122 protein-coding genes, 1 other RNA gene and 2 pseudogenes (2 of these 125 only partly in view) are annotated in these 115343 nt (G+C 37.9%); 25 read left to right on the forward strand and 100 right to left on the reverse strand.

Annotated features, from left to right (window positions below; all coding sequences use genetic code 11):
• The 8 genes from M3189_RS15805 to M3189_RS15840 form a co-directional block, all read right to left on the reverse strand.
• Positions 1 to 224, reverse strand: partial view of a BrxA/BrxB family bacilliredoxin gene (locus M3189_RS15805; RefSeq protein ID WP_251635063.1) — the 5' portion only. The gene continues 211 nt to the left of window position 1, outside the view; the window shows 224 of its 435 coding nt (coding positions 1–224); the start codon lies at positions 222 to 224; its stop codon lies off the left edge, out of view.
• A 58-nt stretch (positions 225 to 282) separates the two neighbouring features.
• The gene (locus M3189_RS15810) at positions 283 to 1419 is read right to left on the reverse strand and encodes a conserved virulence factor C family protein (protein WP_251635065.1); all 1137 of its coding nucleotides are present in this window, start codon (positions 1417 to 1419) and stop codon (positions 283 to 285) included.
• 178 nt (positions 1420 to 1597) lie between these two features.
• Positions 1598 to 3487: an ABC-F family ATP-binding cassette domain-containing protein gene (locus M3189_RS15815; protein ID WP_251635585.1), complete on the reverse strand. Its 1890-nt coding sequence runs from the start codon at positions 3485 to 3487 to the stop codon at positions 1598 to 1600.
• Complete coding sequence (locus M3189_RS15820) at positions 3484 to 4134, reverse strand: HD domain-containing protein (RefSeq protein WP_251635067.1); 651 nt, start codon at positions 4132 to 4134, stop codon at positions 3484 to 3486. The genes M3189_RS15815 and M3189_RS15820 overlap by 4 nt, the downstream gene beginning before the upstream one ends.
• Positions 4135 to 4207: 73 nt before the next feature.
• On the reverse strand, positions 4208 to 4396 hold the full coding sequence (locus M3189_RS15825) for a hypothetical protein (RefSeq protein WP_251635070.1): 189 nt from the start codon (positions 4394 to 4396) through the stop codon (positions 4208 to 4210).
• A gap of 26 nt (positions 4397 to 4422) precedes the next feature.
• The gene (locus M3189_RS15830; RefSeq protein WP_251635072.1) at positions 4423 to 5271 is read right to left on the reverse strand and encodes a DegV family protein; all 849 of its coding nucleotides are present in this window, start codon (positions 5269 to 5271) and stop codon (positions 4423 to 4425) included.
• Between the two features lie 130 nt (positions 5272 to 5401).
• Positions 5402 to 5911 carry a hypothetical protein gene (locus M3189_RS15835; RefSeq protein WP_251635073.1) on the reverse strand — a complete coding sequence of 170 codons (510 nt, stop codon included), beginning with the start codon at positions 5909 to 5911 and terminating at the stop codon, positions 5402 to 5404.
• A 45-nt stretch (positions 5912 to 5956) separates the two neighbouring features.
• The gene (locus tag M3189_RS15840) at positions 5957 to 7639 is read right to left on the reverse strand and encodes a formate--tetrahydrofolate ligase (protein WP_251635075.1); all 1683 of its coding nucleotides are present in this window, start codon (positions 7637 to 7639) and stop codon (positions 5957 to 5959) included.
• Between the two features lie 201 nt (positions 7640 to 7840).
• On the opposite strand from M3189_RS15840, the gene metA reads away from it, so the two are divergent.
• Together metA and M3189_RS15850 are read left to right on the forward strand one after the other, a co-directional pair.
• Positions 7841 to 8749 carry a homoserine O-acetyltransferase MetA gene (gene metA, locus M3189_RS15845; protein WP_251635077.1) on the forward strand — a complete coding sequence of 303 codons (909 nt, stop codon included), beginning with the start codon at positions 7841 to 7843 and terminating at the stop codon, positions 8747 to 8749.
• Between the two features lie 121 nt (positions 8750 to 8870).
• Positions 8871 to 9083, forward strand: coding sequence for a DUF3892 domain-containing protein (locus M3189_RS15850; RefSeq protein ID WP_251635079.1), 213 nt, complete (start codon positions 8871 to 8873; stop codon positions 9081 to 9083).
• A gap of 34 nt (positions 9084 to 9117) precedes the next feature.
• On the opposite strand, the gene mntR is transcribed toward M3189_RS15850, so the two are convergent.
• From mntR to M3189_RS15885, 7 genes are all read right to left on the reverse strand, one after another.
• Positions 9118 to 9540 carry a transcriptional regulator MntR gene (gene mntR / locus M3189_RS15855; RefSeq protein ID WP_251635081.1) on the reverse strand — a complete coding sequence of 141 codons (423 nt, stop codon included), beginning with the start codon at positions 9538 to 9540 and terminating at the stop codon, positions 9118 to 9120.
• Between the two features lie 68 nt (positions 9541 to 9608).
• Positions 9609 to 11789: a DNA topoisomerase III gene (locus M3189_RS15860; RefSeq protein ID WP_251635083.1), complete on the reverse strand. Its 2181-nt coding sequence runs from the start codon at positions 11787 to 11789 to the stop codon at positions 9609 to 9611.
• Positions 11790 to 12052: 263 nt separating this feature from the next.
• On the reverse strand, positions 12053 to 13780 hold the full coding sequence (cydC, locus tag M3189_RS15865; RefSeq protein WP_251635091.1) for a thiol reductant ABC exporter subunit CydC: 1728 nt from the start codon (positions 13778 to 13780) through the stop codon (positions 12053 to 12055).
• Positions 13777 to 15495, reverse strand: a complete 1719-nt coding sequence (gene cydD, locus M3189_RS15870; protein WP_251635094.1) for a thiol reductant ABC exporter subunit CydD — start codon at positions 15493 to 15495, stop codon at positions 13777 to 13779. The genes cydC and cydD overlap by 4 nt, the downstream gene beginning before the upstream one ends.
• A complete protein-coding gene (gene cydB / locus M3189_RS15875) occupies positions 15495 to 16508 on the reverse strand; it encodes a cytochrome d ubiquinol oxidase subunit II (RefSeq protein ID WP_251635096.1) in 1014 nt (337 codons plus the stop codon). The genes cydD and cydB overlap by 1 nt, the downstream gene beginning before the upstream one ends.
• A gap of 1 nt (position 16509) precedes the next feature.
• Positions 16510 to 17916 carry a cytochrome ubiquinol oxidase subunit I gene (locus tag M3189_RS15880; RefSeq protein WP_251635098.1) on the reverse strand — a complete coding sequence of 469 codons (1407 nt, stop codon included), beginning with the start codon at positions 17914 to 17916 and terminating at the stop codon, positions 16510 to 16512.
• A 248-nt stretch (positions 17917 to 18164) separates the two neighbouring features.
• Positions 18165 to 18446, reverse strand: coding sequence for a hypothetical protein (locus M3189_RS15885; protein ID WP_251635100.1), 282 nt, complete (start codon positions 18444 to 18446; stop codon positions 18165 to 18167).
• 271 nt (positions 18447 to 18717) lie between these two features.
• On the opposite strand from M3189_RS15885, the gene cspD reads away from it, so the two are divergent.
• The gene (gene cspD / locus M3189_RS15890) at positions 18718 to 18918 is read left to right on the forward strand and encodes a cold-shock protein CspD (RefSeq protein ID WP_026563856.1); all 201 of its coding nucleotides are present in this window, start codon (positions 18718 to 18720) and stop codon (positions 18916 to 18918) included.
• A gap of 96 nt (positions 18919 to 19014) precedes the next feature.
• On the opposite strand, the gene M3189_RS15895 is transcribed toward cspD, so the two are convergent.
• Both M3189_RS15895 and M3189_RS15900 read right to left on the reverse strand, forming a co-directional pair.
• Positions 19015 to 19200 carry a zinc-finger domain-containing protein gene (locus tag M3189_RS15895; protein ID WP_251635102.1) on the reverse strand — a complete coding sequence of 62 codons (186 nt, stop codon included), beginning with the start codon at positions 19198 to 19200 and terminating at the stop codon, positions 19015 to 19017.
• 21 nt (positions 19201 to 19221) lie between these two features.
• Positions 19222 to 19878, reverse strand: coding sequence for a ribonuclease H family protein (locus tag M3189_RS15900; RefSeq protein ID WP_251635104.1), 657 nt, complete (start codon positions 19876 to 19878; stop codon positions 19222 to 19224).
• A gap of 191 nt (positions 19879 to 20069) precedes the next feature.
• Between M3189_RS15900 and M3189_RS15905 the strand changes: the two genes are divergently transcribed.
• Together M3189_RS15905 and M3189_RS15910 are read left to right on the forward strand one after the other, a co-directional pair.
• Positions 20070 to 20477 carry a reverse transcriptase-like protein gene (locus M3189_RS15905; protein ID WP_251635106.1) on the forward strand — a complete coding sequence of 136 codons (408 nt, stop codon included), beginning with the start codon at positions 20070 to 20072 and terminating at the stop codon, positions 20475 to 20477.
• Positions 20478 to 20483: 6 nt separating this feature from the next.
• Positions 20484 to 21404 (forward strand): DMT family transporter, encoded by a 921-nt coding sequence (locus M3189_RS15910; RefSeq protein WP_251635108.1) that lies wholly within the window; start codon positions 20484 to 20486, stop codon positions 21402 to 21404.
• 34 nt (positions 21405 to 21438) lie between these two features.
• Here the strand turns inward: M3189_RS15910 and M3189_RS15915 are convergent, their stop codons facing one another.
• Positions 21439 to 21720 carry a DUF6123 family protein gene (locus tag M3189_RS15915; RefSeq protein ID WP_251635116.1) on the reverse strand — a complete coding sequence of 94 codons (282 nt, stop codon included), beginning with the start codon at positions 21718 to 21720 and terminating at the stop codon, positions 21439 to 21441.
• A gap of 15 nt (positions 21721 to 21735) precedes the next feature.
• Positions 21736 to 22242: a divergent PAP2 family protein gene (locus tag M3189_RS15920; RefSeq protein ID WP_251635118.1), complete on the reverse strand. Its 507-nt coding sequence runs from the start codon at positions 22240 to 22242 to the stop codon at positions 21736 to 21738.
• Between the two features lie 86 nt (positions 22243 to 22328).
• On the opposite strand from M3189_RS15920, the gene sspL reads away from it, so the two are divergent.
• Positions 22329 to 22466 carry a small, acid-soluble spore protein L gene (sspL, locus tag M3189_RS15925; protein ID WP_179159265.1) on the forward strand — a complete coding sequence of 46 codons (138 nt, stop codon included), beginning with the start codon at positions 22329 to 22331 and terminating at the stop codon, positions 22464 to 22466.
• Positions 22467 to 22509: 43 nt separating this feature from the next.
• On the opposite strand, the gene M3189_RS15930 is transcribed toward sspL, so the two are convergent.
• From M3189_RS15930 to M3189_RS15940, 3 genes are read right to left on the reverse strand one after another with little or no spacing between them, the layout of a single operon-like run.
• On the reverse strand, positions 22510 to 23403 hold the full coding sequence (locus M3189_RS15930; RefSeq protein ID WP_285889690.1) for a 5'-3' exonuclease: 894 nt from the start codon (positions 23401 to 23403) through the stop codon (positions 22510 to 22512).
• Between the two features lie 51 nt (positions 23404 to 23454).
• Positions 23455 to 24282, reverse strand: coding sequence for a sulfurtransferase (locus M3189_RS15935; protein WP_251635120.1), 828 nt, complete (start codon positions 24280 to 24282; stop codon positions 23455 to 23457).
• A 20-nt stretch (positions 24283 to 24302) separates the two neighbouring features.
• The gene (locus M3189_RS15940; RefSeq protein WP_251635123.1) at positions 24303 to 27959 is read right to left on the reverse strand and encodes a dynamin family protein; all 3657 of its coding nucleotides are present in this window, start codon (positions 27957 to 27959) and stop codon (positions 24303 to 24305) included.
• Between the two features lie 158 nt (positions 27960 to 28117).
• Between M3189_RS15940 and M3189_RS15945 the strand changes: the two genes are divergently transcribed.
• Positions 28118 to 29026, forward strand: a complete 909-nt coding sequence (locus M3189_RS15945) for a nuclease-related domain-containing protein (protein ID WP_251635125.1) — start codon at positions 28118 to 28120, stop codon at positions 29024 to 29026.
• 523 nt (positions 29027 to 29549) lie between these two features.
• Here M3189_RS15945 and M3189_RS15950 read toward each other — a convergent pair.
• Together M3189_RS15950 and M3189_RS15955 are read right to left on the reverse strand one after the other, a co-directional pair.
• Positions 29550 to 30095, reverse strand: coding sequence for an isoprenylcysteine carboxyl methyltransferase family protein (locus tag M3189_RS15950; RefSeq protein WP_353057429.1), 546 nt, complete (start codon positions 30093 to 30095; stop codon positions 29550 to 29552).
• A gap of 30 nt (positions 30096 to 30125) precedes the next feature.
• Positions 30126 to 31214, reverse strand: a complete 1089-nt coding sequence (locus tag M3189_RS15955) for a type III polyketide synthase (RefSeq protein ID WP_251635126.1) — start codon at positions 31212 to 31214, stop codon at positions 30126 to 30128.
• 686 nt (positions 31215 to 31900) lie between these two features.
• Between M3189_RS15955 and M3189_RS15960 the strand changes: the two genes are divergently transcribed.
• The 3 genes from M3189_RS15960 (at position 31901) to M3189_RS15970 (ending at position 34400) form a co-directional block, all read left to right on the forward strand.
• A complete protein-coding gene (locus M3189_RS15960; protein WP_251635134.1) occupies positions 31901 to 32050 on the forward strand; it encodes a cytochrome c oxidase subunit 2A in 150 nt (49 codons plus the stop codon).
• A 207-nt stretch (positions 32051 to 32257) separates the two neighbouring features.
• Entirely contained in the window at positions 32258 to 32734 is a 477-nt protein-coding gene (locus M3189_RS15965; protein ID WP_251635136.1) for a cytochrome c oxidase subunit II, read from the forward strand.
• 1 nt (position 32735) lies between these two features.
• A complete protein-coding gene (locus M3189_RS15970) occupies positions 32736 to 34400 on the forward strand; it encodes a b(o/a)3-type cytochrome-c oxidase subunit 1 (RefSeq protein WP_251635138.1) in 1665 nt (554 codons plus the stop codon).
• 29 nt (positions 34401 to 34429) lie between these two features.
• Here the strand turns inward: M3189_RS15970 and M3189_RS15975 are convergent, their stop codons facing one another.
• The 3 genes from M3189_RS15975 to M3189_RS15985 all read right to left on the reverse strand — a co-directional run bounded on the left by M3189_RS15975 (position 34430) and on the right by M3189_RS15985 (position 37340).
• On the reverse strand, positions 34430 to 35341 hold the full coding sequence (locus M3189_RS15975; protein WP_251635140.1) for a DMT family transporter: 912 nt from the start codon (positions 35339 to 35341) through the stop codon (positions 34430 to 34432).
• 62 nt (positions 35342 to 35403) lie between these two features.
• Positions 35404 to 36912, reverse strand: a complete 1509-nt coding sequence (locus M3189_RS15980) for a carboxypeptidase M32 (RefSeq protein ID WP_251635142.1) — start codon at positions 36910 to 36912, stop codon at positions 35404 to 35406.
• Between the two features lie 194 nt (positions 36913 to 37106).
• Positions 37107 to 37340, reverse strand: a complete 234-nt coding sequence (locus tag M3189_RS15985; RefSeq protein ID WP_251635144.1) for a DUF2249 domain-containing protein — start codon at positions 37338 to 37340, stop codon at positions 37107 to 37109.
• Between the two features lie 126 nt (positions 37341 to 37466).
• On the opposite strand from M3189_RS15985, the gene M3189_RS15990 reads away from it, so the two are divergent.
• The 6 genes from M3189_RS15990 (at position 37467) to M3189_RS16015 (ending at position 40499) form a co-directional block, all read left to right on the forward strand.
• Entirely contained in the window at positions 37467 to 37616 is a 150-nt protein-coding gene (locus tag M3189_RS15990) for a hypothetical protein (protein WP_251635146.1), read from the forward strand.
• Between the two features lie 128 nt (positions 37617 to 37744).
• Positions 37745 to 38437: a Crp/Fnr family transcriptional regulator gene (locus M3189_RS15995; protein ID WP_251635148.1), complete on the forward strand. Its 693-nt coding sequence runs from the start codon at positions 37745 to 37747 to the stop codon at positions 38435 to 38437.
• A 25-nt stretch (positions 38438 to 38462) separates the two neighbouring features.
• Entirely contained in the window at positions 38463 to 38696 is a 234-nt protein-coding gene (locus M3189_RS16000; protein WP_251635157.1) for a DUF2249 domain-containing protein, read from the forward strand.
• A gap of 24 nt (positions 38697 to 38720) precedes the next feature.
• The gene (locus M3189_RS16005) at positions 38721 to 38927 is read left to right on the forward strand and encodes a DUF2249 domain-containing protein (protein WP_132089388.1); all 207 of its coding nucleotides are present in this window, start codon (positions 38721 to 38723) and stop codon (positions 38925 to 38927) included.
• 14 nt (positions 38928 to 38941) lie between these two features.
• Positions 38942 to 40186 carry a hypothetical protein gene (locus M3189_RS16010; protein WP_251635159.1) on the forward strand — a complete coding sequence of 415 codons (1245 nt, stop codon included), beginning with the start codon at positions 38942 to 38944 and terminating at the stop codon, positions 40184 to 40186.
• Positions 40187 to 40199: 13 nt separating this feature from the next.
• A complete protein-coding gene (locus M3189_RS16015; RefSeq protein ID WP_251635168.1) occupies positions 40200 to 40499 on the forward strand; it encodes a metal-sulfur cluster assembly factor in 300 nt (99 codons plus the stop codon).
• 33 nt (positions 40500 to 40532) lie between these two features.
• Here the strand turns inward: M3189_RS16015 and M3189_RS16020 are convergent, their stop codons facing one another.
• The 8 genes from M3189_RS16020 to M3189_RS16055 form a co-directional block, all read right to left on the reverse strand.
• Positions 40533 to 42455, reverse strand: coding sequence for an ATP-dependent DNA helicase (locus M3189_RS16020; RefSeq protein WP_251635170.1), 1923 nt, complete (start codon positions 42453 to 42455; stop codon positions 40533 to 40535).
• A 68-nt stretch (positions 42456 to 42523) separates the two neighbouring features.
• Positions 42524 to 43666, reverse strand: coding sequence for a THUMP domain-containing class I SAM-dependent RNA methyltransferase (locus M3189_RS16025; protein WP_251635172.1), 1143 nt, complete (start codon positions 43664 to 43666; stop codon positions 42524 to 42526).
• A gap of 170 nt (positions 43667 to 43836) precedes the next feature.
• Positions 43837 to 44232, reverse strand: an RNA gene (gene rnpB, locus M3189_RS16030) — RNase P RNA component class B.
• A gap of 80 nt (positions 44233 to 44312) precedes the next feature.
• On the reverse strand, positions 44313 to 44615 hold the full coding sequence (gene gpsB, locus M3189_RS16035) for a cell division regulator GpsB (protein WP_179156894.1): 303 nt from the start codon (positions 44613 to 44615) through the stop codon (positions 44313 to 44315).
• Between the two features lie 105 nt (positions 44616 to 44720).
• Entirely contained in the window at positions 44721 to 45281 is a 561-nt protein-coding gene (locus tag M3189_RS16040) for a DUF1273 domain-containing protein (RefSeq protein WP_251635592.1), read from the reverse strand.
• A 63-nt stretch (positions 45282 to 45344) separates the two neighbouring features.
• Positions 45345 to 45797 (reverse strand): CotD family spore coat protein, encoded by a 453-nt coding sequence (locus M3189_RS16045; RefSeq protein ID WP_285889693.1) that lies wholly within the window; start codon positions 45795 to 45797, stop codon positions 45345 to 45347.
• 439 nt (positions 45798 to 46236) lie between these two features.
• Entirely contained in the window at positions 46237 to 47490 is a 1254-nt protein-coding gene (locus M3189_RS16050; protein WP_251635174.1) for a ribonuclease H-like domain-containing protein, read from the reverse strand.
• Positions 47491 to 47507: 17 nt separating this feature from the next.
• Positions 47508 to 49784, reverse strand: a complete 2277-nt coding sequence (locus M3189_RS16055; RefSeq protein ID WP_251635176.1) for a DEAD/DEAH box helicase — start codon at positions 49782 to 49784, stop codon at positions 47508 to 47510.
• 120 nt (positions 49785 to 49904) lie between these two features.
• On the opposite strand from M3189_RS16055, the gene M3189_RS16060 reads away from it, so the two are divergent.
• Positions 49905 to 50603 (forward strand): Crp/Fnr family transcriptional regulator, encoded by a 699-nt coding sequence (locus M3189_RS16060; RefSeq protein WP_251635179.1) that lies wholly within the window; start codon positions 49905 to 49907, stop codon positions 50601 to 50603.
• Between the two features lie 45 nt (positions 50604 to 50648).
• Here the strand turns inward: M3189_RS16060 and hcp are convergent, their stop codons facing one another.
• On the reverse strand, positions 50649 to 51947 hold the full coding sequence (gene hcp / locus M3189_RS16065; RefSeq protein ID WP_251635181.1) for a hydroxylamine reductase: 1299 nt from the start codon (positions 51945 to 51947) through the stop codon (positions 50649 to 50651).
• A 193-nt stretch (positions 51948 to 52140) separates the two neighbouring features.
• Here hcp and M3189_RS16070 point away from each other — a divergent pair, with 193 nt between their 5' ends.
• Complete coding sequence (locus M3189_RS16070; protein ID WP_251635183.1) at positions 52141 to 52620, forward strand: Hsp20/alpha crystallin family protein; 480 nt, start codon at positions 52141 to 52143, stop codon at positions 52618 to 52620.
• An 83-nt stretch (positions 52621 to 52703) separates the two neighbouring features.
• Here the strand turns inward: M3189_RS16070 and M3189_RS16075 are convergent, their stop codons facing one another.
• Positions 52704 to 53030: a YppG family protein gene (locus M3189_RS16075; RefSeq protein WP_251635595.1), complete on the reverse strand. Its 327-nt coding sequence runs from the start codon at positions 53028 to 53030 to the stop codon at positions 52704 to 52706.
• On the opposite strand from M3189_RS16075, the gene M3189_RS27175 reads away from it, so the two are divergent.
• Together M3189_RS27175 and yppF are read left to right on the forward strand one after the other, a co-directional pair.
• A complete protein-coding gene (locus M3189_RS27175; RefSeq protein ID WP_251635611.1) occupies positions 52979 to 53389 on the forward strand; it encodes a hypothetical protein in 411 nt (136 codons plus the stop codon). The genes M3189_RS16075 and M3189_RS27175 overlap by 52 nt on opposite strands.
• 76 nt (positions 53390 to 53465) lie before the next feature.
• Positions 53466 to 53675 carry a YppF family protein gene (gene yppF / locus M3189_RS16085; RefSeq protein ID WP_251635185.1) on the forward strand — a complete coding sequence of 70 codons (210 nt, stop codon included), beginning with the start codon at positions 53466 to 53468 and terminating at the stop codon, positions 53673 to 53675.
• 56 nt (positions 53676 to 53731) lie between these two features.
• Here the strand turns inward: yppF and M3189_RS16090 are convergent, their stop codons facing one another.
• From M3189_RS16090 to M3189_RS16105, 4 genes and pseudogenes are all read right to left on the reverse strand, one after another.
• A complete protein-coding gene (locus M3189_RS16090) occupies positions 53732 to 54088 on the reverse strand; it encodes a DUF1798 family protein (protein WP_251635187.1) in 357 nt (118 codons plus the stop codon).
• An 84-nt stretch (positions 54089 to 54172) separates the two neighbouring features.
• Positions 54173 to 54448 carry a hypothetical protein gene (locus M3189_RS16095; RefSeq protein WP_251635189.1) on the reverse strand — a complete coding sequence of 92 codons (276 nt, stop codon included), beginning with the start codon at positions 54446 to 54448 and terminating at the stop codon, positions 54173 to 54175.
• A gap of 553 nt (positions 54449 to 55001) precedes the next feature.
• A pseudogene (locus M3189_RS16100) lies at positions 55002 to 55421 on the reverse strand (transposase); the annotation flags it as partial.
• A gap of 435 nt (positions 55422 to 55856) precedes the next feature.
• Positions 55857 to 56831 (reverse strand): DUF2515 family protein, encoded by a 975-nt coding sequence (locus M3189_RS16105; RefSeq protein WP_251635191.1) that lies wholly within the window; start codon positions 56829 to 56831, stop codon positions 55857 to 55859.
• Positions 56832 to 57012: 181 nt separating this feature from the next.
• On the opposite strand from M3189_RS16105, the gene recU reads away from it, so the two are divergent.
• Entirely contained in the window at positions 57013 to 57624 is a 612-nt protein-coding gene (recU, locus tag M3189_RS16110) for a Holliday junction resolvase RecU (RefSeq protein ID WP_251635193.1), read from the forward strand.
• A gap of 43 nt (positions 57625 to 57667) precedes the next feature.
• Positions 57668 to 60202: a penicillin-binding protein 1A gene (locus tag M3189_RS16115; RefSeq protein WP_251635195.1), complete on the forward strand. Its 2535-nt coding sequence runs from the start codon at positions 57668 to 57670 to the stop codon at positions 60200 to 60202.
• A 21-nt stretch (positions 60203 to 60223) separates the two neighbouring features.
• On the opposite strand, the gene M3189_RS16120 is transcribed toward M3189_RS16115, so the two are convergent.
• From M3189_RS16120 to M3189_RS16205, 18 genes are all read right to left on the reverse strand, one after another.
• Positions 60224 to 60640, reverse strand: a complete 417-nt coding sequence (locus M3189_RS16120; RefSeq protein ID WP_251635197.1) for a YpoC family protein — start codon at positions 60638 to 60640, stop codon at positions 60224 to 60226.
• Complete coding sequence (nth, locus tag M3189_RS16125) at positions 60633 to 61295, reverse strand: endonuclease III (protein WP_251635199.1); 663 nt, start codon at positions 61293 to 61295, stop codon at positions 60633 to 60635. The genes M3189_RS16120 and nth overlap by 8 nt, the downstream gene beginning before the upstream one ends.
• 72 nt (positions 61296 to 61367) lie before the next feature.
• Positions 61368 to 62072 (reverse strand): DnaD domain-containing protein, encoded by a 705-nt coding sequence (locus M3189_RS16130; RefSeq protein ID WP_251635201.1) that lies wholly within the window; start codon positions 62070 to 62072, stop codon positions 61368 to 61370.
• 127 nt (positions 62073 to 62199) lie between these two features.
• Positions 62200 to 63393: a pyridoxal phosphate-dependent aminotransferase gene (locus M3189_RS16135; protein ID WP_285889694.1), complete on the reverse strand. Its 1194-nt coding sequence runs from the start codon at positions 63391 to 63393 to the stop codon at positions 62200 to 62202.
• A gap of 24 nt (positions 63394 to 63417) precedes the next feature.
• Positions 63418 to 63891 (reverse strand): DUF5590 domain-containing protein, encoded by a 474-nt coding sequence (locus M3189_RS16140; RefSeq protein WP_251635203.1) that lies wholly within the window; start codon positions 63889 to 63891, stop codon positions 63418 to 63420.
• Positions 63892 to 63906: 15 nt separating this feature from the next.
• Positions 63907 to 64077, reverse strand: coding sequence for a YpmA family protein (locus M3189_RS16145; RefSeq protein WP_251635205.1), 171 nt, complete (start codon positions 64075 to 64077; stop codon positions 63907 to 63909).
• Positions 64078 to 64111: 34 nt separating this feature from the next.
• Positions 64112 to 64966 carry a ComEC/Rec2 family competence protein gene (locus tag M3189_RS16150; RefSeq protein WP_251635207.1) on the reverse strand — a complete coding sequence of 285 codons (855 nt, stop codon included), beginning with the start codon at positions 64964 to 64966 and terminating at the stop codon, positions 64112 to 64114.
• A 46-nt stretch (positions 64967 to 65012) separates the two neighbouring features.
• A complete protein-coding gene (dinG, locus tag M3189_RS16155; RefSeq protein ID WP_251635210.1) occupies positions 65013 to 67820 on the reverse strand; it encodes an ATP-dependent DNA helicase DinG in 2808 nt (935 codons plus the stop codon).
• Positions 67821 to 68678: 858 nt separating this feature from the next.
• A complete protein-coding gene (gene panD / locus M3189_RS16160) occupies positions 68679 to 69062 on the reverse strand; it encodes an aspartate 1-decarboxylase (RefSeq protein ID WP_251635212.1) in 384 nt (127 codons plus the stop codon).
• Positions 69062 to 69931, reverse strand: coding sequence for a pantoate--beta-alanine ligase (gene panC, locus M3189_RS16165; RefSeq protein ID WP_251635222.1), 870 nt, complete (start codon positions 69929 to 69931; stop codon positions 69062 to 69064). The genes panD and panC overlap by 1 nt, the downstream gene beginning before the upstream one ends.
• The gene (gene panB, locus M3189_RS16170; protein ID WP_251635224.1) at positions 69928 to 70764 is read right to left on the reverse strand and encodes a 3-methyl-2-oxobutanoate hydroxymethyltransferase; all 837 of its coding nucleotides are present in this window, start codon (positions 70762 to 70764) and stop codon (positions 69928 to 69930) included. Before panB ends, panC begins: the two co-directional genes overlap by 4 nt.
• Before the next feature lie 237 nt (positions 70765 to 71001).
• Complete coding sequence (locus M3189_RS16175) at positions 71002 to 71979, reverse strand: biotin--[acetyl-CoA-carboxylase] ligase (RefSeq protein ID WP_251635226.1); 978 nt, start codon at positions 71977 to 71979, stop codon at positions 71002 to 71004.
• A complete protein-coding gene (locus tag M3189_RS16180) occupies positions 71964 to 73163 on the reverse strand; it encodes a CCA tRNA nucleotidyltransferase (RefSeq protein WP_251635228.1) in 1200 nt (399 codons plus the stop codon). Before M3189_RS16180 ends, M3189_RS16175 begins: the two co-directional genes overlap by 16 nt.
• A gap of 11 nt (positions 73164 to 73174) precedes the next feature.
• A complete protein-coding gene (bshA, locus tag M3189_RS16185) occupies positions 73175 to 74302 on the reverse strand; it encodes an N-acetyl-alpha-D-glucosaminyl L-malate synthase BshA (protein WP_251635230.1) in 1128 nt (375 codons plus the stop codon).
• Positions 74303 to 74304: 2 nt separating this feature from the next.
• Positions 74305 to 75015 carry a bacillithiol biosynthesis deacetylase BshB1 gene (bshB1, locus tag M3189_RS16190; protein WP_251635232.1) on the reverse strand — a complete coding sequence of 237 codons (711 nt, stop codon included), beginning with the start codon at positions 75013 to 75015 and terminating at the stop codon, positions 74305 to 74307.
• The gene (gene mgsA, locus M3189_RS16195; protein WP_251635234.1) at positions 75005 to 75424 is read right to left on the reverse strand and encodes a methylglyoxal synthase; all 420 of its coding nucleotides are present in this window, start codon (positions 75422 to 75424) and stop codon (positions 75005 to 75007) included. The genes bshB1 and mgsA overlap by 11 nt, the downstream gene beginning before the upstream one ends.
• A 10-nt stretch (positions 75425 to 75434) precedes the next feature.
• Positions 75435 to 76238, reverse strand: coding sequence for a 4-hydroxy-tetrahydrodipicolinate reductase (dapB, locus tag M3189_RS16200; RefSeq protein WP_251635236.1), 804 nt, complete (start codon positions 76236 to 76238; stop codon positions 75435 to 75437).
• A 6-nt stretch (positions 76239 to 76244) separates the two neighbouring features.
• A complete protein-coding gene (locus M3189_RS16205; RefSeq protein WP_251635238.1) occupies positions 76245 to 76589 on the reverse strand; it encodes a nucleotide pyrophosphohydrolase in 345 nt (114 codons plus the stop codon).
• Positions 76590 to 76771: 182 nt separating this feature from the next.
• Between M3189_RS16205 and M3189_RS16210 the strand changes: the two genes are divergently transcribed.
• Positions 76772 to 77644, forward strand: a complete 873-nt coding sequence (locus M3189_RS16210; protein WP_251635240.1) for a YitT family protein — start codon at positions 76772 to 76774, stop codon at positions 77642 to 77644.
• 186 nt (positions 77645 to 77830) lie between these two features.
• On the opposite strand, the gene M3189_RS16215 is transcribed toward M3189_RS16210, so the two are convergent.
• The 17 genes from M3189_RS16215 to ndk form a co-directional block, all read right to left on the reverse strand.
• Positions 77831 to 78511, reverse strand: coding sequence for a zinc metallopeptidase (locus M3189_RS16215; RefSeq protein WP_251635242.1), 681 nt, complete (start codon positions 78509 to 78511; stop codon positions 77831 to 77833).
• A gap of 57 nt (positions 78512 to 78568) precedes the next feature.
• On the reverse strand, positions 78569 to 79363 hold the full coding sequence (gene ypjB, locus M3189_RS16220) for a sporulation protein YpjB (RefSeq protein WP_251635244.1): 795 nt from the start codon (positions 79361 to 79363) through the stop codon (positions 78569 to 78571).
• A 76-nt stretch (positions 79364 to 79439) separates the two neighbouring features.
• Entirely contained in the window at positions 79440 to 80033 is a 594-nt protein-coding gene (locus M3189_RS16225) for a DUF1405 domain-containing protein (RefSeq protein ID WP_251635246.1), read from the reverse strand.
• A 72-nt stretch (positions 80034 to 80105) separates the two neighbouring features.
• Positions 80106 to 80882: a menaquinol-cytochrome c reductase cytochrome b/c subunit gene (locus tag M3189_RS16230; RefSeq protein ID WP_251635248.1), complete on the reverse strand. Its 777-nt coding sequence runs from the start codon at positions 80880 to 80882 to the stop codon at positions 80106 to 80108.
• 64 nt (positions 80883 to 80946) lie between these two features.
• Complete coding sequence (gene qcrB, locus M3189_RS16235; protein ID WP_251635250.1) at positions 80947 to 81621, reverse strand: menaquinol-cytochrome c reductase cytochrome b subunit; 675 nt, start codon at positions 81619 to 81621, stop codon at positions 80947 to 80949.
• A 3-nt stretch (positions 81622 to 81624) separates the two neighbouring features.
• Positions 81625 to 82131: a ubiquinol-cytochrome c reductase iron-sulfur subunit gene (locus M3189_RS16240; RefSeq protein ID WP_285889696.1), complete on the reverse strand. Its 507-nt coding sequence runs from the start codon at positions 82129 to 82131 to the stop codon at positions 81625 to 81627.
• A 140-nt stretch (positions 82132 to 82271) separates the two neighbouring features.
• Positions 82272 to 82736 carry a YpiF family protein gene (locus tag M3189_RS16245; protein ID WP_251635252.1) on the reverse strand — a complete coding sequence of 155 codons (465 nt, stop codon included), beginning with the start codon at positions 82734 to 82736 and terminating at the stop codon, positions 82272 to 82274.
• A 111-nt stretch (positions 82737 to 82847) separates the two neighbouring features.
• A complete protein-coding gene (locus M3189_RS16250; RefSeq protein ID WP_251635254.1) occupies positions 82848 to 83414 on the reverse strand; it encodes a ReoY family proteolytic degradation factor in 567 nt (188 codons plus the stop codon).
• Positions 83415 to 83449: 35 nt separating this feature from the next.
• Positions 83450 to 84715, reverse strand: coding sequence for a tetratricopeptide repeat protein (locus M3189_RS16255; protein WP_251635256.1), 1266 nt, complete (start codon positions 84713 to 84715; stop codon positions 83450 to 83452).
• A gap of 30 nt (positions 84716 to 84745) precedes the next feature.
• Positions 84746 to 85645, reverse strand: a complete 900-nt coding sequence (locus M3189_RS16260; RefSeq protein ID WP_251635259.1) for a hypothetical protein — start codon at positions 85643 to 85645, stop codon at positions 84746 to 84748.
• 96 nt (positions 85646 to 85741) lie between these two features.
• Positions 85742 to 87031, reverse strand: a complete 1290-nt coding sequence (aroA, locus tag M3189_RS16265; RefSeq protein WP_251635261.1) for a 3-phosphoshikimate 1-carboxyvinyltransferase — start codon at positions 87029 to 87031, stop codon at positions 85742 to 85744.
• A 24-nt stretch (positions 87032 to 87055) separates the two neighbouring features.
• Positions 87056 to 88165, reverse strand: a complete 1110-nt coding sequence (locus M3189_RS16270; protein ID WP_251635263.1) for a prephenate dehydrogenase — start codon at positions 88163 to 88165, stop codon at positions 87056 to 87058.
• A gap of 11 nt (positions 88166 to 88176) precedes the next feature.
• Positions 88177 to 89289 (reverse strand): histidinol-phosphate transaminase, encoded by a 1113-nt coding sequence (gene hisC / locus M3189_RS16275; protein ID WP_251635265.1) that lies wholly within the window; start codon positions 89287 to 89289, stop codon positions 88177 to 88179.
• Between the two features lie 44 nt (positions 89290 to 89333).
• Positions 89334 to 89708: a chorismate mutase gene (gene aroH, locus M3189_RS16280; protein WP_251635267.1), complete on the reverse strand. Its 375-nt coding sequence runs from the start codon at positions 89706 to 89708 to the stop codon at positions 89334 to 89336.
• 19 nt (positions 89709 to 89727) lie between these two features.
• Positions 89728 to 90798, reverse strand: a complete 1071-nt coding sequence (aroB, locus tag M3189_RS16285) for a 3-dehydroquinate synthase (protein WP_251635269.1) — start codon at positions 90796 to 90798, stop codon at positions 89728 to 89730.
• The gene (aroC, locus tag M3189_RS16290) at positions 90798 to 91970 is read right to left on the reverse strand and encodes a chorismate synthase (protein ID WP_251635601.1); all 1173 of its coding nucleotides are present in this window, start codon (positions 91968 to 91970) and stop codon (positions 90798 to 90800) included. Before aroC ends, aroB begins: the two co-directional genes overlap by 1 nt.
• A 241-nt stretch (positions 91971 to 92211) precedes the next feature.
• Positions 92212 to 92658: a nucleoside-diphosphate kinase gene (gene ndk, locus M3189_RS16295; RefSeq protein WP_251635271.1), complete on the reverse strand. Its 447-nt coding sequence runs from the start codon at positions 92656 to 92658 to the stop codon at positions 92212 to 92214.
• Positions 92659 to 93021: 363 nt separating this feature from the next.
• On the opposite strand from ndk, the pseudogene M3189_RS16300 reads away from it, so the two are divergent.
• Positions 93022 to 93195: pseudogene (locus tag M3189_RS16300) on the forward strand (transposase); the annotation flags it as partial.
• A gap of 220 nt (positions 93196 to 93415) precedes the next feature.
• Here M3189_RS16300 and hepT read toward each other — a convergent pair.
• From hepT to M3189_RS16360, 12 genes are all read right to left on the reverse strand, one after another.
• Positions 93416 to 94378: a heptaprenyl diphosphate synthase component II gene (hepT, locus tag M3189_RS16305; protein ID WP_251635273.1), complete on the reverse strand. Its 963-nt coding sequence runs from the start codon at positions 94376 to 94378 to the stop codon at positions 93416 to 93418.
• Positions 94379 to 94422: 44 nt separating this feature from the next.
• Positions 94423 to 95127, reverse strand: a complete 705-nt coding sequence (locus tag M3189_RS16310) for a demethylmenaquinone methyltransferase (RefSeq protein ID WP_251635275.1) — start codon at positions 95125 to 95127, stop codon at positions 94423 to 94425.
• 4 nt (positions 95128 to 95131) lie between these two features.
• On the reverse strand, positions 95132 to 95953 hold the full coding sequence (locus tag M3189_RS16315; protein ID WP_251635277.1) for a heptaprenyl diphosphate synthase component 1: 822 nt from the start codon (positions 95951 to 95953) through the stop codon (positions 95132 to 95134).
• A gap of 152 nt (positions 95954 to 96105) precedes the next feature.
• A complete protein-coding gene (gene mtrB, locus M3189_RS16320) occupies positions 96106 to 96342 on the reverse strand; it encodes a trp RNA-binding attenuation protein MtrB (protein ID WP_251635286.1) in 237 nt (78 codons plus the stop codon).
• 12 nt (positions 96343 to 96354) lie between these two features.
• Entirely contained in the window at positions 96355 to 96921 is a 567-nt protein-coding gene (gene folE, locus M3189_RS16325) for a GTP cyclohydrolase I FolE (protein WP_251635288.1), read from the reverse strand.
• A gap of 146 nt (positions 96922 to 97067) precedes the next feature.
• Positions 97068 to 97340, reverse strand: a complete 273-nt coding sequence (hbs, locus tag M3189_RS16330; RefSeq protein ID WP_034676225.1) for a non-specific DNA-binding protein Hbs — start codon at positions 97338 to 97340, stop codon at positions 97068 to 97070.
• A 359-nt stretch (positions 97341 to 97699) separates the two neighbouring features.
• The gene (gene spoIVA / locus M3189_RS16335; RefSeq protein WP_251635290.1) at positions 97700 to 99178 is read right to left on the reverse strand and encodes a stage IV sporulation protein A; all 1479 of its coding nucleotides are present in this window, start codon (positions 99176 to 99178) and stop codon (positions 97700 to 97702) included.
• Positions 99179 to 99462: 284 nt separating this feature from the next.
• Entirely contained in the window at positions 99463 to 100170 is a 708-nt protein-coding gene (locus M3189_RS16340; protein WP_251635292.1) for a hypothetical protein, read from the reverse strand.
• Positions 100171 to 100191: 21 nt separating this feature from the next.
• The gene (locus tag M3189_RS16345) at positions 100192 to 100377 is read right to left on the reverse strand and encodes a DUF2768 domain-containing protein (RefSeq protein ID WP_251635294.1); all 186 of its coding nucleotides are present in this window, start codon (positions 100375 to 100377) and stop codon (positions 100192 to 100194) included.
• 392 nt (positions 100378 to 100769) lie between these two features.
• Positions 100770 to 101825, reverse strand: a complete 1056-nt coding sequence (locus tag M3189_RS16350; protein ID WP_251635296.1) for an NAD(P)H-dependent glycerol-3-phosphate dehydrogenase — start codon at positions 101823 to 101825, stop codon at positions 100770 to 100772.
• 22 nt (positions 101826 to 101847) lie between these two features.
• Positions 101848 to 103158 (reverse strand): ribosome biogenesis GTPase Der, encoded by a 1311-nt coding sequence (der, locus tag M3189_RS16355; protein ID WP_251635298.1) that lies wholly within the window; start codon positions 103156 to 103158, stop codon positions 101848 to 101850.
• A 196-nt stretch (positions 103159 to 103354) separates the two neighbouring features.
• Positions 103355 to 103963, reverse strand: a complete 609-nt coding sequence (locus M3189_RS16360) for a YphA family membrane protein (RefSeq protein ID WP_251635300.1) — start codon at positions 103961 to 103963, stop codon at positions 103355 to 103357.
• 111 nt (positions 103964 to 104074) lie between these two features.
• Between M3189_RS16360 and M3189_RS16365 the strand changes: the two genes are divergently transcribed.
• Complete coding sequence (locus M3189_RS16365) at positions 104075 to 104218, forward strand: YpzI family protein (RefSeq protein WP_095247280.1); 144 nt, start codon at positions 104075 to 104077, stop codon at positions 104216 to 104218.
• A gap of 30 nt (positions 104219 to 104248) precedes the next feature.
• On the opposite strand, the gene fni is transcribed toward M3189_RS16365, so the two are convergent.
• The 12 genes from fni to M3189_RS16425 all read right to left on the reverse strand — a co-directional run.
• The gene (gene fni, locus M3189_RS16370) at positions 104249 to 105307 is read right to left on the reverse strand and encodes a type 2 isopentenyl-diphosphate Delta-isomerase (protein WP_251635302.1); all 1059 of its coding nucleotides are present in this window, start codon (positions 105305 to 105307) and stop codon (positions 104249 to 104251) included.
• A 12-nt stretch (positions 105308 to 105319) separates the two neighbouring features.
• The gene (rpsA, locus tag M3189_RS16375; protein WP_251635304.1) at positions 105320 to 106459 is read right to left on the reverse strand and encodes a 30S ribosomal protein S1; all 1140 of its coding nucleotides are present in this window, start codon (positions 106457 to 106459) and stop codon (positions 105320 to 105322) included.
• A gap of 130 nt (positions 106460 to 106589) precedes the next feature.
• Positions 106590 to 107171, reverse strand: coding sequence for a lysophospholipid acyltransferase family protein (locus M3189_RS16380; RefSeq protein WP_251635305.1), 582 nt, complete (start codon positions 107169 to 107171; stop codon positions 106590 to 106592).
• A 2-nt stretch (positions 107172 to 107173) separates the two neighbouring features.
• Entirely contained in the window at positions 107174 to 107848 is a 675-nt protein-coding gene (gene cmk / locus M3189_RS16385; protein ID WP_251635307.1) for a (d)CMP kinase, read from the reverse strand.
• Between the two features lie 155 nt (positions 107849 to 108003).
• A complete protein-coding gene (locus M3189_RS16390) occupies positions 108004 to 108183 on the reverse strand; it encodes a YpfB family protein (protein ID WP_251635309.1) in 180 nt (59 codons plus the stop codon).
• A 64-nt stretch (positions 108184 to 108247) separates the two neighbouring features.
• Entirely contained in the window at positions 108248 to 109597 is a 1350-nt protein-coding gene (gene ypeB, locus M3189_RS16395; RefSeq protein WP_251635311.1) for a germination protein YpeB, read from the reverse strand.
• Positions 109598 to 109610: 13 nt separating this feature from the next.
• A complete protein-coding gene (sleB, locus tag M3189_RS16400; RefSeq protein ID WP_251635313.1) occupies positions 109611 to 110522 on the reverse strand; it encodes a spore cortex-lytic enzyme in 912 nt (303 codons plus the stop codon).
• A 110-nt stretch (positions 110523 to 110632) separates the two neighbouring features.
• Complete coding sequence (gene prsW / locus M3189_RS16405; RefSeq protein WP_251635315.1) at positions 110633 to 111322, reverse strand: glutamic-type intramembrane protease PrsW; 690 nt, start codon at positions 111320 to 111322, stop codon at positions 110633 to 110635.
• A 93-nt stretch (positions 111323 to 111415) separates the two neighbouring features.
• A complete protein-coding gene (locus M3189_RS16410; RefSeq protein ID WP_251635317.1) occupies positions 111416 to 112372 on the reverse strand; it encodes an asparaginase in 957 nt (318 codons plus the stop codon).
• A gap of 9 nt (positions 112373 to 112381) precedes the next feature.
• Positions 112382 to 113362 (reverse strand): YpdA family putative bacillithiol disulfide reductase, encoded by a 981-nt coding sequence (locus M3189_RS16415; RefSeq protein ID WP_251635320.1) that lies wholly within the window; start codon positions 113360 to 113362, stop codon positions 112382 to 112384.
• A 263-nt stretch (positions 113363 to 113625) separates the two neighbouring features.
• Positions 113626 to 114903, reverse strand: coding sequence for a Glu/Leu/Phe/Val family dehydrogenase (locus M3189_RS16420; protein WP_251635322.1), 1278 nt, complete (start codon positions 114901 to 114903; stop codon positions 113626 to 113628).
• 214 nt (positions 114904 to 115117) lie between these two features.
• Positions 115118 to 115343, reverse strand: the 3' end of a protein-coding gene (locus M3189_RS16425) for a genetic competence negative regulator (RefSeq protein WP_251635324.1). It continues 356 nt past the right edge of the window; the window shows 226 of its 582 coding nt (coding positions 357–582); its start codon lies off the right edge, out of view — the gene reads right to left on this strand; the stop codon is at positions 115118 to 115120.

Consider the following 115343-nt stretch of genomic DNA (forward strand, 5'->3'; position numbering starts at 1 on the left):
GGTTTTTTATCGCTAGTTAATACCGCTTGAGTTGCTGCAGGTCGTGCAAGTCCAGCTGCACATCCACATACTGAATTTACAACTACTAGTGTGGTACCACTTGCATTTTCCATATAGTTTTCTACTTCTTCAGCTGTTGTGAGTTCTTGAAATCCTGTTCTTGTTAACTCCTCACGCATCGGTAAAACCATTTGTCTCATGTACTCTTCATAGGCCATTGACATTATAAAAACCTCACTTTCTATATTTGCAGTTTACTATATCTCATTTGTTATGTGCAATTTAGTTGTCTGCTTTCCGTGCTTCCGTCATTTGCTTCCATACTGAACCTTTTGCCGCTTCGCCGCCTTCGATTCTTTCGATTGCCATTTTAATTTGCATGCTGACCTCAAATTCAGGATCATTTTCAGCTGCCTTCAAGGCTGGTATTGAGCTTTCATCGCCCACTTCATACAAAAACATCGCAGCCCGCCAACGAACTAATTTGCTTGAATCTTGAAGTGCTTTGGTCATCTCTTCACTTGCCTCCGAGAAACCAAGGTCTGATAAGCAATCTCCAGCAGTCCTGCGAACTGTAACAGTCTTATCTTTTAGTGCTTTATATAAATACGGTAGGACACTTTGGTCTTTGATCATACCTAGGTAAACGGTCGCAAGCCTCCTGATGGATGGCTTTTCATCTGCTAACGCTTTTTCTAATACAGGTAAGTCCTCTAGTTCAGGGTCATCCATTTGTTCAAGAAGCTGATAGCGAATCTGCCAATCGAGATTGTCTAAAGACTCTAAGGTAACTTTTTTACGTTCTCTTATTGGTTTCTGTTTGGTTGAAGAATCCTTTATTTGGGCTTTAGCAACTAGGTCCTCAAGCCGCTGTGTCGGATAAGCCGCAATTAATTCTTCGACTACTTCCTGACCAATTTGGTCAAATTCACCATAGCGAACACCTTGATTATCCCACCGGCGAAGCAGGATATAATTTTCGTCTGGAAGCTGTGCACGTTCTCTTGCTTTTAAAAAGTATTCTGGCATTCCAAATCTTTTCTCTGTTGTTCCATCTGTCAGTTTCACTTGAAGAGGGATGTCCTTAAACATTTGGATATCAACCTTGATTTCACCAAAGTGTTCGTTTGGTTTGTTTTGGGACTCAGCTGCTAGTTCTGCGGTTTCTCCAAACGCCCGTCGGACTTGCGGCAATATATCCTTCCAGTCAAACTTCGCATTTCTTTCAACCGCTAAGAAATCAGCTACATGATAAACACCTTTAATCCCCTCAATTTGAAGGATATTTTGGATAATGGCTGGTGCTTCGGCAGCAGTTTCTTTTTTATAATTATGGCTCTTCCCCATTGGCAGTTCTTGATCTAGAATTATTTTCATTGTGTTTGGGCTTGGAGTTGGTTCGATTGCCTTAATTTTCATGAAGATCACCTAATTCTTTCGTTTCTCTTATACAAGTTTAACATAATGGTTATATTTCATTCTAGAAATTGATCTCGTATATGCTGCAACGCTGATATATTTCATTTATCGCAATATTTCCTAAATAACGCAGATATAAACTTCAACGAAAAAAAAAGTACGTCATCGACGCACTTTTCTACTCACTTTCAGCCAATTCAGCTAGATATTCCCATCTTTCCATTAAATACTCGAGCTTTTCGTTTAATTCTGATTCCAATTTCATTAATTCCTGTGCTTTTGTGAAGTCACTGCCGGTGTTACCCATTTCTTCGGCGATTTCCTCAAGACGAGATTCCGTTTTCTCAATCAAATTATCAATTTCTTCCCACTCTTTTTTCTCTTTAAAGGTCATTCTTTTCTTCTTTTCCTTTTCAGGAGCTTTAGCAGGTGGAGCTGAGCTCGCAACATTCTTTTTCACTTCTACAGCTGATTCCTTTTCTAGGTAATCACTGTAATTTCCATAGAAAGAATCAACCCTGCCTTCTCCACGCAAAACAAGCAGCTGATCGACCACTTTATCAAGGAAATATCGATCATGGGATACGGTAATCACAACACCTGGGAATTCTTCCAGGTAATCCTCCAAAACCGTCAATGTTTGTGTATCAAGATCATTTGTCGGCTCGTCCAGCAAAAGGACATTAGGTGCTGTCATTAATAGTTTAAGTAAGTATAAACGGCGCTTTTCACCGCCAGACAATTTGCGGATTGGTGTTCCATGGGAGAATGGCGGGAAGAGAAAACGTTCGAGCATGAGTGCGGCAGATAGTGTTTTCCCATCTGATGTCTCAATCACCTCTGCGGTTTCTTTAATGTATTCAATCATCCGCTTGTTTTCATCCATATCTTCGTTTTCCTGTGTATAATAAGCAATCTTCACTGTCTGTCCCATGATAAATTCACCTTCATCGAGCGGGAGCTTTTTGGCCAGAACATTTAATAATGTCGACTTTCCTGTTCCGTTTCTGCCGATAATCCCAAGGCGATCACCAGGTTTTACAAGTAAATCAAAGTGATTTAGGATTGTTTTTGCCCCGTAAGCTTTAGATGCATCCTTGAGTTCAAAAACCTGTTTCCCAAGTCTGCTTCCATTTAACGAGATATCAACCTTTTCCCCCGTTGGCTTCCCGCCAGAGAGCTTGTCTTCAAGTTCATCAAAACGCTGAATCCGTGCTTTTTGCTTCGTTGTACGTGCCTTGGCACCACGTCTCATCCACTCAAGCTCACGTCTAAAAAGATTCTGCCTTTTTTCAAAGGTTGCTGCCTCATTTTCTTCACGGATAGCTTTTGCTTCTAAAAATGCAGCATAATTTCCTTTATAGCTATAAAGATTGCCGCCATCTAGTTCGAACATTCTGTTTGCCACTCGGTCTAAAAAGTAACGATCATGTGTGACAAGCAGGATAGATCCGTTATATCTGCTCAAGTAATCCTCCAGCCACTTAACAGAGTCAAAGTCTAGGTGGTTGGTAGGCTCGTCTAGTATCAGTAAATCTGGCTCAGCTATCAGTACTTGCGCTAAGGCGACCCGTTTCTTTTGTCCCCCAGAAAGCTCACCAATTTTCTTTGTAAAATCATCGATTCCGAGTTTCATTAAGATTGACTTGGCATTTGTACTTGCATCCCAAGCATTCAGAGCATCCATTTGCTTTTGCAGCTGGAATAAATCCTCTTGAATTTTCGTATCATTTGGAGCTCCATTTAATAACAAAAGAGTCTTTTCGTATTCACGCATTAACCTAAGTATAGGTGCCTCTCCATGAAAGACCTGTTCCAGAACCGTTTTGTCTGAATCTAAATCTGGCTGCTGGTCCAAAAATGCAATACTGTAATCCTTGCCAGTGATGATTTTGCCATCATCAGGCTGATCCAGGCCAGCAATAATTTTTAAAAGAGAGGATTTTCCTGTTCCATTAATTCCAATTAAGCCGACTCGCTCTTTTTCACCAATCGTAATGGAAATATTGTTAAAGAGCTGCTTTTCTCCATACGTTTTCGTAACATTTTCTACTGTGAGCATTTTCATCGGCCTTGACCATCCCATTCTAGATAAAATTGTTCTAAAAATTGCTCCATCATTTGATGACGCTTTTCTGCCATCTTCTTTGCTGTATCTGTATTCAGTAAGTCCTTCAATTTTAATAATTTTTCATAAAAATGATGAATACTGGTAGATTTTCCTTTTCGGTATTCTTCTAGACTCATTTCTTCCCGAACATTTACAGCTGGATCGTAAATGGGTTGTCCTTTTTTACCGCCATAAGCAAAAGTCCTTGCAATCCCAATCGCTCCTATGGCGTCTAATCGGTCCGCATCCTGAACGATTTTTGCCTCAACGCTAGTTAGCTCCGTTTTTCTTCCACCTTTATATGAAATACTTTCAATAATTTGAACAATAGCGTTCTGTACATCATTTGGAAGCTTAATACTTTGAAAAAATAAATCCAGTTTATTTCGTCCTGCTTCAGCACTATCATTTAGCTTTTCGTCAGGTATATCGTGCAAAAGGGCCGCCATCTCAATAATAAATGGGTCACCTGCTTGCTCTTGATCACATATATGTAAAGCTGCCCGTCTCACACGGTCAACATGATACCAATCATGCCCTGTTGCGTCTTCCCCTAGTTCATTCCGGACATAGGTTACCGTTTGTTCGATAATTTGTTCGTTCATTTAGACACCTTCCTTTACCCCTGCTATTTTACCATGAAAAACGCATAAAAAATAACCCCGAAAGAATTCGGAGTTATTTTTTGTTGGCTTGACGGCCGCTTTTTTTCTGGCTTTGCGATTTTGTGTTGCCAATTGTAAACTCGCTGCCTAGTTCAACGTCATTTTTCTGATCTTGTTTTTCAATTTGCTCACGTGTCATATTTGAATTTTGTCTTCCTTGCTTACTAATGGTGATTACCCCCTCATAAAAATGAACTGCCATTTTAGTATGTGCACTAGGGGATAAAGTTATTTCAGTCCATTATGCCAGCTAATGCCAAGTGTGTTTTCGCCGGCGTGAACACCAATAACAGCGCCAAGCGGGCAGCAAATCACCTTCAACTCAGAATATAATTTTTCTATTTCCTCTTTCCATTCATTAGCATGCTCCTGGTGTAACCCATAAAGAATATAAACTTCCTTAAAGTTATATTTTTCATAAGAGGACTTAAGGTAACCAAGAATCTTTTCCTTTGCCTTCTTATCACTTCTTACTTTTTCCTTTGTATTAAGGGCACCATCTTCAATTGAAATGATTGGTTTGACGTTTAGCATACTGCCTAAAAAGAACTGTAGGCCAGACATCCTGCCGCTGCGGTGAAGCTGCTCTAAGCTTCCAATTAGAACATACGTCTCATTTGTAGTCTTTAATGTTTCTAATTGGTCGATTACAGATTCAATACTGCTGCCTGCCTCCACTAGTTCAATTCCCTTTTTTAATAAAGCAGTCATTGGGGCAGTTAGGATATTGGAATCAAAGGTTGTCACTGGAATATCTACAAGCTTAGCAGCCTGTTCACTTGAAGAAACCGTCCCACTTAATTTTCCGGATATAAGAACTGCTACTATCCGATCATAGTCCTTAGAAAGTTCCTCGTATAATTGTTTAAAAATCCCGACTGCTGGCTGTGAAGTTTTAGGCGGAGACTTAAGATCCTTCAATCTGGCATATAGCTCTGCTGCTGTTAAATCAATTCCGTCAGCAAATTCCTCGCCATCTAGTAATATCGTTAATGGTATTGTATACAAATCAGGATGATTTTTTAATTCGTTATCTAAAAAAGCGGTACTGTCAGTTACCCATGCCGTTTTAACCAATGTAATCTCCCCTTATTATTGGTATGAGGTCTTAATATCTAGTTAAAATAATCGTACCTTGAAATCTAAATATTGTAAATAATTTATACAATAAAAAACCAGCTAAGATTAATTAGCTGGTTTTTAGAGATTATTGACTGATTTCACGAAGGTATGATTGCAGGTGCTGAATGGTTGTGACCATAAAATCAAGCAATTCGACCAAATCATTCATTTGATCTTCACCGATGAGTCTGTCAAATTCAATTGAAATCGTATTCGTAATCAGTGCTTTTGAAGGAGTAATCGAAACAGATTGACAAATATCTCTTGTTACTCCCCAAATTTCAGTAAGGATCCAATTAATTTCCTTTAATTGTTTTTCATCGGTAATGTCCTTATGAAAAAATTGAAGTCTTAATTTACATCCTGAATGTTTCTGTGAAAGCACATCAGATAAAAGCTCAGCAGCAAGGTTAATCATATCTGCTTTTAGTTCCATTTTAGCAGTAACAATATTTCCTTTTGCATCAGGTAATTGAAAGTGCATATCAAAGCTCCGCGACATTTTCGCCATATTCATCTGATCGTTACGATCAATGACAACAATTTCACCGGCTAAATCTAAATCGTAAATTGCACCTTCAATAACGACCTTCATATTATCAAAAGCAGTGGGATCAAACATTCAACTCACCTCAATGTGTTAAAACAAACCTTGTGCCTTGCCATTTTCGTCTACGTCCATATTTAAGGCTGCAGGTTTCTTCGGCAGTCCTGGCATGGTCATAACTTCTCCCGTTAGAGCTACGATGAAACCAGCACCAATCGATGGTTTGAACTCCCTGACATTCACCGTAAAGTCAGTAGGTCTCCCGAGTTTCGTTGGATCATCAGACAAGGAATATTGTGACTTAGCCATACAAATCGCTAAATTAGACCATCCGAATTTTTCATAATCCTCAAGCTGTTTTTTCGCTTTTGAGGAGAATTCTACATCCCTACCGCCATAAACCTTTTGAACAATCGTTCTTACTTTTGATTCGAGTGAATCAGATAAGTCGTATAGAGGATGAAACTTATTTTCTTCTTTTTCAATTACAGATAGAAGGGCTTCGGCAAGCTCAATTCCACCTGCACCGCCCTTTTCCCAAACCTCTGTTAAGGCAACAGGTACAGCTTCCCGTTTACACCATTCAAGAAGTGTTTGCACTTCTAATTCGGTATCGGTAATGAATTTATTAATCGCTACGACCACTGGTAGACCAAAGCTTTTAATGGTCTCAATATGTTTTTGCAGATTCGCAAAGCCAAGCGTTAACGATGCGATGTTTTCCTTCGCCAAATCAGCTTTTGCTACCCCGCCATGCATTTTTAAGGCCCGGATGGTTGCAACAATTACCACTGCTTCCGGCTTAATACCCGCACTTCTTGCTTTAATATGTAAAAACTTTTCCGCTCCTAAATCAGCTCCAAAGCCGCCTTCCGTGATTACATAATCTCCTAATTTTGCTGCGGCGCGAGTAGCAATTACACTATTGCAGCCATGAGCAATATTAGCGAATGGCCCGCCATGCACGAGTGCAGGTGTATGTTCAATGGTTTGTACGAGATTCGGTTTCACCGCATCCTTTAACAATAATGTCAGTGCACCTTCAACTCCAAGATCCCCAACCGTTACAGGTTCTTTCTTGTCATTATAGGCAACAACCATTCGCGCTAATCGTAATTTTAGATCCTTCAAGTCTGAAGCCAAACAAAGAACAGCCATAATTTCCGAGGCAACGGTTATATCAAAGCCATCTTCACGCGGTACTCCTTGCAGAGGTCCGCCTAGCCCGATAATGACCTTTCTTAATGCACGATCATTTAAATCAACTGCACGTTTCCAGACAATACGGCGCTGGTCAATTTTAAGTTCATTTCCTTGTTGAATATGATTGTCGAGTAATGCGGCCAAAGCATTATTTGCGGTAGTTATCGCATGCAAGTCACCAGTAAAATGTAAATTAATTTCTTCCATCGGCAATACCTGTGAATAGCCGCCACCAGCAGCCCCGCCTTTGATTCCCATTGTCGGTCCTAAAGAAGGCTCCCTAATAGCAATGATGGCTTTCTTACCTATACGCCCAAATGCGTCACCTAGACCAACTGTAACCGTAGATTTACCTTCACCTGCAGGTGTTGGATTGATAGAAGTAACAAGAATGATTTTCCCATTATTATTTGATTCAATTTTCGAGAGTGCTTCATACGAAATTTTCGCTTTATATTTTCCAAAAAGTTCGAGGTCATCTTCCGTTAAACCAATTGTTTTGGCAATCTCCACAATAGGTTTCATGGTTGATTCTTGTGCAATTTCAATGTCGGACTTAACTGATGTTTTCATTTGCTAAAATGATCCCCCGCATTCGCATAGAATTATTAACTCTTTCATTGTATCAAATCGCTGATTTATTTCGTGTAATATTTTTCACAAAAAATTATCCTTTTCTGAATTTAAGATAATGTTTATAATGTTAATGACCGAATTTTAAAAATATACTATATACTTAACTTAACTTGATAAGAAATAAAGGGGGAGTTCACCTTGCCTATTAACATTCCAAAGCTGCTGCCAGCTAGAGAAATCCTTGAACATGAGAATATCTTTGTCATGGACGACGAACGAGCAATTCGTCAGGACATTCGGCCATTAAAACTGCTAATATTAAATTTAATGCCCGAGAAAGAAAAGGCAGAGACGCAGCTCCTAAGGCTTTTGGGAAACAGCCCGCTGCAGGTAAATGTAAAGTTTTTAAAAACCAATTCTTATGAATCTACAAACACGAGCAAACAACATCTTGAACAATTCTATACCACCTTTTCAGAGGTCAAAAACCAAAAATATGATGGCATGATTATTACTGGTGCTCCTGTTGAACTAATGGAGTTTGAGCAAGTAAAGTATTGGCAGGAACTCACCGAGATTATGGACTGGACCAAAACCAATGTCACTTCTACTCTCCATATTTGCTGGGGAGCACAAGCCGCACTATTTTATCATTATGGAATTGATAAGTTTGAACTATCTCGTAAATGTTCAGGAATCTATGAGCATCAAATTTTCGAGCAAAATGATTTCCTTCTGCGTGGTTTTGATGATCATTTTTATGCTCCCCATTCTCGATATACAGATGTATCGATTGGTGAGATTCATGAGAACCCTGAACTGACGCTATTAGCAGCATCAGAGGAAGCGGGGGCCTTGCTCATTGCCTCCCGTGATCGAAAGCATGTAATGATAACCGGACATTTGGAATACGAGTCTGATTCCTTAGCTCAGGAATACAATCGAGATATGGAACGAGGACTTGAAATCCATATTCCGGAAAATTACTTTCCAAACAATGATCCAACGCAGCCGCCAATCAATCGCTGGCGCTCTCATGGACACTTGTTCTTCTCAAATTGGCTCAACTATTATGTCTATCAGGAAACACCATTTAATTGGGATTAAGAAAAGAAGCATCGGGATAGACCGATGCTTCTTTTTCTTTTGTCTTAAAGCCTTTGTATAATCTATTTGTTTATTTTTTTAAAATTATAGAAAGAATACAGAGCAAAGGGGGGGAAACGTTGTGGAAACAGTCGTAGCACTGCATCGGAACCATTTTGGAGAGATTATCAGCTTTGTCACATCCGGAGGACGGATTATTTCCTATCAAAAAGCATTAATGGAAGCTACAAACGGTGCAATCAAAGGCGTTCAAGCAATTGAGGATTACGATGGTAATCTTGTTTTAAGCCCTGAACTGGAACAATCCTTTGACCACTATCCTGATTTATTCTAAAAAAACACCTGGCTGGCGGCCAGGTGCTTTACATTTAATCAGTTTCGTTTTGTTTTTGTATTTCTTTTAATGCCTCTATTCTCGTTTCATCTTCTTGGAAAAATTGAACGAGGTCAACGATTCTTTCAATCGAATCCCAACTTAAGTGGTGCTCGATTCCTTCGACATCATTATAGATATTTTCATCTTTTACTCCGATGATTTTTAAGAATTGTTCAAGTAAATCATGTCTAAATACAAGGCGTTTCCCAATCTTATTCCCTTTTGTGGTTAAACTGAAGCCCCTGTATTTTTCATAAACTAAGTACTCATCTTTATCGAGCTTTTGTACCATTTTTGTTACTGAGGAGGGATGAACAGATAGTGCCTCTGCTATATCTGAAACACGGGCATACCCTTTTTCTTCAATTAACATATATATTTGTTCAATATAATCTTCCATACTAGGTGTTGGCATCCCGAACCTCCAAAAAATTACTCTCTTAAAAGTTTACTATAGAAAAAAAATAGTGACAAGTTGAATTATCACTTTGTCACACTTTTGGAACTTTGTTCTTCAAATAAAAACTTTACCCTTTTCTCCTGTTCATCTAGAAAAAGCCTTGCATTAAATGTTTTATCCTTATTCGTAAAACCTTCAATCAACTCCGTTTTCCCATCAGTTAAAAGGAGTTTAATATTCTTCTGGGTAATGTTTTTTCCAAGTATCTTTTTGGATATTGTGAAATTACATTGGTTTTTTTGATAGTTCGAACAACCGTAAAAGCTTCCTTTATCGACAATCGAGCCATCACATTTTTTACAATTACCCAACTTCGTACCGCCTTTACCCTTTGTCATCTTCTTACTTGGAGTGAAATTTTCACGAACATCTTCTGAAAATACCCAATTTGCAGAATGTCCCACTCCAGAAGATATCAGATGGTAGACCATTTTATTGGTTTGTTCCATGAAATTCTTTGGAGATGCAGAGCCCTCTGAAATTTCCTTTAATTTCTGCTCCCATTTTGCCGTCATTTCTGGGGAAGCAAGAATTTCCTCACCAATCGCTTCTATCAATATTCTAGCTTTTGAGGTTGCATAAACTAGGTTCTTGGTTACATCAATATATTTTCGGTCCTTCAGCATGGTAATAATTCCTGCTCTTGTCGCCTCTGTACCAAGACCCTCTGTCTTAGATAATATTTTTTCCATTTCCTTGTCTTCGATATGCTTGCCGGCAGTCTTCATTAACGTGATTAACTGACCTTCGGTATAGCGCTTTGGAGGCTGTGTCTGGCTCTCTTTTACATCGACCTTTGTCGTACGGCCTTGTTCCCCTTTTGAAACTTTCGGCAATGCCGGTTCTTCCTCTTTTTCCTTTTGGTTGATTACCTTTCGCCAGCCTTCGTCGATTTGGACCTTTCCCTTCGATTGGAAAACCGCTCGTCCATCTACTAAAGTTGTCACCGTCGTATATTCAGCAATGGCTTTCGGATAATGCGCTGCAATTAAACTTGTGACAATGAGGTCATATAATTTCTTTTCATCTGGATCCAATCTTTCAACATTTGGAATTTGTTCAGTAGGAATTATGGCATAGTGATCTGTAACCTTTTTTTCATTTACATATCGCTTGTTATCAGCAATTGATTCCACAGGCAGTGGGAAGAATTTATCATAACCATTGATATGACTTAATTTCGTAAGGATATCTGGAAATGTATTTGCTTCTTCTTTCGTTACATGCCGCGAGTCAGAGCGTGGATAGGATACATTTCCTTTTTGATAAAGTTTTTGCAGCACATCCAGAGTCTTCTTTGGTGAAAATTTGTATCGTTTATTTGCTTCAGCCTGAAGTGAGGAGAGATTATAAAGTAAGGGTGGTAAAAATTCTTTTCTTTCCGATATAACATCTGAAACTTCCGCAGGCTTTTCCCGGCAAAACGCAGCAACCTTTTCAGCCATTTCTTTTGTTTTGACCCGTGATTCTCCATCATTCTGCCACTTACCGCTGTATTTCTTGCCATCGATGTTAAAATGGCCAATCACTTCCCAAAAGGGTTCGGATTTGAAATTTTCAATTTCTAATTCTCTTTTAACTATTAGTGCTAATGTGGGTGTCTGTACTCGTCCTACTGAAAACACATCTGAAAAGCCTTGTTTTTGCAGCAGTAAGCTATAGAGCCGTGAAGCATTCATTCCGACTACCCAATCCGCACAAGCCCGGGTGTACGCTTCAAAATATAAATTTCTTGTATAATCTTCTTCTAATAATTTATTAAACCCTTCTCGAATGGAGTTAGCAGTTAAAGAGGAGATCCAAAGTCGTTTCATTGGCTTCTTACAACCTGTCAGCCGAAGAATATTACGAATAATTAATTCACCTTCACGCCCGGCATCACCGGCATGAATAATTTCTGTTACTGCAGGGTTGTTTACCAGCTTTTGAATAACGGAAAATTGTTTTATTTTATCCTTCGTTACTTCATATTGGAACTGATTTGGAATCATCGGCAGATTATCCAAAGACCATTTCTTCCATCCCGGCTCATAGTTTTCAGGATTTACAAGCTGACATAAATGCCCAATCGCCCATGTGACATAAGCACCATTCGGAAAAGTCTCATTCGGAAATACTTCAATAAAACCATTTTGTTTTTTATTTTTAAATATAGAAGCCAGTGTTGAACCTTGATCTGGCTTTTCAGCAATAATTAGTTTCATACGATTGCTCCTTTTGATAAAGCATCCAGCATTCATTTTCCCACTTCATTTGTCTTTTTGTAAAGGATTAAAATATATCCATTAGTAGACCAATAGATTGATAAATAAAATAATTTAACTTTATTTTGGAATTTTTTCAAAACTTAAACAGAGATAAAATAGAGGATTTATAGTTTTAGAGACACAAAATACGTGGAAAATTAAAAAGCAGTGTAAACCATTATAGAGTCTGAGCACCCTATACTTTGAACTCAGACTCTATTTTATACTTTTTGAAACGGACGATCTAGTTTATATAAGCGGCGGTATCTCTCTTCATGCTCGAGCAACTGAGAGTGATTGCCTGCCATTGCCATTTTTCCATTTTCTAAGAATAGAATGCGATCCATTTTCTCCACTCCTATTAAATGGTGGGTCACCCAGATAACTGTTTTTCCCTTTAAGGTATCAAATATTGTTTGTAGCAGTTTGACCTCCGTAATGGGATCAAGACCAACCGTTGGTTCATCCAAAATTACCACCGGTGTTTTTTGCAGTAGAATACGGGCTAATGCAATCCTTTGGCGCTCACCTCCTGAGAAGCGTTGTCCTGTTTCCTGCATATTTGTTTCGTATCCTTGTGGCAATTCACTAATCATTTCATCCAATTGAACCATCTTAGATACTTCATAAACCTCTTCATCACTTGCATCCGGATTTCCCAGTCGAATATTGTTTAACAGGGAGGTATTAAATATATACGGTTTTTGGTTCAGTACACCCATTATTTTAGCAATACAAGGTTCCAGTTGATATGCATCTATTCCATTTAGTTTTACTTCACCACTAGAAGGAGATAACACACCTTGAATGAGCTTTAATAGCGTTGATTTCCCTGTACCGCTCCTTCCAATTATGGCTAGCCGCTCCCCTTGTTTGATCTCCATGGTAAAATCATCCAACAATAATTTATCTGAATAACCAAAAGAAACGTTATTTAAGTCGATAAAAATCGGAGAAGTGGAAATATCTATTGCTTTAATTTCTTTCTTTGACATGTTATTTATTTGTATCGAATCTAGACGTTTCAAGGACTCTTGATAGCTAGTTGTTTCACTAACCCCGTCTGCGATTGGTAGAAAGGATTCTAGTAGCGACAGTAAAACAAGGCCAAAAGCCGCTATTAAAGTTGGAGGAATCTCTCCACTCACAGTTAAATCGCTTGCCCAATAGATTCCCACAATTTCGATTGTACCAATGATTAGTTGATTCATAATATCCCGGTAGTTTACGAATGATTGTTTTTGAGTATCAACTTTTAGTAGTTCCTGCTCTTTTATTTCGTACCTTTGGACAAACGTTTTTGTTTGTCCGCTAAATATCCAGTCACTAATCCCAAAAACAGCTTCTGTAAACTGTTGGTAAAGCTGATTTCTGCCATGTTTCAATTTTTTATTTTTACCCCTGAAATAAAGAAAAGAAACAAATGGAGCCACAAAAAGTATGTGGCCAATTAAGCAGCCTAGCAAAATGGCAAAGGGAAGCGAGAAAAGTCCAGCGCTAATGATCAATACACTATAGATAATCAATGAAATAATAGCCGGGAACAATGTTTTAAGATAGAAATCCTGAAGATGTTCAATATCATCTGCGAGCACTCCAAGAATATCTCCCGTGCCAAACCGCGATCGAATAAACAGTGCTTGCGGCTCAATGATTTTATATAACTGAACACGCAGCCCAGAGAGTATTTTAAGTACAAACTGATGGCCAACCAGCCTTTCTAGATAACTTAAAACGGCACGTCCAATACCAAATGTTCGAACACCAACTATCGGGATATAGACCATTAAAATGGACTCAGGCATGGTTGCCGATTTGGAGATAAGATATCCAGAGGTAAACATTAAAGCCCCACCGAAGAGAATGGTTAGTGACCCCAAGAGTATAGAAAGAAAAAGTAAACCACGATACTGTTTCAAATATGGAAGAACCCATTTATTTTTTTTCATAGATTCCCCTCCATTTTTGATGAAACAAGCTGATAATAATAGCCACGCTTCGCAAGTAATTCATCATGTGTTCCCGTTTCAACTAGCTCACCATGGTCAAGAACAAGGATTTGGTCCATTTCTAACATCCAATGTAGACGGTGTGTCGCAAAAAACACTAGTTTTCCTTCAAATAATTGAAGCATGGTTTCCTTCAGCTCTGCTTCTGTTTCAATATCGAGATGAGCTGTTGGTTCATCAAACATGATGATAGGAGTATTGCCTAAGAATGATCGCGCGATAGCAATCCGTTGTTCCTGTCCACCGCTAATCATTCGTCCCCCCTCCCCAATTTGAGTCTCTAACCCTTGTGGCAGCTCATCTATCATTGTTTTAAGTCCAGACTTTTCCATCGCTGCTTCTACTTCTTCAAATGTTGCTTCAGGATGGTAAAATCGAATATTATTCAACACCGTGTCATGGAAAATATATGGCTGCTGTGGGATATAGGTTATTTGGTTTTGCCAATCCTGCTGGCATAGGGAAGTAACCATTTTACCACTAATTAAAATTTCACCACTTGAAGGTGTTAAAAATCCACTCAACACATCAATCAAGGTGGATTTCCCTGAACCACTGGCACCAATAATTCCAATTCTTTTTGAACCCGAAAGCGAAAGTTGGATATCACTTAAACCAGTTTTTTCTTCATTACTATATCTGACACTCATACCAGATACAGTAAAAGTGCTGGCAGATTCCCAAGGTGCAAGAGTTTCTTGTTTTGGCAGACTACTGTCAAGATTAAGTATTTCTTGAATCTTGTTACCGGCATTTTTTCCATCTAATGTTGCGTGGTAATCTGCCCCCACCTCTTTGATTGGCAGGAAGTACTCGGGTGCTAGTATTAAAATGGTTAATGCTGCGTGCAGCTCCATACTACCATTAATTAACCCCAATCCAAGGAATACAGCCACAGTTGCAATCGAAAGCATCGTAAAAAAGTCGAGGGCAAAGGAGGATAAGAATGCAATCCGTAATGTTGCAATTGTTGTTTTTCTATATTGTTCACTTACCCAGGCAATCTTTTCAATATGGTGCACACTCAAACCGAGATACTTTAGTGTTTCTAATCCTCTTAAGGAGTCAACAAAATGATTAGAAAGCATTTGATAGGATTCATATTGGCTGTCTGCCTTACTTTTTGCAGCCTTACCAAGTAAAATCATAAAAATCATTACAATTGGGAAGGTCAGAACTAAGATGAGCCCCGAACGGACATTTTCAAAGAAAATATAAAGAACAAGTATCCCAGGTATCAAAGCAGCATTTATCATTTTAGGAAAGTACAGCTCCAAATAACGACGAAATTTCATGATTCCTTCCATTACAAGTGTAACGGTCTGTCCCGATCCTTCCTCGCGGGTAAATCGCGGTCCAAGTTGAAATATTTTTTCTAGTAATATTTCACGAAAGCTCTTGCTCGTTTTCGCTGCAAAATCGTAGGCGATATTCTTTTTCACAACTGTAAGTACCTGTCGAACAAAGAGAGCAACTAAGAAAATCAATAAGTCTTTGATAACATTAAGAAACAAATCTCCCCCAAATAGAGAGGAGATTGCTTGTGCTAAAAAATATGCTTGAGTAATAATAGCAGCAGCTTGAATGGCCGTTAAAATGGCTAAAAGACTCAACACCATTTTAGCCCCTTGATAAGAAATCATTTTCCTGTCCATCAGTAAGTTAAATGCTCCTTGTCACTCACTCTTTTCCGGAAAACATAATAACTCCAAATTGTATACCCTAATACGAAGGGTAAGACGGTAAATGCAACGATGGTCATTATTTTTAACGAATAATCTCCGCTTGCTGCATTGTAAACTGTTAAATCGAAAGCCTTATCAATACTGCTAATCATCACCCTTGGAAATAGACCTACAAAGATGGCTGATACGGTGAAGGCTAAACCAAGACCGGACATGGTAAACGATAATCCTTCACGTTTCTTCAGATTGAAAAAGTACACCATTATATATGCTGCTACAATTAATCCTACAAGAAGTAGTTCAGGAATACGCCTTACCTCAAAAATATCTGTCATAAACCACGACAATGCTACAAAGACTACAAGTGACCCTAGTACGGCTACTGTCACTTTTTTTGCGAACTCTGCTGAACGTTTACGAATCTCCCCTTCTGTTTTTAAAGAAAGGAAATTAAGTCCATGTAAGAAGCAGAGTAGTGTGACCGTTAATCCACCCCATAGAGAGTAAACATTAATGAAATCTGTAAACCCTGCTGACATATTCATGTCCTCTTTGATTGGCATACCTCTAAGCATGCTTGTAAACAGAACTCCCAATAGGAAGGGCGGCAATAAGCTGCTGATAAAAATAACCCAGTCCCACACATTGGTCCATCGTGGATTCTCGACCTTACGGCGGAATTCAAATGAAACCCCTCTTCCTATTAAGCATAGAAGAACCGCTAATAATGGCATGTAATAGCCGCTGAACATCGTCGCATACCAATGTGGGAAGGCTGCAAAAATAGCGCCTCCACCTGTTAAAAGCCATACCTCATTTGCATCCCAAAATGGCCCTATGGTATTGACCATAACTGTTCGTTCATTTTGATTGCGAGCTAATAGCCTGGTTGACATACCAACACCAAAGTCAAATCCTTCTAGGAAAAAGAAACCAATAAAAACTACGGCGATTAAGACAAACCATAATTCACTTAATTCCATCTTAAGCACCTACCTTTTTAAATGGATCACTTGTTACCTTCGCCATGACACCATGACCAACTTCCGGACCCTTTTTAATTTCACGTACCATTAAATAAACCATTACGCCTAATAGTATAGTGAACACTAGAAGATACAGGATGGTTGAAAATAGAATCATTCCTGCCGAAACATTTGGAGAAATCGAATCTGCTGTGGTCATTAGTCCAAAAACAGTCCATGGCTGACGACCCACCTCGGTCATAATCCAACCTGCGGTATTCGCCAAAAATGGAAATGAAATTGCTGGTAATAGAAGCTTTAAAAATATGTTGCTGTTTTCCAATTTTCCTTTTCTCCATAAGTAAAGACCGGCAAAGGATAAGAGAATCATTGCCACCCCAAAACCAATCATGAGCCTAAAGCTCCAATAAGTTGTTTTAACTGGAGGAATGTAATTAGTACCTTCACCAACAACAGAATCATATTTCGCGGTATATTCTTTTTGGAGTGTCTCCATCCCTTTAAGGCTGCCTTCAAATTTTGAATAGGCTAAGAAACTCATCGCATAGGGAATATTGATTTCAAACTTATTCTCATGATTCTCGGTATTAATAATAGCAAATGCTGACCAAGGCGCTGGATCTGGTGTATCCTCCCAAATCCCTTCAGCTGCTGCCATTTTCATCGGCTGTGTTTTCACTAAGTATTGTGCTTGTGTATGACCGCTTAAGGCAGTGCCGATACTTCCAATTAAACCAATGATAATAGCCAATTTCATTGATTTTTTATAAAACTCAATATGCTTTTTTCTCAATAGATTAATAGCACTTACCCCTGCAACAAAGAATGCTGCAGTACATAGCGCACCAGTTAATACATGCGGGAATTCTACTAATAGTTGCCCATTCGTGATTAATGCAAAGAAATCATTCATCTCGGCGCGCCCTTTATTCATCTCAAATCCAACTGGAACCTGCATAAAGGAATTGGCAGTTAAAATCCAAAATCCAGATAGAATGGTTCCGAGTGACACTAGCCAGATACAGGCTAAATGAACTTTTGCAGATAAACGATCCCAGCCAAATATCCATAATCCAATAAATGTTGATTCCATAAAAAAGGCTAGAAGCGCTTCAATTGCAAGCGGTGCACCAAAAACATCACCTACAAATCTTGAATAATCTGACCAGTTCATCCCAAATTGAAATTCTTGAATGATTCCTGTTACGACTCCGACTGCAAAGTTAATTAAAAATAGATGTCCCCAAAACTTTGCCATTTTCTTGTAAACTTCATTCTTTTTCATCACGTACAAGGTTTCCATTAAGGCAACCATAAAGACTAACCCAATGGAAAGCGGTACAAAGAAGAAGTGAAAAATGGTTGTTGCGGCAAATTGAGTTCTCGCCAGCAATACTGCATCCACAATTAAGACCTCCTTAAATCAGATAATGTTCAATATTTCACAAACTTTGTGATAAAATAAGGAATTAACATAGTTAACCCTATATTTATGTGATTAATAATAATTATTATTGTTTGATAATAATTACCGTTATATTCATCCATATATTAGCAGATGTCACGAAATAGTGGTTCTACTATTTATGTCTAATTTGTGAAAAATCGAAACAAAAAAGGGCAGCCAATTTAGCCACCCACCTGCTTGCAGTATTATTGCATAAGTTTCAAGCTTGAATCTTGCATATACCAATTTTCTTCTGGAATGATATTCGATACAGTCAAAATAAATGATGGAATCCTTTCAACATCAAAAACAATTGCACCTATCTTCTTCGTGAACATGAGAAAGGCATCTCCATGTGAATAAGATGATAAATCATTTCCGATTTGAAGCAATGACATCAAGACAACTTGTTTTTCTTCGGCCTCAATGAAGACTTGCGGCGAGAATCTTAAAATCCATTCATCTCCCTCAATCGAAAATCGGTACATTATTCCTCACCCTTTATCAACCATTTGTATAAGAATATGAGGCTGATAAAATTTTATGTTCAGATAGATTATTAATTTTGAAGATTGCATGAAAATACGATTCACTGGTTAAAAAAGCGCTTTCTTTCCTTGACTGCCCAAAAATATTCATGTATATTTAAAGCGTCATGTATCATTAATTGAATAGTAATAATATTATCTTTATGTACATGATAATATTTATCTTTGACACTATATAAAGTGTCTCGAAAGGCTTAGGAGGAAATAGTAAATGCAAAACGGTAAAGTAAAATGGTTCAACAATGAAAAAGGTTTTGGTTTTATCGAAGTTGAAGGCGGAGACGATGTATTCGTACATTTCAGCGCTATTACAGGTGAAGGCTTCAAGTCTTTAGAAGAAGGCCAAGAAGTTTCTTTCGAAATCGTTGAAGGAAACCGTGGACCACAAGCTGCTAACGTAGTAAAACTTTAATCTAATGACTAACCAAAGGCTGGCGAAATACCGTCAGCCTTTTTTCTATTTCTTCAGGTGCCTTATTGAAAATGAACTTTTAGTTGAGAACTATCATCATGTCAACTTTTTTCCATATTCCTGCAGTTTTTCCCCTACGGTGCATTGTGATATACAAAAGCGATGGGCAAACCTCCTGCCGCCATCTTGTTTAAACTGCTGATGAACAAAACAGCCATTACAATATTGACCTAATAGGGATTCAACACGATTAAACAGTTCTTGTCTACTAGAATTTTTCACGAGTCTAAGGCACCCCGTTTCTTAAATAATTTGTGTCTTTGCAAAGATTTCCTTCCCCTCTAATGCTTGAGTTGCCAATTTATCTGCTTCTTTATTATCATTTCTTGGAATTGGTGTGTACTTTGGTGTCAGGGAGAGTGCTTTAATTTTTTCTTCAATCCTGTCAAGCCAAGCATTGAGCACATCCTCATAGCAAGGCCATTCTCCTTCAAGCTGCTTTAAGACGACCTGTGAATCCCCTTTAAATTCACAAGGCAAATGATGAACGCCTAATTCCTCTAATAGCGTTAAACCATAATAAAAGGCTGCATATTCTGCTTCATTATTTGTTTCTAATTCATCGAATACTTCATTTGCCCTTATTCGATATTTCTTTTTCCCTTGTTTAAAAAATATTACTACACCAAGACCGGCTGTATTTGTTTCCTTTTGAAATCCACCATCAAAATATACAGTGATTTCATGAGGATCATCTTCAATTTCCGTTACCAGCTTTTTCAGTTCCTTTAATATCCAAGAGGTTCCTACTTCATCATAAAAGTAGATGTCACTTGCTTTTCCTAGTTTTTCTAGCTCTTCACCAACTTGTATGGCCAATTCTGTAGAAATCCAATCAGAGGTAAATTGTATTTTTTCATTTCTGCCTGTCTTATAATTCCACTCAAGTTTATATTTCATGATTTTCAACCTTTCTAAAGAAAATTTCTGAGTTGAAAAGAAAGAATTTATGATTCCACTTTCTTACAATATGTTTAAACATTTAGTCTTAGCATACCCACTTCAACAACGTAGAAATAGGAAAAATATATTTCCTGCGTTTTGTGTTAGATTATGATAAACTTTCAATATTATGAACTGGAGGTTCAGCTATGATTGAAGTCTATATAGACGGTGCCAGTGCTGGCAACCCAGGACCAAGCGGTGCTGGAATTTTCATAAAAGGGAATGGCACAGCCGAAAAATTTTCAATCCCGCTCGGAATGATGTCAAATCACGAGGCTGAGTATCATGCTTTTATTAAAGCTTTAGAGCTTTGCTTAGAAAAAGGATTTTCACATTCGGTTGTATCCTTTCGGACTGATTCCGAATTAGTTAATAAAGCGGTCGAGAAGGAATTTGCAAAAAATAAACTTTATGCTCCCCTTCTAGATCAGGCATTACAGTTATCGAAACAATTTGATTTATTTTTTATGAAGTGGATTCCAAGCATCGAAAATAAAGTAGCAGATGAATTGGCCCGCCTTGCAATACGAAAAAATACATTGGAGGAAGAATAAAGCAGCATGAAAAAGCCTATTTTTGCTGATATCAGCTTACTATTTGTTACATTTATCTGGGGTACAACGTTTGTCCTCGTTCAAAATGCGATTGGACTGCTTGAACCCTTTTCCTTTAATGGAATCCGTTTTCTAGCAGCAGCACTCATGCTGTTAGTATGGCTGTTTTTCTTTGAACGAAAGCAGCTAGTTTTTTTAAACATAAGAATGCTTGCTTCAGGTGTATTTATTGGTTTTTGGCTCTTCCTTGGGTATGCGACCCAAACGATTGGCCTATTATATACAACCACTTCTAAAGCAGGTTTTATTACGGGGCTGAGTGTAATCTTCGTGCCACTGTTTTCGATGTTTTTATTAAAACAGTTTCCGAGCAGGAATGCAGTAATCGGGGTTTCGATTGCAACCTTTGGTTTATTTCTGCTAACAATGACTGACGTTTCTTCATTAAATATTGGGGATGGCTTCGTGTTCATTTGCGCCATTAGCTTTGCCCTTCAAATCATTTTCACAGGAAAGTTCTCAAACAAATATCCAACTTTATTGTTAACAGTCATACAAATTTCCACCGTAGCGATATTATCGATTATTTCTGCCTTTTTATTTGAGGATTGGAGAAAATCCTTTAACGTAGAAATCTTACTCTCGAAAGATGTAATGATTGCTTTAATCATTACAAGTATTTTTGCTACCGCATTAGCATTTTTGATTCAAACAAATTTTCAAAAATATACCACGGCAACAAGGGTGGCGTTAATCTTTGCGATGGAGCCCGTGTTTGCGGCCATTGCCGGCTATTATTGGGCAGCTGAACGCTTATCCTATAGTGCACTATTTGGCTGCTTACTGATTTTTGCAGGGATGATTTTTGCAGAGCTTCCCGCAAACAAATTCCCATTGCTGAGAAAAGATAAGAGCTTTCAAGGTTAAAACAAAAATCCTCCCAAATAAGGAGGATTTTTGTCTATATTGCCACTAGTTCTCTTTCTTTAACGAACTTCAGTGCCGCATTTCTTGTTTGTATTTTGCTCGAAACAAGGGTTTCTAATAATGACACATAAAAGCTGCCATCAAAGCTCTTCTGGGCTTTTAATGTGATCTCTATTGCGGAATTAATCAATTCATCGGAAGCATTGGTATATTGTTTTCCAAAGTAAATAAACCCAATTGCATCCTCTTGAAATTGAAATCCTTTTCCTTCTAGGTAATGCAAGTACTCATCAACTGTTCGCACTGGCTTCTCCATCCCTCTCCAAGCAATTTAAAACCATCTACTATCAGATTTTAACTTAAATTTCGACAATTTTCTACTCTTTTTTGTGCATAAATGCCCAATGACTCCGACTAATGCCCCAAAAACGGCACCGCCAATTACTTCTTCAGGCTGATGACCTAACATTTCCTTTAGCTTTTTTGGAGCTTCTTGTTCGAATTCTACACTTTCTTCTTTATCCACTTTTTCAATCAAATCATGCATGGAATTGACTTTTAAGGTGAGTTCACCTGTTTGACGTCGTATCCCCTGTGCGTCGTACATGACAATTAATCCATAAACCAGCGATAGTGCAAAATCAAATGTTGGCAGCCCTCGTTGTAGAGCTATATAGGTGGTTAGTGTTGAAACTCCAGCTGAGTGGGAGCTTGGCATCCCACCTGTTTGAAAAAAGAGGTCTGGGCGCCACTCTTTCTTTTTGTAATAATGAATGGGAATCTTTAAGCCCTGTGCTAAAGCAATACTAGAAAGGGCTAAATAAACACCTTTGTTCATATTTATCACCTCTTATCTTTATTGTTTAGAAAGTTGAGTTTTATTATTCTCGCGTGGAAATACTAAAAAAATGGGAGGTGAGAAGGATGAGCAAAAACGGTCATGCTAATCGCGGTGTAAAGGCTCCTGGGGTCAATCCACAAGGATATGGTCAAGATGCAGAATTCGCTGAGGAACCAAAAAGCAAATTAGAAAATGCACAAAAGAAAAAAAATACAAAATAACAGCATGGAAAAAGGCTGCCCTATATTAGGACAGCCTTACATTTTAAGATATAAAGGAAGCTTCAAGCGGAAGCAGACGGTGCAAGCCGCGAAGTTCTAATTCATTTAATTTGTCTAAAGCTTTGTCTTTTTCAATTTTAAGGCCAGCTTCTTGTAAGTCACAGCTGACTGGGACATCGCATTTAATTTCAGCTAGTAAACGTGATAAATGAAGCATTTCTAAATCCTGCTCAATTTTCGTTTTGTGAGATTTAGAAAGACGATCTAGATTCGAAATGATCCCTTCAACATGCTCAAATTCCTTTAAAAGCTTAAGAGCGGTTTTCTCACCAATACCCTTAACTCCAGGATAATTATCACTAGGGTCTCCCATAAGTGCCTTTAAATCAATCATTTGTCGGGGCTTGATGCCTTTTTCTTCAAAGAAGGTATCAGGAGTATGAACAAGATAATTTCCATAGCCTTTTTTCATTAATATAACCGAGATACTTTCATCTAGAAGCTGAAGGATATCTTGGTCACCTGTTAGGATTGAAACATCTGCATGTTCTCTTGCCTGATAAGCAATCGTACCAATACAGTCATCTGCTTCATAGCCCGCTAAACCAATATTAGGGATATCAAATGCAGCGACTACATCTTTAACTATATCAAATTGAGGAATTAATTCGACTGGTGCTTCACTGCGATTTCCTTTATAGGCATCGAATAATTCTGAACGAAATGTTTTACTGCCCATATCCCAGCAAACTGCTACATGGGATGGATTAAAGGAAGATACTGCAGTAAATAAATGTTTAATGAAGCCGTGAATTCCATTCGTCGGAATTCCTTTTGAATTTATCATAAACTGACCTGAAACAGCCGTAGCATAAAAAGCACGAAATAATAATGCCATTCCATCAACTAACATAAGTGAAGGTTTTTGATTTTCCAATATATTGACCTCCCATCAATTGAAACACGATTTCTATTATAACATAAAAACTTACTCTATCTCGTTTTCTTGATAGGAAATCCAATCGCTAAAACTTCCCAAGTAAAGTTTTACCTTTTCAAATCCAGCCGTTTTAAGTGCTAGAAAATTCGGTGCAGCTGTTACGCCTGAACCACAATAAACAATGATTTCGTTTTCAGGATTAATGTCTGCGAAACGTTGTTTTTGGACTTGTGCTTGCTTATAGTAACCGGCGTTTAATCCTTCGAACCATGGTTTATTCAATGCCCCAGGAATCCTGCCGGCCTTTTTATCTATGGGCTCTTCTAAACCTAAATATCTTCTTTCTTCCCTTGAATCAATAAGGATTGTATTGGAAACTTGTCCATCCGCAACCGCCCTTACTTCCTCCATACTTGCGAGCAGGTCATGATTAATATTTGACTTAAATGAAGCTTTATTAAAAGTGGGCAACTCTGATGAAACAGGGTAATTTTCTTCCTTCCAGCCTTTAAAGCCTCCATCCAAAACATACACTTTTTCATGTCCAAGGTATTTTAGCATCCACCAAAATCTTGCGGCAAAAGCACCTTCTCCTTGGTCATAGGCAATCACCTTTGTGTTTTCATCAATACCCGCTTTTTCAAGCTTATTAATAAACTCTTCGATGTTTGGCAATGGGTGTCGGCCGCCATGATTTCCAATTTCGCCCGATAAATCTTGCTCAAGATCAAAATATACAGCTCCAGGAATATGATTTTTATCATATTCCTGTCTGCCGCCTTTAGGGTCTGCTAACGAAAAAGAGCAATCCACAATACGCACATGAGGATCTTTTAAATTTTTTAACAGCCATTCTTTGTCAATAATATAATTCATAGATATCCCCCAATAAGTTACTACTTAGACTCTTCCAGTTTTTGATAAACTTCTTGTAATTTCTCGATGGAGACTCCCCCATCTAATGCAGTAAGAAGGCTCAAATAAAAATCGTCTGCCTGTTCTTCAATTTGGGTTACTAACTTTTCGAATTGGTCAGTCACTATTTGAGTGTAAAAAGCAGCTAAATTTTCCCCTTCAGATTTTAGATAATCATCTGCAGGGTCATTTAAAACAAGATTTAACTCTTCACTCATAAGCTTCTTTTCATTTTTTTCAAAAAAGGACTTTGGATTTTTAAAATAAGACAGAGCTTTCGTAAACAGCTGTTTATTTAGATTACTAAAAGCTATAGGAAACTCTATTTCCCCTGCATATTTCATTTCAAATGGTGCAAAAGATAAATCCTTATTGATTTCTTTCATATTCCGCGTGAGGGCGGTATGATAGTCGATTAACACTTTTTGTGCAAAAGCGTCTAGTCTGACCGTAGTTGCCCGCAGCTCCTGAGCGAAATCGAAGCCTAAGCTTTCTAACATTTCATCCAAAGCAGATTGCAATGCCTTCTTTAAATTTCTTCCGTCATCTCTTAAGGTAGCAGGATTAAATGCCTCTTTGAAAAAATCACCAAAGCGCAGGAATACTCTTTGTTTAATATAGTAGAGGAGTTCTTCACCCTCTAGCGTCATACGTTTTTGCAATGTTTCAGGTGTTTGTTTTCCTAGTAATTCTTTAATCATGGCCTTTTGTTTTTCTATTTCAGTACGTTTTTTGTCTTTTACGGATTGGTCTTCTTTAGAACTATGAATTAGATTTCCAACCAACTCCTGGACACGATTTAATTCATTTCCGGCAGAGGTAATGGCCATTTCGGTTAAATCATTTGAAATAAAATGATAGAAATCCCCTTCAAAATCCCCCATTCCGGACTTTTCATCTTTGTTTGGTTCAACTTTTTCCTTTAGAGCTAACAAACTAGATAATGGATAGAGATGCGGTTTCCGGATTCCATATTTAATTAATTGTTCTGTAACATACTCCTCAACGGTTTCCTTCTCTTCCTCATTCTCCGCTAAGTCTATGGCATTAATAATAAAGAACATTTTATCTAGCTGGAAGGACTCCTTCACGCGGCCAAGCTGGATTAAGAACTCCCGGTCTGCTTTTGAAAAGGCATGGTTATAATACGTAACAAAAAGAATTGCATCTGAATTTTTAATATAATCAAATGCTACTCCCGTATGGCGGGCATTGATTGAATCTGCTCCTGGAGTATCAACGAGTGTAATTCCTTTGCGAGTCAGTTCACAATCATAATAAAGCTCAATCCATTCTACAAAGCACGACTTCTCTTCTAACGCTACGAAATCAGCAAATTCATTTAAGTCTGTTTCTAACACACTTCCGAGCTGTTTTCCGTGTAAGAGGAATCCCTTTTTAAATGCCTGTAAGAATGCATAGTGTGTTTTTTCCGCTACCCCTTCCTGCCCTTTTTCAAGCATAACCTTATCAATTTCGTTCGATGCAGCTTCTAAGGAAGGACTTTGCAGGTCAAATAATTTCAAGGAGCGGTTTACATCCTCAAGCATTGCGCTGGATTCTTTAAATTTCACAAGCACCGTGCCATGCTGATATTGCGGTGTTACAGGCTTGATTTTATTAATGGCCGCAGTTGTCGGATTAGGAGATACTGGCAGCACCTTTTCCCCCATAAGTGCATTTGCAAAGGATGATTTACCCGCACTAAAGGCACCAAACAATGCAACAGTAAACCCTTTGTTAGCCAAACGATCTGCTTTATCTTCCAGTTCCTTAGCAAGCTTTTTAAAGCCCGGCAGGTTATCAATTAACTGAGCTGATTGGTTTAGACGAGCAACCATGCTTTGTAAATGACTTCTTGCTTGTGCTGTTTCATTATTCTTGGCAACGTTTGTTTTTTCCTTTGTTACCTCGAGTTTTTTCTGAACAGCTACTGGTTCGGCGAGTTCCTGGCCATAAACGACTTCCGCTTCTTCTTCCTCTTGCTGAAAAAGTAAATTGTCATCGGTTTGGTTTTCTGTTACTTCATTCAGCAACTTCTCTACTTTAGCCTCTTTTGCCGCTGTTTCTTTTTCAAAATTTTCTTTTTCAGTGAGTGCACCTACATATTGCTCCATATTCTTGAACTCTTCTTGATACATTTGTGTTAACTGATTTGTTTTTGCTGCTAATACTGGAATGAGTGCCTGTTTAAAATCCAAAATACCTTCTCTTGCAATTTTTTTGATTCCATTCGCCAAGTCCTCTGTGTAGTGAAGCACATATTCACCGGATAGACGGGCACCTTGCTTAACCGTCTGTACGATTAATTCAATCGGAACATTGATGGAAAAAGATTGCGCCTTATTTTGAAGATCTTGGTCATCTATACTGTTGTTCTTGAGAATGGCAATTAAATATTCACGCAAATGCCATTCAAGCTGTGACTTCGTTTTCTCTAGCAAGTCCTGGTAGAGTCTATCAAGACGAGCATTCTTTTCTTCTAACGTTTTCTGTTTTGAAAAAAGAAAGCCTACCTTAAACTCCGGCTGTGCTGCTTCAAGAAATGCTTCCGCTAATTCTCTTGTTTGAAAAGGCATCAAATAGGCATTGTTCAAGATTTTTGCTATTTCTTTATCTATTTCGTTTTCAGTTTCCTCAACCCCTTTTTCAAGAGTCTGAAGGTTTGCACTGATGGATTGATACGTTTGGATTAGTTCCTGTTTTTCTTCCTCTGGTAGTTCATTTAACAAATCAAAAACAGGCTGAAGTTCTTCTCCCCTTTTATTGCGATCTTGGTCTAGGTGGTCAAGAGCAATTTTTTTCAGAGAGTGAAAAATGGATTGCTGTAGAAGTTGATCCTTATTCTGCAATTTCTGTGCGATAAAAGCTTTCAATTCATCAAATTCGTTCAATTTATGGTCTTGGAACTTTAGTGAAGTATAAAAAATTCGTGCCGGCTTAACTCCCCATGCCCCAAAAGCATTCTTGACACTATCTTGAAAATGACGGAACGATAGCTCTTCTTCCTTATGCTTATCTACCTGGTTAATTACGAGATAAACTTCTTTCCCAGCTTCCGTCAACTCTTTTGTGAATAAAAAATTCAGCTCAGCTTGGACGTGGTTATAATCCATCACGTATAAAACTAGGTCGGCAAGGTGGATAGCAGATTCCGTTGCCACCTTGTGCGCATCATCTGCTGAATCAATTCCTGGTGTATCCATAATAACGGTGTTTTCAGGTAACTGAGAGTCTGCATGGCTGATTTCTATTTCCTCGATTTGGTCGCCATCCTTGCAGTATTTCTTAACTAATTCATAATCGTAAGGTGCTAAGTACACCCGCGGCTTCTCATTTTTGAAAAAAACCTTCGCATATTCCTCACCTGATTTTACCTTTACGAGGTTCGCACTGGTGGGAATCGGACTTGATGGCAGCAAGTTCTCGCCGACCACTTTGTTAATCATCGTTGACTTTCCAGCTGAAAAGTGACCACAAAAAGCAATCATAAACTCACGGTTCTGCATTTTCTTCGCTAACTGCTTTGTTTTTTCTGCGTTCTCAGTATCACCCTGTTCAATAAGATAATCATATAAAGCAAGAATCTTATTTTTGAGTGATAAAATCGTTTCTTGCTTATTTGCCGTTTGCACCATAGTTTCTTCCCCTTGTTCACAACTTTGTAATATTTTATATTTTATACGATAATTCAAACTTTTCCTATCTTGAAAACATAATTTGTTAACATAATATTCACGCATTATTTTTTGTCGCTCAGGTACTATTGAATTATCACCAGTTAAGGATGTGGACTATGGCCTATAAAGAACGTATCGAGTCAGAGGAATTAAAGTTGTTTAGATTCTTAAATAATCGTATGGTTTTACCCAGCAAAGAGCAAAAAATCTATTTGTACCTTGAAAAGGGTTTTAAAGGCGAGGTGATGTTTGATCAATTAACTGAGGAGCTGGATCCCAAAAAATTTTTAGTCTTAAATGATTTGCGGCTAGAAACAAGCTCTACTAATTTTCAAATAGATTCCTTTATCATTGGCCAAGGCACTCATTTTCCTTGTGAAGTAAAAAATTACGAGGGGGATTATTATTATAAATCTAATCAGTTCTATGTAATGAATGATACTGTGATTCAGAATCCGCTTGATCAAATAAAAAGGAGCGAAACTTTACTCCTGCAAACTTTCCAAAAGGTAAATTACTCTATTCCCATAAAATCCAATGTCTTCTTTGTTAATCCAGCATTTACCCTCTACCAAGCACCATTGGACAAGCCTATTATTTATCCCACTCAACTCTCTAAATACTTGGAGGAATTTAATAGAAAACCCTCTGTATTAACTGATGATCACTATAAAATAGCTGACTATTTAGTGAAGGAGCATAAACCTGCATCTCCCTACACCCGGGTACCCCCATATACCTATGAACTATTGATTAAAGGCTTAACATGTTTTTCATGTCATTCCTTCTTAGTTTTAGCGGGAGAGACTAAAATAGTCTGCAATGTGTGTGGACTTGTCGAGAAGGTAGAAAATGGAATACTGCGGTCTGTGGAGGAGCTGCAGCTACTCTTTCCAGCTATAAAAATCACCACCAATCTGGTTTTTCAGTGGTGTAAGGTGATTGAATCCAAGAAACAGATTAGGCGGATACTGCAGAAACATTATAAGACGGTAGGAACAAGGCATACTACTTACTATATTTAAAAGATTGAAAGATTAAATTTATTGGAGTGACCGAATACGCTTTCCCATTAGAACTTCGGTCACTCCAGACCCCCTGCATTTACCCTAAAGCTTTTTCCATATGCTCTTCGGTCACTCCAGACCTCCTGCATTTACCCTAAACCTTTTTCCATATGCTCTTCGGTCACTCCAGACCTCCTGCATTTACCCAAAGACTTTTTCCGTATGCTCTTCGGTCACTCCAGACCTCCTACAGTTACCCAAATGCCCTTTCCCCATACTCTTAAATCACTATAGGTACCATTTTCATTTTACAAAAAGAAAAAGCCAAGGATTCCTCCCTGGCTTAACGTAATATATCACTTAACGTGTTACATTTTTTAAGACGTGCTTCATGACAAATGCGTATATGATTACCGTTCCACCTACAAATGCAAAAGCCATAAGATACACCTTCCTATCCGCTCAAATGAAGTGAGAATGATTTTCATTCTTCTTTAAACATAGAATATCACAGCTGATAATCATTTTCAACATAGATAAGTTAATTGTCATATTTATTTAACAATTTTGGTAAAAAGCGATTACAGCTTTCAAAGCTTCCTTCATATTTGGTTAGCTCTTGCAGCGCTTTTTCTTCAGCAGGTATGCGAATCGACAGCATGAGCACATTTAATAACGTAAACAAGCAAGCTGTTATGTATGCACCGAACATCAATGGTACAACCATGAGTTCAATGGAGACAACTAAATAGTTTGGATGTTTGATAAACCTATATGGCCCTTTTCTGACCACCTCTACATTAGGTAAAACAATAATCTTTGTATTCCAATACCGGCCAAGCGACGAAATCGCCCACACTCTGATTAGCTGCGCACATACAAAAACGGCAGCTAACAACGGCCAAAAAGATAATAACTCACGAGAAAAGGTAACTTTTTCAAAAAGAAAAAAAACAAAAAACATAGAATGCATCAGGACAATAAATTGATAATGTCTCATACCAAATTCGATCGCCCCTCGCTCTTTCATCCACTTTTCATTTCTACGTGCGATTGCTAGCTCAAGTAAACGTTGAATAAGTAACACTGAAAAAAAAATATAAAAAGGTATCATCCCTTACCCCCATTTCAGTAATAGCAATTCTGAACTAAATCCAGGGCCTAGCGCCGTGCAAAGTCCATATGTCCCTGCTTCCCCGCCTAATTCCATAAACCTCTTAAGAACATATAGAATCGTTGCCGAGGACATGTTTCCATATTGCTTCAGCACCTCAAGTGAAATATCAGTCATAAAATCAGGTATACCTAACGATTTCACATATGCATCTATAACTTTTTTCCCGCCTGGATGGGCAATAAAATGGTCAATCTGCTCAAGCTCCAGCTTATTCTGAGTTAAAAATTTACTTACATTAGGTTTTAACCACTCCTCAATAATACTGGGTATATCTCTGGAGAATACCACGAATAGTCCTTGATCCTTTATATCCCAGCCCATTACATCTAGTGAGTCAGGCATTAACGTAGACTGGGTATCAATTATGGCTGGTGCGGTCTTTTTAGCACTTAATTCATCAAGATTTACATTATTACCACAAATCAATGCACAGGCAATTCCATCAGCAAATAGTGACGTTCCAATGAGATTACTTTTTGAAAAGTCATTCCGTTGAAAGGTCAAACTGCAGAGTTCAACTGAAAGCACCACAACCTTGGCGTCCGGAAATGCAGTGCAATATTCAAACGCCCTCGATAACCCCGCTGCTCCCCCAGCACAGCCAAGACCCCAAATGGGAATTCTTTTGGTGTGTTCTCGAAATGGCAAAAGATTCATAATTCTAGCTTCGATACTCGGGGTTGCCATCCCAGTTGTTGAGACATAGAAAATCGCATCAATTTCTTCACAGTCAATCTTCCTGGTTAAAAAGGTATCATTCTCAAGGCAGTTCACAATCGCCTGCATCCCCAATGCTACAGCAGATTCAATATAGGCATTGTTTTTTTCCGCAAATGAACGGTCTTCTTTGTACCAGTCAATCTCTTTGACGATGTGCCGTTTTTCTATTTGTCCATTTTGAAAGGCTTTAAGCAGTCTTTCGATATCCTTAAAACTATCTGAAAAAAGTTCTCTTGCAAAGTCTACCGCTCGCTCTTGTTTTATTTCAAATTGAGGAACTGCTTCTGCTACTGAAAGAATCGTTGGCATCGTTTTATTCTCCTTCAATGTAGGTAATGGTATTTTTACCAAAAAAAGGAGAAATATGTACAAAAAAAAGCTTCCCTGCTAGAGGGAAGCCAACGTTTTGAAGGTTGTTGTTGTTGTGCACCTTGATTATAACTCAAGACGCAGCACCTAATCATTACGAAAACTTTTCCAATTTTAAATTTCTATAAAATAAAAGCACCTTTTATTTTCTTTTACTGTTTTTTTGATTGGGCTTGAACTTCAATTTTTATCTTTTTATCAGCTATGGACCCACAGACTTTACAATATTCGATTTGGTCGTAGAGGAGTCGGCATGGTTCACAATAATATTTTTCCATCAATAACACGCTCGCTTCTCGAATTTCTGTTGCATCTAGTTCATTCTATTTAAAAGTTTCAAAATTGTGACAGTCTTTGAATAACCAAGCTTTTAGCTTCAAATCAGTTATAATCAATTAGTTTTATCACAGGTAATAAGTGATATTTCACAATTTAGTCACAACTCTGCCACTACTATTGTGATATAAATCACTGTTATATCGGTTTTTTACTATTAACATAGTACTTACCTAAGGAATGAACATTTTGTGAACTGTAAAATTTGTTATTTTTTCTTCACAATTGTTTTGTATTATGAAAGAGAACTTATTATTTATTTAAATTTTTCATGAAGGGAGTCTTGGGGGATGGCGAAAGCGGAACTGAAAACAAACAAAAAAACAGAAATTGAAGACAGCTCTTCTCTTAAAGGGACATTGGCGTCCGTTTTCTTTTTGGGAATCTTTTTAGTTGTCACATGGCTAAGTGTCTATTTCTTGTTCTTAGACCGTTTTTAATGCATGACAGTTTTCGTAAAGTTGTTGTTAAAATCCTAAAGCCGATTTTAACGTGGAAATAGTTATTTTGCGCTTTAGAATTTAGTTTGTAGCTCTTTTCTTAATAATTTATTCTATTTTCTAATTTCTCGTGAAACTTAGGACAATTGTTCCATTTAGCAAGAATGTTTAAGAAAAGAGCCTTAAATCGAGAAAGGGGAAAAAAACATGCATATGCATAAGTTTGAAAAAATTTGGCTTATCTTTGGAATCGGCGCTCTGGTTGTTTTCTTATCAGTTGTAGGTGTAAGCGCTTTTTACTTAGGTAACAAGCCGCCAAGCTGCTTAACAACTATAGATCCAGAAAAGGTTGATACTCAGGCACCATTTGATAAACCAGGATTAAACAAGGTTGAAGGAAAAGAATGGGACTATGAATTAGTGTATGTTGCCTCAGCTTTCTCCTACAATCCGACTGAAGTCGAGGTTCCACTAGGAGCGAAAGTAAAAGTAATGGCAACAACGAAAGATGTTATTCATGGCTTCCAGGTTGCCGGAACAAATATCAATATGATGCTTGAACCAGGTTATATAAATGAAATTGTTACAACGTTTGATAAAGAAGGCGAATATTTAGTGGTTTGTAATGAGTACTGTGGTACTGGTCACCACTTAATGAGTTCTAAGATAAAGGTGGTTAAATAAAATGTCTAGCCAAACAACAAAATTAAAAGTTGATCCACGTGATGGAAAGCTTGCGATGGCACACTTTTATGTTGCCTTTATTGCTCTTACACTAGGCGGTTTGATGGGATTACTGCAAACCTTGGTTCGTTCGGGCAAATTTGAGCTTCCATGGGGTATTGATTATTATCAAATCTTAACCGTACATGGCGTCTTAATGGGACTTGTTTTAACAACGTTCTTTATAATGGGCTTTCAATATGCTGCAATCAGTCGTACAGCAGGTACACATTCTCCAGCAGCACGCCGGATTGGCTGGATTGGCTTCTGGGTAATGACGGTAGGAACCATTATGGCTGCTACAATGGTTTTATTAAAAGAAGCTTCTGTTCTTTATACTTTCTATGCACCACTAAAAGCGCATTGGATTTTTTACTTAGGTATGACATTTGTTGTGATTGGCAGCTGGCTTGACGGAGCAGCACAAATTATGACTTATGCTAGATGGCGCAGAGAAAATCCTGGTAAACCAAGCCCACTGTTAAGCTTTATGGCTATTATTAATACAGTAATGTGGATTGTTGCATCACTTGGAGTAGCGGCAACTGTCTTATTCCAGTTACTGCCTTGGTCTCTTGGATTAGTAGACACAGTAGATGTGTTAGTCAGCCGTACCTTGTTCTGGTATTTCGGACATCCGCTCGTGTATTTCTGGTTACTACCAGCTTATATGTGCTGGTATGCAATCATTCCAAAAATTATTGGCGGAAAGATCTTCTCAGATTCGTTAGCACGTCTTTCTTTTATTCTGTTCTTACTTTTCTCAATTCCGGTCGGCTTCCACCATCAATTAACGGAGCCAGGAATTGATCCAGCATGGAAGTTTTTACAGGTAATTCTAACCTTTATGGTAATCATTCCATCATTGATGACTGCATTTTCATTGTTTGCAACATTTGAGCGATTTGGCCGCTCTAAAGGGGCAACTGGACTTTTTGGCTGGTTCAAGGTTTTACCTTGGAAGGATGCTCGTTTTACCGTTCCATTTATTGGGATGGCAAGCTTTATCCCTGCAGGTGCAGGCGGTATTATCAACGCTTCAAACCAAATGAACCAAGTCGTTCATAATACGATTTGGGTAACAGGTCACTTCCATTTAACTGCTGCAACCTCTGTTGTTTTGACGTTCTTTGGAATTACCTTTTGGCTTGTTCCTCATTTAACAGGACGTGTCTTAACAAAAGCAATGAACAAATTAGCTATTATTCAAGGTTGGGTTTGGTTTATTGGAATGGCCTTTATGTCAGGTGCTATGCACTTCCAAGGACTTCTTGGTGGTCCAAGACGCTCTGCCTACTCAACTTATGGAGATTCAGCTCAAGCAATGGAGTGGATCCCTTACCAAATTGCACAAGCCGTAGGCGGATCGATTCTATTCCTTGGAATTATTTTAATGATTATCATCTTTGTTAATCTTGCATTCTTTGCACCTAAAGGAGAAGAAGAATTCCCTGTAGGTGAAGCAGAAAATCTTGATGAAAAAGCACCAATGATTTTTGAAAACTGGAAATTATGGCTTGGAATCACAGCAGCCCTAATTCTATTCGCATACACCATACCGTTTATCGATATGATTCAAAATGCACCTCCAGGCTCACCAGGATTTAAAACATGGGGTTCCTGGTAACAAATACGACTAATACAAAAAAGGCTTCATTAAAACTGAAGCCTTTTTTTGTTGTTTATTTTAAAAAATGTTTTCGGCAAATTTATTAGAATAACTGACGAAAGAATAATAGCAGTTCCAATAAATTGTAGAACTCCAAAGTCCTCTTTGTATAAAAAAACACTAAGTAACGTTGCAGCGACAGGCTCCACAGTTGCAATAATAGATGCTTTGCTGCCCTCCATTTTCTCAAGCCCTTTTGTATAGAATAAGTAAGCCAATACGGTTGGAAACAAGCCTAACCCTATTCCATAAAGAAGGACTTCGCTGTTTATTAGGATACTTCCTTTTTTAAAAAGATCTGTAAAGAGTAGTAATGCAATGGAAGCAACGAGAAACGTGTAAAAAGTAACAGTAAAGGGGCGATACTTTACTAAAGCAAATTTACCAAATATAGTGTATAAAGCGTAACCAAAGCCTGCTCCTAGCCCTGTTATTATCCCAACTAGATTCATTGATGGTGTTACCTTCAAATTAATTCCAACTATCAAAGTGCAGCCTACCAAAGTGCCAATCACTGAAATAATCTTCAAAGCGTCCATTCTTTCCTTTAAAAACAAATATGAAAGGACAACTACAAAAGTAGGTGCCGTATAAAGTAAAATAACGGCAAATGATAGACTAAGTTGATTTATAGAAGTGAAATAGCACCAATTAAACAATACAATACTAAATATCCCTGTTCCAATAAAGTATTTGCTATCTCGCAAATGTATCTTCATTTGTCCTGGATATTTTAGCAAACCAATCATCCCTAGCATTAATACGGCTGTTACTACTCTAATTGTAACGATTTCCATCGGGGTGAATCCTAAGCTTGCCAGTTTCCTAACAAAAATGGCTATGATTCCCCACATAATTGCGCTGATGGCAATTAGAATAATAGGTCCTAATTTCCCCATCCCTTACCCACCTTATTAAATAAAGAAGAAGGGCATTTAAGTCTCCCTTCCCCTCTTTATCATTAAATTAGTTGATAGACCTTACCATATTTTTCGTACAAATAATCAATAAGATATTGAGCATTTAGACCTTCTCCCGTTACATCATGAAGGATTTCTAACGGTTTTTTCAGTTTCCCATATTGATGAATATTTTTCGTCAGCCAATCTTTAATAGGCAGCAAATTCCCTTCTTCTAACAGTTGGTCAAAGTTTGGCAGATCCTCAAGCATCTTATGCTTAAATTGAGCCGCATACATGTATCCCAGTGCATACGATGGGAAATATCCAAAGCTTCCCCCTGCCCAGTGAACATCCTGCAATACGCCTCTAGCATCATTCTCTGGAGTAACCCCTAAATATTCTTGATATAATTGATTCCAAACCTGTGGAAGGTCCTTAACCTCTATTTCACCATTGAAAAGACCCTTTTCAATTTCATATCGAATAATAATATGGAGAGGATACGTTAATTCATCTGCTTCGATTCTAATAAGCGAAGGCTTCGATTCATTTATTCCTCTGTAGAATTCTTCAATTGAAACGGCATCAAACTGACCGGTTGCATATGTTTTCAATAATTCATAATTATTTTTCCAAAAAGAAAAACTGCGACCTACGATATTTTCATAGAAAAGAGATTGCGACTCGTGAATTCCCATCGATGTTCCAGTACATAAAGGTGTGCCAATTAAATCTTTTGAAAGATTTTGTTCGTATAATGCATGACCTCCTTCGTGAATCGTACCGAAAACAGCTGTACGGAAATCTTGTTCATCATAGTTTGTTGTTACCCGGACATCACCTGGATTTAATCCAGTTGCAAAGGGATGAACCGTTTCATCAAGTCTGCCTGCGTCAAAGTTGTAACCCATTTTCCCAAGAATTTCTAAACTTAATGCACGCTGGTCTTCCTTTTTAAAAGTTTTAAAAAGAAACTCTGTCTGCGGTTTATTTGGTGAGTCAGCAATCTGTTTGACCAACGGAACTATTTTCTCCCTTAAATCGCCAAATACCTGATCAAGGACTTCTACGGTCATACCAGGCTCATATAAATCTAGCAGGACATCGTAGCTATTTCCTTTATACCCCCAATAATTGATAAACCTCTTCGTCGTTTCTACCAGCTTCTCAAGGTAAGGTCTGAACAGATTAAAATCCGACTTTTCTTTTGCCTGCTCCCAGACCGATTCTGCCTTGGACTGCAAAATGACATACTCCTTATATTCCTCCGCAGGAATTTTTTTGTTGCGCTCGTATTCTTTTTTACATTCCTCAAGAATTTTACGTGTGGTTTCAGAAAGTTCATTTTTAGTTAGTGTTGCTATGTACGCTGCCATATCCTCAGATGTGGACATTTTAAAAACCTCAGCTGAAAGCATGCCAATTACTTCAGAACGTTGATCCATACCTTGCTTTGGAGCCCCAGTCCGCAAATCCCAATAAATCAATCCCAGTGCCTCATTATAGGCACTCATCTTCTTTACATATTCTAAAAACTTCTTTTCAACTTGCTCTGGTGTCAGGCTCATACTAACTCCCCCTTTTTAATAACCATTTGTATTTTATCATATTTTTCTGAAAATCTAAGAATAAAAAAAACAACAGAAATAAATTCTGTTGTAAAATAAATTTAGGGAAAGAGGATGTTTCCTGAAAAATAAAAAAGGTAAGTAAAATGTTTTAGAGAAGTTAAATATGTTCAATAAGGTTTAGAGCAACCTTATTATTTTTTACCGATAGATACCTTCCAAACCTCCGGACCTTCTTCAAGGTATTCCCAAGAAAATTGTTCCGGTCTTTCCATCATAAACTGATACTGAAGTGGTCTTGGATCATGGTCATTTACAATTTGCATAAATTCTCCAGATTTTAATTCATCAAAACCTTTAAATATAGTTGAATGTTTTTCACGTGGTGGAAAATCTGGTACATGAATAATCGTTGCGAATGTTTGCATTCCTTTTCACTCCTTTTATTTTGCTAACTTCTTTTTTATTATAGAAAATTTGTATTCACTCCATAGTGCTAACTATCACACCTACAGGATGATTTTGCTAATAGTTACTGAAAGGAGAAAAATAGTATGAAAGAATTGGTTGGCTATTGTACGACATGCCGAAAAGAGATTTATTGTTTAGATGGCTTTTTTAACGGTATACAATCTGATGACCGAAAGATGTATTGCTTTGAATGCTTCGAAGAACCTATTCATAAAGAAGATCCGCAAGATTAAATCAGCGGATCTTTTTATTGAGAATTATTTTCAAGAAACTACTTATCTATGATGGAGGTCACATATTTGTTTTTCAATCACTGCTAAAATGAAGGTAATTAAGAATTACTAATACGTAGGTGATGTTAATGAAGCAAGAGGACATAAACAAAAGATTAGCAGATGTCCCCCTATTCAAAGAATTATCTGATGAAGAACTGGAGCCTTTCATAAATATTGCATTAACTCGCTTTTATAAGCAGAAGATGTATGTATTTATGCAGGATGATCCACTTGACCGGGTTTTTTTTATCCACTCTGGAAAAATAAAAATCTATAAAACAGATTTTTCTGGCAAGGAACAAATTGTTTCCATACTCGAACCGGGTGAGATGTTTCCACATGCTGGATTTTTCCGGGAAGGAAACTTTCCTGCACATGCAGAGGTTTTAGAAGAGGCAAATCTTATTGTCATCCCAATCGACAAATTTCAAGAAACACTTATTGCTAATCCCGAGCTCTGCATTAAGCTTTTTAAAGTGTTAGGGGAAAAAATTGTCGACCTTCAAGGCAGATTAGAGGCGCAAGTCCTCCATAACACCTTTGAACAAATCGTATTACTTCTTATTAGACTATGTCAGTCAAACGGTGAACAGGTTGGTAGCAGATATCAGCTAACAACACAATTTACAAATCGAGAGCTGGCAAACATGATTGGCACTTCAAGAGAAACCGTCAGCAGAACGATTAACCATTTAAAAAAGAAAAACTATATTAACCAACGCGAAGATGGACTCTATTTAATCGACCGTGAAGCACTGGAGCAGGAAGTATTTTATTAAAAAATTATTTAGGAGTTGTTTAGTTATGGAACAGAAGATTATTGAGCTAGATGTTAGGGAAGATTTAAAGAATAAGATTGAACCTTTCCAAAAAATTATGGAAGCCATTAAAGAAGTGAAAGATAACGATATCTTTATTCTCCATGCCCCATTCAAGCCTGTTCCCTTATTTGCAGTTTTAAAAGCAAAAGGCTTTAGCCACGAGGCAGAGGAAATCGATGCGAAGCATTGGAAAGTTACATTCACTAAGAATGCCTAATTTCATAAAGAAAGGTGATTCAATATGATACTTGATAATCGAGGTTTAGAACCGCCACAGCCGATGATGAGAACTCTTGCAGCCTTAGAAAATTTAGGCGAGGGTGAGGTTTTAACTATTATTAATGATAGAAGACCCATGTTCCTTTATGAGCAGCTAGAGGAACTCGGCTACAAGCAGCGTACAGAACCACAAAACGATGGAAGTTTCAAAATTGAAATTTTCCGATAAGAAGGTGAAAGAGTATGCTTCCTAACACGATGGGAAGTGAAACAAATATTAAGCTTCCATTCTCATTTATTATTTTCAGTTTACTAGCACTTGTGATATCTCAAATCCTTTTGCTCGTAAACGGACAAATGGTTGTGAATGGCAGCTTCCGTATTCCAGCAATCTGGTCTGCAGCCCATTTACTCATCTTGGGGTGGGCGCTTATGGTAGCGATGGGTGCGATGTATCAGCTAGTTCCCGTTGCTTTCTTAACAAAAATATGGAATGAAAAATTTGGATTTATTCAGTTTTTTGTCACTGCAATAGGAATTGCTTCTTTTTCTTGGATGTTATATGTATCGCCACAGAATGCATTGCTACCAGGTGTTTTCATGTTGCTAGGTATCTTAATGTTCTTATTTCAAATGTTTATGACACTAAGAAAGCAGGCGAAACCAAATATCCTGACAGCCTTTGTCGGTAGTGCGCTTGTATGTTTATTTTTAACAATATTCTTGGGAATTACTTTAATATATTCCCTTCAAACAGGTTTTGGTGCTGAATACTATCAAGCAATCTTTAAAAGTCATCTATTAATGGGAGTTACTGGCTGGTTTACACTATTAATTTTCGGTTTTTCTTATAAAATGGCTCCTATGTTTTCCTTATCACACGGGTTTCCAATGGTTCACGCTCGATATGTATATGGCTTTTATATTTCTGGACTAGTAATCACTCTGATTTCCTTTTTTAGTGATAATAGTTACCTGTTAAAAGCAGGATTTTTCTTACTGCTTGTTGGATTTTCTGTTTTCAGCTGGCATGTCTCGATTATTATAAAAAAAAGGCTAAAGAAGAAGCTTGATCATTCATTCTCATATGCTTTAGCAGCCATAGGCTTAGGAAACATTGTCCACTTAGCAGCATTTATTGCATTGTGGACGGATCAATTTACAAACCTAATTGGACCATTGGTATACCTTTATTTATTGCTCTGGATTGTCCTAAGTATTATGGGTTACTTATTTAAAATTGTTCCGTTTTTATGGTGGACGTATAAATACAGTAAAGAAATGGGAAAAAAGGCGGTTCCTTCCCTTAAAGATGTGATGAATGAAAAAGTGGTTGTTCCCTTTTTTACTTTATTTGTCATTTCAGTACTTGCTGTTTTTCTTTCTATTATTATTAAAAGCATTCTCCTGTTTAATATTGGACAATTTGTATTATCGATTGTTTTTATTGCTATCGCTTTAACGGTTTTGGGTGTACTAAAAAAATAACGAGGTGTTTAAGATGAACCTAAAAGAAAAAGTAGTAGAAGCCTTAAAGAGTGTATATGACCCTGAGTTAAATATTAATGTGGTTGACCTAGGTTTAATTTATAATGTGGAAATTAAAGAAGATAACGATGTAGATGTTACGATGACATTAACAACACCTGGTTGTCCACTTCATGATAGTATTACTACTGGCGTTCGCTACGCTGTTCAAGGAATTGAAGAAACTAGAAATGTTGATGTTAATCTTGTCTGGGAACCTGCATGGTCACCTGAAAAGATGACTCCTGAAGGACTTCGATTATTAGGAAGATAAGCAAAAGGTCAGCCGCTACGGCTGACCTTTTACCTATACTTCTAATGCTTCTGTAGGAAGAACATCTTTAATTTTCTGCAATAATGCTGAATCGATATCTTCATCCAGCATGATATGCACACTTCCTCGATCATTTTCACTTCTAATTAAACGGCCAATGCCCTGGCGTAAACGAAGCAGCATATAAGGTAAATCCACTTCTTCAAATGGATTAGCAACACCATTCCTTTTTGCGGTAAACACTGGATCATTTGGCGGGAATGGAAGGGAAAAGATCAATACATTTTCCAATGATCTTCCTGGGATATCTAAACCTTCCCATAAATGAATGGTACAAAGAATCGCATGCTCTTCATTTTGAAACTTTGAAACGAGCGTGCTAATTTCTTCATCACCCTCAAAATACACTGGGTATGGAACACTTCCCGAAAGTCTTTGTTTAAGACTCTTTAATTCATTTTGATTGTTTAGAAGAATAAGTGCCCTGCCTTCGGATTGAACAATCTTGTTTATACAATAATCAATCTTAGCTTCCATTGAATTATTAAACTTGGGCATATATACTTCCATTTTTTCCTGGTAATCAAAAGGTGAATCTACAGAGAATGATAAATACTCTTTAATTCCCAAGCTATTCGCAATGTAGTCAAATTTCTTTTGGTTCGACAGTGTCGCAGATGAAAAGATAAACGGTTTTTTCTGCACGAATACCTCGTCCCTCATAACTTCTTCAACCATCTTAGGCATGATGACAAGTGTCCGTTCGTATCCCTTTTCTTCAAACCAGGTAATCCCGTTCATTTCCTTTAGAAATAACGATAATGAGTAGGTAATTTGCTCTAAATATTCCTCAACGATTTTCAAGTCATATTCATTAATTACATACATTTCACTTTCAAAGACAAGCTCTTCTTCAATTGCTTGAAGTCGGTTTAACAGCGTTGTACCATATCTAATGAGGGATGGATTCATGGTAATCATTTGTTTTTCTGATCCTTCTGACGGGACAGAGTATTGTGAAATCGCACTAAAGAACTTATCATTGTCTAAAAGAGCTTCCTCTATGGTATAAAGAGTTTTTTCACGCACTTCATTTTCCATCAACCTTGTTAGCAATGTCTCAAGTGTAGAATCGGTGAAACGATAGCTTAACGCTTTCTGCGCCGCGTACTCAAGTAAATGTCCCTCGTCAAATACCACAGAAGAGTGGTCAGGCAATAACGGAAGCTGCCCCTCCCTCTTTCGCGATTCCTTTGTCCAAACATGCTCCATATAAAAGTCATGTGAGCAAATGATTAAGTCCTTTGCGTGTCGGTAAAAATCACGATTTAAAGTAAGACCACAACGGTGTCTTTTTTCACAGGAAAAACAATCCTGAACCATATCCCAGTTAATTTTCCCCCAAGTATCGTCGGACAATGTAGGATAATCCCGGCGGTCACCATATCTTTCAAACCTTTGCATCGAGCCATCACTATGAACAAAATCTGGTAATTCCTCATATATTCCAGCAATATCATCATTAAAGTCTTCATGCCTAACATAATCAAGCTTTTTTAAGCAAAGGTATTGGTCCCTGGACTTTGCCAATCGAACATCCATATTAAGCCCGAGCACTTTCTCTAGCTTTGCAATGTCCCCTTCTTTTTTCACTAGCTGCTCAATTAATGTTTCATCGGCACAGGCAATAATGGCAGGTCTATTTGTGTATCTCGCATACATAATAGCGTAGAGAAGGTAAACAATTGTTTTTCCTGTACCGACACCAGCTTCAGCAAACATAATCTTTTTGTCCTTGAATGCTTTTTCTAGCTGAAAGGCCATAAAGATTTGTTCATCACGTAATTCAAACCCAGCTTCGGGTAAAATATCATAAAATAAGTCACCAATCCATTCACTTAACTTATCGTAAAAGGATTCGGTTTTAGAAACTTCAAATGGAATACGGTCTTGCATACAATCCCCTCCTGTGAACGAATGAAATGGAGCCTTTATCACTAGGCTCCAATTGTTCTTTTTGAAATCTATTCAATTGAACGGGGTGGTCTTTTTCCCCAATATTGATATAGGTCAGTACGGATAAAGCCATTAAACAATTTACGCTTTTTTGTCGCTGGTCTTCCATAAAATTGTTCAAACTCTTCATTAGAGGTCAAGATATAAATGGACCAAGTGTCAAGCTTACTAAAGGACTGTCCCATTTCCTTGTACATGTGCTCAACAGCATTTTTTTCTCCCAGTCTTTCTCCATATGGCGGATTTCCAACTATCACACCATATTCCTTGATGGTTGTAATATCTCTTACTTGCATTTGCTTATATTGAATGAGATCTCCAAGACCTGCCTCAAAGGAATTTTCCTGAGCGATTTTGATCATTCGATGGTCAATATCAGTCCCCATAATATCTAATGGCTGATCATAATTTGCCAAATCCTCTGCTTCGGTACGAGCTTCATCCCATACTTTACCGGGAATCCAATTCCATTTTTCTGACACAAATTCACGGTTAAAGCCCGGAGCAATATTTTGACCAATCATGGCGGCTTCAATTGGAATGGTACCAGAGCCACAGAATGGGTCGATAAATGGTTTATCAGGCTTCCAATTCGTTAATTGTACAAGTGCTGCTGCAAGGGTTTCCTTTAATGGTGCCTCCCCTTGATCCACACGGTATCCTCGTTTATGGAGTCCTTGACCGCTTGTATCGATTGTTATGGTTGCAACGTCCTTTAGTAATGCCACTTCTATACGAAAATAAGCACCCGTCTCCTCAAACCATGAATCTCGCTTATAGTAGCTTTTCATTCGGTCCACAACCGCTTTTTTCACAATGGCCTGACAATCTGAGACACTAAATAATTTTGATTTGACTGACTTTCCCGTTACAGGGAACTCTGCATCTTCTGGAAGATACTTTTCCCACGGCAAGGCTTTTGTTTTCTCAAATAATTCATCAAAGGTATAGGCTTTAAATTCGCCGACTTTGATTTTAACTCTGTCAGCTGTACGCAGCCACATATTGCTTCGTGCAATAGCGGTTTCATCACCAGTATAGATTACCTTGCCATTTTCTACTTCACACTCATAACCGAGAGCGCGTACTTCCTTTGCTACTAATGCTTCCAGCCCCATTGCAGCAGTTGCAATTAATTGATATTTTCCCATTTTCGTCCACCCTTAACTTTTAACCTTATTATGTATGAATATATGCTTGCCTATCATACCATTATAGACCAAAATCAGTAACCCCATGCAAATAGGAGTAATGTATAAAAGTAAAAAGACTCTCCTCATAGGAGAGTCGCATGCCTTAACTTTAATTTACATTAATAACGTTCTGTAAGCCATGTTCTGTACCAGAGTACTACAAACGGCGTAAACGCCTCGTACTTAGGTGGTAATCATCTATCTACAGATTCCAAGGAATCTGTCCTTCTCCTCGTTCAATTCCTCAGAGAAAGTGCCCCTACCATTATTTGGGTTTCTCGCTCGTGGGGTTTACCTCGTTCCACCCTTTTCATTTCTGAAAAGGCTCCGTCACTGTGGCACTTTTATAGGTATTCATACCATATCCATAGTGGACTTAGGTATTTTCCCGGCCGTCAGCCTTATTCAGGCTGCCCTAGCTTATGAATTCACTAGGCACGAACACTACGAGCATCTCAGCTCGTGCGAGCATGGACTTTCCTCTACAAGAGAGCAAATGCTTCTTGCAGCGATTACCCGAACGTAATTAATGAGCACTTTTTTATTATATGCATTTGTATCCTTTTAATCAATGGTACTAATTTGGAAATCAAGGTACGATTTGTTAATCGTATAGCTTATTACCAAAAACATGCTTTTCAAGATTTGATAAACGTTTCAAGATATCAAAGTTCGTCGTCCCTGCTGGCTGTGTTACTGGCTGTCTCCTAGACGTTTCTTCTAACTGCTTCCGTAAACGAAGATTTTCTTGCTGCAGGTCTTCTATTTCCTGCTGGAATGTTTCATAATCCTTGATAATCAAATCTAAGTACTTATCAACATCTTCTTGCTTATACCCTCTTACACCGGTTTTGAATTCTTTTTCTAATATATCCTTAGCGGTAAGTTTCACTTTATCGGTCACCATTATATTCCACCTCAAGTCATTCACCAATCATTACCTATTATTTTTTCAAAAATAAGTGATTTTGTCAATTTTTCTTTCTTATAACTCAATAAGATGAAGCTCATTTTAAAATTCTGTACGTCTGAGTTCTTGTTCTTCTTCAACAATAACTTGTAAATCATAAAATGTAATCAGTTGGATAGGATAAGGATGATTATTTTGATACTGATGAGCCATTTCGTATATGTACATTGGGCTTCCTTCTTTCTCCTGATCATAAAAAAGGAGCAAGGCGTCGCTTTTTTCAATAAAAAATTGATTTTTCATGCGAAATTGCCAAGGTTTTTCATACCCTTTTTTTGTGACTGAATCAACGAAATCCGCTTGTGCTAGGATAGATTTATACCACTCTTTGTTGTTTTCACTCCATGTAGCCTCTTGCTCTAAAAATGGTGTAATAACAGCCACCTTTACATCAGGATAGTCAGATTTCAGTTCAAAGATAACTTCTGCAGCCCAAAGTTCCGTGCCCAGCTGTCCGCTGATCAAGATCCATTCTAAACCATCTTCAATCATGGGTATTAATGTTTTCTTTAAGGCTGCTTTAATATATATAACAGATGGATGGTCATTTTTAAAAATTCCTAATTCAAATGGTTTATAACCCGATATGGCTAAAACTTTAATCAACATTATTCTCCTTATCAAATAAATTGAAAAAACAAGGGCAAACCTGCCCTTGTTAATTGATTATCCAAAGAAACGTCTCGGACGTGGGTATTGACCTGGTGCCATGCCTGGTCCCATTCCTGGAGCCATGCCCGGTCCCATCATGCCTGGTCCCATTCCCGGAGCCATGCCCGGTCCCATTCCTGGACCCATCATTCCCGGTCCCATCATGCCTGGTCCCATATTAGGCGGCATGTTGTTCCCTGGAGGTAATGCATTACTCTGAGCTCCAGCAACAGCGGTCGGCATAGGTGCTGGCATACCACCTTTACAGCAGTTAATGTGTTGATGACAACAATCTTGTGCACAAGAAGCTGTTTGAGGACAATAGTGTTTATGCTGGAACATATGATGATTAATAGTTGTTGTATGTGTTGGATGAATATGCGGAACCACAGTTGTTGAGAAAGTGTGGTTTACTACTTGTTTAGTCGGATGAATGACTGGCGGCGCAAAATTAGTTCCAAGATACAATATAAGCTCTCCCTTCAAATATATATTCTGTTTACATTAACAGCCTATGATAGGAGAGTTTTTCTTGTACTAATGAAAATACCTATTTTTCATATATCTAATTAAGATTAACTTCACTTAGTCAACTGTCTAGCTCAAGCGCACAGTGATAAATGTCTAGATTCATAAAGAAATGGCGCTTTTACTTTTTATAGCATTGAATATAAGTTATCTTTTAAGCTTGAAAAAAGTACTGCAGTCAAACAAACGACAACAAAAAATAAATACAAGATTGCTTTATACATAGTATCTACCCCATTATTATTTTATAGTCGTTTTTTACTCACAGTTATCTATTTTACAACTTTCAACTATAAGAAACAATATGAGATTACTATTATTTTGGTATTGAAATGTGAATTTTTTGTTACAAAGAATCGAGGATCGACGAATGTTGCGCTTACCTGGGAAATTTAGCGAATTTCCCCTCCAAACGGTTCATCCTGAGATCAAGCTGTTGCTGAATTTTTTGGGTTGGAGACTCCATGTTTCCCATAGATTCCAAAGCCTTTAGGCAATAATCCAAGGCAAGCTTGTAATCTTTTACTTTATGTTCATAAATTTTTGAAGCTTCTACACAAGCGTCAATGCTCAACTGATGATTTTCTGTGTCAGCTACTTCTAAAAATAATGGTAAACTACTTTCCCAGTCTTGCTCTTTTTTAAACTGATAGGCTAAAGTTAGCTTTGCTTGTAAAGAGGTAAAATCACTGCCTTCTACAAGCTTCGTCAATACCTTTCTTGCTTCAGCCTTTTCCCCCAGTGAAGCATACCACCTGCCTACTTCAAATGTTTCTTTTCGTGTTTGGCTTGTGTCCATCCCACAAAGTTGAAAGGTAAGATGGGTATATAATGTGACGAGCGACAAAATATCAATTTCATTGTGTTTAATGATTCCAAGCATCCCATCCGGCTGTTTACTTTCAATGAAATCAAAATAAATCATTGGAGCCAAATAACCTGGGATATCATCTATCCTCTCGATTCCTAGAATGTCCTTTTCGACGACGGCTAGCTTTAGACGATCCAATTTATGCTTCCAAAGTCTTCTTGCTGCATGAAATAAATCAAAATGACCAAAGGCTGGTAGCTTTGGTACATGATCCCTTACTAGGGTATGCCTGGTTTTAACTTGTGGCCAATCAAACGATTTCCCATTATAGGTGACTAAAGTTTTATAGTTTACCTTCTCCAGAAAGCTTTTATATAAAGGGACTTCAGCACCTGGATGTGGAAGAATATGTTGCCTTAAAACTAGATTTTCACCGATTACACTTGCGTAACCAAGTAAAAAAATTGTATTACCCACTCCACCACCTAGGCCCGTTGTTTCCGTATCAAAAAAGAATAATTCCTCAGCACGATGCCCTTCTGCTGATAATGGATGACTAATAGGCTGGTTATTCCAGATATCAACAGCTGTTAGAAATTCATGAAAATGGTAATGACCATGTTTTTGTGACAACGGATATTTCACTTCACGAATCAGACAGTAATCCTGGTCCAATAGGTACGGAGTCACGTTTTCACTTTCCCATTTGGGCAGGAATGGTATCTCAATTCTCGATGACTCGGGAGGAGAAATACTGTCTGCAGCTGGTGCTCCACTTGATATATGCGGTTTTAAACGATTTAATTTATTTTTCAATGACATCTCAGCACTTCCTCATTTTAATTGGAAGGATTTATGAATGCTTCAATTATTTTTAAAGTATCTCTTTTTGCCGTCTCACCCACAGTATCGGTTCCAATACATGATGGACACCCCGTTTGACATTTACAGTTTTCAATCATTTTCTGCGTTTCTGCAAAGACCTCTGACATTCCAGAATGAATTTTCTCGCTTAGACCAATGCCGCCTGGATATCGATCATAAAAGAAAATCGTTGGTTTTTCATTATGATCTGCTTTAACCTGTGGTATCACATGAATATCTTGTGGATCTGCCATTACAAATAATGGTGCAATATGATTTAAAGAATGAGCCGTCCCAACAAGTCCCTGTTCTAATCGCTCTTGTCCCATTTCCGCAAACGACTTATTTAATGAAATCCATGCCGCACTCGTATGGAGCTCTTCTTCAGGGAGGTGGATGGGTCCTGAACCGATATTTTCATGGGTCTCAAATTTGATTTTCTTAAAAATGGTTGCCATTGCCCGGACGCTGACATCTCCATAGCCAACTTCAGCATACTCCAGCCTAGTAAGCTTGTCCTCTTCTAAGACCTTAAGTTGTACGGCTAAATTGGCATCAGTAAAATAATCAACATCTACTTCAGTGACAAATGCTTTTTTTTCTTCCCAATCAAGCTTTTCCACCTGAAATTGAGTTCCTTGATGGAGATAAATGGCTTCATCATGCAGCAAGGTCATAGCGGAAAACCGATCCATTTCTCCGATTACTCTTGCATTGGCTACATCTGATTGGTCAACAATGATAACATTTTCTTGTGAAGCGGAACGCAAGCTAATATTATGAGCAGGAAATGAATCATTCATCCAATACCATTTATCACCATTCTGGTAGAGAATCCGTTCCTGTGTCAGATATTCTAGCAGCTCCTCTGTTCCGACATCGCCAAACTGCTCATCACCTTTAAAAGGAAGTTCGAATGCCGCACACTTCATATGATCAATTAAAATAATTAAGTTATCAGGATTAATCCTAGCTGTCTCTGGGCTTTTATTAAAAAAGTACTCTGGGTTCTGGATGATATATTGATCCAAAGGACTAGAACTCGCAACCATAATAACAAGGGCTTCCCCGTGCCTTCTTCCTGCTCTCCCTGCCTGCTGCCATGCACTAGAAATGGTTCCAGGATAGCCTGTCATGATACATACCTGCAGCTGACCTATATCAACTCCCAGCTCAAGTGCATTCGTACTGACAACTCCGTATATTTCCCCCGAGCGAAGGCCTTTTTCAATTTTCCTGCGCTCTGTAGGTAAATAGCCTCCGCGATAACCCATAATAGATTTGGGACCTAATTGATTTTTCACTAATTCCTGCAAATAGGTTAAGATAATTTCAACCCGAACTCTGCTTCTAGCAAAGACAATCGTTTGAATTTTATTTTTTAACAATTCACCTGCAATTTTACGAACCTCAAGTGTTGCACTTCTTCTTATATTTAAGGGCTTATTTACAATAGGCGGATTATAAAAAAGAAAGTGTTTGGTTCCACTGGGTGCACCATTATTATCAACCAGAACCATTTTTTCTTCGGTTAACTTTTCAGCTAGTTCAAGTGGATTGGCAATGGTTGCCGAAGTGCAGATAAAGACAGGATTACTGCCATAGTAACGACAAATTCGTTTTAGCCTGCGGATTACGTTGGCAACATGACTGCCAAAAACACCTCGATAGGTATGAAGTTCATCAATCACAACAAATTTGAGATTTTCAAAGAGTGAAACCCATTTCGTATGATGAGGAAGGATCGCAGAGTGGAGCATATCAGGATTGGTTATAACCACATGTCCTGCTTTACGTACCTTTTGGCGGATATTTGCCGGTGTATCCCCATCATAGGTATAACTATTGATATCAATACCAGCTGCCTGGATAATTTCATTGATTTCACTTTTTTGATCCTGTGCAAGAGCCTTTGTGGGAAACATATAGAGAGCCCTTGCATTTGGGTTGGATAAAATACTTTGCAAAACCGGGAGATTATAACACAGTGTTTTTCCCGAAGCGGTTGGTGTCACGGCAACAACACTATTTCCAGCCATGACATTCTCGAAAGCCGTTTTTTGATGGGTATACAGCTTTTCTATCCCTTTACTTTTTAGTGAATCTCTTAATGCCGTATGAAGCTGCTCAGGAAGTGAGACACTTTGGGCATCCTTTGATTGTAGTGTCTTCCATGTAACGATATTTTCTTTAAAACTGTCATTTATTTTTAAATCAACAAGAATTTCCTGCAGATTTTTCTTAATTTTCATAGGATCACCTCATTGCTATCATTATAACGAATAAATGTTCGTAAAAAAAGAATATTAATTATTATTTGTTTGTCTGTTACAATAGTATAAGGTATTTTATTTCGTCTGTGGAGGTGGACCATGAGAATTGAAGATATTAAGAAGGTGCTTTCTGAGTTCACGCTTTTTAGGGAATTAGATGATTACGAGCTTTCAAAAGTTGCGAATATCTCGATTGCAAGAGAATGGAAAAAGCAAAGTCATGTATTTCTTCAAGGTGATCCATTAGAAAATGTTTATTTTATTTATGATGGAAAAATCAAGGTTTATAAAAGTGATATACATGGGAAAGAACAAATAGTTGCCATTATGAAAAAAGGGGAAATGTTTCCTCATGTTGGTTTCTTTCGAAAAGGCAGTTACCCTGCTTATGCTGAGGTTCTTGAACCGTCAACGTTAATTGCAGTACCTATTTCAAAATTTGAAGGTGTTCTCATTGAGTATCCTGAATTAAGCATTAAAGTATTTAAAGTCCTTGGTGAAAAAATTGTTGATTTACAGAATCGGTTAGAAGAACAAATACTTAACAATACATATGAGCAAATCATCAAACTCCTTATTCGCCTAGGGCAAAAGCACGGAAAGGAATTAGAGGATGGGACGATTCTGCTCAAGTCTGAGTTTACTAACCGTGATTTGGCCAGTATGATTGGAACGACTCGTGAAACCATTAGCAGAACACTGACAAAAATGAAAAAAGATGAACTAATTGAAGTCGATGAAAATGGAAATATGATAATAGATATAGATGTCCTGCTTTCAGAAATTAATTTAATATAATATAAAAACAAACCGCAGCCAATCAGTAGCTGCGGTTCTTTCTTTCTATACTTTTGAAAGCTGGAGCATATCTGCCATATCTTCTTGTGCGGTTCCAATTAACTTTAAGTTAAAGGTGTCTTGAAGAACTTGTAAGACTCCTTCAGAGATAAAATCAGGCGCCTTTGGCCCGATTCGAATATCTTGGATTCCTAGGCTGAAAAGTCCTAAAAGGATGGCCACTGCTTTTTGCTCAAACCAAGATAACACGATACTTACAGGAAGTTCATTGATTTCACACCCAAATGCATCTGCAAGTGCCATGGCAATCTTAACCGTAGAACCTGAATTATTACATTGTCCTAGGTCAATATAACGCGGGATGTTTGTTCCTGGCACCACTCCATAATCCACATCGTTAAAGCGGAACTTGCCACAAGAGGTTGTCAAAATAACCGCTTCTGGTGGCAATGTGGTTGCAAGTTCACGATAATACTCTCCTCCCGTTCCAGGTGCGTCACAGCCTGCTATGACAAAGAATCGCTTAATCTTTCCAGCCTTCACAGCGTCAATCACCTCTGGAGCTAAACCAAGAACCGTTTCATGGTGGAACCCTGTTAGTAAGGTTTCATTTGAATCGATATCTGCTTCTGGCAGCTCGAGTGCTCTCTCAATTAATGGTGAATAATCATCATTAATAATCTTTTGTACATTCTCAAGACCTGCTACTTCATAACTGAACATTCTATCAGCATATGTACCTTTAATCGGCATTACACAGTTGGTCGTTGCTAGTATCGCACCAGGGAATTTTTCAAAAAGACGACGTTGGTCATACCACGCTTTGCCAATATTTCCTTTTAAATGGGTATATTTCTTTAATGCCGGGTAGCCATGAGCCGGGAGCATTTCAGAATGCGTATAGATGTTGATTCCTTTTCCTTCCGTCTGCTTTAATAATTCCTCAAGTGCAAATAGATTATGACCAGAGACAACAATACATTTTCCTTCAATTTTATTCTGACTTACACGAATGGGTTCAGGAATGCCAAGGCGCTTTGTATGTGCTTCATCAAGCATTTCCATCACTCGAACAGTAGCTTGTCCTACTTTCATCGCCATTTCAATATGCTCTTCCACATTGAAGTTAGAGTTCGTTAATGTCATATAAAGAGCTTCTTGTGTAGTTGTATCGACAAACGCATCCGTATATCCTAATTGGTTAGCATGTGTCCGGTAGGCTGCAATTCCTTTTAATCCGTAGATAATTGTATCTTGCAAACTTGAAATCGTTTCATCTTTTCCACATACACCGACTACTGTACAGCCACCCACAGGAGTTTGTTCACATTGATTACAGAACATTTTGTTCCCTCTCTTTCTTGTAAATTACTTACTTAGGATATAAATACTAGAAAAATTTTCATGTGACATTTCTCACTAAAAATGGAGTTGTAATAAAAGGTTCATAAGTTTGTCTCGAACTTTTGACACTGCACATACAATAGCCTACTGCATATGATATGGTGAGAAAATATGGAAAGTGAGGGAAAGTATGATGTCAAACATGCCTCCTAGCGACCAAAATAATAACAAAAAATTAAAGCCCGAGCAGTTTCGAGATTTTTTTAGAACCATGAATGATTTCATTCATGAAAAACCGGTAAAGGGTGTTCTACAATCGATTGATGAATTTTTCAGCAGTCCGTTTCCTGGTGGTGCTTTTCCTATTCAGGTACGGGAATCAGAAGATAAATATATTATTACAGCAGAACTTCCAGGGGTTAAAAAAGAACAAATTAGACTAAATATTTTACCCAATCAATTAACTATTTCCATTGAAAATAATGAAAGTGAAACAACCGAAGGTCTTAACAATCATTTTTTCCAAAAAAGGATTTCACATGAACGGCTGTCTCGAACCATACCATTACCTGTTGTCATCAATGAAAAGATGGTTAAAGCTTCCTATCGCGATGGATTACTTACCATTACTGTTCCAATGCTTAGAGGAAAAACTATAAATATTGAGGATTAATAACGCAAAAAATAGAATCAATCCCTATATTTTTCGACAAAACTCCAAAAAGAAAGACGGCCTAAGCCGTCTTTTAAGCTTTTTTATGCTTTAAAAATTCCACCGAGACCTTTTACTAATGAAGAAACCTGAGTTACTGCATTTACCATTTGTCCTGCGGTATTCACCATTTTATTGACGTCCACTGTTCCATCTTGAGATTTAAAGGAATTCATAATCGATTGAATCCCACCTGGCTGTTTCAGCATTCCATTTGGTTTTGGATAAGGGTTCATGACTGGATAACCGTTCATTTGCGGCGCATACTGATTTTGTGTTATTTCCTCCTTAGGCTGGAGCGGATTTTGAAATAGAAATTGTGCATCTTTATGAGGATACTGTCCAGCTGGATTGTGCGTTTGCTGAGGTATTCCACCTGGTTGAAAGGGTACATCATAGGGTGGATATGGTGGTGGGTAAGCTTGTTGATATGGCTGCTGGTAGTATGGATTTGGCTGCTGATATGGGTACCATTCCATGCTTTGTACTGGTTGGTTTTGGTATGGTTGATTACGAGGAACATCCTGAAAATGTTCTAGATAATGAACTGGTCTCCCGTAATTCATTTGCCCCGAGTATCCATGATTTAGAAAATGATTTGATCTATTTTTACCAAACATGGGCAAACATCTCCTCCGCTTTTTCATTACTACAAATTATGTTGGATGGAGATGATGGGTGCATAATTGCAAGTAGATTTCAATGTCAAAATGAGGAGGATTTTGTCTAAAGTTTAAATATTTTAAAAACTAGGAATCCTTTTTTTTCATGTTACGATTAAAAAAATGATGAAGGAGGAATTACATATGGACATTCGCTCACTTAAAAGCAAATTTAATCAAAGTCGGGATTATAGCACTGATGATGTAAATGCATTAATGGATTTTGCTAAGAAAGCTTATATTCACAACGAGATCAACATTAAACAATACCGACTTCTTGTACGTGAGCTCGAATCACAGGGCGCAGTAATTCCAGACGATTATAAAGAAGACTCCCTCATCGAAAATTCATAAATAATGATAAATAACAGCTAGACAAGCTTTAGAGATGCAAAATTTGCATCTCTGTTTTATTTTTCAAGTTCCTTTACTATTTCTAATAGAAAAAACTCAACTGTTCGATTGGCATTTAAAAATCTTGACCGGCTTGTTTTTGGAAAAAATGCCTGAATGGATAATTGTTCTATATGTTCAAAAGTGGTATTGATTTGTTTTGGATGTATATGTTTTTGCGGGCTTTTCGTTAACCAAGTACTCATTTGGGTACTCCATTCCATTGCAGTGCTTTTTACTTCATTGGCAAAAGGCACTATTACCTCATGAAAATCAGGAGTGGTTCCTGTGTCCCGTGCTTCTTCGAAGTATTCAATAAATAATGTGTTGTAGTGTAACAGCTTTTTGGTTAATTGGAGAATTTCTTCAGACATCGCTTTTTCCTTTCTATTTTTGCAAAATAAAAAGCAGCTTTTAATAAAGCTACTCCATGTTTTCTATTCTTATTCTATAGGTTATTAAAAGCCCATTTCAAGTTTTAGTGCTCTGGTTGCTGAGTTGCAATGCCCAATAGTTGATTCGGGGGATGGCGGGTTTATTTTATCTAATTCCATTTCAAGCATTGTGAGTCTATGGATGGGTTCCAATAATTTTTTTTGCTCATCATGATTCATTTGACTGCGAAGGTCAGAGAAAGATGCCTCTAGAACAATCTCCAATTCTTCTAATTGATCATATATCTCTGTCAGCATAGAAAGCAGCTTTACCTTTTCTGGCAATGACGAATTCATCAAATTTAGAACCTCCTCGCGTTTATATACTGTACTATTCTCTTTCTTGTTGACGCTTCCTTCCCCACTGACAAAACTAGAAGCGTTTCGTCAAAGAAAGTGCCAATTTGGCATTTATTCCCTATCCATTCGACACTACCTCATTTTCGCATGAAAAATGGAAAATCGAACAAGCTAAAATTGGAGGTGTTGATAATGTCAAAAAAGAAACAAAACAAAAAATCCGGCGCAGCACAAGTAGATAATAAAGTTGGCTATGGCGATAAAAAGCTCGAAGGACCAAATCGTCCAGCGGAGTAACGACAAAGCAAGGCATAGTGCCTTGCCAGATTGTCGAGAAAGGTATCTTTCTCGGCAATTTTTATTTTTCTGCCTGCCCAAAGGCCTGTTGATTTCCGCTCCAGGTGCTTCGCTTTCCGCGGGCGTGCCGGGGAGCCTCCTCGGCGCTTAAGCGCCTGCGGGGTCTCCCCAGCCCCGTACTCCCGCAGGAGTCTTCGCACCTTCCGCTCCAATCAACAGGGGGAATGAACCAGGAGATTGCCACACACTTTTTCAACCTGGCTAAGTGCGTTGCAATCTTTTTCATGTTTTGGCATGTTGCGGTAAGTAACACTTGCTCACTCGCATTTTGTAATCCCCGTAACCTACAATTGCGAAGCCCATGCAGTTCTTTTGAATCTGCGAAGCTTCGCTGTAACACCTGACCATTTGGACAAACATACAAATCTCTATCTTTGTCATATGTAAACTTCCATTTAGAAAATAACCCTTTTGTTAATTAATATCTTCTGTGAGCGATAACTCCAAAAATATTGCGGTCATTTAGTCCCTTACAAATCGGATTTGTTAAGTAACCAGAATCAAGTGCCACTGTTTCTACTTTAAATCCAAAACGTTCGACCTGACGGTCTAACCGTGATAGATAAGGGACAGAATCATGAACATTTCCTGGTGTTACAAACGCATCAGTTATGACTTAACAGGTAATCTTGAGGCACTAAATCATCAATAAATACAAACTCCGCTTCATTTTGTATCTCTTTTTTTGGCTTATACATTTAATCACCGTCCTATTAATATTAATAATATTATATAAATTAACGCGTGAATCGATAAAGTTATTGAAAATTAAAGGCTCTTTTCTAACAGATAGATGCTTTTATCAATATTGAAAGCAAAGAGTGGATTGGAGCGAAAGGTGCTTGACTCCTGCGGGATGTAGAGGAAAAGTCGAGACCCCACAGACGCGCAGCGTCGAGGAGGCTCGACTTCCTCCCCGCGGAAAGCAAGCACCTGTAGCGGAAAGGAACGGTCCATTTGCATACATAAGACAACATTTTATACGAAAAGAGCCAAAATAAAATACTTTCGAGAGTTTCTCGACAGCCTGGCAAGGCATAGTGCCTTGCTTTTATATTTTCTTTATATGAGATGTTTTGTGTAACGCTAGCATTAACTCTAGCTGATATGATTTATCAAAGTACCAATCCGTCAAGTGAATAGGATGGCGGTGTCTTGCTTGAAAATACTGCCATGCCGGGGAAATCACTCGATTCTTGCTCCAATCTTCGTATTCATAATGGTTGTGTTCAATAATGGGAAAGGTCGCTCTTAATATCGGTGTATTACGGTTGGTTTTTGTCTTAAAATATTGTTCATAATCATTTCGGGACCCAGTATGCGAAGTTTTATCCGCAAATTCGAAAAACAAGGGGAAAAGCCGAGGATGGGTCAAGATTCTCGCTAATCGTTTTCCAAGATTTATTCGTTTCGATAGTGACTTAAAGCCATTTACACTGGCCCCATATAATTCTCCCCCGCACGTAGGAAAGAGGACACAGCTGAAATGAAGCCAATCCTGTACATTAAAAATCCACGACTGAAAAACCCGCTTTTTATAAACTGGATGTCCGATAACAGGTGTATGAATAACATTTTGTTCATTTATGATTAACGAGGTGGTAAGGCGTTCAGTATTCCCCTCCTTCCAGTACCTCTCCCATTCTTTTTGAATAAATTCAGAACATTTAAAGTATGGAAGAAGATGAAACATTGGACGCTTTATTTTCGTCGAATATTGATAGACCAGTAATTGAGGGTACACGTCGTGGAAAATTAGCCAATTGGCTCGTTCAAAGGTTAGAAATAGGTCTTTCCTTGTTTTGGACTCTAATATTTCTTGAAAAACAGGCCCTTCCAGATCACACATATTCCACCCTCCATTCCTTGATACCATACTGGCTAGGAATGACCAAATAATATCTGGGTTCTTTTTAAAATAGGAAAAATAGGCATCTGTTCTTGAAATATTATCAAGATTCTTTTTGTCTCTTTCAGCTTTCATTTGACTGATAGTCTCTATCTCATGTATTGTAAGATGATTCATATTGACCTTCTGCTTTCATAGTAAGTAGTTTTTGAGATTTGATAATTATGAAAAAAGAATCATGCTTTTTTTAAAGAGTCAAGGTACATTATTTTTATTAGCGTGTGTTTACCTAATAATTTTATACACCCCACAACGATTAGATTTGATATGATAAGTAATAGCTTGAGAGGTGCTTATCATGAAATTTAATTATCCAAACGGAAAGCGATACGTTCCAAAAGAAAGTGAAACGGAATCCAAAGTAAGGAAACAAAGTAATCACTCTTTTAGTAATCGAGGTATGACACTCGAGGATGATTTGAACGATACGAATGAATATTACCGTGTGAGAAATATTGCTGTCATCCATAAAAAGCCAACCCCCGTTCAAATTGTCCAGGTGGATTACCCTAAAAGAAGTGCAGCTGTTATTAAAGAAGCATATTTTAAACAAGCTTCAACCACTGATTATAATGGGGTCTATAAAGGTAAATACATCGATTTTGAAGCTAAGGAAACAGCAAATCCAACTTCGTTTCCTTTGAAAAATTTTCATCAGCATCAAATTGATCATATGCAGGAAGTTGTTTCACAAGGTGGAATTTGTTTTGTTATTCTAAGGTTTTCCAAATTTGAACAAGTATATTTACTAGAAGCAACACACTTGTTATCCTTTTGGGAAAGAATGAAAAATGGGGGAAGAAAATCAATTACAAAGGAAGAAATCGAGCAAAAAGGAGTTTATATTCCACTTGGATTTCAACCAAGAATTGACTATATTAAAATAATCGATACTCTTTTTCATTTTTAGAAAAAAAGAAAATGTTTGAAGTATGAAAGGAAGGAAATTTATTATGGCAGAATCGAGAGAGGAGCGCCGAAAAAAACTCCAACAGTCTAAAGGAAAACAAAAAGCGAAGAAAAAACCTAGTGGTATTGTTAAGAAAATTTTTCTAATCCTTGTTGCCCTTGGCATTATTGGTATTTTGGCGGGCGTTGGAACTTTTGCTTATTTAGTAAAGGATACTCCTAAACTTGATCCGAAATTATTAAAAGACCCCATCTCCTCTAAAGTTTTAGATAAAGATGGCGAGCTGATTGCAGAAGTTGGTTCGGTAAACCGTGAATATGTTAACTATAAGGATATACCAAAACTTGTTGAAGATGCTGTACTAGCAGTGGAGGATGTAAGGTTTTATAAACACCATGGTTTGGATCCTATCCGCTTGGCCGGGGCTGTTGTCGCCAATTTCCGGGAAGGATTTGGTTCTGAGGGAGCAAGTACGATTACTCAGCAGGTCATCAAAAATTCATTTTTAACTCCTGAAAAGACCTTGAAGCGTAAGGTGCAGGAAGCGTGGATGGCCTATCAGTTAGAACAAAAATATACGAAGCACCAAATTTTTGAAATGTATGTAAATAAAGTCTTTGTATCTGAAAACAGTCATGGACTGGCGACAGCTGCAAAAATATTTTATGGTAAGGAATTAAAGGAGCTAACCCTTCCAGAGGCTGCACAGCTCGCTGGAATGCCTCAAAGTCCAAATAATTACAATCCATTTGACCACCCTGACTTAGCAGAAAAAAGACGTAATATTGTCTTAATGTTAATGGAACAGCATGGATATATCACGAAGGAACAAATGGACGAAGCAAAAAGTGTTCCAGTGACAGCCACATTGGTTAAAGAAGAAGAAAGAGTTAGAGACGAAAAGCCTTTTGATTCTTTTGTCGATGCCGTTATTGATGAAGTCGAGGCTCAAGGGGATTTTGATATTTTCTCGGATGGGCTTACGATTCATACTACACTTGATCAAAACGCACAAAAGCATGTGAATACCATTCTTAATACAGATGAAGTCATAAACTACCCAGATGCTGAATTTCAGGCTGGTGTCGCTCTCATTGATACTAAGACAGGTGAAATCCGTGCAATTGGCGGCGGACGGAACCAAGAGGTTAGCCGTGGCTTTAACTATGCAATTGATACCAAGCGCCAGCCTGGATCAACGATCAAACCTGTACTGGACTATGGACCAGCTATTGAATATCTCAATTGGGGTACCTATCAAACCATTGATGATAAACCAATTAAATATTCTACCGGTCAAGAGTTTGGCAACTGGGATGACAAATACATGGGTCCAATATCAATGCGGACGGCATTACAATTATCAAGAAATACTCCTGCTGTTCAGGCGCTTCAACAAGTTGGTTTAGAAGAAGCAAAGGAATTTGCTATCAACTTAGGGATACCGTTGAAGGAAATTTTCGAATCCTATGCCATTGGCGGATTTGGAGGAAAAACAGTTGGTGTCTCACCTCTTCAAATGGCAGGAGCCTATAGTGCTTTTGGAAACAATGGAATGTATACGAAGCCTTATGCCGTGAAAAAAATTGAACTTAGAGATGGCACAGTTCTTGATACTGCACCAGAATCAAAGCTTGTCATGAAGGATTCTACGGCTTTCATGGTTACAGATATGTTAAAGAGCGTTATGGTTTCTCCGGGGACTGGTACGACAGCGAGAGTTCCAGGACTACCGATTGCAGGGAAAACCGGTACTACCAACTATTCAGAAAAACAAATGAAAGACTGGAATATTACTAGCAGCAAAGTTGTCCCTGATGCTTGGTTTACAGGCTACACAACCAACTATACTGCTTCCGTTTGGACGGGTTATTCCAATCTAAAAACCCCTATTCAACCGGGTGCTGATCAAAGAATCGCACAGCTAATCTTTAAGAATTTAATTGCATATATGTCTAAGGACATCGAAACACCTGACTTTCCTGTTCCAGATAGCGTACAAAAAGTTAGAGTTGAAAAAGGCTCTAAACCACCTGCGTTAGCAAGTGAGTTCACACCTGATAGTGAGGTTATTGTGGAGTATGCTGTGAAAGGTCATGCACCTAAAAAGGTATCAGAGAAATACAACAAGATTAATGCACCTGTTAATCCAAAAGCAACTTATGATACAGGAAAAAATGAAGTGACACTTACTTGGGATTACAATAACCCAGAAAATACTGCTGTTCAATTCGAAGTAACCATTTCTGATGGTGTAGCACCTAAAACAGAAACAATTTCAGAAAAAGTAGTTACGCTTCAGAATCCTATTCCAGGTACGAAGTATAGCATCAGTATCGTTGCTATAATCGATGGCAAGAGAAGTGACCCAGCCACAACCTCAATAGATATCCCACTGCCCCAACAAGAAGAAGGTAATGGGAATGAGAATGGGAATGGGAATGGCAATGGCAACGGCAACGGGAATGGTAATGGGGATGGCAACGGGGATGGTAATGGTAACGGCGAAGGAAACGAAGATGGTGATGTACCCGTTACCACAGAGCCTGGCAATGGTAATGGCAATGCTGGAGGATAAATCTCCGATACAAAAAAGCGTCTAGCCCTTTTGGCTTAGACGCTTTTTTACGATATTTTTCTTTGCATATTGTTTTGCTTGTTCTGTCATCAACTCAGAAAGCTGGCGATAAGAATGAAACAGGTTCGGCCTCGAAAGGATATAAGCTAATCTTTCATCGAGATTGACCGGTGTTATCTCTAATTGATTTATTGAAATAGATTCCTTAGAATTAATTCTTCTATTATTGGACAAATATAAAAATTGAATGAACAAGCCAATTCCTTTCTTCATCCCTTGTACTGTAGATTTTTGATCTCGATTCCGATAAAGTGTCTCAAGTTCAATTTTTATTTTTTCCCAATCCAATAATAGATTTGAAATGGTTTGGTCTACATTTTCATCCAGAGCCTCTAATTCCAATTCTTCCAAGAAGGGGATGATTAGCTGATTATCCATTCACGACTTCCCTTCCTTTCATTCTCTTTTTCCCTTCCCTGCACAGCTCTAATAAAGGACAGCTTGGGCATTGTGGGTTTTGAGCTTTACAATGGTAGCGGCCAAAGAATATTAATCTGTGATGCGTATCAGACCACTCGTCCTTTGGTACCTTCTTCATTAATGTTTTTTCCACTTCGAGCACAGAATCCTTCCAGCGGCATATACCAAGCCGCTTACTGACTCTTTCAACATGAGTATCCACTGCAATAGCGGGAATATTAAAAGCCACTGACACGACCACATTTGCCGTTTTTCTTCCTACACCAGGAAATTTCGTTAACTCATCACGATCCCTAGGTACTTCACCGTTATATTCATCCAATAATAGCCTGGCCAGACTCTGAATATTCTTAGCTTTATTTCTATAGAGTCCAATCGAGCGAATATCATTTTGCAGTTCTTCTAGAGGAACAGCTAAATAATCCTCTGGCGTTTTGTATTTCTTAAATAATTCCTTGGTAACCTTATTGACGAGAACATCCGTACATTGTGCAGACAATGCTACCGCAATTACAAGCTCAAAAGGATTTGAATGTACTAATTCACAATGAGCATCAGGAAACATCTCACCCATTTGATCTAGACAAAATCGAATTTGTGTATTGTTTAACAAAGAAATTTCACCTGCCAGTTAGTAATGTAAATGGAAACAAACGAGAGAAATTCTCCTCTCGTTTAGTAAACTTTATTGCTCCAGCCAGTTGTAAAAGGGAACTGAATTGGTTGTAGAGGCTTGAGAATCTTGTGCTGGTCGATTTGGCGTCTGCTTTTGTCGAAACTTTCGCCCATGATTTTTCGCCTGTTCAATTGTCTTTATGCCATTCTTTTTCCATTCAAAAAGAATCCTGTCAATATAGCGGAAATTTAACTTTCCTGACATCACCGATTCTCGTAATGCTGCCTTAATGATGATAGGATCGTGGTGGTCATCATCCATCCACATTGCTAGTGATTCACACTCAAACGGGGATAATGGGCGTCCAAATTCCTTCTCGAAGCATGTGTATAGGTCACTTTCGTCTGCTTTCTTAGTGACCTCTTGAGTTTGTTTATTTTTAATTAAAAACTGGTCTACAAGTTTTTCCCATAGAGGCCCTACAGAGTATTTCTCAAACCTAATTCCCTCTGAAGAGTATTCATCTATTATTTGTATAAACCCTTTTTGGATTAATCTTCGCAGCATCTCGTTACATTCTGATACAGTAATCGTCATCCGAGCTGATAACTCTTCTGGAGTGGGAAAGTCATTTCCCTTTTCTATAAAAGTCATAATATTTAATAAAAGAACAAGTTCATATTCATTAAGATTCATATTTCGGTACTCTGAAAATAATAAAGCAGGAACCGTTATATTACCTTCCTGAAGCCATGATAATATATTTGTTTTCATTGTTTGCGACACCTCTTGCTTAGTATAACATGAACATCCTCTCACAGTAAGAGGATTGAAATATCCAGATATTATTAGAAAAGCAAAAAGCCTGCAATCGCAGACTTTTTATTAAAAATCCAATATTTTAGCGTTGACTTTTAGCTTCAACAAAATCCTTTATTCTCGCCACTGCCTCTTCTAAGAGGTCAAGGGAGGTTGCATAGGAAAGACGGATATTATCTGGTGTACCAAACCCAGAGCCAGGGATTACCGCTACCTTTGCTTCCACAAGTAAAGCTTCAACAAATGCATCCACATTCTGAAATCCTGTTAATTCAGCTGCAGCCTTTACATTTGGATATAAATAAAATGCACCTTGAGGTTTCACACAAGTGAACCCTGGAATACCGACCAGTTTCTCATAGATAACTTCTAAACGATGTTCAAATGCCTGCCGCATTTCTTCAACTGGCTCTTGTGGACCATTATAGGCAGCTATAGAGGCATACTGAGCAGTTGTGGTTGGATTAGAGGTGCTATGACTCGCTAAGTTTGTCATTGCCTCTATCATCTCTTTATTCCCTGCAGCATAACCAATACGCCAGCCTGTCATGGAGTGAGATTTTGAAACACCATTAATGACAATTGTTTGTTCCTTTAATTCAGGAGATAACTGTGCAATGGATACATGCTTATGTTCACCATAAATGAGCTTTTCATAAATCTCATCAGATACGATTAAAATATCTCTTTCAACACATAATTTGCCTAATTCCCGCAATTCTTCGGCGGAATAAATAACGCCTGTAGGATTACTTGGAGAATTGATAATAATTGCTTTCGTTCTCTCAGTAATAACTGCCTCTAATTGTTGAGGCGTAATCTTAAATTGCTGCGACTCAAATCCTTCTACGTATATAGGAACGCCACCGGCTAATTTAACCTGTTCGGGATAACTTACCCAGTAAGGGGTTGGAATTACGACTTCATCACCGTCATTTAAAAGAACTTGAAAAAGTGTATATAAAACATGTTTTGCTCCGTTCCCTACAATGATTTCATTTGGTTTATAGGAAAGCCCTTGGTCTCTTTCTAATTTTTCAATGATTGCCTTCTTTAGGGCCGGTAAGCCTGCAGAAGGGGTGTACTTCGTATGTCCTTCATTCATAGACCGTACTGCTGCGTCTAAGATATGTTGTGGAGTGTTATAATCAGGTTCACCCGCACCTAAACCAATTACATCTTCCCCTTGATCCTTTAATTCTTTCGCCTTTGCTGTAATTGCTAATGTGGTTGACGGTGTAAGCGCCATAACTCTGTTTGCTAATTTCACTGCCATTTCTATTCCTCCTGCTCCCAATAGCTATAAATTTTCGATTTTTTTTAGCCATTCACCTGTTTTAAAATGAACATAATAATAATTTATTAAATTATTTTCAGAACGGTAATATATTTCCCATAATGGGATATTATTTTCCATTCCTAATTTAACGGAAATAATCTTTTGGGGATTTTTTTCTTCCAACAGTCTTTGGACAGCATCTTCTTTTGAAATACCGTTTTTCTGTTTATCCCAAATTACTTTCTTACTTTTCTCAGGGATCCAAACAATAATATTTTCCCCTTTTTTGTTTTTTCCCTCTAAGACATTAACAGTCTCTGTCCCATGATAAATATGAAAATCCTCGACATCGTTAAGCTCGACCTTTTCCTTTGCCAAGGCAACAGCCTTTTGTTCTGCAACATTTAGAGGTTCTTGGGCAGTTGCATATACTTTAACAAAAACACCAACACAAATTACTATAAATAATACTAGAAATAAGATAATTTTTTTCATTGTACTCCACTTCTTTTATGTACGATAAATGGTAAATATAGCTTTACTTTGATCTTCTTGATCGAGTGCTAGTCCAAACATTAAGTCCTTTTGTTTTAATGTTCGATTAAGTGCGTCAACAATTTTGTAAAGTTCAGGACTATGCTGAAGTTTAACACTTGAGAGGACTTCTATTTTCGATTCCATTGTATGCCTCCTTTATCTCTTTAAAGCAATAATATCAGCTATAGTCTTCCTTTTCTACTGGAAAAGTGAATACTTCATAGTTATTTTCAGTAAATTTTATCGTAATGGTCCCATGTTTTTTTGTAAAATAGACTTCGGACCATGTATCTTGCAGGTCATAGATAATATTGGGGTCAGGCAGATACTGTTCTGATTCAAATAGAATTGAAATTTGCGGATTAACATGTTGAATTAATTTCTCCGATAACGAATCTTCCTTCGCCCAGTTTGGCACTTTAAAAATAGTAACATCATCTAAACTTCTCTTTAATAAATTTTCTTCCACTTGTTGACTAGACGAGGTCATTAGAAAAAGACGATGCTTAAAAAATTGCAGCGTAAAATCTATTCCCTCAGTTTCTCCTTTTCCTGCATATAGAACCTCTGCAGACAAATCCGGGAAAAGGACTTGTGTTGTTCCTTCGGACCAGGGAATCACTTTAACTTCCGTAAAGGAAGGTGACATATTCGTTAATTCCTTTGCTATTTCAGCTGTTACAATCAATTGCTCTACCTTATATTTTGAAATGATTTGCGTAAGTTGGTCAAGAAAAAGATTTTGAGTGTTCGTAATAATTAGGGTTGAAATTTCTTTAACGCCGTAAGTTTTGAGCACTTCGCGCAATTCATCACTTGTATCTTCTCCACCCGTATTAACCAAGATATTCTCTCCATTGGAGCCTTGAATAAGGGTCGCTTCTCCGTCACCTAAGCCCAAAAAAGTGACAGCAATTTCATGGTCCTTCAAATTCAAATCGATACTTTCTACATTACCATAATCATATGAAGAGGCTCTTCCAATTGAAGTTAATTGAAAAAAAATCGCTGCCACAAGTAATAATTTTCTCATACACATACCTCCATACTAATAGGATGTGTAATTTTTCCCAATTTCATTATAGCCACTTGTAAATTATTTCGACTAATTCGTCAATATTCCCTTTTTTCATCGGTACGGGTGGTATTGACTTTAAAAAATCCTTTCCATATTTTGCTGTAATGATTCTTTTATCAAAAACCATCATGATTCCCCTGTCTTTATCACTGCGGATTAGACGCCCAAACCCCTGTTTAAATCTGAGAATTGCTTCTGGTAAAGAATACTCGGTAAAGGCATTTCCACCCTGTTGTTTGATGATTTGACATTTAGCTTCTGTCAGCGGTTCGTCCGGCGGGCTAAATGGCAATCTGACAATAATTAAACAGGATAGGTCTTCACCCGGAATATCTACCCCTTCCCAGAAGCTGCTAGTCCCCAGTAAAATTGCTTTCTCATACCTTTTGAAGTTCCTAGTTAATCTCGAGCGGCTGCCGCTTGTTATCCCTTGCGCAATCATTGCAAAATCATTTAGAAAACCACTTTCTTTAATCAGCTCATATGTTTTCTTTAACATATCGTGAGCCGTAAAAAGAATTAGCATCCTGCCCTTTGTTGCCTCTGCGACCGTGATTATATGCTCAGTAATCGCAATTACGTAATCCTCTAATCCAGTTGCATTCACCTCTGGTAAATCTTCTGGTATTAATAGTTTTACCTGATTTTTATAATCAAAAGGTGAAGGTATAACCATTTTCACAATATTGTCTTGGGCGAGTCCAATTTCTTTTAGCATGTAGTCAAACGAATTGTTAATGGTTAGAGTAGCTGAAGTTAAAACAACACCCTTTTTTACATTAAAGAACCTCTCTTTTAGTGAGGCCGCTACGAATGCAGGCTGGGCATAAAAGGTGGTTACATTCTGTTGTGAACGAAAATCGATTTCAATCCACCTTACATCATTCGATTCTTTAAGAAAGCAATCTTGAACGGTGTGTTTTAGTTCTTCTAAATCGTTAGTAAAGGAAATGATTTCTTCCATTTTTCCTTTTTGCTTACTTGTTATTCGTTCTTTATGATTCTTAATGATTTCTAAACGCTCATTGATTGCATTCTGTAAATCCTTTAGAAGAAAGGCAAACCGTTCTGCACTATGGATAAGAGCTGTTTTCTCTTTGCCTTCCTTTTCACGTGAAAACCGAACCTTTGCCCGATTTAAGCCTCTTCTTTCAGTAGAGCTGGATTTTGCATAATGGGCAGTCAACTTAAAAAATTCATCCATTTCATAGGAAAGATCTCCAATAAGTTGATTTATTTTTATTGTTGGAGTTAAATCCTCTTTATTTCCGAGTAGGCCATCAAGGATGGATTCCAGCTCATGAAATAAAAGTCGTTGTTCATATTGGCCAAATTGACTTAGCAGCAAACGAGTTGTGAGGTAATCTAAGGTTGTGCCAAAATATTGGCTTGCAACCTTTTCAAAATGATGCGCTTCATCGATAATGGCATATTCAAACTCTGGCAAAAATGTTTTTTCTGCTGAAAGATTACTTAATAACAGCGAATGATTGGTAATAATAATATCCGCAGCCTCGGCCTCGTTCTTTGCCCGTATATAAAAATCCTTCTCCTGCCAAAGTTTGTTCATCGCAAAAATTGTTTGTTCATTCTTGATTTTATTCCAGAAAATATTACCGCCACTAGAAAGATTCAGTTCATCCCGATCACCGGTATTAGTTTCTGTCAGCCAAACAAGAATTTGCATTTTCGTTAATGTCGTATCGTAATTATCATTTTCCTCCAATAAGGACAGGGCAAATTTCTCAAGAGAAATATAATGGTTTCTACCCTTCAGCAAAACAGATTTTACTTCAAAAGGAAGAATTTTTGCTAACAAAGGCATTTCATTTTGAATGATTTGCTCTTGAAGCTGAATGGTATGTGTACTAACCACGACAGGGAGCCCGCTCTCCTTTGCAAAATACGCAACGGGCAACAGATATCCTAAAGATTTCCCTACACCCGTTCCTGCCTCAATGAGTGTATGTATTCCAGAATGGAAAGACTGGTAAACTCCATCCATCATTTGAAATTGTCCGATTCTCTTTTCATAGGATGTAAAGCCTTTATTAACCATTTTCATTTTTTCTTCTTCACTTATTGGAAATTGATAATCATTCTTATATTGCCTGTTTGTTGTGGATGAATGACTTTCAATCTTTTTCAGAGCAAGTGTATTACATATTTCAAGATATTCATGCCATTTTTGACTGCTTGGATCTATTTCCAAAATGATTTCATCAATCAATTGTTGTAAATCACTTTTCAGTCCTCCTGAAAGCTGTGAAAGCTGATTGAGAGTCAACAAAGGTAATTGAAATAACCGATTTACAAGTATTAGAAAAAGTTCTGCAGTCACCTGTGCATCACTATCAGCCTGATGGGGCCGATCATGCTGTAGGTCCTCTCTTGCAGCTAAGTCAGAAAGTTTATAGCCATCAGCAGTAGGAAAGAGGATTCTCGCCATTTCAACTGTATCAAGGACAGATCCGTAGAATCCTTCAAATCCTGCTTGAATTAATTCTTCCTGTAAAAATGACAAATCGAATAAAACATTATGAGCGACGAAATAAGCACCTTCTAATAATGAGTTAACCTTCGGAGCTATTTCTGCAAATAATGGCGAGTCCTTTACCATTTCATCGTCTATGTGAGTCAATTCTTCTATAAATGCAGGAATTGATCTTTTGGGATTGATAAGGGATGAGAAGCTTTCTGTGATTTTTCCGTCTTCAATGACCACAGCAGCAAATTGGATTATTTTATCCCCTTTTTTAGGATTATTTCCTGTAGTTTCCAAGTCTACTACAACGAATTTATTTAACATTCTACATAACACCTCAGACCTTCATTAAAACGGTATCACAAAAAAGGTAAAAGAAAAAGAAAACCATACTTACAGTATATAAAATAAACATAAAAAAAGAAAAAATCCCCGAAAAAGGGATTCAGATTGTCGAGAAAGGTTACTTTTCTCGGCAATTTTTAATTTTGTCTGAGCCTCCCCATAAAAAAAACATTAGATACGTTCCTGCACACTGTCCTGTTGATTTCCGCTCCAGGTGCTTCGCTTTCCGCAGGCATTGCGGGGAGCCTCCTCGGCGCTAAAGCGCCTGTGGGGTCTCCCCTGTTCCGTACTCCTGCAGGAGTCTTCGCACCTTCCGCTCCAATCAACAGGGGAGAATTAACCTTAAGATTGCCACACACCTTTTTCCAACCTAGCTATGTGTGTGGCATGTTCGTATCTTTAAAACGGGGTCGCCGTTTCCAACTGATAGTTGATGATGGGGTACAGGATCGTTTTTTTGTATCTCTTTTTTTGCCTTATACATTTAATTCACCGTCCTATTAACATTAATAATATTTATAAATTAACGCAGTGAATCGATAAAGTTATTGAAAATAAAGGCTCTTTTCTAACAGATAGATGCTTTTATCAATATTGAAAGCAAAGAGTGGATTGGAGCGAAAGGTGCTTGACTCCTGCGGGATGTAGAGGAAAAGTCGAGACCCCACAGACGCGCAGCGTCGAGGAGGCTCGACTTCCTCCCCGCGGAAAGCAAGCACCTGTAGCGAAAAGGAACGGTCCATTTGTATACATAAAACAACATTCTATACGAAAAGAGCCAAAATAAAAGACTGTCGAGAGTTTCTCGACAGCCTGAATCCCTGAAAAGGGGATTCGTTACATAATGGTTAATGCAGGTTCAGCATTGATCATTTCTTTTATCTTGTTACATTCATCCATAATGGCCACTTTTGGCTGATGGTTTTGAATTTTTTCTTCCGGAACTAAGCAATATGAAATGATAATTACAATATCACCTTTTTGAACTAACCGGGCAGCCGCCCCATTTAAACAAACCACACCGCTGCCTCTTTCTCCAGGAATGATATACGTTTCAAGTCTAGCGCCATTATTGTTATTAACAATCTGAACCTTTTCATTAGCCACCATACCCACGGCATCTAGCAAATCTTCATCTATTGTAATACTTCCAACATAATTTAGATTAGCCTCCGTTACTGTAGCACGGTGGATTTTCCCATTCATCATGTGCCGAAACATTATTTTTCTCCTCCAATTTCCTGCCTAACAGTTATGATGATATTATCTATTAATCGAACCTTTGAAAATTTAACAGCAAGCGCAATGATACAAGTGCCTTCTAAATTCTCAATTTCTTTTAATTGAGGATATGAGTAGATTTCTACATAATCAATTTGTCCTTGGGTTTCTGAATGGATTATGCCTGAAACTAGGTTCTTAATTGTTTGAGGGTTCCGTTCTCCTCCCTCTATGGCATTTTTAGCGGCAGTCAAGCTTTTATAGAGGACTACTGCCTCTGACCTTTCTTCAGGCAGGAGATTAACATTACGAGAGCTTTTTGCAAGGCCATCTACTTCGCGAACAATGTCTACAGCAATTAATTCAATTGGAAAATTAAAATCGGAAATTAATCCCTCAACTACGGCAACTTGCTGTGCATCCTTTATCCCGAAATAAGCTCTAGTTGGCATCACAATAGTAAAAAGCTTTGTTAAAACAGTCGCCACTCCATCAAAATGGCCTGGTCTAGACTTTCCGCACATAACATCTGTACGGTCCTGAACGATGACTCTAACAGATGATGAATGGGGATACATTTCCTCTACCGATGGATAAAAAATGATGTCTACCCCTTCACATTCAGCCAATGATTGATCTCTGGCAAAATCTCTAGGATAGGTTGAAAAGTCCTCTGTTGGTCCAAATTGCAGTGGATTAACAAAAATACTTAAAACAACACTATCATTTTCTATTCTTGCTTTATTTAATAGAGTTAGGTGACCTTCATGTAAAAACCCCATGGTTGGCACGAACCCAATTGATTTTGATTGAGATTTCAGTTTCTTTATTTCTGCTTGCATTTCCTTTATCGTGGTAATGACTCTCATTTACGACCTCCGTAAAGTCCGCTAAGTTCACGTTCTTTCATCGTAAAGGAGTGTTTATCTTCAGGAAACTGTTCAGATTTCACTTCCTTTACATACGCTTGTATGGATTCAACAATGAATGGATTTAGGTTGTAATATTGCTTTACGAACTTTGGAACTCTCTCCACACCATACCCTAAAATATCATGATAGACGAGTACTTGGCCATCCACATCTGCTCCTGCCCCAATTCCAATAATAGGTACGGATACATGTTTTGATACTTCCTCTGCAAGCTGCTTTGGTACACATTCAAGCACGATTGCGAATGCCCCTGCTTCTTCACACTTTTTTGCATCCTCCAACAATTTCATAGCTGCTTTTGCGTCTTTTCCTTGAACTTTATAACCGCCTAATACGCCAACGGATTGAGGAGTTAATCCAAGATGGCTACAAACTGGAATTCCAGCCTTAGTAAGAGCTGAAATCTTTTCAATTACATCATCTGCTCCTTCAAGCTTTACGGAGTGAGCACCTGTTTCCTGAATCAATCTGCCTGCATTTAGCATTGTATCTTTAATAGACAAATGATAGGTTAAGAATGGCATATCTACGACAATAAACGTATCCTTAGCTCCTCGTTTTACTGCCTTAGCGTGATGAATCATATCTTCCATCGTCACGGGTACTGTGGAATCGTATCCTAGGACGACCATCCCAAGTGAGTCTCCAACTAAAATTAAATCGACTCCTGCCTGTTCTGCTTGTTTTGCAGATGGATAATCGTACGCAGTAAGCATGACAATCTTTTCTTTATTTTCTTTCATTTTCAAGAAATCTGTACTTTGCTTCATCAACATTCCCTCCTTTTTATAGGAAGAGGGGATTAAAAAAGAGCGCAAAAAAGACCCTTCTGAAGGCAGAGGATCTTGGTACTCTTTCACGTGTTCTATCCCTCTGTCCCGGTCCGTGCTACGGATCTAGGCAGAAACCTTTTAAATTATGAAAAATAGTTTCAGGTGCAGCTCTTGAAGGATACCGCCCATTATTTGAATTATAAGAAAAAACTCAGAAAACCGCAAGATATTATTTCATACTTCTATATCAGCGGAATACACTTGGTGGATTTTTCCCTGTTCATCTTCAATCATTAAAACTCCATCATTTGTAATACCTTGGGCTTTCCCCACAATTGTATGAGTCAGTGTACGGGCAGTAATCTTCCTGCCAATACTGATGGCATAACTTTCCCATAAAAGTTTAATTGGAAGGAAACCTTCTTCTAGGTAGAGTAAATATAATTTTTCAAGATTCATAAAGATGCCCTTAATTACGTCAGCACGGGATATTTTTTCACCTTTCTCAATAAGGAGAGAAGTAGCTATGCTCTGTAATTCAGGTGGGAAGTCTTCTTTTGTTTGATTCACATTCATTCCAATACCTATGATGATTGAATTAATACGATCAGCCTCAGCTTCAAGTTCAGTTAGAATACCCGTTACCTTTTTCCCATTGATTAGGATGTCATTGGGCCATTTTATTTCAGGAAGCAGCCCGGTAAGGTCTTCAATTGCCTGAACAATTGCCACCGCTGCTAAAAGTGTTAATTGAGGAGCTTTTGGCAGTGGGATGTTTGGTCTTAAGATAATACTCATCCAAATGCCTGTATATTTAGGTGAATGCCATTTCCGGTTCATTCTTCCGCGGCCTGACAGCTGTTCTTCCGCAATAATTACGGTCCCTTCAGGTGCATCTTCATAGGTTAATCGGTGTGCAATCTTTTGTGTAGATTCTACACTTTCTTCATAATGGATACTTCTACCAATAAATTTTGTTTTTAAACCTAATCTTACTTCATCAGCTGTTATATTTTCTGGCGTTTTTACAATTCGGTACCCTTTTCGGCGTACTGCTTCCAATTCAAAACCTTCTTTTCGGAGCTCTTCAATATGCTTCCATACAGCTGTCCTGGAGCAGCCAAGTAACTCGGCTATATGCTGGCCAGATAAGTATGAACCGCCAGCATTTGTAAAAGCATCAAGTAATTCTTTCCTTAGTTGTGATTGCACGCCATCAGCCACTCCTTTATGGATTTTTTATTATTCTTAACCCTGCCATCTAAAATCGCTTGTTCAGCCTTATGCAATAGCTCTTTCAACCAAGGTCCGCCGCTTTTATCAAACCAGTTCATTAAGTCATTACCTGTTAAGTCCATTTCTGATCGTTCTTTTATTGGAAGAGCTTCATACAGTCGGATAAAGTGCTGAATGGTATCATTACCTTCGATTCCGCTAATTACAAGATATAGAATTTCAGATGATACGAAAATGTCCTTCGTTGCGGTATACAAATCATATGTAGTCCAACTTGTTTCGAATCTCTTATATAAGTAATGTAAAATAAGCTGAATCTCCCTAATTTCCTTCAAAGGGATTCGCCAGCCTCTGAGAAATTCTTCTATTTCTTTTTTTTCTACTTTTAGACAGAATATGAATAATGCCCACATTTCACGAGTGGATAGCCGTTCAACCTCATACGCTAATACTAACCTAATGCTATCCTCTTGATTTGATAAACCTGGTAAGTAGGAATACATATTGGTTTGAAGAATTAATTCCAAAGCTTGTCTTCGATTTATACCAGAGAGAAGTTTTTCGAACTCCGTTTGTTTTCGTTCAACAGCAACATGTTCAAGTAAGTGTACCAATTTTATCAGTGCATTTTGTGTTTCTTCTTCAATTTTGAACGACAACTGACTAACAAAACGAACAGCACGCATCATTCTTAGTGCATCCTCTTGAAATCGGTCCTCTGCTTCTCCAACCGTTTGAATGACCTGATTTAGGATTGCCAATTGTCCTTGAAATGGATCAATAAGATTTCCTTCTTTATCCATCGCAATGGCATTCATGGTGAAATCTCTTCGCTGCAAATCTTCTGTTAGGCTCCTAATAAAAGCAACTTCCTTCGGTCTCCGAAAATCCTCGTATTCTGCTTCACTTCGAAAGGTAGTAATTTCATATCCCTGATTTTGATATAAAACAAGGACTGTACCATGCTCGATTCCAATATCGACAGTTTTCGAAAATATCTGTTTTACTTCTACGGGGGTTGCTGAGGTGGCAATATCAACGTCATTAATTACTTTATTTAAAAGGAAGTCCCTGACAGACCCCCCCACAAAATATGCTTCAAAACCAGCAGTCTCGATCCTCTCTAAGACTGGTACAGCTGCTAAAAAAGGCTCCTTCATCCCAATCATCCTTAATTTAAGAGCTTATAATATAATTGCTCATATTTACCGACAATTTGTTCGGCTCTAAATTTTGTTTTCACTACAGATAATCCATTAGTGGCAAATTGTTCATGCATTTGTTGATTACTTATTAGCATGATAGCTTTCTTCGAAATATCGTCAATATCCCCTAATTCACAAATGTATCCTGTCTTTCCATGCTGAATGACTTCAGGTAATCCGCCAACATTCGTTCCAATACATGGTACACCACAGGCCATTGCCTCGAGAGCCACCAGCCCAAAGCTTTCTTTTTCCGATAATAACAGTTTTATATCACTGATGGAGTATAATTCGTCAAGGTTTTCCTGCTTACCTAAAAGGTGAACTTTATTTGTTAATCCTAATTTCTTTACAAGCCTGCAAACAGGCGTCATTTCAGGGCCATCACCAACAAGCAAAAGTTTTGCCGGCATAGCAGCAGAAATCTTAGCAAACGTTTTTACAACATCCTGAACACGTTTAACGGGTCGGAAATTGGAAACATGGATGACGACTTTTTCATTTTCTTTAATTCCAAATTCCTTCTTTAAATGATTCGAGTCTCTTTTTTGATAAATTCTTTCATCAATAAAGTTATAGACCGTTTCTATTTGTTTGTCTGGCTGAATTAGTTCTTTGGTCTGTTCAATTAAAGAAGTTGAAACAGCCGTTACTACATCAGATTTTTCAATTCCAAATTTAATTGCTTCTGTCAGGGATGGATCATACCCAAGAACGGTTATGTCTGTTCCATGCAGAGTAGTGACAATCTTTACATCCACTTTTGACATCTGTTTTGCCAAGATTGCGCAAACAGCATGTGGAATCGCATAATGGACATGGAGAATGTCTAGATTTTCTCTATTAGCTACCTCAGCCATCTTACTAGCTAGAGCAATATCATAGGGTGCGTATTGAAAAACAGAGTATTGATTCACTTCAACCTGATGATAAAAAATATTATGATACATCCTATTAAGTCTAAACGGCATGCTAGAAGAGATAAAATGGATTTCATGCCCTTTCTCCGCTAACATTTTCCCTAATTCTGTCGCCACCACACCAGAGCCGCCAACAGTAGGATAACAGGTAATCCCAATTTTCAGTTTCCTCATTTTCAATCTCCCATCAAGTCACGATCCAAGAGGATTGGCACCTTTGATTTAAACCCTTCTGCAAAATCAACTCCTACTTGCTGACCAAATAGCCTTTCTCTTGCCTCAACGGTTTCGATATAACCATTTACTAGTGGTGTTTTAACACTATTTTCAGTTTGCTCAAATTGACTTTTATAAGCTCTCAAGGATGCAATTTTCAACTCCATTGTATCAGAGATATCAATGGTGAAATCTGGCTTATGGAAGCCATTTATCATATAAAAATACATTTTTGAAACCTTATGGGGTGCTTGGCTATCCTCAGTTCGGTATTTCCTTATTCCCGCAGAAAAGACCGCCTCTTCCACAAGGCGGGCGCAGTTTCCATGATCAGGATGGCGGTCTTCAAAGTAAGGAGCAAAGACAATTTGTGGTTGATAGCTTCTAATAACGAAAGCAATCTTCCGAATGAATTCCTCCTGCAGAAAGAGTCCCCTATCTGGAAACGCAAGTGACAATCTCTTTGATACTCCTAATATTTCAGCTGCTTTCGTTGCTTCCGCTTTTCTTAACTCTATCGTCCCGTTTGAAGAAAGATCAGCTTCCGTTAAATCACAAATCCCAATTCTGTATCCTCTAGCTGTCAGTTTTGCGATGCTTCCTCCCATGCCAATCTCGACATCATCAGCATGGGCACCGAAGGCTAAAATATGTAAGGGCTTATCGCTCATCACTTTCACCGTTCTTGTGAACAATATTTCTCCATTCTAAAAAGCCTTCGTCTAATCCTCTAATCAGCAGTTCAGCAGTCCCCATATTTGTAGCTAGCGGTATAGAATACACGTCACAGAGGCGAACTAGTGCTGTTACATCAGGTTCATGCGGCTGAGCTGTTAGTGGATCCCTAAAAAAGAAAATGGCATCCATTTTATTTTTTGCAATCATTGCTCCGATTTCTTGATCTCCGCCTAGAGGGCCGGATTGAAATCTAGTAATGGGTAATCCTGTTGCTTCTTGTATTCTAAGTCCGGTAGTACCCGTTGCAAAAAGGGTGTGTTCTGAAAAGATAGTTTGGTAAGCTGTAGCAAATTGTACAAGGTCATTCTTTTTATTATCATGTGCTATCAAGGCTATATTCATGGTAGTGCTCCTATTCTAGAATATTTTCAAGTCCATATACAAAAAGGTCCTGCTTCATTACCGTCTCTACTGCTATTTTCACACCAGACATAAAAGAGGCACGATTATAGGAATCATGACGAATGGATAGCGTTTGACCATCTGAACCAAATAAAACCTGTTGATGTGCTATTAAACCTGGCAGTCTTACTGAATGAATGTGCATTCCGTTAAAATCTGCACCCCTTGCACCACTAATTGTTTCTTTCTCTTCAGGATGGCCCTGTTGTTTGAAGTCTCTTACCGCATTCATCATTTCAGCAGTTTTAACAGCTGTGCCAGATGGAGCGTCAAGTTTTTGATCATGGTGAAGTTCAATTATTTCTATATCATTAAAATACTTGGCAGCCATTTGTGAAAACTTCATCATTAACACAGCACCAAGAGCAAAATTTGGTGCTATTATACAGCCTAGTTTCTTTTCCTTACAGATAAGCTCCAACTCTTCTAAGTCAGCTTTTGTAAAGCCAGTAGTACCCACGACAGGTCTCACATTATGCTGAAGTGCTGTTCTGGCGTGATGCATACCAACTTCAGGTGTAGTTAGGTCAATTAATACATCACTTTCAACATTCTGCAGGCACTTCTCAATGCTTGAATAAATGGGGACATTATTGATTGAATGGAAACCCTCTAAGTCACTTAACATGTGACCATCGTGTTTATGGTCAACTGCTGCGATTAACTCAAAATGTTCCGTATTGGTTACCATTTTGACGGCTTCGCTCCCCATCCGTCCTCGTGGTCCCGCAATAATAATTTTCACTGTTTCCAAATCTTTTCACTCCTCATCCTTCTCTTCTTTCCTTGTCCAGCGATCCTTGTCTCTGGTATTAAACTTGTTCATGACATAATCATGGGCCTCTTCCAAGTCAATATTTAAAGAATTGGCCAAGCAAATAATGACAAAAAGAAGATCTCCCAGTTCCTCCTCAATAGCCTTTTCTGTTTCGCTGGATTTCTTAGGCTTTTCACCATATTGATGATTGACTTCTCTAGCAAGCTCACCAAGCTCTTCTGTGAGTCGGGCTACCATCGCAAGTGGACTAAAGTACCCTTCCTTAAATTGACTTATGTATGTATCTACTTCCTTCTGCAGGTCTTTGATAGATTTGCCATTGACCACACCTTTTCACCTCTTTTATTCATTGCAAAACAACTATACTAAATACATTAGCTAAAAAAGGTTAGTTTTACAAATATTTTCGCATTAAGAATCACTTTCCTGCTTAAAATTGCTCTTCGATTATTAATTCGCTATAATAAAAGCCGCTGGCTAAGGAAAATTGTGGTAGAGGAGTAAAGATAATGATATTTGGCCTTAAAATGAAGAACATTTTATTTATCTTAATTGGAACAGCGATAATGTCTTTTGGACTGGTCAATTTTAATATGCAGAATAAACTTGCCGAAGGAGGCTTTACTGGTATAACCCTTCTTCTATATTTCATGTTCAAATGGGATCCATCTTATACAAACTTAATTTTAAATATCCCTCTCTTTTTTATTGGCTGGAAGTTGCTCGGCAGAAATGCTTTTATTTACACGCTTCTAGGTACGGTTGGTCTTTCCGTCTTTCTATGGATATTCCAGCGCTTTCCCATTGATATGCCGCTAAAGGATGACTTATTGCTGGCTGCACTATTTGCGGGTGTTTTTCTGGGAATTGGATTAGGAATTATCTTCCGCTACGGTGGTACGACTGGTGGCGTCGATATCATTGCACGACTTGTCCAGAAATATGCGGGTTGGAGTATGGGGAGGACCATGTTTATTTTTGACATAGGTGTAATTGGGGCATCTGTTATTACCTATCTCAATTATAAAGAGGCAATGTATACACTAGTAGCAGTATTTATTGGAGCTAGGGTCATTGATTTTATTCAAGAAGGTGCCTATACGGCAAGGGGTGCGATGATTGTTTCTGATCGAAATAATGATATTGCGAAAAAGATTATGGAAGAAATGGATAGAGGCGTGACGGTTCTAAAGGGGTATGGTTCATTTACAAAAATAGAAAGAGAAGTATTATATTGTGTTGTAGCCAAAAATGAAATTGTCCGTTTGAAAAATTTAATTACTTCCGTTGACCCACATGCGTTTGTTTCTGTAACGATTGTCCATGATGTTCATGGTGAAGGATTTACACTTGATGAAAATAAAAAGCCGATCGAAATATAGAAAAGCGCAAGCGCCTTGCTCAAGGAAAAATGCAGTTCAATTTTTCCCAGGGGCGTGAGTCTAGACGAGCCGGCGAGAAGGTTGTTCTTTAACCTTCTTGACGGATTGGCTTATGACCTGAGAGCCCCTAGGCCGCTTGCGCTATACAGCTAAAAAAGCAATGTCCATTTTTCGGACATTGCTTTTTTAGTCGTTACTTTTATTCATACCAGTAAAGATTAGGACAAGCCTCAATAACTCCAACACAGCTACTGCCGCTGCTGCTACGTATGTTAATGCAGCTGCATTTAAAACCTTCCTAGCATTCCGCTCTTCCTCATTACGGATTAGCCCTAAAGTAACAACTTGGTCCATTGCACGGTTGGAGGCATTAAATTCAACTGGTAATGTAATAACTTGAAAAAGAACTGCCGCTGCCATAAACAGTATTCCTATTAACAACAACCCACTCATTTGAAAAAAGATCCCAATCAACACAAGTACCCATGAAAAATTTGAGCCAATATTCGCTACTGGAACTAATGCATGACGAAACCGTAGAAAAGCGTATCTTTGTGCATCCTGGATTGCATGTCCACATTCGTGGGCGGCGATAGCAGTAGAAGCTATCGAATGGCTACGATAGTTTTCCGGGGATAACCTTACCGTTTTTGATCTTGGATCGTAATGGTCACTTAAAAATCCCCTTCCCTCTTCAACACCAACATTAAAAAGACCATTTGCATTTAGAACTTCCCTAGCAACTTCTGCCCCTGTACGATAGGTTGAATTTGGTACATGAGAATATTTAACAAAAGTACCCTTAACTCTAAATTGAGCCCAAAGGGGTACTAACATAATAACAAGAAAATATACTAAGAATCCCATGTTGAACCTCCAGTTTCTAGTGGTGACGTTATTCTTGGTGAGAGTTCAGAGAGTAAGTTAATCCTTATGAACTCTGGAACGGTTCTTTTTTATTTCTTTTTCACCCTGATATTTTCTCCAGCCAACATAAGTTAAAGTTAGGATGATAATACTGCCTGTTGAAATGATTACCCACCATAGTGATGGATCTGCTTCATCCTCATCCATATTATCAAATAGATTCTTTAAATCCATTTCTAAGCTTTCTAATTCCTCTTGGCTTTTTATATTGCTAACAACCTCTGAACGATATTCATCAATGAAATTGATACGAGCATCTATTTTTTGAATATTTTCTGCAGAGACATCAATTTTCATACTTGGATAAATAACATTGTATAAGGACATAAAAGTATTAAAATTCGAGTGGAAATGTTCAGAATCACCAGTACTGGCAGCGGTTCTAGCCTCCTGGAAGGCGGTCATAATCTGAGACTTCATCTCGGTCCAAAGAGGTTGATGGCTAGTCGCAATTGCGTCAACAACAAGACGAAACTTCGTTAGCTTTTGGACCCTTTCCTCATAATCCATATTTGGGCTAGCTGCTGCTTCCATTGCCTCATCATGGGATACGGTAATAATTCTTAATTCATCCATCGTAAAAGTATGTTCTTTGCTTTTGATATCCGTGAATTGCTCTAAAAAGTAACTCAGCAGCTTTTTGCCATCTTCATATCTCTGAAATTTAACCATATGCAGCGCTTCATCAGAGATATTATCTAGCTTCTCTATAGGTGTGTGCTGATGGGCACTTACCGTCATGGGAGTGAGAATAATGACAACAACAAATATTAGCAACCATTTATACTTCAAACCTTGTCCCCCCTATCATTACTAAAATGTATGAAAGGGTGGACAAGGTTAGACCATCTTTTATCCTATCAATAAACTATTTTAATTTTAGTTTAAATCGATTAGGGCGGATAACAAAATAATAGCCAATACCCACTGACACAATCGATAGCCAAAAAGTAAAATAACCTATTTTTGGTGTAACTTCATTTAACATGTGGTAGCGTGGCAGCATAAAAAATACGTAATCAATAACATCATTATGTAGTGTCCAAATCGCAGTGACTATCAGGTGCCACCATTTAAAACGATAAAAGGGAGAATACAATATTGCTTGTACTGCCATCGCAAAATGAGAGAAAATTAACATAACACCAATCCAATCTAGCTCTCCCTGTGCGAAAAAAACTAGAAAATTCATTACTACAGCCCATATTCCATACTTAAATAAAGTAACAATTGCAAGTGCTTCCATAAGTGGCCAATTCTTTTTTAACAGGAAAGCAGTGACTACAAAAACAAAAAACAGACTAGCAGTCGGGCTGTCAGGAACAAATATAAGAAAAATAGCTGGAGTTTCTTTCAATTGCCAGCCATACCACACATACCCGTAAATTGTTCCGGCAATATTGATGATCAACAATAGTAATAAAAATGATCTATTTGCTAAGAGGGGATAAATCCATTTCACTTCTCTACCTCTTTTCATTTATTTTATTAATAATAAAAGCTGACGAGGTTCCGTCAGCTTTTTACTAATTTATTATTCTTTTCCTAAGTTTGCGATGTATTCAGAAAGTTTTTTAAGCTGTTCGTCGTCACCTTTGAAAACTCCAGGAGGCATACTGCCCTTACCTTCTTTGGCAATTTTTGCAATTTCCTCAGCAGATAATCCAGTATTAATTAAAGTTGGTGCAGCTGCTCCACCTTGGAAGGCATCACCGTGACAAGATAAACAAGTATTATCTGAAGCAAGCTTGTATTCTTCAGTTGTCTTGTCAATGTCAGCTGTTGCTACGATTTTACCATATTCTTTTGCTTTTTCCCAGTCATGGGTAGACGCACCCTGCCATGTTAAAAATGTGATTGCAGCTATTGCTAACAACATAAATCCAGTTGCTAATGGGCGTTTGCTTGGACGGCGTTCTGGTCCGCGATCTAAGAATGGAGCTAATAATAATGCTCCAAAAGCTAGTCCAGGAATAACCATCGCACCAACTACTGTGTATGGTCCAGCAGCAAATTCATACTTTAGCAATTGATATAAGAATAAGAAATACCAGTCCGGCATTGGAACATATCCTGTATCAGACGGATCCGCAATCCTTTCAAGTGGACTAGGATGTGCAACTGTTAAACATAAAATCCCAACAAGAAATACTGCACCTACCAACCATTCTTTCAAAAGGAAGTTAGGCCAAAATGCCTCTGTTTTACCAGGGTATTCTGAGTAATCCTTTGGAATATTCTTTTTCGTACGGGCCTCAGGTGCCAATACACGTGAGTCGCCAACGAATTTCATTCCTTTACCGCGATGCATCGAACAATCCCCCTCCTTTATTCGTAAATTAAGATTATTAATAGATCAGAATCAATTAAGAGTATTATAGTGGTCCAGAAATACCCTGTTTACGAATCATCATGAAATGAGCTGCCAATAAGCCAAATAAAGCAGCAGGTAAGAAGAACACGTGAATCGCAAAGAAACGAGTTAAGGTTTGAGCACCAACAATTGTCTCATGACCTGACAGTAACGTTTTCAGGTGTATACCAATAAACGGCACTGCTTCAATAATTTGAAGTGTAACTTTTGTAGCAAACAACGCTTTCATATCCCAAGGTAATAAATAACCTGTTAAACCTAAAGCTAGCATGATGAAGAAAATAAGAACCCCAACAATCCAGTTTAGTTCACGAGGTTTTTTGTAAGCGCCTTGGAAGAAAACGCGTAATGTATGTAGGAACATCATTACAATAACTAAACTAGCACCCCAATGGTGCATACCACGTACGATTTGTCCGAAAGCTACTTGGTTTTGAAGGTAGAATACAGACTCCCATGCGTTTTTAATATCCGGTACATAATACATCGTTAAGAACATACCAGATAGAATTTGAATTACAGTAACAAAGAATGTCATACCGCCAAAGCAGTAAACAAATGCAGAAAAGTGATGTGCAGGATTGACATGCTCCGGTACTTCATGATCTGCGATATCGCGCCACAAAGGCGTAATATCTAAACGTTCATCTACCCAATCGTAAATTTTGTTTAACAATGATTACGCCTCCTTTTTCTTAGGCTCAGCTTTACCTAAATAAAGTAAACCATCTTTTTCTTGGAATGGATATACATCCAATGGTGCAAGTGGCGGAGTTCCCTTAACGTTTGTTCCATCCTTTGTATACCTTCCAAAATGACATGGACAGAAGAATTCTTCTGGATTATCCCCAGTCCCCCAGCCGACTGTACAGCCTAAGTGTTTACATACAGGAGATAGGGCAACTATGTTATCCTGTTCATCCTTATAAACCCAGGCAGTATTTGAAACGTCTGAAGTATACCAAGCATCCTTTTGCTCAAACGTGAAATCAACTCGTTGTGGTTCACTTGTAATGTCGGAAATTTTCAATGGAGTTGCAATAAAATCTCCACCTGCTTCCACCGTTAATACTGGATCAACTGCAAAACGAACCATTGGCATTAACATACCTGCTGCCATAAACCCTCCTACACCTGTAAGTGTGTAGGTTAAAAATTGTCTTCTTGATACACGATGCTTACTCATGCTTATCCCCCCTCTATTCACAAGTTAAGTCCATCGGACATAAATTAAACACATATAAAACTAGGACATAACAATGATATATCAAACTTTTTCCTAGGTCAATATCATACTATTTTAAAAACATGTTATTCAGAAAAGAATTATTCATTTTCATTCCACTTTTGCGTAAAAAGGCTTAGCAGCTGCTTCACTTGACTCTCAATCATTGAAATCTTTTGTTGATCATTTAAATGCTCAAGCGGCAGAGACGGAAGCCAAATTAATGAACCTTTCAGCTCCTTCTCATATATTTTCCAATCACTCTCTGAAGTTATGTAAAAAATATGCTTAAATTCATTCTTCTCGATATTTTCTTCCCATTTCTTCAATTGCTGAACTATGTTTTCTGGATAATCACTCTTTAAGTATGTAAAAGGTGGGAGTAACAATAGTCTTCCAGTAAATTGTCTTTCTAAGTAACTGGTAAGTAACGTAATAAATTCAGCACCTGAGGCTGATTCCCTCATTTCATTCCCAAATGAAACACTGTATAAGGGAATGACTGCTGTATCCACGTATTCTTTTGCAGTTAAATATGTTTCTATATCCTTTGAGACCCACTTCATTTATGACACCAGCCCTTTTCACATCATTACTTCTATCATATCACTTTTCAAAAAAAACATAAAAGAAAAATAGGGAAAAGAATTTAGTATATAAAAAAAATGGAAGCCGGCTTATCGCAGGCTTCCATTCTTCTCTGTTTCTTTTAGTTGATTTAGCTTTTCAGTTAATGCACGAAAAGCCGTTTTATCCTGCTTATCTAGTGCTTCATCAATTAGTTGAAGCAACTTCTCTCGTTGAAACCGCTCAATGCTGTTTTGTAAAAATTGTTCTGCTACCATACCGTCTTTTTCATTCACTTGCAGGTGTTTTGGTACAAATGGGTTTTCTTCTAATACAGCTGCATATTGATGAGCTTGATTAGAAGCATGAAAGTTTAATTGGATAAAAATATCTTCGTCACGATTTAACCGAATATCATGGAAGGATTTTTCAGCATCAGTGGTCATAACATTTTCTTTATAAAAACGAAATGGTACTTTATCAACGCAGTGGGTCGACATGATTAAACCGCGTGGACAATACTGTGCTTGCTCTACAAAATGAACCTTCTCCATTAATTGGTCGTGACTCATTAAATAATTAAGAATCCAAACACACTCTCTTCTTTTTAATTGATAATGATTTAAAAACCAACGAATAAAGTCCTTTTTCTCGTTGACAGAAACAGGGGTTGCCATATATAGTTTCCCTCCTCTGTATATTCAGCTTTTTATTAATTCTCTCTACTTAATAGACGGTCAAGCAAATCAGCATATTCTCCATTTGTAGGATCACCTTTTTGTAACTGTTTAAAAATTTCGGCAGCGAGGTCGGTTTTTCCTTCCTCAATTAGAAAATAACCATAATCGTTCAAAAAAGCTTCATTATTCTTAAAAAAAGTATATGCACTTTCATATTTGTCTAATGCATCTGAATATTCTTCTAACTTATCATAAGCAAGGGCAGCGTCCCAAAGGAGCTGGGGTTCTTCATCATCTATAAAATCCAGCTGTGAGATTAAATCTATGACTGCTTCATACCTTTCTTGTTGGAAAAATAGCTTATTTAGTGTAAGAGCCGCTTCTGTAAAACCTGGATCTAATGCAAGTGCCTCACGGAAATACTGTTCAGCTAACTCTGGTTTTGAAAGCTTAAGGGCAACTTTACCACCAAAGAAAAATAAATCTTTATTAAATTCATCCTGCTTAATGCCTTCTTGGATTGCCGTTAGACTATTTTCAAGTTCTTCTTCCCGTTCGTATGCCTTCGCTAAATGTAAATAAAGGGAGTGGTATTCTGGGTCAAGCCCTTTTAACTCTTCGAATTTCTCAATTGAAGTCCGATTATAACCTGCTTGAAGTGCTGTAAAGGCATATCCGAATAGCGTATTAATTTCTAATTTTTCATCGATTGCTTTGTCATAATAAGCTAGGGCTTCTTCAAATTCTCCCGAGGCACTTAAAAGCTCTGCCATTCGTTGATAAATGCTTACACCTGCTATTTCATGATATTCCTTCAATACTGCTTCATATGATTTTAATGCCTTCGTTACTTCCCCTTGTTCACTGTAGAGTTCGCCTAAAGCGAAATCAATGATAACCTCATCTGGCAAGATGTCTTTAGCTTTCTGCAATTTTCTTTCACATACCTCATATAATCCTTGGACTTGATAAAGGTCCGCTAAAAGCAAGAGAGATTGTCCAAAGCTGGGGTCATGTTCAGAGATTTTTTCTAATTCAAGAATTGCTTGTTCCTCATCCCCAGACTCCACTAAAATTTCACCTAGTAAGACAAGGAGTTCTCCCTCTTCAGGATAGATTGCCAAAAGATTTTCGACTAGCACCTTTGATTCATCTAAGAATCCAAACTGAAACATTTCTTCTGCAAGGATGAATTTTTCATCGGGCTGACCTTTGGTTAATACAACATTATATTCATTTATGGCTTCAATATGTTGACCGCTTTCCAACATTGAGATAATTTTATTTATTCTGTCCATGATCTCTATCCTCTCGGTTCCCTTGATTGACTATAATGCAAAGTAAGACGGGGTACGCACCCTAACATATTCTCCATATCCAGGTTTAAATAAAACCTCTTTCCCAGCTCGTATTACTTTTCCCTTGTTTACTGTCACTACAAGTCTATTACTATGATAAAGAAATAAAGCCGCTTCATCAACATTCATGATTTCTCTAGCTTTAAGATATAAATTATAGCTTACTTCTGCTCCATGCAGTAAGCTTGCCTTTTGTGGAAATAAACCAATTTTGTTTAATACTTTATTTGACAATGGTTGATTTTCTATTAGTTCCTCATATAGTGCAGGGATTTTTTCATTTTCCATTATACCTTTCCATTTCGACACGACTGACCTTGCTTCCTTCTTTCCTTCATTAGAAATAATTGGAACAAGCGGGCAATTATAGGGGAAAAGAGCCTCCCTAATCCACCCCCATGGAATATTAGTTAGTTCACCGAAATCATCTACATCAATAAAAATTGCAGGAACTCTTTCTTTCTTACACTTCCTAATAAATGAAGGAGTTAAAAGGCGAAGAGGAATTTTCACACTAATAAGAAAGTCAATTGGACTGCTCATAAGTGCTGTTTTTGTCTCATTAATTTTTTTTGTTAATTCACTTTCGTAAGAAATCGGAATATAGGTTAGTAAGGTGGTACACCCTTTCAAAAGGAAATTCTCAATCATATATTTCCGAAATTCCTGATAGGAAGCATTTAGAGGGATACTTGAATCTAAAAGTACGTAAGATGGGGTCATAATAAAAGGCTCTGCATTCATTCTCATTAGTTTCTTATACTGGATTTGAGCAAATTTTGCAGCAATGTTGCTTCCTTTTATCAACAGCGATGATTTTGTAAGTTCCTTTTCCTTAAGAATATTGGCATTTTCAATAATATACTCCATCCTACCACCCCTTCCCAGCTATAAAGTTCTTAAGACAAGCTATGAGCCAATCTAAAAAACTATGACAGAAAAAAAAAGCCGCACATAGGTGCAGCTTTATTTTTTTAAGCTAGTAAGATGGCTGAAAAAGTTAGGGTAAGAAACCGAAATGGCCTCTGGGTTTTCAAGATGAACTTGGTCCTTGCAAAGCAATGAAGCAATCGCAAGCATCATACCGATTCTATGGTCACCATGACTAGACACAGTTCCACCTCTGAGAGTAGTTCCGCCATGAATTATCATTCCATCCTCAGTGGCTTCTATTGAAGCTCCAAGTTTCGATAATTCTTGTACAACTGTATCAATTCGATTCGTTTCTTTTACTTTAAGTTCAGATGCATCTTTAATAATGGTAGTTCCTTCCGCTTGTGTAGCTAATAAAGCAATGATTGGGATTTCATCAATTAGTCTTGGAATCACATCACCTTCTATGACTGTTCCTTTAAGACTTGAAGTTTTAATCGTAATATTTCCAGTTGGTTCAAAGGCATTTTCATCGTAATTATGAATTTGTAAATTGGCACCCATTTGATTCATAACCTCGATGATACCAGTTCTAGTCGGATTTAGACCTACATTCTTTAAGACAATTTCACTATCAGGAACAATCGCACCAGCAACTAGGAAAAACGCTGCTGAAGAAATATCTCCAGGAACCAAAATATCAGAAGCAATCAACTTTTGACACCCTTTTACCGTAATTGTACGGTTATCCTTCCCGACTTCACCGCCAAATTTCCGAATCATTCTTTCCGTATGATCACGTGATTCAGCTTTTTCGATTATGATTGTTTCTCCCTCGGCTTGAAGACCTGCAAGAATTAACGCAGATTTTACCTGTGCACTAGCCACAGGCATATTATAATGAATACGATTTAAATTTCCACCGCGAATACTAAGGGGAGTAAATTCTCCATTCTTACGACCGTCAATATGTGCACCCATAGTTCTAAGTGGCTCGGTCACCCTTGTCATAGGTCTTTTTCCAATTGAATCATCACCTATGAGTGAAGAGAAGAATGGTCTTCCTGCTAAAATTCCTAATAATAATCGAATAGTAGTTCCAGAATTTCCAACATCCAATATCTCATTAGGTTCTTTTAAACCATCAAATCCATTTCCATGAATGGTTAATCCATTTTCATTTTCTTCAATTTCGACTCCTAACTTTCGGAAGCAGGAAATCGTACTTAAACAGTCATCGCCCGGCAAAAAATTCGTCACCCTTGTTACACCTTGTGCAATTGAACCAAACATAACAGAACGATGTGAAATTGATTTATCTCCAGGTATTTCAATAATTCCCTTTAAACCATTGTTAGTGGGCTGCAATGCTATTAATTCCATTTCATCACCTATATTCAAATCAAATTATGTTCCTATCGAGGTAGCGTAGCTTGAGCAGGAATGAATACACTTTTCCGCCCGCGCACGGTCCTCTTCCGTTTGAAAACTAATAACTAAAACCCCGTAAATCTCATCTTCTCTAGTTTCCAAAATACGAATATTTGTTATACTAATATTTTCTTTTGCTAAGTATCCTGTTACCTCAGAAACAACACCCGGATAATCCGGAACATCGACAAATAAATCGTAAAATGAAGGAATCGCACCCTTTTCTCTTACCGGCAGTCCATCACGATATTGCTTTGCCTGCTGAAAATAGCGGAAAATCCCATCACTATTTTCCTCCACTAGTAGCTCCTTCACCCAGTCCATTTCTTCCTTCCATCTATCAATTAACTCTATCAAAACCTCGCGATTATGCAGTAATATATCCTTCCACATTGCTGGGCTGCTAGAAGCAATCCTAGTAATATCTCTAAATCCCCCTGCAGCTAAACGAGGAATAAGACTCTCTTCTCCAGCTAACCTCTCCGTCTGACGAACTATAGAAGCTGCAATGATATGAGGGAAATGGCTGACGATTCCTGTTAAATAGTCATGAGTATCAGGGGTGACAATTAAGAATTTTGCACTTGTCCCGTTAAGCCAAGCCTTCAACATATCCACTTTGGTGTTTTCAATATGTTCCTCTGGCGTTAGTAGATAAAAGGCATTCTCAAAAAGAATTTCTTTTGCAGCCGACACACCACTTTTATGGGAGCCAGCCATCGGATGACCTCCGATAAAGGTGTAACCTTTTTTCATTAGGCCGGCAGCGTTAGCAACAATTTTACTTTTGGTACTCCCTGTGTCAGTAATGATGACGTCTGGATTTAACGGCTGCTCCGACAATAAGTGAATAATCGCTTCCGTTTCGATTACTGGTGCGGAAATAATTATTAAATCTGCGGATGCGGCACCTTCTGCTATATGATCAGCCACCTCATCAATAACACCCAGCATTTTAGCTAGTCTAGCTTGTTCTTGATGAATATCATAGCCTATTATGATAGCATCTTTATGTTCTTTCTTAATACATAAAGCTAAAGAACCGCCAATTAACCCAAGCCCAATAACAAAAACTCGGCCTTTCATTGGTAGTCCCCCTAATTCTCACTAAGCTTAGCTGTATTTTGTTGTGTTAAAAATTCACCTAACGCTTTTAACACACCTTCATTTTGTTCTGTCGAACCAACAGTAATTCTTAATGAAGAAGGGAATCCTAAAGCTTTCCCGGATCTCACGATATACCCTTTTTCTAATAGAAATTGAAATCCTTGATCAGCATCGGCATTTATATCTATTAAAACAAAATTAGTTTGAGAAGGATAAAACTCTAGTTCGTGTTGTTTGCAGAAATCATAAAATTGAGTCAAACCTTGTCTGTTTTTCTCTTTACAATTTTCAACAAACTCCTGATCGTAAAGAGCAGCTTGTGCCGCCACTTGTCCAAATGAATTAACATTGAAAGGTTCTCTAGCAGGTTCGAGTGCTTGAATAATTGACCGGTTGGCAATACCATATCCAACTCTTAATGAAGCAAGCCCGTAGATTTTAGAAAAAGTTCGTAACACAATTAAATTTGGATACTTACCTGCTAATTGAATTGAATCATAGTAATCATCAGCAACTACGTATTCGTAATATGCCTCATCCAAAACCACTAAAACATGGGAAGGAACTTGATCTAAAAAGGCAATTAATTTATTTTTTGATACATATGTACCAGTTGGATTATTTGGGCTGCAAACCCAGACAACATTGGTATTTTCATCAATAGCAGCATACATTTCCTCTAAATCATGTTCGCCATTAAGTAGTGGAATTTCCCTAATCTCTGCTCCTTCAATCACAGCATTGTGCTTGTATTGAGAAAAAGAAGGGGTCGCCATTACCGTATTTGCCCCTGGATGTAATAATGACCTTGAAATAATTTGGATAATGTTATCCGAACCGTTCCCAAATATTAGCTCATCTTGACTTACATTTAAAAAAGATGCTACAGATTCCCTTAATGAGGTCATATAACCATCAGGGTAAATAGCAAAGCCTGGTTGATTGTCTTTTAGTGCAGATAGTACTTTATCTGAACACCCAAACGGATTTTCATTTGAGGCTAACTTAACAATCTGTTCTAAATTATATTGTTTTTTAACTGACTCAATTGATTTACCTGGCTGATATGGTGTCAGTGTTAGTAACTGCTTTTTCCATCTCATTTATTCTCCACCCCATCCTTAACATGATAATTAATAAATGCTGTCTATTTTGCCAAGGTATTTCCTAAATCAGGTCTTAATACCTTTGCTCCCTCTAAATAAACATGCACAATATCCTCTTGTGTTACTGCAGTATTCACATGCATCATAACTCTAACGCACATTTCTAAAGAATTTGGCACTGGTAATTCTCTCATGCACATAACAGGAACGTAGGTCCAGCCGGCAAATTTACGCAATGCTCTTGCTGGAAAAACTGCGTTTAAGTCCTCTGTTGTTGAAATAAAAACAGAAGCTACTTGGTCAGGAAGAATATTGTTTCCCTCAATCAATTGTTTCACAAGCTCTTCTGTTGCAGAAACGATTGCTTCTTCGGTGTTGCAATCGACGGTGATTGCTCCCCTCACCCCTCTAATCATGAAAAGCCCCCCCTTGTTATTAAAAATTCTTGAGCTGTCCTAATAGAAAATCATCCGATAGCTCCTGAAGTTTTGGTTCCCCTATTTGCTCTAACAATACAAACTTTACTGATCCGCCTGAAGACTTTTTATCCTGCTTCATTTTTGACAACAAACGCTCCACGGATAAATGAGCTGGTATTTCTGTTTGGTACCCAAGTCTTTGAACCCAGGAAATAAACTCTTCTGTATCAAAAGATAGGCCTGCAACCTCTTTACTTATCTTTAGTGCAAAAACCATACCAATCATTACTGCTTCACCATGTGTAAAGTTACCATAGCCCATTTCTGATTCAATCGCATGACCTAGTGTATGGCCAAAATTCAAGTAAGCACGAATACCTGTCTCTTTTTCATCCTTTGACACAAATTCATTTTTAATTTGAATCCCTTTTGTAAGTGATTTAAATAAATGTTCAGAGGTTAATGAATTAAGATTTTCAATATCTGACTTCAACCATTGATAAAAGCTAGCATCATAAATAAGTGCATGCTTAATAACTTCTGCAAAGCCCGAACGTATTTCTTGTTCAGGAAGTGAACGGAGTAATTCTAAATCATAAAAAACAGCCTCTGGTTGATGAAATGCCCCAATCATATTTTTCCCTAGAGGATGATTAATAGCTACTTTTCCACCAACTGCACTATCATGTGCGAGGATGGTAGTTGGAACTTGGATAAATGGTATTCCTCTCATAAATGCTGAAGCAACAAATCCAGATAAGTCACCTACTGCACCGCCGCCAAAAGCGAGGATGGCAGATTTTCGATCAAGGCGGTTTTCTAATGCCATAGATAATGCGTCATAGAAGACCTCGAACGTTTTTGCTTTTTCACCACTAGGAGCAGTAAAGACAATTGGACTCCATTCAGTTAATAACGGTAAAACCTTATCAAGATGAATCCTGCCAACTGTTTCATCCGTAATTATTAATATTCTAGTCAGATTTGTAAAATGATTCTTAAAAAAGGTACTTATTTCGCATCTTACGCCTTCACCAACAAACACATTATAGCGTTTGGAACTCGTTTGAATTTCAATGGTCTCCATTAAAATTTCCTCGCATATTCACGCTGATTGTTAATTTCAGCAGCGAATGTCTCAAACCGATCACTATAAAATTGTTCAATAAGAGAATTTGCAAGCTCCCATGCGACCACATTTTCTGCCACTACAGCTGCTGCAGGAACAGCACAGCTGTCAGAACGCTCTACACTTGCAGAAAATGGCTCCTTACTATCGATGTCAACACTCATAAGCGGCTTATATAGCGTTGGAATTGGCTTCATTACTCCGCGAACGACAATTGGCATTCCCGTTGTCATACCGCCTTCAAAACCGCCTAGACGGTTACTCTTTCGTGTGTAACCATTTTCTTCATCCCAAACAATCTCATCATGCACTTCACTGCCAGGCTTTCTCGCAGCCTCAAAGCCTATACCAAATTCTACTCCCTTAAACGCATTAATACTTATTATCGCTGCTGCAAGCTTTGCATCTAATTTTCTATCATATTGCACATAGCTTCCTATTCCTTGTGGCATACCTGATGCTATGACTTCAACAACTCCGCCAATTGAGTCACCATTCTTCTTAGCATTATCAATCGCATCCATCATTTCCTGTTCTACACTAGGGTCTGCACAGCGTACGGATGATAGCTCTGTTCTTTCCTTAATTTCTTCGATTGATAAATCTGTGTTTGGCTTGGCCTTAATACCGCCAATTTCAACAACATGGGAAACAAGTGTAACTCCGACTAGAGATAATAGTTTCTTAGCAACTGCACCAGCAGCTACTCTTACAGTAGTTTCTCGAGCAGATGACCGCTCAAGAACATTTCTCATATCTCGATGACCATACTTTATTGCCCCATTTAAATCTGCATGCCCAGGTCTTGGACGAGTTATTTTTCTTTTTACTTCATCCTCTTGTCCCTCTAATAATGGATCTGCACCCATAATTTTCGTCCAATGCTTCCAGTCATTATTCTTTACTACCAGCGCAATTGGAGATCCAAGTGTTTCACCATGTCTTACTCCAGATGTGATTTCAACTGTATCCTTTTCTATTTGCATACGTCTACCGCGGCCATATCCCTGCTGCCTTCTTGCAAGCTCTGTATTAATATCCTCAGCTAATAATGGCATTCCTGCTGGCAGTCCCTCGATTATTGTCGTTAATTGCGGACCGTGTGATTCTCCAGCTGTTAAGTATCTCATTCCCATTACACTTTCCCCCTTCAACTCATTAAAGGATTTTAATCAATATACCATAATTAGAATAATAAACCTAGTATAATTATCTGAAAATAGCATAAATTGATAGATGATTATTTATTTAATGATAATAACAGTTAACCAATTTGTACACTATTGTTTCAGAATTATTTTAATCATTTTGATGTATGCGCATACAAAAAAGGCACCTGTATATGCATACAAGGTGCCTTTTATATCTAAATTAGTAAATCCATTCGTTCACTAGTTTAGAGTACTCTACTACGCCGCCATCTTTAAAAAACAATCCAATTTCACGCTCTGCACTTGCAGGTGAATCCGAACCGTGAATAACATTTTTTCCAACCGTTAATCCAAAGTCGCCACGGATTGTGCCTGGTGCAGCATCTTTAGGATTTGTTGAACCCATCATTTGACGTGCAGTAGCAATCACATTTTCACCTTGCCAAACCATAGCAAAAACAGGACCAGATGTAATGAAGTCTACTAATTCACCAAAGAATGGACGTTCTTTGTGCTCACCATAGTGCTCCTGTGCAAGTTCAGTCGGAATGCTCATTAATTTAGCGCCAACTAATTGGAAGCCCTTTTTTTCAAAACGAGCAACGATTTCTCCGATTAGGTTACGTTGAACACCATCAGGCTTGACCATTAAAAAAGTTTTTTCCATGAATTCCACTCCTAAAATAGTATGTATAATTTAATAATTGTCATAGTGGGACAATCCATTGAAAATGTTATCATTTTTTTGAATATTTCGCAAGCCAGAAAGCGGAAGCGCCTTGGGCAGGGACGACAGGCATAAGGCAAGTTCCTAAAAAAGGAGCTAATCACAGATTAGCTCCTCAGGCTGTCGAGAAACTCTCGAAAGTCTTTTATTTTGGCTCTTTTCGTATAAAATGTTGTCTTATGTATACAAATGGACCGTTCCTTTCAATATTGATAAAAGCATCTATCTGTTAGAAAAGACCCTTTAATTTTCAATAACTTTATCGATTCACTTTTTAAATTTTGAACTGAAAAGGTAGTGTGAAGCTTCGCAGATTCAAAAGAACTGCATGGGCATCACTATTGTAGGTTACGAGGATTGCACAATGCGAGTGAGCAAGTGTTACTTATCGCAGCATGCCAAAACATGAAAAAGATTGCAACGTACTTAGCCAGGTTTGAAAAAGTGTGTGGCAATCTCCTGATTCATTCCCCCTGATGATTGGAGCGGAAGGTGCGAAGACTCCTGCGGGAGTACGGGGCTGGGGAGACCCCACAGGCGCTTAAGCGCCGAGGAGGCTCGCCCGGCACGCCCGCGGAAAGCGAAGCACCTGGAGCGGAAATCAACAGGCCTTTGGGCAGGCAAAAAAATAAAAATTGCCGAGAAAGATACCTTTCTCGACAATCTGAGGAGCTAATCACAGATTGGCACCTTTTTGTTAATATTTTCGGCGACCGATGAATTTTGCGATATCGCGAAGTGTTTTTTTTGATCGATTAGCTGGCAACTCTTCTAGTACTGCTAGTGCTTTATCTAAGTACAAATCGCTTAATGCGATTGACTTTTCAATGGCACCGGATTCTTTAATAAGGCTGATAATTTTTTGAATTTGAGCATGCTCCATGTCTTCGTGAACCTTTTCAATCTCCCTGCGAATGTTTTCATTCTCCATTGCATAAAGAGCGGGAGCTGTAATATTCCCTTGAAGCAGGTCACTGCCTGCAGGCTTACCTAGCTCCTCTTCTGAGGAAGTAAAATCCAAGATATCGTCTGTAATTTGAAATGCCATGCCAACGTAATAACCAAATAAGTATAGTTTTTTATGAGTAGACTCTTCAACATCGGCAGCAATAGCACCAAGTTGGCAGCTTGCAGATATGAGCAGCGCTGTCTTCCTTTTGATCCGGCGCAAGTAATCCCTGAGATTTTGATTGAAGCGGTACTTATCCATTATTTGTTGAATTTCACCAACTGATACCTCAACAATGGTATTAGCTAATATTTTATGAGCTATGGGCTTATTTATTTCACTCATCAATTCAAGTGAAAGTGCAAAGATAAAATCACCCGTATACATAGCAGTCTTGTTATCCCACTTTGCTTTAACTGTTGGCTGACCTCTTCGCAAATCCGCATCATCAATGACGTCATCATGTACCAATGATGCCATGTGTATAAGCTCCAAAGCAACAGCAACGTTTTTCATTATATCAATATCATACTGACCAAACTTACCTGCCAATAAAACAAAAACGGGCCGAATTCTTTTTCCTCCTGCCTGAAGGGTATGCAAAGAAGCACGTTTCAAAAGAAGAGAATCCGCCTGAATGGTCTCTTCTAATTTTCTTTCGATTGTATTTATATCTGAATTCAAAAATGAATACATCATCTTTAATTTCATTTGTATTCACCAGCTTTTCATCCTGTTTGCATGTCTAGTAATAGTTACTTTTTATATCCGAAATGAACGGCCGCAGCTCCACCACTATATGGTTTAAAATAAACATCTTTAAAGCCGGCAGTCTCAAACATTTTAGCTAATTCTTTCATACCCGGAAAATTACGGGCAGATTCATGGAGCCAGGAATATTCTTTATAGCTCTTTGCAAATAACTTGCCAAACATAGGCATGATAAATTTAAAATAAAAATAATATAGCTGTTTATACCCTATTAAAGTAGGCTGTGAGGTTTCAAGACAAACGGCAATGCCTCCAGGCTTTAACACCCGATTCATTTCCTTTAATACTTGAAGGTAATCCGGAACATTTCGTAATCCAAATCCAATTGTTACATAATCAAAGCTATTATCGGGGAAAGGCAGTTCCATCGCATTACCATGAATTAAGTTAACCTGTTTTAGTCCAAGGCTTTTTACCTTTTCAATCCCAACATTCAACATATTTTGACTAAAATCCAATCCAGTCACTTCACCGGAAGGACCAACAGCTTCAGCTAAAGCAATCGTCCAGTCCCCTGTTCCACAACATACATCCAGCGCTTTAGAACCTGGCTTGACATTCATCCTTCTCATGGTATCCTTACGCCATTTGATGTGCTGCTGAAAACTAATAACCGAGTTCATTTTATCATAGTTATCGGATATTTTCTCAAAGACCTTATGAACTCGTTGTTCCTTAGATTGCTGCATTTGCTTACCCTTCTTCCACTAAAGTTTTCGCAATTGGTTGATGTTCATTAATGATCGAAGTAATTCTAGCTTCAAGCATATCGTTTAAATATGGCAGCTGATCTATTCCTTTTAATAGGAATTGTTTTGAAGAATCAAGATAACGATCACAAATCACAAGCAAATCTCTTTGCTGTTTTTCTGATAGATTTTTTATTGAAACGTGTTTATTTGGAATAGTAATATTTTTCATGTATTCAAACACATAGCTGCTTTTTGCTTCTATAAACAGATTCTTCTCGTTAAGCAAGCGCTTGAAAAAAAATAAGTTGGCAATAAACTCATTCCATAAGTCCACTTTAAAACATTCAGAGAATTTAACAAATATAGAGCTTTCAATTTTCTTAATACTCGTCATTAGGTTTTCGATATCGTTAAGTTCCTTTTGATAGACAGAAACTTTATGTTCATTAACCTCTTTTACCCCTTTGGAGAGTTCTTTTATCATGACGATATCTCCAGCATCTGCCAATAGTTTATAATATAAACCACTATAATAATCCCCTGCCAGGACCGTTAATTGTCTATTTTTTTCATCCACATTTGCATTCGATATGTGCTCATGGGTATCAAGGGCAATCTGGATAAGCATAGTTGTCATCGTATAATTTTTTAACTCATTGTAAGACAATTCGAGTCGATCCATAATGGATACAAGAATAAGCAGTTTATCTTCATCAATTACAGGCTTCTCAATATATTTTAGCAAGTAAGGATGATATACTTTTTGCTCAACTTGCTCCTTAATGTCTGTAAACTTTTGTCGAATGTCTGGCAAATTAATCACCCTTGCTTCCCCGAATTAATATAGTTATTACGATCCTTTTGTGTAAACAAGGCAGTGACAATTATATCATAAAAGCGTATGTATGGGCAGAAATTCACAAAATAAAAACATTTTCACCGATTTAAAATTAGAATGAAAAATCTAATGATAGATTATTTTTTCATTTCGCTTTCAACTTCGCCAAATTGTGTCATTATTTTTGCATTTCCCCTAATTTTAATTGCTGATGTATGTTCAGTGAATTGCGCAATAAGCACTTCACCCTTATCCAGCTTTTCAGAATGATGAAATTTTGTGTCACTTCCTCGCGTTAGTCCGATCACATTAACGCCATCATCAACTGCTTTTATCACAATAAAATCGCTATTTTGTGGTTGTCGTTTTTCCATAGTATCACCCCACTAATTCTTTATTAAAGATAATATTTCAGAACGTGCAATGGTATCATTTGCAAGATTGCCTCGAACTGCAGTTGTTACTGTCTTTGATCCTGGTTTTTTAACCCCGCGCATTGTCATACACATATGTTCAGCTTCTACAACAACCATTACTCCATGTGGAGCTAATTTTTCCATCAAACTATTAGCAATGGTTGAAGTGATTCTCTCTTGCAGCTGCGGTCTTTTAGCGACTGCCTCTACTGCCCTTGCCAATTTGCTTAACCCTGTCACACGACCATCTTTAGGAATATAGGCCACATGAGCTTTTCCAAAGAAAGGTACTAGATGGTGTTCACACATGGAATAGAACGGGATATCCTTCACTAGAACTAATTCTTCATGGTCTTCACTGAATACGGTCTCGAAATGTACTTTCGGATCTTCATTAAGACCACTAAATACCTCTTCGTACATTTTTGCTACTCTTTTCGGAGTATCAAGCAAGCCCTCTCTACTCGGATCTTCACCAATCGCTGTTAATATTAAACGTACTGCCTCTTCAATTTGGGTACGATTCACTTCAGACATGCATATTCCCCCTACTATATATCAACCAAGTATATATGACAATTACATATTAGCACAACAAAATTGATGTTCAAAGTTAAAGGACCATAGAAAAAAGGCCATGGTAGTTACCATGACCTTCTTGCCGAGGCAATAAATTTATGTAATTATTTTACTGCATCTTTAAGTGCTTTTCCTGGTTTGAAAGCAGGAACTTTGCTTGCACCAATTTCGATTTCCTCACCGGTTTGAGGATTACGTCCTTTACGTGCTGCACGTTCGCGTACTTCAAAGTTACCAAAGCCGATTAGTTGGACTTTATCTCCATTTTTCAAAGCATCTAGAATTGAATCAAAAACAGCATCAACTGCTTTTGTAGCGTCTTTTTTGGAAAGCTCGCTTGCTTCTGCAACTGCGTTAATTAGTTCTGTCTTGTTCATGCTATTCACCTCCTCCCGATAATATCAGTTAAGAATCGTAAATAAGATTACTTATCTACATTTCTAAACAATTTTTCTTATTTCTATACGTCTTAGCGCGGTTTTATTGGCAAAGTAATCAAAAATTATTGATTTTGATATTTTAATCTACTTTTTTAATAAAAACCTTATTATATAAAGGTTTTAAGCACCAAACGTAAGTCTGATAAAAGATTATCACAATCATTTACGCTTATCAAGAATAAATCATGAAATAATGGTAATCTTTTCTTCATTTCTACAAATTTCTACTTAATTTCGAAATTTTAGGTGTAGATTTTTGTAAAAAAGAAAAAAGACTCCAGCTGGAGTCTTCAAGCTTAAAGGATAATTGCAATCAACCCGCCGGATCCTTCGTTAATAATTCTCTCTAACGTCTCTTTTAGTTTATATCTTGCATTCTCTGGCATTAAGGAAAGCTTGGCTTGGATACCCTCCCTAACGATAGAGCTTAACGAGCGCCCAAATATATCAGAATTCCAGATGGATAATGGATCATCCTCGAAGTCCTGCATTAGGTATCGAACTAACTCTTCACTTTGTTTTTCTGTCCCAATAATCGGAGCGAACTCAGATTCAACATCAACCTTTATCATATGAATTGATGGAGCAACCGCTCGCAGCCTAACTCCGAACCTTGCACCCTGACGGATAATTTCAGGCTCTTCCAGGCTCATATCTGAAAGTGACGGAGACGCAATACCGTAGCCAGTTTGTTTAACCATTCTTAAAGCATCAGAAATATGGTCATATTCGGCTTTTGCATGTGCAAAATCCTGCATGAGCTCAAGGAGATGATCTTTACCCCTGATTTCCACCCCGACAATTTCTTTTAAAATCTCGTCGTAAAGTTCGTCTGGAGCAAATAAGTCAATTTCTGCAACACCTTGACCCATTTCAATTCCAGCTAACCCTGCTCTCTCAATATAGTCAAAGTCGCTAAACTGCTGTACAACCCTATCCACATCTCTTAATCTCTTGATATCTTTAACTGTTTCTTTTACAGCTTCTTGATAACTTTCACGAAGCCAGTGGTTTTCTCTTAATACCATTACCCAGCTTGGCAGGTTAACGTTAACCTCAAGGACTGGAAACTCATATAGAGCCTCTCTGAGAACATTAAGTACATCACTGTCACGCATGCTTTCAACACTCATAGCAAGGACAGGAATGTCATACTTTTCTGCTAAGCTAGACCTAAGCGTTTCCGTACTAGGGTGATATGGCTGGGCGCTATTGACAACCATTATAAACGGTTTGCCAACCTCCTTCAGCTCATTAATGACTCTTTCCTCAGCTTCAATATAATTGCTTCTTGGGATCTCCCCAATTGTTCCATCAGTAGTAACCACTACGCCAATTGTAGAATGCTCCTGAATAACTTTACGCGTTCCAATTTCAGCTGCTTCATGGAACGGGATAGGTTCTTCATACCAAGGGGTAGTAATCATTCTAGGTCCATTTTCATCCTCATACCCTTTCGCACCTGGAACAGTGTAACCAACACAGTCAACCAGTCTAATATTTACATTTAGACCCTCATCAACATGAACAGTTGCCGCTTGATTCGGTACGAACTTTGGCTCTGTTGTCATGATTGTTTTCCCTGCAGCACTCTGAGGAAGTTCATCGACTGTTCTTGATCTCTCTGCCTCATTGTCTATATTCGGTAAAACCACAAGCTCCATAAATTTTTTAATAAATGTGGATTTTCCTGTTCGAACAGCACCTACTACTCCTAAATAAATATCACCGCCAGTTCTTTCGGCAATATCTTTGAAAATATCAACCTTTTCCAAGTGATCCCCTCCCGATCATAGAGTAAAGTGGGATAATATTATCCATCAAGATATGTTTGGACAATATATGTTTATGACGTTGTCCTATATTGTTATGACACTTTTTTATAATTTTTTACCCCCTTAAATAAATAATCCATGAATATGCACGTATCTGTTGTGTCTGAACAGTTGATTGAATGAGGGTTCCCAAAGCAAAGTACAAGAGATCCTTTTTTGCCCAAAAAAAAACCCTACTCCTACAATATATTTCGCAGGTGAAGGGTTATGACTATTTGACATCCTTATTGCTTTAAAAAAACTGGCTCATTATTTTCATCAATTGTGTAAGGCAAAGAATAGGCAGGAACAAACATGGAATCTTCCACAAGAATATTACGTATATCCTCACCTGGTTTTACTGACTTTTCCGCCTTTTTTAGCAGTTGAAATAAATCTTGTCGATAATCAACATAGACTTCAGCATCTGTTGTGACCACAAATGGAAGATTTTGATTAGAAAATGGACTAACAACATATGGCTCCTGCTTATATCCTAATTCATTATAATCAATCGTATAGACATGATCACTAAGTTGGTCTTTATATGGCGGATATCCATTGGATTTAATCCGCAGTTTGATATCACGAATCGTATCAACCATCCTCAAATCTAAAAGTTTTACAGTAGGATTGGTTTCAACATCTACAAGAACATATTGAAAGATCCCGCCACTCTCAAAAGCATTCCCTGGGGGCTCTGCAAGATACTTGGGAGCGATTTTTTTAAAATCTATCGGATATTTTTGATAGATTGGAGTCACTGCATCTCTAGTTTTTATCGGCAAAATCCCCCCATTGTCCTCCTTAAAAGAGTTCACAGCTTGTTGAACTGCCTGGATTTGGTCGATATAGGGGATTTGATTCTCAGCTAACTTCTCTTTTGGATACATGCATCCTGATAATATCAAAGTTGTAAAGATTAGTATCGTGCAAATGACTTTCCAATTCATACAATCACCTGTTTTTTTGTATTATGTAAAAAGAACAACAAATAACGTAATACCTGAAATAATTAAAAAAATGTAAGCTAAGACCGCAGTTAAAACCTTTAGAATACCTTTTAACTTATACCGACTTAGATATATTGTAAAAATCGCCAGGAACATAAGACCCATCCCCGCAATCGATATCCACATTTTCAACATACCTGGTGACATTAGGACACCCCCCTTATTCCGAAAGCTATTATACCATAAGGAAGACGATTTCTTGAAAACTTTTGTTTTTTACAGTCTATAATGTGTTGATTTGTGCGGAAGGCACGAGACTCCTGCAGGAGGACGGGGCAGGGGAGACCCCGCAGACGCTTTAGCGTCGAGGAGGCTTCCCGTACCGCCTGCGGAAAGCGAAGTGCATGGAGCACAAATCGACACAACCTTAACAAAAAAAAACTGAAGTAAAGAGGGGCGAATTCCTTACTTCAGTCTTAGTGACTAAATAACCCATTGATTCGGTTCATACTACACGTGTGCTTCGCTTGCATTGTATGCAACCATGAGGCGAAACGCACTCAATGAATGCCTATTTTTCAATAAAAAATGCACAATTTTTAATCTTCAAGGTTTCTTTCCTCAAGAATATTCACCAAATCTTCCATTTCGTGGGTTTTACCACGGGCCATCAATACATCTACCGCATCTTTTGCGTTTTTCCCATTAAATAATACATCGTAAAGGGCACAAGTAATCGGCATACTGACGTTATACTTTTCGGCAAGCTGATAGGCTGCTTTCGTCGTTCTAACACCCTCTACAACCATTCCCATGTTATCTAGAACCTCTTCAAGATTATTCCCTTTACCGAGCAGATTTCCCGCTCTCCAGTTCCTTGAATGGACGCTTGTACAAGTTACAATCAAATCCCCTATACCTGCTAATCCAGAGAACGTTAACGGGTTAGCTCCCATTTTGGTTCCAAGTCTAGCTATTTCTGCTAACCCTCTTGTTATTAATGCAGCTTTTGCATTATCACCATACCCCAGCCCGTCCGTTATTCCGGCAGCCAAGGCAATGATATTTTTTAATGCGCCGCCAATTTCAACTCCAATCACATCTGGATTGGTATATACTCGAAAATTATGATTTATAAACAAATCTTGTATCTCTTCAGCGGCACTCATATCTTCAGATGATACCGTTACAGTGGTTGGGTGCCTCCTGCTGACTTCCTCAGCATGGCTAGGACCTGAGAGGACTACGACAGCCTTTAAAAGCTCCGTTGGCATCTCTTCTTTAATCAGTTCTGATATTCTCAAAAGGGTATCAGGCTCAATCCCTTTACTTACATGCGCAATGGTCAAAGGTGAGTTTTGAACAGTACGTACCTTCCCAAGTACTTCACGGATCGCTTTCGTCGGAACCGCTAAAATAACTGTTTTTATTCCTGCCAACGTATCGCTTAATGACGCATAGCCGACAATTAATTCAGGCAGCTGTATATCTGGCAAGTATTTTTTATTCATATGGTATTGATTTATTTCGTTAACTTGGGATTCATTATGGCTCCACAGTCGGACTTCATGTCCGTTGTCTGCAAGGACCATTGCAAGGGCAGTACCCCAGCTTCCAGCACCAATAACGGCTACAGCTTCCTTATTTTCCTGCATTTAGCTCACTCCCACCGTAAAATTATTTTCTTTCTCTGGCATAAATTTTTATCGGGGTTCCTTCGAATCCAAAAGCTTCACGAATTCGATTTTCTAAGAAGCGCTCATAAGAGAAATGCATTAATTCTGGCTCATTAACAAACACAACAAAGGTTGGCGGTTTAACAGCTACTTGTGTGGTGTAATAAATCTTTAATCGACGACCTTTATCAGTAGGTGTTGGATTCATAGCTACCGCATCCATAATTATATCATTTAATACACTAGTTTCGACACGCATTGAATGGTTTTCACTAGCTGTATTAATCATTGGTAATAATGTATGAATACGTTTTTTCGTCTTGGCAGATAAGAAAACAATCGGAGCATAACTTAAGTAGAGAAAATGCTCTCTAATTTTCTGTTCAAGTTCCTTCATTGTTTTTTCATCTTTTTCAACAGCATCCCATTTGTTGACCACAATAACAATCGCCCGGCCTGCTTCATGTGCATATCCTGCAATTTTCTTATCCTGTTCAATGATTCCTTCTTCTGCATTTATGACAACTAAGACTACATCGGAGCGTTCTATTGCCCTTAAGGCACGGAGTACACTATATTTTTCGGTACTCTCATAGACTTTTCCTTTTTTCCGCATTCCAGCCGTATCAATAATGACATACCTGTCGCCATTATACGTATAAGGTGAATCCACAGCATCTCTTGTTGTTCCAGCAATATCACTTACAATAACACGGTCTTCTCCCAGTATCGCATTCACTAATGATGACTTTCCAACATTCGGACGGCCAATTAAAGAAAATTTAATGACATCTGCATCATAATCCTGACCCTTATCCTTTGGAAAGTGTTTGGCTGCCTCATCCAGTAGGTCTCCCAATCCAAGTCCATGTGAGCCTGATACTGGTATTGGTTCTCCAAAGCCTAAAGAATAAAAATCATAGATTTGTTCACGCATTTCAGGATTATCAATCTTGTTAACAGCTAATACGATTGGTTTTTTTGATTTATATAAAATCTTTGCTACCTCTTCGTCTGCAGCGGTTACTCCTTCTCTACCATTTGTTAGAAAAATAATAACATCTGCTTCGTCAATAGCTACTTCCGCCTGTTGGCGAATTTGCTCGAGAAAAGGTTCATCTCCTATATCTATACCACCCGTATCAATTACATTAAAATCATGTGTCAACCATTCCCCAGAGCTATAAATTCGATCACGTGTTACTCCAGGGATATCCTCTACGATAGAAATCCTCTCTCCAACAATTCTGTTGAAAATGGTCGATTTCCCAACATTCGGTCGTCCTACAATGGCTATAACAGGTTTTACCATTATAATCGCCATCCTTTCTATCCTTATATTTATCAATATTTTGTTATTTTATCGTTAAAGCAGAGAAACTCAATTATATAATTAAGCAATTGCGTACTAATGATAAAGAAACCCTTCTATCCGAAAGAAGGGTCTAACCATATTATTTTAGCAATGTGAATCCTTTCCTGCAATGGTAAAACTTAATAAGTGCTTTTTATGATGACTTTTGCTTTCCTTTTTCCAAAAAATGAAAATGGTTTTGAAAGAATGTACCGGCATTTTCTAGTGCGCTCCAGCATACTAGCAGCAAAAGTGTTAAAGCAGAGACATCTAGGTAAGGGATTGCTCCTATTGGGTAGGAAAAATCAAATTTACTTAGGTAAAAAGCATAAAGTATCTCACCCTGCATGGTGCCGCTAACCATAATCAACAATCGGTCTTTTAATGACTTTTGCAAAATAATTGCCAGGCAGCTTAAGCAAAATCCCAACATCCATTCCTTTTGAAACACCACCCAGACTGGATCAAAAATGAAAAATAAGTTAAAGGTAACGTATGAAATGGTTACAATAAATGAACAAATAAAGGCGTACAGCAACGAACCCAGCTTTTTCTTACTAAAAATAATATAAGATAATAGCAGCAAAAATAAACCACTAGCAAAAAACTGAAAGCTCCCTACTGTAAAATGTACATTTGAAAGAATAATGATTACTAAAATACAAGCGGCTAATTTTGCACGATACAGATTTTGCTTATTCATAAAAAAAGTTATTGAAACCCAAAACAACCAAAGTATCCAATAAAACAATGAACCCTCCATTGTCACACACCTCCTACTATTTCCATTATCGGTATTCTTTATGTAGTTTCATACTTCCTATGAATAATCTTTAGGCAAGAAAATCATGTTAATAGTAGGAGGTGTGGAGAAATGGGAAAGGATCGACAGGAAAAAAAGTTAAAGGCAAGTGGGAAAGTTGAATCAGATCGTGACCAGGCGTTACATTACCCAGGGGCAACTAAGCTTCAAAGTCCCGAAGAAGCAAGAGGTTTAAACGATAATAAGTATAGTTAAAAAAAATAAGCTCCCTTATTTCTCGGGAGCTTATTTTATAGTGCGCTGGCTGTACGTTTTGGTATCGATTCCCCGCTGAGTTAACCAATGATGCATTTGACCAGATATCATTAATGGAGCACTTTGTAAATCAAAAATAGATTTGGCCCCTAACGCAGTCATGATGATTTTTAACCCATCATGAAGTGATGAAATTTCTTCATATAAAGAATCAATTCCCTCTTCTACAAGAATCTTCAAGAAATAACCCGCAAAGCCAACTGCACTTGCACCCAAAGCTATTCCTTTCGCAATATCAATGCTTGAGGAAAGCCCACCTGAACCAATAATTGTAAGAGGTGAGGATGCATGTGATGCTTCAGAAATAGAGATTGCAGTAGGAATTCCCCATTGATTAAAAAAAGCTTTAGATTTATCACTGCGCTTATTTTCTATTTCAGCAAAGTTGGTCCCGCCAAATCCTCCAACATCTACAACAGAAACCCCCACAGACGAAAGAGCTTCAACAGTTTCTTTGCACATTCCAAATCCAACTTCTTTAACAATAACGGGAACGTTAACCTCTTTTACAACCATTTCTATTCTCTTTAAGGCACCAGAGAATTCCCGGTCTCCTTCAGGCATAGCTAGCTCCTGGATGACGTTTAAATGTATCTGTAAGGCATTTGCCTCTATCATTTCAATAGCCGCTTTTGCTAAATCTGGAGTTGCTTCACTTCCTAAGTTAGCAATAAGAACTCCTGTAGGGTTTTCTTTTCGAACAACCTCATATGTATATCTCTCAGATTTATCCTTCAATGCTGACATTTGTGAGCCCACTGCGATAGCAAGGCCTGCCTCCCTCGCTACCATTGCTAGCTGCTTGTTAAGAGAGTAGGTTTTTTCGCCTCCGCCACCTGTCATAGCATTGATAAAAATTGGCGAACTTAAAGAAAGTTCGCCAATTTTTTGGTGAATAGAAACATCTGAAACATTAATGTTTGGTAAACTTTGATGAATAAATTGAATATCATCAAATGCTGTTAATCGTTTTTGCCCTGTTTCTAAGGCATAACGAATATGGTCCCATTTCCGTTCAGATCTTGACACTGATTATCACCATTATTTTCCTAGATTCTTTAATTTATCGCCAATCATTTCACCAAGCTGAAAACCTTTAGATTCTTCAGGAAGTTCGTAATCAAAGTTCTCATCTGCATCCTTTTCAAGGAGATCCTTGATGCTTAGAGAAAGTCTTTGCTCTTGTTCGTTCGTATCTAGCACTTTTACTTGTACTTCTTGCCCTTCCTTCAATACCTCATGTGGCGTACCAATATGCTTGTGTGCAATTTGTGAGATATGAACAAGTCCTTCAACCCCAGGGAAAACCTCCACAAAGGCACCATATGAAACTAATCGTTTAACGGTCCCAGTTAATGTGCTGCCCTTAGGAGCTTTCCCAGCTACATCAGACCATGGCCCGGGCTGTGTTTCTTTAATAGATAAAGAAATTCTTTCATTATCACGATCCACATTCAAAACTTTAACCTTTACTTTTTGACCTTCTTGAACAACATCTGATGGTTTATCAATATGTTGATAGGACAATTGGGAAATATGAACGAGTCCATCAATACCGCCTATATCAACGAATGCACCAAAATCTGTAATTCTTTGTACAGTACCATCAATAACTTGTCCGGGCGTAATACTATTTAAAATATTTTTCTTATGTTTCCCCTTTTCTTCTTCCACTACTGCACGGTGAGAAAGGATTAAACGATTTTTTTCCTTATCAAGTTCAACAATTTTAAAAGTAAGATTCTTTCCTTTATAATCAGTAAAATCTTCAACAAAATGTGCTTCTACTAAAGACGCAGGAACAAAGCCGCGTACGCCAAGATCAACGACAAGACCGCCTTTTACTACATCTTTCACTTCCGTTTCAAATACTTCACCGCTATTGAATAGTCCCTCAAGATTTACCCATGCTTTCTCGGCATCGATTTTTCTTTTTGATAAGATGATAGCATCCTCTTCTACTTTTAGTACCTCAAGATCTAATTCATCACCTTCGGATACTACATCAGAGGCTTTTTCAACATGAAGACTTGAAAGCTCACTAATAGGGATAATACCGTCATGTTTACTATCCTGAATATTTACTATTACCTGTTTTTCTTCTACCTTGGTGACTTGTCCAGTTACTTTATCTCCAATGGTATAACTTTTTACTTCTACTTGATTCATATCTTCCGACATATGTATTCCTCCTTAATCCATTTACTGCATGTTAAATATATATTTTCTAATTACATGAAAACGAGTGAATATTCTAATAAAATCTCTTTTTATTAACTTCTTACAAATAGCGTATTTTGTCAAGCAGAACCTATCGGTACTCTTTAATAAGTTTATCGATTTCTGACATAATTAATTCAGTTACCTCATCTGCAGAGGCTTTCCTACTTTTCATATCTTCCATTGCTATCGGCTTTCCATAAACCACTTTTAATTTACCGAAACTTTTATATGGACCAATAATGGCGCAAGGCACCACATCAGCTTCTGTTCTAAGCGCAAAAAAACCTGCTCCCGATAGCCCTTTTCCGATTTCACCTGTTTTGCTTCTAGTCCCTTCAGGAAAGAGCCCAAAAACATTTCCGTCTTTTAATACCTTTAATCCTGCTCTTAATGATTCCCTGTCCCCCTTACCCCTTTTTACTGGGAAAGCATTACACTTTCTTACGATATTACCCAAAACAGGGACTTTGAAAATTTCTTCCTTCGCCATAAAATGGACAGGTCTAGGAGCAGTAGTTCCAACGACTAACGGATCAAAATTATGAATATGATTTGTACAAAGCAGAACTCCTCCCTCTTTAGGGAAATGCTCTAATCCAATAACTTCAATTCGGTACAAGGGTTTCATAACCCCAGCTACAACCGATCTTGCAAACGAATAAAACGTCACACTTATCCAACCCTTTCATGCACGAGATCCATTATTTTTTCAGCTACTTCAGGGATAGACAAAGATGTGGTGTCAATTTCAATTGCATCTTCCGCTTTTTTTAAAGGTGCAAATTCTCGTTCAGAATCAATTTTATCACGGCGGGCAATGTCTTCCTTTATTTGTTCTAAATTAGAAGAGTAGCCTTTTTGGGTATTTTCTGTATGACGTCTAACTGCTCTTTCTTCAACACTAGCAAGTAAGAAAACCTTAACTTCAGCATTTGGCAGTACATGGGTCCCGATATCTCTACCATCCATTACAACCCCTCCATTCATTGCAAAGGATTGTTGCATTCTCACCATTTCTTCACGAACCTTTTGGTGTGCGGCTACCACCGATACAGAATTTGTTACTTCTGATGTGCGAATAGCATCTGTCACTTCTTGTCCATCAAGGAACACCAATTGTCCATTTGAGGAGGGATAAAGTTCTAATCTTGTTGCTAGTAAAGTTTCTAATAAACTATTTTCATCTTCTAAATTAATGTTATTTGCCAATGCTTTGTAGGTCAAAGCGCGGTACATCGCACCTGTATCGATATATATGTAGGATAACTTTTCTGCAACAACTTTGGCTACTGTACTCTTGCCAGCTGCAGCAGGACCATCAATGGCAATCGATATTTTGTTTTCCATAAATCCTCCTAAGTCAATCTTGATTGTCTCATACACCCATATATTTATTTTACCATAAGAAAGGTGGAAGCCTCTTTTTTTTAACATTTTTATATTTGAATTTCTTATTACTTTCCCCATTTTTAGAATAAAAAAAAAGCAGGAATTCTGCCTTTTTAATTACCGTTAAAAGTTTGTAATATTTCAGTAAATGTATTTTCATTTACTCCCTCATATTTTGTTAACTGTTCTAACTGAGGAAAAATATCTAACTGATGTAAGAATAGCTGCGCTAATAAAAGAAAGATAAATTGGATAATAACTACCTTTATTAATATTCTTTCTACTATTTTCATACCATCACTCCAATTACCAATTACTACTATTATTGGAGTGATAGTATGGTTTTATTCTTAAACCTTAAAGAACTTCCTCGTAAACTGCCTCTGCGTTCTTTAATTTTTCTACTTCTTCTTCGGTACCATCTACTGCATTGATAAAGATCCTGTAGGTGTCATCATCAATGGTTCCTAAGAATTCATAACACAGTACTTCCTTGTTTAAATCATTAACGATAATCGCTTGTCTTTCTTCCATGACTTTAAAGTTAGGATTTACTTTGGCACGAGCTTGCTCACTGGTTAGGACTGGTTTTACTACTTCTCTAGTATGGAAGGATTTTAGATATTCCTCTGCTGTGAAACTAATGATATCGCCATTATCTAGAGCCACTTCAACCTTAATTGCCTCAGGGTAAATCCTTATATTATTTTCACTTGTAACAAAATTAAAGACACCTGTGTTGTCATATTGCATACTCTCAAACAACTCTAGATTTTTAAAACCATTTTCCTTTAAAAAAGCTGCTCCCTTAAGGTTTGCATCATTTAAGCTTATCTTCTGTTTTTCAACTTCTCTGTGATTAATAAACCAAATTGGATACCCTGCTTTTTTCGTGATATCCATACTGCCCTCTTGCCCAGTTTTTTTATTTTTTATTGATACGCTATAAAAACCATAATCTGAGCCTTTACCACTCTCTGTGACTTTTACTTCTGCATTCCCATCAAATTTCATATATTTTTTCGCAATACTGATTGCTTCTTTTTCAGAAATAGTTTTTCCTTTTATTTTCTTGAAATTATCATCCTTCTGCTGCATGTTCGCGAAGGTTGGTCCAAAGTCACTTTCATCATATCCCGAAACCGTTTTCTCAACAGTTTTAAAACCATCAATAATCGTATTATCGGTTTTTTCTTTTCCTGAAGCTAACGCAAGTTCTACATCCATCCAACGTAGATTGTTTTTCAATACCATATGCTGTACTTTACGAAGCTCATTTTGAATTTCACCAGATTGCTTGTATAAAACCTTTAACGTTTCATACTCATCTTCTGATAATGGTTCTTTATCTAAATCTCTCACTGCCGTTTGATAACTAAACTTTCCTATTTGAGCTAAAAATTCCTCCGTTTTATTGAACGGGAGCAAAGTTAACGGAAGTTGACCGACATCACTATGTGCTTCTGAGGTTAATCTCCAAACCTCTACCAATGATGGTGACAAGGAATATCTTGAGTTCATTGCAAGAGTTGTTCCAATCTTATCGTGAAGTAAATCCATCTCATAGGTAAGATCGTGAAAGGCACGTTGATAATTATTTTCGGCATTGATTAAAATTGCATTCTTCTCTCGATGTTCTTGGTAACCCCAGTAGGCAGTACCCGCAACACCTACTGCGAGAACACCTATGATTAATCCTCTTATCATCCTTTTCACCCCTCTATTCGCAAAAAATATGTTTCCCAATTCGTTTAATTTGTGGTCTTGACCAAATCCACTTACTTGTAGCTGTGACCGGATTAAAATAATATAGGGCTTCCCCAGTTGGATCAATCCCATTTATAGCATCTAGTACAGCCTTTTTAGCTTGTTCGTTTGGGGTCAGCCAAATTTGTCCATCCGCAACAGCTGTAAATGCACCGGGTTCAAAAATAACTCCTGAGACAGTATTCGGAAATGATGCACTATTTACACGATTTAAGATGACAGCAGCTACTGCAACTTGCCCCGTATATGGTTCACCTCTAGATTCTCCATACACAGCATTCGCCATTAATTGGATATCGTTACTTGAGAAACCACCTGGCGTATTTGCAGCCGTTGGTTTTTGTGGTGGTGCTTTTGGGGCTGCAGGCTTTGGTGCATCCTGTTTAGGATTCGCCGTATTAGCTGGTGCTTTTGGTTGGGTCTTAGGTTGTGCATTTGGTTGAGCTTTTGGCTGTGCTTTGGGGTTCGGTGCACTCTGCTTTTTTTGGTCCACTCCGCCATAATGGGTAAATTTATTACCTTTATTGATTTGATCCTTTACAAATTGCTTATCATATTTGCTTGCTTTCGCTAATTTTGCCTTTGTCTCTGTACCCGCAAGTCCATCGATTGGTAATCCAAACTCATATTGAAAATTTCGTAGTGCCCAATAGGTGCTCCACCCGAACACACCATCAATTTTCCTATTGTAAAAGCCCAAATACTGAAGTCTAGATTGAAGTTCAATGACATCATCTCCAACTGCACCTTGCTGAATAACCTGGTTAGAGAATGCAAAGGCCCTGTCGTCTTCTAGAAAAGTAATTGGCACCATACAAAGGGAGATTAAGAGTGGAAAAATAAATTTAACAATTTTCTTCTTCATGGAAAAGTAACCTCCAGTTGTAAATCTTTTTAGATGTAAGCCTATTTTTTGTTTTTATGGCAAATTTATTCAAAAAAAAACCCTTCATTTCGAATGAGGGTAAAATCTCACTAAGAATGAAAGGAATTTTGAGCTGAATATTGTTTTTTCTTATGGTTTGTCGTTAAGATTTTCGCCATTTTAACCTTTCTTAAACCAAACCACCAAAGAAAGATCATAAAAGGTAAAATAATATATAGCCAGTTTTCTTGTGAAAGTAAAATATAATCAAAAGATCCATGCAGGATGAAAGGTAAAAGCAAGGATACTAATACCCACTTTGTCTTTGTGCCTTCCATGAATTTTGCTTTTCCAATGTAAAATCCCATAATGACTCCGAATAATGCATGACTTGAGACAGGGAGCAATGCTCTTGCCATTGCATGTTCAATCCCATTGGCAACTAAATAAAATATATTTTCAACTGTGGCAAAACCAAGGGAAACAGCCACGCCATATACAATTCCATCAAACGGTTCATCAAACTCTACATGCTGGTAAATCGCATAGAACAGGATAAACCATTTAAAAAACTCTTCGAGCAGACTCGAGGAAAGAAATGCATCAATAAACCCAGATTTAATGATATTCTCCGAATGGAGCACATGCTGAATAAACATGATTGGAAACACCAGAAGAGCACCGTACATGAAGGTCCTAAAGACTACGGAAATTGGCTCTGACTCATATTCATCTTTTAAATAAAAATAACTCAGCAAGGCCAGACCCGGGGCGATGCCGGCCGATAATATTCCCAGCATGGATAATCCTCATTTCAATTAATTCTTATACTTAATCCTAACATGATATTGTCATTAATTAAATCAAAGAATATATCCATTTCGATTTGCCTATTAAAAATTTATTTTCGCTAGTCCGCTTGCAAGTGCTACCGCTAACTTAATTCTTGCCTTTTTAGAGTCATTATCACTGCCAAGGATTACACCCTTATTGTATAAATCATAGGCACTGCCTTTATAATCATAAGTAGTATACACAGAACCTTCTTCAGCACTCGTTGTAATCACTAGGACAATACCTTCTGAAAGGGATTTTTCGATTTCCTCCATCATTTGCGGAGCTACTTGACCGCGTCCAACACCTTCAAGGATAATCCCTCTAACACCTGATTCTCTTGCAGCTTTAATAAATTTTCCATCCGCTCCGATATAACATTTTACAATTTCGACTTGGGGAATAGGTGATTGAATTGCAAAATATTCACGCTTTATTGGCCTTTGGAAAATATGAACCACATCATTATCTATAATTCCCAGGTACCCGAATCCAAAGACGTTAAATCCCTGAATATTGGAGGCATGCTCTTTTTTCACATAACGAGCAGCAAATATGCGCTCGTTAAATACGACAACAGCACCAGCATTGCGTAAATCCTCTGAACAGGCAGAATATATAGCATGTCTCAGATTTATGAATACATCGCTTCCTAAGTCTTCAGGAGAGCGCTGCGACCCTGTAATAACCACCGGACGTGGATCCATGATGGTTAAATCAAGAAAGTAAGCTGTTTCTTCTAGAGTGTCTGTTCCATGGGTTACCACAACTCCAGAAACCTTATCATCCTCAAAATATTGTACGATTTTATTCTTTAAAACCACTAAATCATCAAATGTGATATGTATGCTTGCTTTTTGAAATACCGATTCGACCACGACTTCAATATCCTTTGGAAGATTACACATTGCAGCCAGCTCTTCACCCGTTAGTTCCCCAGAAGCTAACTTACCTGAATCTTTATTCGGTTTACTGGCAATCGTTCCGCCAGTTGTTAACAAAACAACTTTTTTCATCTATTATATTCACCCTTTATTCAACCCTTTAAGGTTTTCTTTGATTGATTGAGCAATAAGAGCTCCATGGAACCTGCCATTTTCAATAAATATTTCGTTAGCATTATTACCAGCAGCAATTACTCCTGCGATATATATGCCCTCCATATTTGTCTCCATTGTATCAGAATTAAAAAGTGGTCTTCCAGTTTCTTCGTCAATATGAATCCCCATATTTTTTAAGAATTGGTGATCTGGTCGATAACCTGTCATCGCAAAAACAAAATCATTGTATATGGACTTTTCTACTCCATCCTTTTTATATCTTACATGGTTATTTGTAATTTCTATAATATCAGAATTAAATTCCATTATTATGGTACCGTTCCGAACTAATGCCTCAAATTCTGGGAGAATCCATGGCTTTATACTCGGAGAATATTCTTTCCCACGGTATAAAACAGAAACTCTTGCACCTGCTTTAACAAGTTCAAGTGCTGCATCTACGCTGGAGTTCTTGCCGCCGATTACACAGACATCCGTATCAAAGTATGGGTGTGCTTCTTTAAAGTAATGTGATACTTTTGGTAAATCCTCCCCGGGCACATTCATAAAGTTTGGGTGATCATAGTATCCTGTAGCAATCACAACAAACTTTGTATGATATATTTGTCTATCGGTAACTACTTGAAAACCGTTATCTTCTTTCAACACCTTTGATACTTTTTCAAAAGAGTTAACACGCAGTTGTTTCCGCTTAACAACATCTCGATAATAGACGAGCGCTTGATTTCGTTTCGGTTTATAGCTTTCTGTAATAAAAGGAACATCACCGATTTCTAGCTTTTCGCTTGTACTAAAAAATGTTTGATGGGTTGGGTAATGATAGATGGCATTTACCACATTCCCTTTTTCAATAATAAGCGGGTTAAGACCGATTTCTTTGAAGGCTATAGCAGCAGCTAAACCACATGGTCCCCCTCCGACAATGATAATATCTTCTAAATGCAAATTGATCACCTCAATTTATTATTCCATAAAGGGCTCTATTCTCAAATAACTTTGATATTGAAAGCAAAATAAAATTCTTATTGGGAATAGAATAAATTTTTTGAGAAAAGAGACTGTAAACTTAATTCTAAAGCTCAAAATAGTTGATTCCGCGTTAAAATCGGCTTTAAGATTTTAACAACAATCTTTAGAGATCAGACTCCATAAAAAAACTCCTACCGTCATATGATAGGAGTTTTTCCAATATGTTTCAATAGTATCTTTTAAATCCAGCCTCTGAATCTGCTGGCTTCTGCCATTTTTCTTACCCCGACCATATAGGCGGATAGGCGCATATCAACACGACGAGTTTGTGCTGTATCATAAATATTATTAAATGACTTTACCATTACTTTTTCGAGTTTTTCCTCTACTTCTTCTTCAGACCAGTAATAACCTTGGTTATTTTGAACCCATTCAAAGTAGGAAACTGTAACTCCGCCGGCAGATGCTAGTACATCTGGGACAAGTAAAATACCACGCTCTGTTAGTATTTCAGTCGCCTCAAGTGTTGTAGGTCCGTTAGCAGCTTCAACCACTATACCCGCACGAATATTATGAGCATTTTCAGCAGTAATTTGATTTTCAATTGCAGCCGGTACAAGAATGTCGCACTCAAGCTCTAGTAATTCTTTATTCGTAATCGTATTATTGAATAATTTCGTTACCGTACCAAAGCTATCACGACGGTCTAGAAGATAATCAATATCAAGTCCATTTGGATCATATAATGCGCCATAAGCATCAGAAATACCAACAACCTTAGCTCCTGCATCATGCATGAATTTGGATAAGAAGCTTCCTGCATTACCAAATCCTTGAATAACCACCCTGGCACCTTCGATTTGAATCCCTTTCTTCTTTGCTGCTTCACGTATACAAATGGTTACACCCTTAGCAGTAGCAGATTCACGCCCATGTGAGCCTCCTAGTACTAGAGGCTTACCCGTAATAAATCCTGGTGAGTTAAATTCATCTATACGACTATATTCATCCATCATCCAAGCCATAATTTGAGAATTTGTAAACACATCTGGTGCCGGAATATCCTTTGTTGGCCCAACAATTTGACTAATTGCTCGTACATATCCACGGCTTAATCTTTCTAGCTCTCTAAATGACATATCGCGCGGATCACAAATGATTCCGCCTTTTCCACCGCCATATGGTAGATCAACAATTCCACACTTCAAACTCATCCAAATGGAAAGAGCCTTAACTTCAGTTTCTGATACATTGGGATGGAACCTAATTCCGCCCTTTGTTGGACCGACTGCATCGTTATGCTGTGCACGGTAGCCGGTAAATATCTTTATTGAACCGTCATCCATTCTTACTGGAATTTTTACTGTCATCATACGTAATGGCTCTTTTAAAAGCTCATATACTTCTTCAGGATAACCTAACTTTTCAAGAGCTTTATGTATAACTGTCTGAGTTGAAGTTAACACATTATTCTCTTCCTCTTGATTAGTTTTTTCATTACCTTTTTCGGCTACCATCTGTAAACCTCCTAGAAAATCACTTTAACTAATGTTGTCGCTTTCAGAGACAAGTATACACGACTAATGGATTTATGCAAGATGAAAAATACACTTTTCATTACTTTTTGAGTAATTATTGTAAACGCTACCAACTTAATAAAAAGAGGGGATATTTCGATTCAAACAAAAAAGGAGCGGCGGACTCCTTACAATGACTTGAGTATATAAAAATCTATTTGAAATACTTTAGTATTGTTTCCACCGCATTGTCTTTAATAATTTGATTACCATATTCAGCAAGTACATGCGTACTAAGAATGGAAGGATTTCCGTATTCAGATAAATAGGCTGCAATTTTCTCTACAAGTGAAGGATCTAAATTATTCATAAGTAAGTAATATCGATTATTATAGGAAAATAAACTGCCACCGCTAACTTGCAGTGGTGTCAGCCTGTGA

Source organism: Neobacillus niacini, assembly GCF_023715415.1.
Classification (GTDB): domain Bacteria; phylum Bacillota; class Bacilli; order Bacillales; family Cytobacillaceae; genus Neobacillus; species Neobacillus niacini_C.

Coding starts and splice junctions, on each gene's coding strand:
- M3189_RS15810 (WP_251635065.1), bottom strand. CDS start 1,419: ATGAAAATTAAGGCAATCGAACCAACTCCAAGCCCAAACACAATGAAA.
- M3189_RS15815 (WP_251635585.1), bottom strand. CDS start 3,487: ATGAAAATGCTCACAGTAGAAAATGTTACGAAAACGTATGGAGAAAAG.
- M3189_RS15820 (WP_251635067.1), bottom strand. CDS start 4,134: ATGAACGAACAAATTATCGAACAAACGGTAACCTATGTCCGGAATGAA.
- M3189_RS15825 (WP_251635070.1), bottom strand. CDS start 4,396: ATGGCAGTTCATTTTTATGAGGGGGTAATCACCATTAGTAAGCAAGGA.
- M3189_RS15835 (WP_251635073.1), bottom strand. CDS start 5,911: ATGAAGGTCGTTATTGAAGGTGCAATTTACGATTTAGATTTAGCCGGT.
- M3189_RS15840 (WP_251635075.1), bottom strand. CDS start 7,639: ATGAAAACATCAGTTAAGTCCGACATTGAAATTGCACAAGAATCAACC.
- mntR (WP_251635081.1), bottom strand. CDS start 9,540: ATGCCAACACCTAGTATGGAAGATTATATTGAACAAATATATATGTTA.
- M3189_RS15860 (WP_251635083.1), bottom strand. CDS start 11,789: ATGAAACTAATTATTGCTGAAAAGCCAGATCAAGGTTCAACACTGGCT.
- cydC (WP_251635091.1), bottom strand. CDS start 13,780: ATGAAAAAAAATAAATGGGTTCTTCCATATTTGAAACAGTATCGTGGT.
- cydD (WP_251635094.1), bottom strand. CDS start 15,495: ATGGACAGGAAAATGATTTCTTATCAAGGGGCTAAAATGGTGTTGAGT.
- cydB (WP_251635096.1), bottom strand. CDS start 16,508: ATGGAATTAAGTGAATTATGGTTTGTCTTAATCGCCGTAGTTTTTATT.
- M3189_RS15885 (WP_251635100.1), bottom strand. CDS start 18,446: ATGTACCGATTTTCGATTGAGGGAGATGAATGGATTTTAAGATTCTCG.
- cspD (WP_026563856.1), top strand. CDS start 18,718: ATGCAAAACGGTAAAGTAAAATGGTTCAACAATGAAAAAGGTTTTGGT.
- M3189_RS15900 (WP_251635104.1), bottom strand. CDS start 19,878: ATGAAATATAAACTTGAGTGGAATTATAAGACAGGCAGAAATGAAAAA.
- M3189_RS15905 (WP_251635106.1), top strand. CDS start 20,070: ATGATTGAAGTCTATATAGACGGTGCCAGTGCTGGCAACCCAGGACCA.
- M3189_RS15910 (WP_251635108.1), top strand. CDS start 20,484: ATGAAAAAGCCTATTTTTGCTGATATCAGCTTACTATTTGTTACATTT.
- M3189_RS15915 (WP_251635116.1), bottom strand. CDS start 21,720: ATGGAGAAGCCAGTGCGAACAGTTGATGAGTACTTGCATTACCTAGAA.
- M3189_RS15920 (WP_251635118.1), bottom strand. CDS start 22,242: ATGAACAAAGGTGTTTATTTAGCCCTTTCTAGTATTGCTTTAGCACAG.
- sspL (WP_179159265.1), top strand. CDS start 22,329: ATGAGCAAAAACGGTCATGCTAATCGCGGTGTAAAGGCTCCTGGGGTC.
- M3189_RS15935 (WP_251635120.1), bottom strand. CDS start 24,282: ATGAATTATATTATTGACAAAGAATGGCTGTTAAAAAATTTAAAAGAT.
- M3189_RS15940 (WP_251635123.1), bottom strand. CDS start 27,959: ATGGTGCAAACGGCAAATAAGCAAGAAACGATTTTATCACTCAAAAAT.
- M3189_RS15945 (WP_251635125.1), top strand. CDS start 28,118: ATGGCCTATAAAGAACGTATCGAGTCAGAGGAATTAAAGTTGTTTAGA.
- M3189_RS15955 (WP_251635126.1), bottom strand. CDS start 31,214: ATGCCAACGATTCTTTCAGTAGCAGAAGCAGTTCCTCAATTTGAAATA.
- M3189_RS15960 (WP_251635134.1), top strand. CDS start 31,901: ATGGCGAAAGCGGAACTGAAAACAAACAAAAAAACAGAAATTGAAGAC.
- M3189_RS15965 (WP_251635136.1), top strand. CDS start 32,258: ATGCATATGCATAAGTTTGAAAAAATTTGGCTTATCTTTGGAATCGGC.
- M3189_RS15970 (WP_251635138.1), top strand. CDS start 32,736: ATGTCTAGCCAAACAACAAAATTAAAAGTTGATCCACGTGATGGAAAG.
- M3189_RS15975 (WP_251635140.1), bottom strand. CDS start 35,341: ATGGGGAAATTAGGACCTATTATTCTAATTGCCATCAGCGCAATTATG.
- M3189_RS15980 (WP_251635142.1), bottom strand. CDS start 36,912: ATGAGCCTGACACCAGAGCAAGTTGAAAAGAAGTTTTTAGAATATGTA.
- M3189_RS15985 (WP_251635144.1), bottom strand. CDS start 37,340: ATGCAAACATTCGCAACGATTATTCATGTACCAGATTTTCCACCACGT.
- M3189_RS15990 (WP_251635146.1), top strand. CDS start 37,467: ATGAAAGAATTGGTTGGCTATTGTACGACATGCCGAAAAGAGATTTAT.
- M3189_RS15995 (WP_251635148.1), top strand. CDS start 37,745: ATGAAGCAAGAGGACATAAACAAAAGATTAGCAGATGTCCCCCTATTC.
- M3189_RS16000 (WP_251635157.1), top strand. CDS start 38,463: ATGGAACAGAAGATTATTGAGCTAGATGTTAGGGAAGATTTAAAGAAT.
- M3189_RS16005 (WP_132089388.1), top strand. CDS start 38,721: ATGATACTTGATAATCGAGGTTTAGAACCGCCACAGCCGATGATGAGA.
- M3189_RS16010 (WP_251635159.1), top strand. CDS start 38,942: ATGCTTCCTAACACGATGGGAAGTGAAACAAATATTAAGCTTCCATTC.
- M3189_RS16015 (WP_251635168.1), top strand. CDS start 40,200: ATGAACCTAAAAGAAAAAGTAGTAGAAGCCTTAAAGAGTGTATATGAC.
- M3189_RS16020 (WP_251635170.1), bottom strand. CDS start 42,455: ATGCAAGACCGTATTCCATTTGAAGTTTCTAAAACCGAATCCTTTTAC.
- M3189_RS16025 (WP_251635172.1), bottom strand. CDS start 43,666: ATGGGAAAATATCAATTAATTGCAACTGCTGCAATGGGGCTGGAAGCA.
- gpsB (WP_179156894.1), bottom strand. CDS start 44,615: ATGGTGACCGATAAAGTGAAACTTACCGCTAAGGATATATTAGAAAAA.
- M3189_RS16050 (WP_251635174.1), bottom strand. CDS start 47,490: ATGTCATTGAAAAATAAATTAAATCGTTTAAAACCGCATATATCAAGT.
- M3189_RS16055 (WP_251635176.1), bottom strand. CDS start 49,784: ATGAAAATTAAGAAAAATCTGCAGGAAATTCTTGTTGATTTAAAAATA.
- M3189_RS16060 (WP_251635179.1), top strand. CDS start 49,905: ATGAGAATTGAAGATATTAAGAAGGTGCTTTCTGAGTTCACGCTTTTT.
- hcp (WP_251635181.1), bottom strand. CDS start 51,947: ATGTTCTGTAATCAATGTGAACAAACTCCTGTGGGTGGCTGTACAGTA.
- M3189_RS16070 (WP_251635183.1), top strand. CDS start 52,141: ATGTCAAACATGCCTCCTAGCGACCAAAATAATAACAAAAAATTAAAG.
- yppF (WP_251635185.1), top strand. CDS start 53,466: ATGGACATTCGCTCACTTAAAAGCAAATTTAATCAAAGTCGGGATTAT.
- M3189_RS16090 (WP_251635187.1), bottom strand. CDS start 54,088: ATGTCTGAAGAAATTCTCCAATTAACCAAAAAGCTGTTACACTACAAC.
- M3189_RS16105 (WP_251635191.1), bottom strand. CDS start 56,831: ATGAATCATCTTACAATACATGAGATAGAGACTATCAGTCAAATGAAA.
- recU (WP_251635193.1), top strand. CDS start 57,013: ATGAAATTTAATTATCCAAACGGAAAGCGATACGTTCCAAAAGAAAGT.
- M3189_RS16115 (WP_251635195.1), top strand. CDS start 57,668: ATGGCAGAATCGAGAGAGGAGCGCCGAAAAAAACTCCAACAGTCTAAA.
- M3189_RS16120 (WP_251635197.1), bottom strand. CDS start 60,640: ATGGATAATCAGCTAATCATCCCCTTCTTGGAAGAATTGGAATTAGAG.
- M3189_RS16130 (WP_251635201.1), bottom strand. CDS start 62,072: ATGAAAACAAATATATTATCATGGCTTCAGGAAGGTAATATAACGGTT.
- M3189_RS16135 (WP_285889694.1), bottom strand. CDS start 63,393: ATGGCAGTGAAATTAGCAAACAGAGTTATGGCGCTTACACCGTCAACC.
- M3189_RS16140 (WP_251635203.1), bottom strand. CDS start 63,891: ATGAAAAAAATTATCTTATTTCTAGTATTATTTATAGTAATTTGTGTT.
- M3189_RS16145 (WP_251635205.1), bottom strand. CDS start 64,077: ATGGAATCGAAAATAGAAGTCCTCTCAAGTGTTAAACTTCAGCATAGT.
- M3189_RS16150 (WP_251635207.1), bottom strand. CDS start 64,966: ATGAGAAAATTATTACTTGTGGCAGCGATTTTTTTTCAATTAACTTCA.
- dinG (WP_251635210.1), bottom strand. CDS start 67,820: ATGTTAAATAAATTCGTTGTAGTAGACTTGGAAACTACAGGAAATAAT.
- panD (WP_251635212.1), bottom strand. CDS start 69,062: ATGTTTCGGCACATGATGAATGGGAAAATCCACCGTGCTACAGTAACG.
- panC (WP_251635222.1), bottom strand. CDS start 69,931: ATGAGAGTCATTACCACGATAAAGGAAATGCAAGCAGAAATAAAGAAA.
- panB (WP_251635224.1), bottom strand. CDS start 70,764: ATGAAGCAAAGTACAGATTTCTTGAAAATGAAAGAAAATAAAGAAAAG.
- M3189_RS16180 (WP_251635228.1), bottom strand. CDS start 73,163: ATGAAGGAGCCTTTTTTAGCAGCTGTACCAGTCTTAGAGAGGATCGAG.
- bshA (WP_251635230.1), bottom strand. CDS start 74,302: ATGAGGAAACTGAAAATTGGGATTACCTGTTATCCTACTGTTGGCGGC.
- bshB1 (WP_251635232.1), bottom strand. CDS start 75,015: ATGAGCGATAAGCCCTTACATATTTTAGCCTTCGGTGCCCATGCTGAT.
- mgsA (WP_251635234.1), bottom strand. CDS start 75,424: ATGAATATAGCCTTGATAGCACATGATAATAAAAAGAATGACCTTGTA.
- M3189_RS16210 (WP_251635240.1), top strand. CDS start 76,772: ATGATATTTGGCCTTAAAATGAAGAACATTTTATTTATCTTAATTGGA.
- M3189_RS16215 (WP_251635242.1), bottom strand. CDS start 78,511: ATGGGATTCTTAGTATATTTTCTTGTTATTATGTTAGTACCCCTTTGG.
- M3189_RS16230 (WP_251635248.1), bottom strand. CDS start 80,882: ATGCATCGCGGTAAAGGAATGAAATTCGTTGGCGACTCACGTGTATTG.
- M3189_RS16240 (WP_285889696.1), bottom strand. CDS start 82,131: ATGAGTAAGCATCGTGTATCAAGAAGACAATTTTTAACCTACACACTT.
- M3189_RS16245 (WP_251635252.1), bottom strand. CDS start 82,736: ATGAAGTGGGTCTCAAAGGATATAGAAACATATTTAACTGCAAAAGAA.
- M3189_RS16250 (WP_251635254.1), bottom strand. CDS start 83,414: ATGGCAACCCCTGTTTCTGTCAACGAGAAAAAGGACTTTATTCGTTGG.
- M3189_RS16255 (WP_251635256.1), bottom strand. CDS start 84,715: ATGGACAGAATAAATAAAATTATCTCAATGTTGGAAAGCGGTCAACAT.
- M3189_RS16260 (WP_251635259.1), bottom strand. CDS start 85,645: ATGGAGTATATTATTGAAAATGCCAATATTCTTAAGGAAAAGGAACTT.
- aroA (WP_251635261.1), bottom strand. CDS start 87,031: ATGGAATTAATAGCATTGCAGCCCACTAACAATGGTTTAAAGGGAATT.
- M3189_RS16270 (WP_251635263.1), bottom strand. CDS start 88,165: ATGAAAGGCCGAGTTTTTGTTATTGGGCTTGGGTTAATTGGCGGTTCT.
- hisC (WP_251635265.1), bottom strand. CDS start 89,289: ATGAGATGGAAAAAGCAGTTACTAACACTGACACCATATCAGCCAGGT.
- aroH (WP_251635267.1), bottom strand. CDS start 89,708: ATGATTAGAGGGGTGAGGGGAGCAATCACCGTCGATTGCAACACCGAA.
- aroB (WP_251635269.1), bottom strand. CDS start 90,798: ATGGAGACCATTGAAATTCAAACGAGTTCCAAACGCTATAATGTGTTT.
- aroC (WP_251635601.1), bottom strand. CDS start 91,970: ATGAGATACTTAACAGCTGGAGAATCACACGGTCCGCAATTAACGACA.
- ndk (WP_251635271.1), bottom strand. CDS start 92,658: ATGGAAAAAACTTTTTTAATGGTCAAGCCTGATGGTGTTCAACGTAAC.
- hepT (WP_251635273.1), bottom strand. CDS start 94,378: ATGAAATTAAAGATGATGTATTCATTTTTGAATTCAGATATAAATACA.
- M3189_RS16310 (WP_251635275.1), bottom strand. CDS start 95,127: ATGCAGCAATCTAAGGAACAACGAGTTCATAAGGTCTTTGAGAAAATA.
- mtrB (WP_251635286.1), bottom strand. CDS start 96,342: ATGGAAAAACGACAACCACAAAATAGCGATTTTATTGTGATAAAAGCA.
- folE (WP_251635288.1), bottom strand. CDS start 96,921: ATGTCTGAAGTGAATCGTACCCAAATTGAAGAGGCAGTACGTTTAATA.
- hbs (WP_034676225.1), bottom strand. CDS start 97,340: ATGAACAAGACAGAACTAATTAACGCAGTTGCAGAAGCAAGCGAGCTT.
- M3189_RS16340 (WP_251635292.1), bottom strand. CDS start 100,170: ATGAATTGGAAAGTCATTTGCACGATACTAATCTTTACAACTTTGATA.
- M3189_RS16345 (WP_251635294.1), bottom strand. CDS start 100,377: ATGTCACCAGGTATGTTGAAAATGTGGATATCGATTGCGGGGATGGGT.
- M3189_RS16350 (WP_251635296.1), bottom strand. CDS start 101,825: ATGCAGGAAAATAAGGAAGCTGTAGCCGTTATTGGTGCTGGAAGCTGG.
- der (WP_251635298.1), bottom strand. CDS start 103,158: ATGGTAAAACCTGTTATAGCCATTGTAGGACGACCGAATGTTGGGAAA.
- M3189_RS16360 (WP_251635300.1), bottom strand. CDS start 103,963: ATGGAGGGTTCATTGTTTTATTGGATACTTTGGTTGTTTTGGGTTTCA.
- M3189_RS16365 (WP_095247280.1), top strand. CDS start 104,075: ATGGGAAAGGATCGACAGGAAAAAAAGTTAAAGGCAAGTGGGAAAGTT.
- rpsA (WP_251635304.1), bottom strand. CDS start 106,459: ATGTCGGAAGATATGAATCAAGTAGAAGTAAAAAGTTATACCATTGGA.
- cmk (WP_251635307.1), bottom strand. CDS start 107,848: ATGGAAAACAAAATATCGATTGCCATTGATGGTCCTGCTGCAGCTGGC.
- M3189_RS16390 (WP_251635309.1), bottom strand. CDS start 108,183: ATGAAAATAGTAGAAAGAATATTAATAAAGGTAGTTATTATCCAATTT.
- ypeB (WP_251635311.1), bottom strand. CDS start 109,597: ATGATAAGAGGATTAATCATAGGTGTTCTCGCAGTAGGTGTTGCGGGT.
- sleB (WP_251635313.1), bottom strand. CDS start 110,522: ATGAAGAAGAAAATTGTTAAATTTATTTTTCCACTCTTAATCTCCCTT.
- prsW (WP_251635315.1), bottom strand. CDS start 111,322: ATGCTGGGAATATTATCGGCCGGCATCGCCCCGGGTCTGGCCTTGCTG.
- M3189_RS16410 (WP_251635317.1), bottom strand. CDS start 112,372: ATGAAAAAAGTTGTTTTGTTAACAACTGGCGGAACGATTGCCAGTAAA.
- M3189_RS16420 (WP_251635322.1), bottom strand. CDS start 114,903: ATGGTAGCCGAAAAAGGTAATGAAAAAACTAATCAAGAGGAAGAGAAT.